This window comes from Nocardioides sp., from assembly GCF_041393715.1.
GTDB lineage: Bacteria > Actinomycetota > Actinomycetes > Propionibacteriales > Nocardioidaceae > Nocardioides.
On the sequence record NZ_JAWKJQ010000001.1, the window covers coordinates 446,915 to 552,601 of the forward strand.

Below are 105,687 nucleotides of genomic sequence, written 5' to 3' on the forward strand. Positions count from 1 at the left end.
GAGAGCGTGCCGCTGTCCTCGGGAGCGACCGCCGACCTGGCGGAGAGCGGCCCGGTGCTGGTCACCGGCCACGACGACCTCGCCCCCGGCCTGTTGGCGACCCGGGTCGCCGCCGGCCGGCTCGCCGGTGTGGTCTGTCCGGCTCCCGCGCCGGACGCCTGGTTCACCGGTCTGGGTGCGCGCGCCGAGCACGCCTCGGTGCTCGAGCTGCAGAACCCCGACGTCGGGGCGGCGGTCGTGGACGTCTCCTTCTTCACCCGCCAGGGTGCGGTGGACGTCCCCGAGCTGTTGGGCGTGCGGGTCCCCGGCCGGTCGACGTACGTCGTCGACCTGGCGCAGCAGGTGCCCCGGCGCGGCGACGTGGCCGTCCACCTGGCGGTGACGCGGGGCCGGCTCTCGGCGACGGTGCGCGACCGGTTCGAGCGGATCGGGTCGGACACCCGGAGCGTCGACTGGCTGGCCCCCCAGGCCGGGCCCGCCACCGAGACGCTGCTGCTGGGGCTCCCCGCCGGGCGCGGCTACCGCACCCTCACCCTGGCGAACCCCGGCGAGGACCAGGCCCGGGTCGATCTCAAGCTGGTCACCGAGGACAGCACCTTCGCGCCGGCCGACCTCAAGCAGGTGCAGGTCCGTCCCGGGTCGCTGGTCAACGTGCACCTCGACAAGATCCTGGCCCGCGAGGTGCGCAAGGGCGCCCTCGGCGTCCAGGTCACGGCGACCCGTCCGGTCACCTCGACCTTCACCTCGCTGGTCCACGACGACCTCACGGTCGCGCAGGCCCCGCCGGCCGTCGACGACACCGCCTCGGTGCTGCTGCCGCCGGGCGACCGCACCATGCTGGTCGCCGGCGCCACCACGACGGGGCTGGTCACGGTGACGTTCCGCGACGCCGACGGGGGTGAGCTCCCCGAGCAGAAGGTGGAGGTCACTCCCGGCCGAGCCTTCACGGTGCCCGTGCCGGCGAAGGCGACGCTCGCCACGATGACCGTGGCTCGCACCAGCGTCTCGGCGGCGGTGCTGGTGGAGGGCGACGGCGCGCTGGTGCTGCCGTTCGGCTCACCCGCCGAGGTCGGCCTGGTGCCCTCCGTGCGCCCTGCCGACCGCTGAGGCAGCCGCGACCTCACTCCGCGACGTAGCGCGGGTGCACGTCCTCGGGGGGCATCGCCAGCAGCTCGGCGACCTGCTCGACCAGCACGGTGAGCACCAGGGCCTGCAGGTCCTGTCGGGTCTCGGCGCGGTGCTCGATCGGCCGGCGGAAGAGCACCACCCGGGTCGCGGCGGCGCGGCTGCCGCGCACCAGCGACGACAGGGGGACGCGGCCGGGCGACCAGTCGTCGGGCAGCGACGGCACCTCCTCGACGGCGTACTCCACGAGGCCCAGGCGGTCGCCCCACCGCTCCTCGAGGTCGGCCACGGCGGCCAGCACCAGCTCGTCGAAGCGCTCCGCGGCGGTCGGTGTCTCGGGGCTCCCGGGCCGCGACGGCAGCACCGCGGGGCCGCGCATGCCCCGGTCGCGACGGTCGCGGCGACGCGGACCCCGCTCCGACCTCCGGCCCGACGTCTCGCCCGAGGTTGCGCCCGACACCGACTGCTCCACACCGCGAGCCTAATCGGGAGTGCGGCCGAGCCCGGGTACGGTCGCCTCGTGAGTCCCACCCGTCGCTGCTCGCGCACCGCCTGCAGTCGTCCCGCCGTCGCCACGCTCACCTACGTGTACGCCGACCAGACGGCCGTGCTGGGACCCCTCGCGCTGCACGCCGAGCCGCACGCCTACGACCTGTGCGAGGCCCACAGCGAGCGGCTCTCCGCGCCCCGTGGCTGGGAGGTGATGCGACTCGCCCCCGACCCGTCGCTCGCCGGCCCGAGCAGCGACGACCTGCTGGCGCTGGCCGATGCGGTGCGCGAGGCCGCCCGTCCGGTGCCTGCCCCGGCCGAGCCACCGCTCGGGCTGGCCGGCGAGAGCGGTCGGGAGGTCGGCCGCCGGGGGCACCTGCGGGTGCTGACCAACGACTGACCCGGGTCCACGCAGGGTCTGGGCCCGCCTACTAGGCTGCCGCCATGAACCTGGACCCGGTGCTGCTCGAGATCATCGTCTGCCCCGACTGTCACGGTCCGCTGACGCCCACCGACGACGAGCTGGTGTGCGGCGACTGTGGCCTGGCCTACCCGGTCCGCGACGACATCCCCGTGCTGCTCGTCGACGAGGCCCGGCGCCCGGGCTGACCGGACCCTGCGATGAGCTGGTTCGACGACTCGCGGCTGGACGACCCGGTCGTCCTGGAGTCCGCGGACCCGGTGCTCCGCCGGATGGCCGAGGCGGGGGCGCGGGTGCGCCGGGAGGCCACCGACGCCGCCTCCGCGATCCACGAGGGCGTGACCCGCGGGCTGGAGCAGGGTCGTCCGCGCGCGGTGATCGCCGCCGGCCCCGACTCGAGGCTGTTGCGCGCGGTGCTCGAGCCCTGGTGTCCGGTCCCGTTCGTGGCCTGGCCCACGGCGAGCCTTCCCGGCTGGGCCGGAAGCATGGACCTGGTCGTCGTGCTGGCGCCGTCCGGTGTCGACGCCGAGGCGGCGTCGTCCGCGGCCGAGGCGGTGCGCCGTGGCTGCCAGATCGTGGTGGCCTGCCCGCCGCACTCGATGGTCGCCGAGCACGCCGAGGGACGCTGGACCACGCTGCTGCCGACCGCCACCGGTGACCAGCTGGCGACCGCCGTGGTGATGCTCGACTACCTCGACCGGGTCGGGCTCGGTCCCCGGGCCGATGCGGAGAGCGTGGCCACCGCCCTCGACGAGGTGGCCGCCGCCTGCTCGCCGTTCCACGACCTCGCCGTCAACCCCGCCAAGGACCTGGCGATCGCCTTGGCCGACACGAGCCCCGTGGTCTGGGGCGGCTCGGTGCTCGCCGCCCGCGCGGCCCGCCGGGTCGCCGAGTCGATCCGCCGGGCCAGCGGCCGCTCGGCCATCGCCGGCGACGCCGAGCACCTGCTGCCGGTGCTCGAGGCGGCTCGCCGCCGTGACGTCTTCGACGACCCGTTCGCCGACGAGGTGGCCACGCCGAGGCCGATGCTGCTGGTGCTCGACGACGGCTCGGAGGAGGCGGTGCTGCGCGAGCAGCGCGGCCGGCTCCAGGCCGTCGCCGTGGAGCGGGGCGTCCGGGTCGAGACGGTGACCACCGACGCCACGACCGAGGTGGCGCGCTACGCCTCACTCGTGCTCACCGGCCTCTATGCCGCGGAGTACCTCCGGCTCGGGCTGGCGCCGGACGAGGCCGTCTCCGAAGACGTGGCCGACCGGTGAGTGCCGGGCTGTTCGGCCTGCTCGACGACGTGGCCGCGCTCGCGCGGATGGCGGCGGCCTCGCTCGACGATGTGGGCGCGGCGGCCGGCCGGGCCAGCGCCAAGGCCGCCGGCGTGGTCGTCGACGACACCGCCGTGACCCCTCAGTACGTCCACGGCGTCGCCGCCGAGCGTGAGCTGCCGATCGTGAAGAAGATCGCTCGCGGCTCGGTGCGCAACAAGCTGCTGATCATCCTGCCGGTCGCGATGCTGCTCAGCCAGTTCGCGCCCTGGCTGCTGACCCCGATCCTGATGCTCGGCGGCACCTATCTCTGCTACGAGGGTGCCGAGAAGGTCTGGGAGCGGCTGCGCGGCCACCATCCCGAGGAGGGTGGGCTGGCGACCGAGCGCGGCCCGGAGGCGGAGAAGCAGCTGGTGGGCAGCGCGATCCGCACCGACCTGATCCTGTCGGCCGAGATCATGGTCATCGCGCTCGACGAGGTGGCCGACGAGGCGTTCCTCGCGCGCGCCGTGATCCTGGTGATCGTGGCGCTGTTCATCACCGCGCTGGTCTACGGCGTGGTCGCCGCCATCGTGAAGATGGACGACGTCGGGCTCGCGCTCGCGCAGCGCGAGTCGGCCCTCAGCCAGCGGGTGGGCGTGGGGATGGTCAAGGCGATGCCCCAGGTGCTGGCCACCATCTCGGTGGTCGGGGTCGTCGCGATGATCTGGGTGGGGGGTCACATCCTGCTCAACGGACTCGACGAGCTGGGCTGGCACGCCCCCGCCGACCTCGTCCACCATCTCGAGGAGGCGGTCCATGACAGCGTCTCCGCCTTCGGCGGCGTTCTCGGCTGGCTGGCCGAGACGGCGGCGTCGGCGGTCTTCGGGCTGCTGGTCGGCGGCGTGGTGGTGGCGCTGATGCACCTGGTGCCGCGGCGCCGCCGTCCCTCGGACCCGGAGCCGGCGGCTGCGCACTGACGGGAGGCCCGTCGAGGATTCTTCGGCTCACCGCCGCCGGGGCTAACCTGATCCGACCCGGTACGGCACGGGCCGTACCGCGGGACCAGACCCCGGAGGAACGCCCACATGGACTTCAAGGTCGCCGACCTCAGCCTCGCCGACTTCGGTCGCACCGAGATCTCGCTCGCCGAGCACGAGATGCCCGGACTGATGGCGATGCGCGAGCGCTTCGCCGACAGCGCGCCGCTGGCCGGAGCCCGGATCGCCGGCTCCCTGCACATGACCGTGCAGACCGCGGTGCTCATCGAGACGCTGGTGGCGCTGGGGGCGCAGGTGCGCTGGGCGTCCTGCAACATCTTCTCGACCCAGGACCACGCGGCCGCCGCGGTCGCGGTGGGCCCCGAGGGCACGCCCGAGTCGCCGGCCGGCGTCCCGGTGTTCGCCTGGAAGGGCGAGACGCTGGAGGAGTACTGGTGGTGCACCCAGCAGATCCTCAGCTGGGGCACCGACGCCGACGGCCACGAGCTGCGCCCCAACATGATCCTCGACGACGGTGGCGACGCGACGATGCTGGTCCACCTCGGTGTCGAGGCGGAGAAGTCCGGTGTGGCCCCCGACCCCGAGACCGCCGGCTCCGCCGAGCAGCGCATCGTCTTCTCGGTGGTCGCGCAGTCGCTGTCGGAGTCCGCCGACCGGTGGACCAAGGTCGCCAACGAGATCATGGGCGTCACCGAGGAGACCACCACGGGCGTGCACCGGCTCTACGACATGATGAAGGAAGGCACGCTGCTCTTCCCGGCCATCAACGTCAACGACTCGGTGACCAAGTCGAAGTTCGACAACAAGTACGGCTGCCGGCACTCCCTGGTCGACGGCATCAACCGGGCCACCGACGTGCTGATCGGCGGCAAGGTCGCCGTGGTCTGCGGCTACGGCGACGTCGGCAAGGGCTGCGCCGAGTCGCTGCGCGGCCAGGGCGCCCGCGTGGTGGTCACCGAGATCGACCCGATCTGCGCGCTGCAGGCGGCCATGGACGGCTACCAGGTCACCACGCTGGAGCAGATCCTGCCCACCGCCGACATCGTGATCACCGCGACCGGCAACCGCGACGTCGTGACGGCCGAGCAGATGAGCCGGATGAAGCACCAGGCGATCGTCGGCAACATCGGCCACTTCGACAACGAGATCGACATGGCCGGCCTCGAGTCGTGGCCCGGTGTCGTCCGCAAGAACGTCAAGCCGCAGGTCGACGTCTTCACCTTCCCCGAGGGCAACAGCGTGATCGTGCTCTCCGAGGGCCGGCTGATGAACCTCGGCAACGCGACCGGCCACCCGTCGTTCGTGATGTCGAACTCCTTCACCAACCAGGTTCTCGCGCAGATCGAGCTGTTCACCAAGAACGAGGACTACCCGGTCGGGGTCTACGTGCTGCCCAAGCACCTCGACGAGGAGGTGGCTCGGCTCCACCTCGCCTCGCTCGGCGTCGTGCTCACCGAGCTGACCCCGGGCCAGGCCAGCTACCTCGGCGTGCCGGTGGAGGGGCCCTACAAGCCTGACCAGTACCGCTACTGATCCCTGGCACACTGGACCCCATGACAGCCGGCTCCACCACGCCGACCACCGACCCCGGAGCACGGGGACGGATCCTGGTCGTCGACGACGACGCCTCGCTCGCCGAGATGCTGGGCATCGTGCTGCGCCAGGAGGGGTTCGACTCCCAGGTGTGCGCCCGCGGCGACGAGGCGCTGGCCGCGTTCCGCGACTACCACCCCGACCTGGTGCTGCTCGACCTGATGCTGCCGGGTCTCGACGGGATCGACGTCTGCAAGGAGATCCGCGCCGAGTCCGGTGTGCCGATCGTGATGCTCACCGCGAAGGGCGACACGCTCGACGTCGTGGTGGGGCTGGAGTCCGGCGCCGACGACTACATCGTCAAGCCGTTCAAGCCCAAGGAGCTGGTGGCTCGCATCCGCGCGCGCGTACGCCGGCTGCCCGAGCACGGCTCCGACATGCTCAAGGTCGGCGACCTGCTCATCGACGTGGCCGGCCACGCCGTCACCCGCGGCGACGAGCCGGTCAACCTCACCCCGCTGGAGTTCGACCTGCTGGTCTGCCTGGCCCGCAAGCCCTGGCAGGTCTTCACCCGCGAGGTGCTGCTCGAGCAGGTGTGGGGCTACCGACACTCCGCCGACACGCGCCTGGTCAACGTGCACGTGCAGCGGCTGCGCTCGAAGGTCGAGCACGACCCCGAGCGGCCGGAGATCGTGGTGACCGTGCGCGGGGTGGGCTACAAGGCCGGGTCGGCGTAGCACCACGTCGATGGCCCGAACCCCCCTTCCCCAGGCGGCGGCGCGGTGGCTGACGTTCTGGCGTCGCTCCATCGCCGCCCGCGTCGTGGCGAGCACCGTCATCCTGTCCGCGCTCGTCTCCGCCGGCGTCGGCTGGGTGCTGCTCCAGCAGACCCGCGAGGGACTGCTCGACCAGCGGGTCAAGACCGTGGTGGCGGAGGCCAGCGCCGAGACCGCCGCCGCGCGGACCCGACTGCAGAGCGTCCCCGGCACCAGCGGTGACGCCGCCGGCCAGCGCCGCGAGCTGTTCGACCCGATCCTCGACCGCGGCCGGCTCCGCGGGTTCGACGTGGTCCTGGTCTCGCCGGGGGTCGCCGACGACACCGGCGTGCCGCTGCAGACCTACTCCACGCCCGGCCTCGACCTCGAGAAGAGCCTGCCGCCGTCGCTGCTCCAGCACTTCGCCAGCTCCGGGACGACCGCGTGGACCTACACCACCATCCGCCGGGACGGTCAGCCCGACCAGCCCGGCGTCGTCGTCGGCTCGCGGGTGATCCTGCCGGCCGACAACGAGCCCTACACGGTCTGCTACCTCTTCCCGCTGCAGGACGAGGAGGACACCCTCGCCCTGGTCACCCGGGCGATGCTCACCGCCGGGCTGCTGCTGATGGTGCTGGTCGCCGTGCTGACCTGGCTGGTCACCCGGCAGGTGGTGACGCCGGTCCGGATGGCGCGGCGGGTGGCCGAGCGGCTGGCGGCCGGGCAGCTGCAGGAGCGGCTGCGGGTGCGCGGCGAGGACGACCTGGCCCGGTTGGCCACCTCCTTCAACCAGATGGCGGCCAACCTGCAACGGCAGATCCGGCTGCTCGAGGAGCTGAGCCGGGTGCAGCGCCGCTTCGTGTCCGACGTGTCGCACGAGCTCCGCACCCCCCTCACCACGGTCCGGATGGCCGGCGACGTGCTCCACGACGCCCGCGAGAGCTTCGACCCCGCGACCGCCAGGGCCGCCGAGCTCCTGCAGACCGAGCTCGACCGCTTCGAGGGACTGCTGGCCGACCTCCTGGAGATCAGCCGGTTCGACGCCGGAGCGGCCGCGCTGGAGACCGAGGACGTCAACCTCACCGACGTGGCCCAGCGGGTCGTGGCCGCCACCCAGGTGCTCGCCGACCAGCGGGGGGTCCGGGTGCTGGTCGAGGCACCGCCCGAGCCGTGCCTCGCCGAGGCCGACGTACGACGGGTGGAGCGGATCGTCCGCAACCTGGTCACCAACGCCATCGACCACGCGGAGTCGCGCGACGTGCTGGTCCGGGTCGCCCATGACGACCAGGCGGCGGCCATCGCCGTGCGCGACCACGGGGTCGGGCTGTCCGCCGAGGAGTCGGCGATGGTCTTCAACCGCTTCTGGCGGGCCGACCCGGCCCGGGCCCGCACCAGCGGCGGCACCGGCCTCGGGCTGTCGATCGCGATGGAGGACACCCACCTCCACGGCGGCTGGCTGCAGGCGTGGGGTGAGCCAGGAGGCGGGTCCCAGTTCCGCCTCACCCTGCCGCGCAAGGTCGGCGACGAGCTGCGGCACAGCCCGCTCCCGCTGGTGCCCGAGGACGCGGAGGTGGCGGTGTGACTCGTCGACTGCGCGCCGGCCTCTCGGTCCTCGTGGTGCTCCTCGCTGCGCTGACGGGCTGTCTGTCCATGCCCACCTCCGGGACGCTCACCGAGGTCGACGACCCGGGCGCCGGCGAGTCGGAGGCCCCGGCGGACATCGTGGTGCGGCCGCCGCAGCCCGGTGAGTCGGCGCGCGACATCGCCGTGCACTTCCTCGATGCGATGGAGGCCTCGCCGATCTCGACCAAGGTCGCCCGGGAGTTCCTCTCGCAGGAGATCTCGTCGTCGTGGGACCCGTCGCTCGGCACCATCGTCTACGGCAGCCGGTCCGCGCCCACCGGCGCCGGCACCGACCGCACCGCTCCCGTCGACGTCAGCATCGACCTCGACGACGCGGGCCAGTTCGACAGCCGGGGCAGCTGGCTCGGGCCGCTCTCGAAGACCGACGAGCCGCTCCAGCTCGACCTCCCGATGGTCCGCGAGGACGGCGAGTGGCGGATCGCCGAGGCGCCCAACGCGCTGATCGTCCGGGACGCCTGGTTCGCGGAGCGGTTCGACCAGGTGTCGGTCTACTTCTTCAACCCCGCCGGCGAGGTGCTGGTCCCCGAGCCCGTCTACCTGCCCAGCGGCGACCAGCTGCCGACGTACCTCGTCAGCGACCTGGTCGCGGGCCCGAGCCCCGAGCTGGCCGACGTCGAGCGTGGCTACTTCCCGGCCGGCACCACGGTGCGGCCGGTCACGGTCGCGGCGGACGGGCGCGCCGAGATCGCCCTGCAGAGCGACTCCTCGCCCCCCAACGCCCGGGGGGCGGAGCTGATGCTGGCGCAGCTGACCTGGACCCTCCAGCAGGTGCCGGGCATCAAGTACCTCCAGGTCACCTTCAACGACGGCCCGCTGCGCCTGGCGCACGGGACCGCCGACCAGGTGCCGGTGAAGTCGAGCCCGGAGTACGACCCGACCGGCAGCAGCGCGCCGAGTGAGCCGTTCGCCCTGCGCGACGGCCTCCTGGTGTCCGGTCCGCTGGACGACCCGGTCGCCGTCAACGGTCCGTTCGGGCGGACCAGGCTCGGCCTGCGCTCGATCGCGGTCGACCCCACGGGCGCTCGCGTCGCGGGGGTCGGCACCGCGGGCGACCGGGTGCTGGTGGGGCCGCTGCGCGACGACCAGTCCGACACCGCGAAGCAGGTCGTCGACGGAGCCACCGACCTGCTGCCGCCGGGCTGGGACCTCGCGGGCCGCCTGTGGCTGGTCGATCGGCGGGCCGGGGGCGCGTTGATCTCCATCGTCGAGAAGGGCCGGGTCCGCCCGGTCACGATCCGGGGGGTGAGCGGGCGCGAGGTCCAGTCGTTCGTGGTGTCGCGCGACGGCACCCGGTTCGTGGCCGTGGTCCGCGGACCCGAGCGGGACGTGCTGCGGCAGAGCCGGATCCAGGTGAGCGACAGTGGGCGGGTGAGCGCCACTCCGGCGCGCACGATGCCGTTCGACGAGCTGCTCCCGAGCCGGATCAGCGACCTGTCGTGGAGCTCGCCGATCGCGCTGCTGGTGCTGGCCGAGGTCACCCCCGGGGCCGTCGAGGTGCGCCCGCTCCCGATCGACGGGTCACCGTCGAGCGGCCTGCCCGGCGGCACGATCGTGTCCGGCCGGATGCGCTGGCTGGCGGGGTCGCCGGCCCCCGGCGAGCCGTGGTACGCCATCGGCGCGCGGCCGCGGAGCGTGGTCGACTCGGCCGGCAACGAGCTGTCCCGGTCCCTCGACGGCGTGGACCTGCGCACCCTCACCTACCCGGGCTGAGCCTCGATCCGTCCCCAGGCCGAGGCCAACGGAGGGTTGTCCACAGGTGTCGCGCCCCGGGTCGCGGTCGGCGCCGTGCCGCGCTGGACTGGGCGGGTGACCACCCTGAACGACGCCGCTCGCGACCTGCTGCTCGGCGGGCGCTGCTGTGGGTGCGCCCGCCCTGGCCGGGTGCTCTGCCGGGCCTGCCGAGCGGTGCTGCCCCGGTCGCCGAGGCCGGCCTGGCCGACTCCCACGCCGGCCGGTCTCGCTCCACCCTGGGCGCTGGGGGACTACGCCGGCACCCTGCGCGCGCTGCTGCTGGGCCACAAGGAGCGTCGGCAGCTCGCCCTCGCCGGCCCCCTGGGCGAGCTGCTGTCGCTGGCCGTCGGAGCGGCCGTCCCGGGCGACGACCCGGTGCTGCTGGTCCCGGCACCCTCCCGGCGGTCGGCGGTGCGCGAGCGTGGCCACGACGCCACGGCGCGGCTGGTCGCGGCGGCGGGCAGGGCGCTCCGCGGCCAGGACCGCCCGGTGCGGGAGGTCCCGCTGCTCGCGATGCGGACCGGGGTGCTCGACCAGGCCGGCCTCGATGCGCGCCAGCGCGCCGCCAACCTGACGCACTCGCTGTGGGTCCCGCCGGAGCGGCTGGCCCGGGCCGCGCGGCCCGTCGCTCGGGTGCGCGTGGTCGTCTGCGACGACGTGATCACCACCGGCGCGACGGCCCGCGAGGCACAGCGGGCGTTGGAGGCGGTGGGCCTCCCGGTGAGCGCGATCGCCACCGTCGCGGCCACCCGGAGGCGGTCGGACGAGGTGGACCAGACAGCGGCGGCCGGAGACCGGCCGTCCTCGACCCGCCGCTTCCACGACGACCAGGGAGGGGTTAGCGTCGGAGTATGAGCACGGTTCGGGGAGCCTCGTCGGCACCCGAGGCCTGCGCCCAGGAGCCGGTCTGCTCCTCTCTCATGACGGACCCGGTCCGCGCGCGTCGTCGTACGCCCGCGCGGTGCGGGTGCCGTCCGGGTCCCAGCTGAGACATCAGGAGGTTCGCATGGAGGTCGTGGTCAAGAGTCGGCACTGTGAGGTGTCGGACCGGTTCCGCAGTCATGTCACCGAGAAGCTGTCGAGGCTGGAGAAGCACGATCACCACATCATGCGGGTCGACGTCGAGGTGGAGCAGGAGCGCAACCCGCGGCAGCACGACCGGGCGGTGCGGGTGCAGCTGACGGCCGTCTCCCGCGGGCCGGTGATCCGCGCCGAGGCAGCGGCCGGCGACAAGATGGGGGCGCTCGACCTGGCTCTCGACAAGATGACCTCGCAGATGCGGCGCGCGGCCGACCGGCGGGTCCGCGGGCGCCAGCAGCGGGTGCCCCTGGGGCAGGCGGCGACTCCGGCGGCCGATCTCGACGAGTCGCCGACCGACGACGCCGAGGTGGAGACCGAGCGTCGCGTCGGGCCGATCACGGTGACCGGCGACGGCCCGCTGGTGGTGCGGGAGAAGACCCACCTCGGCTCCCCGATGACCCTCGACCAGGCGCTCTACGAGATGGAGCTGGTCGGTCACGACTTCTACCTGTTCGTCGACAAGGAGTCCGAGCGTCCCTCGGTGGTCTACCGCCGGCGCGCCTACGACTACGGCGTGATCTCCCTCGACCTCGACAGCGAGGGCTGACCCACTCCGGCCGCCAGGTCTGACATGATTCAACTGTGAGTCAGGGAACAGGTGGCCAAGCTGGTGGGGCGGCCGAGCCGATCCGTGTCCTCGTCGTCGACGACCAAGAGTTGTTCCGACGGGGTCTCACGATGCTGCTCGTGGCCGAAGAGGGCATCGAGGTCGTGGGTGAGGCCGGCGACGGGGTGGAGGGCACCCAGCTCGCGGTGAGCACCATGCCCGATGTGGTGCTGCTCGACGTCCGGATGCCCAAGCGCACCGGCATCGAGGCGTGCACGCAGATCAAGGAGGCCGTGCCGTCGGCCAAGATCATCATGCTGACGGTGTCCGACGAGGAGGCCGACCTCTACGAGGCGGTCAAGGGCGGTGCGTCCGGCTACCTCCTCAAGGACTCCTCGATCGAGGAGGTCGCCCAGGCGGTGCGCGTGGTCGCCGACGGCCAGTCGCTGATCAGCCCGTCGATGGCGGTGAAGCTGATCGACGAGTTCAAGCAGATGAGCAAGCCCGACCGCGAGAGCGTGCCCGGCCTGCGGCTCACCGACCGCGAGCTCGAGGTGCTCCGGCTGGTGGCCAAGGGGATGAACAACCGGGAGATCTCCAAGGAGCTGTTCATCTCGGAGAACACCGTCAAGAACCACGTGCGCAACATCCTCGAGAAGCTGCAGCTGCACTCCCGCATGGAGGCGGTCATGTACGCCGTCCGCGAGAAGCTGCTCGACATCCCCTGACCGCGCGGGCGCCATGGTGGTGGAGCTGTCGCGCACCCAGGCGCGCCGGGTCGCGCTGGCCGCCCAGGGGTTCACCGACCGACCGCATGCCAGCCCGACGATGCGCACGCTGGCCCGCACCGTGGAGCGCACCGGCGTGCTCCAGGTCGACTCGGTCAACGTGCTGCAGCGTGCCCACTACATGCCGCTCTACTCGCGGATGGGGCCCTACGACCCGGAGCTGCTGACCCGGGCCTCGGCCCGTCGCCCGCGCCGGCTGGTGGAGTACTGGGCGCACGTCCAGGCGCTGATGCCGGTCGACCTGTGGCCGGTGATGCGGCACCGGATGGAGTTCTACCGTGCCCGCCGCGGCAAGTGGGGGTTCGTCGCAGAGGACGCCGAGATGGAGCGCAGCCTGGTCGCCGAGGTGCGCGAGCTGGGGGCGTCCACCGCGCGCGACCTCGACGACGGGCTGCCCCGCGTCAAGGAGCACTGGGGGTGGAACTGGTCGAAGACCCGGCGGGTCCTCGACTTCCTCTACATGGCCGGCGAGCTCGCGATCGCCGGCCGCAACAGCCAGTTCGAGATCCTCTACGACCTGCCCGAGCGGGTGCTGCCCACCGAGGTGCTGGCCCTGCCGACCCCGTCGGTCGACGCCGCACACATCGAGCTGGTGCGGCGCGCGGCCCGCTCCCACGGCATCGCGACGGCCCGCGACCTGGCGGACTACTACCGGATGTCGGTCGGCGACACCACGGCCGCCGCCGACGTGCTCGTGGAGACCGGAGAGCTGCTGAGGGCCCGGGTCGAGGGCTGGTCGCGGCCGGCGTACCTCTGGGCCGAGGCGGCGCGCCCGCGCCGGATCCGCGCGCGCACGCTGCTCAGCCCGTTCGACCCGGTGGTCTGGGAGCGGGCGCGCACCGAGGCGCTGTTCGACTTCTTCTACCGGATCGAGATCTACGTCCCGCCCGAGAAGCGGGTGCACGGCTACTACGTGCTGCCGTTCCTGCTGGGCGAGTCGCTGGTCGGCAGGGTCGACCTGAAGGCCGACCGGGCCGCGGGGCTGCTGCTGGTGCGCGGCGCCTATGCCGAGCCGGCCGCGCCACCCGAGACCGCCGAGGAGCTGGCCGCCGAGCTGGAGCGGATGGCCGGCTGGCTGGGCCTGTCGGGGATCGTGGTGGAGCCGCGCGGAGACCTGGCCGGGCCGCTGGCGGCGGCGGTCGCCGGTCGCTAGCCCGGCTCGGCCGCGCGGGCGGGCAGCAGGCAGAGCTCGTTGCCTGACGGGTCCTCGAAGAACCGCCAGGGCAGTTCGCCCCACTCCGGGTGGAAGGTCTCGCGGCCACCTCGCTCCGCGATGCCGGCGGCGAGGCCGTCGGGGTCGTCGGTCGCCTCCAGGCGGAGGTCGAGGTGCAGCCGGTTCTTGGTGCCCGTCTTGGGCGTCGACTCCGGAAGCATCTCGAGCAGTGGCCCGCGCCGGGACGGGTGACGGAGTGACCGCGGGGCCAGGCCGTCCACGTCGGTCCACCCGGTCAGCCAGGCCCAGAACTCCGCGTCGCGGTCGGGGTCGGCGGAGGACAGCGGGAGGGCCGCGATCGGCCCGGTGTCGGCGTACGACGTCCGCTCCTCCATGACGCAGAACGGGTTGCCCTCCGGGTCGGCGAGCACGACCCAGGGCGTGTCTCCCTGACCGATGTCGAGGTGGTGCGCACCCAGGCGGAGGAGTCGGTCCACCACCTCGGCCTGCCGGTCGGCGCCGAACAGGTCGAGGTGCAGGCGAAGCGGCTCCCGCGGTCGCTCGGGCACGCGCTGGAAACAGAGGTCGAGCACCGGTCCTTCCTCGACGGTGAGCCGGGTCTCGAAGCCCGCGGGCTCGTCGGTGAGTGTCTGCCCGCCGACCGCCGCCTCCCAGAAGGCACCCAGCCGCTGGGGTTCGACGGCGTCGAAGACCAGGTTCTCGAGGTACACGGGCGCCTCCCTAGAGCCTGAGGATGCTGGCGGCGATCAGGCACGACCGCGAGACCGAGTCGGCGTCGTGCAGCCCGGAGGGGTTCGCCAGCACCCACGCGGCGCGGTCGTGGACGGCGGTCGCGGGATCGACGGCGACCAGGTCGGCGGCCAGCCACGCCGACACCGACGCCGTGTCGTGCGCGTCCAGCCCCTCCAGCGCCAGCCCGTTGTGCACCATCGTCGCCGCCTCCAACATCAGCTCCCGGGCGACCTCGACATCGACGTCGGGACGCTCGCGCGGCACCTGCTCCGCCGCGGCCAGGAACTGGTCGAACGGCGGCCCGCTGGGTGGCGACTCCATGGGGCCGAGGCTGTCAGGGGCCGGGTGCGGTCGCAAGGGGTTTCCCGGGCGGAGGGCGACGGCAGTCGTCGTGGAGCCGGGCATACCGTGGGGTCGTCCGCACACCCGTGAGAGGCCGAGACGTCGTGAGCTCCGGAGACACCCCGCTGGACGCCGGCCGGCTCCGGCGGGTGGTGCTGATCGTGGCGCTGCTCAACCTGGGCTACTTCTTCGTGGAGTTCTCCGTCGCCCTGGTGGCCGGCTCGGTGTCCCTGCTGGCCGACAGCGTGGACTTCCTCGAGGACACCTCGATCAACCTGCTCATCTTCATCGCGCTGGGCTGGCCGCTGGCTCGGCGCGCGGCGATGGGCAAGGCGATGGCCGTGGTGATCCTCGGGCCGGCGGCGGTCGCGGGCTGGCAGGCCGTCCAGCGGTTCTCCGACCCGGTGCCGCCCGAGGTGGTGCCGGTGGTGCTCGCCTCCCTGGGAGCGATCGCCGTCAACGGCACCAGCGCCTGGCTGCTCTCCCAGGTCCGCCACCACGGCGGCTCGTTGAGCCGGGCGGCGTTCCTCTCCGCGCGCAACGACGTCCTGGTCAACCTCGCCATCATCGCGATGGCGGTGCTGACCCTCGGCACCGACTCCGGCTGGCCCGACCTGGTGCTGGGCTGCTTCATCATCCTGCTGGCCGGGCACGCTGCCTGGGAGGTCTGGGAGGTGAGCGAGGAGGAGCGGCTGGCCGCCAAGGCGCTGGCGGGCGAAGAGATCGACTGACGAGGCTCCCCGGGTTCATGCGGCTCGGACCACCTCGCCGTGGACCGTGGTGTACGTCGCCGAGACCGGCGGGCGGCTGCAGGTTCGCGAAGGGTGCGCGCCGATGGCCCCGCCGGTGCCTGGGTGTGGCGGGGGGTCGGGGCGGGGTGGCTACTGGTCCGGTGGGTCGGGGTCGCCGTCGACCAGGTGGAGGCAGCTGGCCGTCATGGGCAGGTCCTCGGGACTCACATCGCGGGTGCCGGTCTCGTCCACGAGGAGGCGGTAGCCGTGGGGGTGGGTCCAGAGGTAGGTCCCTGGTTCGATGACGGTGTAGCGCCATGGGGTGTGGGTCTTCAACCGATGATGGCTCCGGCAGAGCGGGCGAGGTTGCACGAGCAGGTCGGCCCCCGGTCGGGGTCAGTGCCTCGTCGAACGGGACCACGTGGTCGTGGTCGCACCCGTCGGGCCGGTCGGGTGCGCACCACGGGAACACACAGTGGCCGTCGCGGTGGTCGACCAGGGTCTTGAGCCGGTCGGGGACCTCGTACTGATCCACCCGGACATGCCCGGCCAGGTCGAGGACCGGCTTGACGGTGACGGTTGCGTCGGTGGCCGCACCAGGCCCGGATGGTGTCGGCGTCGATCGGGGTGCGGGTGTTCTCGCACCGCCCCACCCGGCCACCGGCCTCGCCGGTGAGCGCCTGCTCGGAGAGGTGCAGGAACAACGTCACCGGCCGCTGCGGACGCGCCGTCGCCTCAGCGGCCGAGCCGGTCGGGTCGTCGTAGGAGGGCGAGCTGGGTCCGGGACATCTCACCCAACGCGGTCGCGCGAGCATCCAACGACTCGGTCGACCCGGCGATCCTCAGCTGCTCCGCACCGGCCGCCAACGCCTGGTCCAGGTGCAGGGCGTCGGCCAAGTCCAGCTCACCAGACACCTGGCAGGTGCCGGTGAAGGACACCTGATCGGTGTGCACATGCACGTCGACGCCGCGTGTCCGGGCACGTCGGGGTAGGGTTCTCGGGGTCCTCCCGCGCCACCCCACCTGACACGGGCTTCCAGGATCAGCGCGTCGAGCTGGGGGACCGACACCCGCCCGACCACGGTGGCGACCTGACGGTCCACGAACCCCGCCCCCGCCTGCGACAGACACGTGGTGGCGTCGGCGACCGGCGGGCCCGCCACACCGGGACCCGGCCCTCCTGCACCAGCCCCCACAACCCCGGCAGGCGATAGGCGAGCTCGAGGGCGTGCCCGATCAACCGGCGACCACTGTCGGTGGTCAGCCCGAGGGCGGTGGCGAACTCCGCCACCGCGTACTCCGCGATCTCCGGGGCACCCGCCCCGGCCAGCGGCAGCACCTGGCCGGCCTCCCACCACGACGCCGCTCCGCCGAGATCGGTGGGCTCGTCAGCGCCGGCCCACTCCACCGCCGACGCGAGCAGCCCGGCCTCACCTACACCACCGCCCGTTGGTGGTTGCGGGCAGCCGACAACACCGCATCCGGCGACCCCGGTGTCGGGACTCCGCGCGGTGATCGGCTGACTGGCTCATAGGTCAACCCAACCAGGCGCCACCGACAATCACGCCTGCTCAGACCCTGTTCGTCCCACCAGGTGAGACAATAACCAAAGAAACTTTCGACCGACCCACACCCCAGATGCGGCCCCGGACCGACGCCAGGAGTCACGGTGTCGAGACGCAGTACGAGCGTCCTCACCTGGAGCCGTGAAGCAGACCCGGCGCCCGCCGGACCGCAGCAAGCGGGAGCGGGCACTCGTGCTCCTCACGCCAGCGCCGCACCACCACGGGACCTACGTCAGCCGCCGAGCCGACGAGCATCAGCGCACCGTCAGCGCCACCGAGCTCTGCCGGGACAACGCCACCCGGTCAGCTCGCCAGACCCACCCCTGGCGCCAGGCCGACACCGTGACCTACGGTGCCCGGGTGAGGCGTCCGCACGAGAACGTCGCGACCGTGCTGGTGCATCAGCGCTCGCCGACCTCGAGCTGGAGCTGATGTCGCTCGACCTACGGGTGTGGCCGGTGCACAGCGCGCCGATCTGCGCGGACGGCCCGCGGGAGGCCTTCCAGATCCGCCGCCGGCTGGTGATGGCCGCGCAGGGAGCCTGGGACCTGGCCGACCACTGGATCCCGGTGTGGATCTCGTTCGGCGACTCCTGGCGGCGCGGCGACGAGCCGCTTCCGTGGGCGGCGCACCGCACGCTGTGGGAGGCCCTAGACCGCCGCGCCGAGCACGTGCGCTTCCGGCGCCGGCTCGGTGGCGTGCCGCCACTGCAGGCTCCGCTGGAGCAGGCGGGCTAGACGGACCGCGCCCGCAACCAAACCGACCCCATCGGCATCCCATGGCCGTGGGGAACGGTGGGAGTCGAGGACGGCGGTCCGGTCGGACGTCCAGGGCCTGCGGGCCGTGGCGGTCGGGCTCGTCGTCCTCGACCACGCGGGCGTGCCGCTGCTGGCCGGGGGTTCGTCGGCGTGGACGTCTTCTTCGTCGTGTCGGGGTTCCTGATCACCTCGCTGCTGCTGCGCGAGGTCGAGCGCACCGGACGGGTGCGGATCGGCGACTTCTACGCCCGCCGCGCGCGGCGGATCCTGCCCGCGGCGACGGTCGCGCTGGTGGCGACGGTGGTCGCGTCGGCGCTGCTGCTGCCGCTCACCCGCAGCCTGCGCGTCGCCGGTGACGCGGCCTGGGCGGCGCTCTTCGCGGGCAACGTCCACGCGGCTCGCACCGGCACCGACTACTTCTCGGCCGAGGCCGCGCCGTCGCCGCTGCAGCACTTCTGGTCCTTGGGTGTGGAGGAGCAGTTCTACCTCGTCTGGCCGCTGCTCGTCGCCGCGTTGGTCGCCCTCACCGCGGTGGCCGGCGCCGCGCGGGTACGCCGGCTGGTGCTCGCGGGCGCGCTGGCACTCGTGGTCGTCGTCTCGTTCGCCTGGTCCGTGCACCTCGTCGAGACCGCGCCGACCGCGGCGTACTTCTCCGCACCGGCGCGCGCCTGGGAGCTGGCGGTCGGTGCGCTGCTGGCCGTGCTGGCGGGCCGGGCATCCGCCGTTCCGGCCGCGGCTCGGGGGACCCTCGCCGGACTGGCCCTGGCAGCCGTCCTCGGCTCCGCCCTGCTCCTCGGCCACGACACCCCGTTCCCCGGGTGGGCCGCGCTCCTCCCGGTGGTCGGCACCGCCGTCCTGCTCGCCGTGGGCATTCCCGAGCCCGCGGGACCGGCGCGCTTGCTCGCGATCGACCCGATGGTCTGGCTGGGTGACCGGTCCTACTCGCTCTATCTCTGGCACTGGCCGGTGCTGCTGCTCGGCGCTCCGCTCCTCGACCTGCCCACCCTGCCCCGCACGGCCCTCCTGGTCGGCGCGGCGACGGCGCTGTCCGAGCTGAGCTTCCGCCTGGTGGAGGCTCCGTTCCGCACCGGCCGCTGGTGGCGCCCGCCGCGCCGCTCGCTGGCGCTCTGGCCGGTCGCACTCGCCTGCACCCTGACCGCGGTGCTGGCCGTCCATGCCCAGGCCGGTCGGGTCACCGACCGGCTGGCGGCCGCCAGCAGCGGGTTCGACCCGAGGGCCGTGCCGGCCGCGGAGCGCACCGCCCGCACGGGCAACCGGGTCCACGACCTGATCGCCGACGCCCTCGATCGGGCCGAGGTGGCCGCACCGATCCCGTTCCCGGTCGAGAACGACCTGACCGACCTCGACCACGACCGGCCGGAGTACGGCGCCGACTGCGTGGCCGACGACGCCGAGGTCGGCCACGACCTGTGCCCGCTCGGCACGGTGGGCGCGGCGCAGCGGGTGGTCGTCGTCGGCGACTCGCACGCCTACATGTGGCTCCCGGCGCTCGACCGGCTCGGCCGGCGCGGTGGGTTCGAGGTGGTGCCGCTGGTGAAGTTCAGCTGCACCCCCTATGACCTCCCGATGCGGACCGGCCCCGACGGACCGGCGTTCCCCGAGTGCCAGGCACAGCACGACTGGGCGCGGCAGCAGATTGCGACCCTCGACCCCGAGCTGGTGCTCGTCGCCTCCCGTGACTATCCCGACGAGCTGCTCACCGAGCCCGGCACGGCTGCCACCTGGCGGTCGGCCGTCCGTGCCTTCGCGGCCGAGACTCACGCCCTCGGGCCCCAGGTGCAGGTGCTCGGCGACGTCTCGACGGTGTCCGACCCCGCGGGCTGCCTGCTCGCCGACGGCGCCACGATGGCGGACTGCACCGGTCGGATGGACCCGCACGTGCGGGCCGTCAACCGCGCCGTCGAGGCGGGCGCGCGCGCCGCCGGCGCTCGGTACGTCGACGTCAACCGGCTGGTGTGCGTCCGGGGGCGATGCCTTCGTCGTCGACCGGGTGGTGACCTTCCACGACGGCCAGCACGTCAGCCGCACCTGGGCGCTCCGCGTGGCCGACGAGCTGGGTCGGATGCTGCACCTGGATCGGCTGCCGAGCTCCGACGCCGACCCGGACCGGACCACCCCCGCGGGGGATTCCCTCGCGGCTGGGCAGGCTGGGTAGCATGACGAGGGCGCCGCCTGCCGGCCGCGCTCCCACGTCCCCGGCTCGGGCCCACCCGGGTCAGTCCGCGTCCGGGGTGCCCATCCCAGGAGTTCCCGCACGTGCCTGCCATCCTCGACAAGATCCTCCGCATCGGCGAGGGCAAGATCCTGCGCCAGCTCGAGGCGGTCTCCAAGGCCGTCAACGCCATCGAGGACGACTTCGTCGCGATGTCCGACGAGGAGCTCCAGTCGATGACGGCGGAGCTCAAGGAGCGCCTCGAGAAGGGCGAGTCCCTCGACGACCTGATGCCCGAGGCGTTCGCCACCGTGCGCGAGGCCGCCAAGCGGGTCATCGGCCAGCGCCACTTCGACGTGCAGGTGATGGGCGGCGCCGCCCTCCACCTCGGCAACATCGCGGAGATGAAGACCGGCGAGGGCAAGACGCTGGTGGCCACCCTGCCGACGTACCTCAACGCGCTCACCGGCAAGGGCGTCCACGTCGTCACCGTCAACGACTACCTCGCGAAGTACCACGCAGAGTGGATGGGCCGCATCTACGCCTTCCTCGGGCTCACCACCGGCGTCATCCTGCCGTCGATGAAGCCCGAGGAGCGTCGCGAGGCCTACCACTGCGACGTCACCTACGGCACCAACAACGAGCTCGGCTTCGACTACCTCCGCGACAACATGGCCAGCTCGATCGAGGAGTGCGTGCAGCGAGGACACCACTACGCCATCGTCGACGAGGTCGACTCGATCCTCATCGACGAGGCGCGCACCCCGCTGATCATCAGCGGCCCGACCCAGGACGAGGTGCGCTGGTATGACGAGTTCGCCGCGCTGGCCAAGACGCTGACCAAGGACGTCGACTACGAGGTCGACGAGAAGAAGCGCACCATCTCGGTGCTCGAGCCGGGCATCACCAAGGTGGAGGACCACCTCGGCATCGACAACCTCTACGACTCGGTCAACACCCCGCTGATCTCCTTCCTCAACAACTCCATCAAGGCCAAGGAGCTCTTCCGGCACGACAAGGAGTACGTCGTCCTCGAGGGCGAGGTGCTGATCGTCGACGAGCACACCGGCCGGATGCTGTCGGGTCGCCGCTACAACGACGGCCTGCACCAGGCGATCGAGGCCAAGGAGGGCGTGCAGATCCGCGAGGAGTACCAGACCCTCGCCACCGTCACCCTGCAGAACTACTTCCGCCTCTACGAGAAGCTCGCCGGCATGACCGGCACGGCGATGACCGAGGCCAGCGAGTTCGACAAGATCTACGGCCTCGGCGTGGTCCCCATCCCGACCAACAAGCCGATGCAGCGGATGGACCAGGCCGACCTGGTCTACCGCACCGAGGACGCCAAGTACGACGCCGTGGTCGCCGACATCGAGGAGCGGCACCGCGCCGGCCAGCCGGTGCTCGTCGGCACCGTCTCCGTCGAGAAGTCCGAGCACCTCGCCGGCCTGCTCAAGAAGCGCGGCATCCCGCACACCGTGCTCAACGCCAAGCAGCACGCCGACGAGGCGAAGGTCGTGGCCCTGGCCGGCCACCGGGGCTCTGTCACGGTGGCCACCAACATGGCCGGCCGCGGCACCGACATCATGCTCGGCGGCTCCGTCGACTTCCTCGCCGACCAGGAGCTCCGCAAGCAGGGGCTCGACCCGCAGGAGACCCCGGAGGACTACGAAGCCGCCTGGGCCGACACCGTCGAGCGGGTCAAGGAGCAGGTCGCCGCCGAGCACGACGCCGTCCGCGAGGCCGGCGGCCTCTACGTCATCGGCACCGAGCGCCACGAGTCGCGACGCATCGACAACCAGCTCCGCGGTCGCTCCGGCCGTCAGGGCGACCCGGGTGAGTCGCGGTTCTACCTGTCGCTGCAGGACGAGCTGATGCGGCTGTTCAAGTCCGACTGGGTCGACCGGGTGCTGCAGGTGCTGAAGGTCCCCGACGACGTGCCGATCGAGAACAAGCGGGTCACCAACGCGATCGCCAGCGCCCAGGCGCAGGTCGAGTCGCAGAACTTCGAGTCCCGCAAGAACGTCCTGAAGTACGACGACGTGATGAACCGGCAGCGCGAGGTGATCTACGGCGAGCGCCGCCAGGTCCTCGAGGGTGCCGACCTGCAGGAGCAGGTGCGCGACTTCATCGACGACGTGATCAAGGGCTATGTCATGTCCGCCACCGAGGACTACCCCGAGGAGTGGGACCTCGAGGCCCTGTGGGTGGCGCTCAAGCAGCTCTATCCGGTGTCCCTCGACCACGAGCAGCTCGTGGAGGAGGCCGGTGGCCTCGAGGGCCTGGACCGCGAGGAGCTCGTCGAGCAGCTGCAGGCCGACGCGCAGGCGGCCTACGACCGCCGCGAGGAGGAGGTCGGGCCGGAGGTGATCCGCGAGCTCGAGCGCCGCGTGATCCTGTCGGTCCTCGACCGGAAGTGGCGTGAGCACCTCTACGAGATGGACTACCTGCGCGAGGGCATCTACCTGCGCGCTTACAGCCAGCGCGACCCGCTGGTCGAGTACCAGCGTGAGGGCTTCGACATGTTCGCGGCCATGATGGACGGCATCGCGGAGGAGTCGGTCGGCTTCCTGTTCAACCTCGAGGTCCAGATCGAGGAGGAGCAGCCGCCGGTCGAGCTCGAGGACGCCGGCATGTTCGACGTCGTCTCGGCGCCGGAGGCGATGGGGGCCGCGCGCGACGCCGCGAAGGAGAGCCAGGCCGACCACCCGCTGATCAAGGCGAAGGGGCTCGACGCTCCTCAGCAGCCGAAGAACCTCTCCTACTCCGCGCCGTCGGAGGACGGCGAGGTCGAGGTCACCGGCGGCACGGTCACCCAGGCCGACGACGAGTTCGCCGGCACCGGACGCAACCAGCTGTGCCCCTGCGGCTCGGGCAAGAAGTACAAGAAGTGCCACGGTGCACCGGGTGGTCCGACGGGGCTGACCGCGCGCGTCAACGGCTGACCCGAGCGCGCCTCGCTGGTCAGGCGAACTCCAGGGCCGAGCACAGCCATCGCTCGCCGGCCAGCTCGAAGCCGAGCGGCGATGGCGCGCGACCGCTCGCCGTGCCGCACGTGGATGCTCACCTCGACGCGGGTGTCGGTGACGAAGCAGCTGCGCACTCCTGCACCTGAGGCCTTACCACCTGACCGGTACGACCGGCGCCGGCCTGGTGACCGCCGGCCCGCGCCACCAGCTGGGCCCGACGGACCAGGTCGGCGTAGACCGCGGGGCCGTCCACCGCACCAGCTGGCTGGCCGGGCGGTCACCGGCGACGATCTCGACGACCGCCTGGGCGTAGCGGTGGGCCCACTGCTCGACCCGACGACGGCGGCCCGACTCGATCGGCACCACGTCGCCGCCCGGACGTCCGGGCGAGCGACCCGGCAGCGGGGAGGGTCGTAGCGCGGGGCCAGGTCGAGGGCCAGGGTGCCCTGGACGCTGGCCAGCGGCACGGCAGGCAGTCGGCGGCGGCCGGGCTGGGCGGTGTCGAGCAGGCTGGTCATCGACTCCTCTCGGTGGACGGAAGCACCAGGACGATGCCGGGGAGCAGCAGGTCGGGGTCGTCGCCGATCGCCACCCGGTTGAGCCGATAGATCCGTCGCCAGGCGGCGCCGATCTCCGCCTCGGTCGCGTCGGGCGGCAGGTCGCGGGCGGCGATGGTCCAGAGCGTGTCGCCCGGCCCGACCCGATGGGTGCCGGCAGCGTCGTGGGTGAGCGCCCCGCGGGGCTGCACGGCGGACGCCGCGACGTCCCTCGCCGGGGACGTGGACGGTGCGGGGCGCCCAGCGGCCGGCAGGCCCTCCGCCCGGTCGGGGAACGGCAGTCCGTGCAGGGGATCGGCCGTCTGTGCCACGCGGCTCTGCTGCGGGCGCGCCAGGTCGTCGGCGCCGAGGGCAGGAGTGGCCAGCCCCGCGGTGAGCGACGCGCCCAGGGCCGCGAGCAGCAGCCGGTGCAGCCACTGCGGACAGCCGCGGGGTCGCGACACCCGACCGCGAGCGGCCCCGAGGAGCACCGCGGTCGTGGCCGCCCACCACCAGGCGCCGCAGCCCAGGAGCGCCACCGCCGAGCCGGCGCGCAGCATCGACGTGAGGTCGCTGGTGCCGCGGGCCACCAACCCCAGGTCCGGGGCGAGCAGCCACGGAAGGAGGCCCACCACCGCCGTGACTCCCAGCCAGGTCGGCGCCACCCGCCAGGTCCGCATCGCATCCGATCCTTCCGTTTGCGTTTGTTTGCGATGATTCAATGATGTTGAGGGTGGTTCGTCAAGCGTCTTCTCCACAGGCTGGGTGCCGGCACGGCGGCCGCGGCCATCGGGGTGGCAGGCTCGTCCCCATGACCTGGGACGACGAGCTGGCCACGCTCTTCGCCGACCTGGAGCGGCAGGCCGAGGCGCTCTACGGCGAGGAGCGCGCGGCCGAGCTCGCCGACCGGTCCCGGGCGGAGTACGCCACCGTCTCGCTCGCCAGCCGGCTGATGGCGTCGATGGGCGAGGAGGTCACCCTCGACGTGCTCGGGGTCGGGTCGATCGTGGGCCGACTCGACCGGATGGGCGACGGCTGGTGTCTGATCCGCTCGCTGGGCACCGACTGGGTGGTGGTGGCCGAGGCGGTCGCGGCGCTGCGTGGGGCGTCGGAGCGAGCGGTCCCGGAGGCTGCCTGGTCACCGCTCACGCGGCTGGGCGTCGGCTCGACGCTGCGCGGCCTCGCCGCCGCCTCCGCCCGCTGTGTCGTGCACCGGCGCGACGGCGCGCGTCACGAGGGCGTGCTCGACCGGGTCGGCGCCGACTTCGTCGAGGTCCGGCCCGAGGTCGGCCGGGTGCAGCTGGTGTCCTACGCCTCGCTGGCGGCCGTGGCCAGTCGCGACTGACCGGCCGGCCCGGGCCTCAGGTCGCCTCGACGTCGTACGGCGGCACCTCGCCGGCCTGCAGAGGCTTCTCGCGGGGCCGCCTCGGCGTGGGCTCCTCGTCGTCGTCCTCCATGGCCTCGAGGACGTGCTTGCGCACGATCTCGCGAGGGTCGAGGTCCTTCAGCTCGAGGTCGGCGTACTCCGGGCCCAGCTCGTCGCGGAGCTCGTCGCGGGCCATGTCGGCCATCCGGCGGACCTGGCGCAGGAAGCGCCCGGCCTGGCGGGCCAGGTCGGGCAGCTTGTCGGGCCCGACGACGAGCACCGCGACGAACGCGATGACCGCGAGCTCCGGCAGGCCGACCCCGAACATGGGTGCGCCTAGTGGCTGCTGGTGGGCGTCAGGCCGAGCTGCATGCCGGCCAGGCCGCGGCCCTTCTCGGCGAGCGAGGCGGCGATCCGGGTGAGCTCGGCCGCGGCCGGTGCGGTCGGGTCGGACTCGACGATGGGCTTGCCGGCGTCGCCGCCCTCGCGCAGCGAGGTGTCCAGCGGCACCTCGCCGAGCACCGGGACGTCGTAGCCGAAGCGCTCCGAGAGCGTCGCCGCCACCCGCGCGCCGCCACCGGAGCCGAAGATCTCCAGTCGATGCTCGGCGCCGCAGTGGGGGCACGGGAGATAGCTCATGTTCTCGACCACACCCACCACGCGCTGGTGCATCATCGAGGCCATCGTGCCGGCCCGCTCGGCGACCTCGGCGGCCGCCTCCTGCGGCGTGGTGACCACGACGACCTCCGCGTTGGGGAGGTGCTGGCCGAGGGAGAGCGCGATGTCGCCGGTGCCGGGGGGCAGGTCGAGGAGCAGCACGTCGAGGTCGCCCCAGTAGACGTCGCTGAGCATCTGCACCAGCGCCCGGTCGAGCATCGGGCCGCGCCAGGCGACCACCTGGTCGCGGCGCGGCTTGAGCATGCCGATGGAGATCACCGAGACGCCCGACGGCGTCGGCACCGGCATGATCATCTCCTCGACCTGCGTGGGCCGGGAGTCGGCGACGCCGAGCATGGCCGGAACGGAGTGGCCGTAGATGTCGGCGTCGACGACGCCGACCTTGCGTCCGCGCGCGGCCATCGCCAGGGCCAGGTTGACCGTCACCGAGGACTTGCCGACGCCGCCCTTGCCGGAGGCGACCGCGATCACCCGGGTCAGCGAGCCGGGCTGGGCGAACGGGATCTCGCGCGCCGGCTGGCCGCCGCGCAGGTCGGTCTGGAGCGCGGAGCGCTGCTCGTCGCTCATCACCCCCATCGTCACGGTGACCCCGGTGACGCCGTCGACCTTCGTCACCGCGGCGGTCACGTCGCGGGTGATGGCCTCGCGCATCGGGCATCCGGCCACCGTGAGGAGCACGTGCACGGAGACGGCGCCGTCGTCGGACCGGTCGATGGAGTCGACCATCCCGAGCTCGGTGATGGGGCGCTTGATCTCGGGGTCGATGACGGTCGCCAGGGCCGCCCACAGGTCGGGGTGGGTCTGCTCGGGGGAGGGGGAGCTCATGGTGTCCAAGAGTACGGGTGGCCCTCAGGACCGGTCGCCCGTGGGTGGCTCGGTGGGGTCCTCGTCCTCGACTCCGGACAGGCGCTCCTCGAGCTCGCCGGCGAAGCTGCGCAGCTCGGAGCGCAGGAAGTCGCGGGTCGCCACCTCGCCGACGGCCATCCGCAGCGAGGCGACCTCGCGGGCGAGGTACTCCATGTCGGCATGGGCGCGGGCGTTGGCCTGCCGGTCCTGCTCGGCGACCACCTTGTCGCGGGTCTCCTGACGGTTCTGGGCGAGCAGGATCAGCGGGGCGGCGTACGACGCCTGCAGCGAGAGCATCAGGGTCAGGAAGATGAAGGGGTAGCGGTCGAACTTCAGATCGGCGGGGGCGAAGATGTTCCAGCCGATCCACACCCCCACGAACACCGTCATCCAGAACAGGAAGCGTGCGGTGCCCATGTAGCGCGCGAAGCCCTCGGCGAACACGCCGATCGTGTCGGCCTCGGGGTCGGGGCGGCGCAGCACCAGCCGGCGCTGCTCGCGCGGGGTGTCGAGTCGGCCGCGGGTGGGTCGGGAGTCGCTCATCGCACCCCCCGGTCGGCGGCCCGGCGCTCGGCCAGCACGTCGGCGCCCGCCTGGTCGCGCCAGCCGTCGGGCAGCATGTGGTCGAGGAGGTCGTCGACCGTCACCACGCCCAGCAGCCGGCCCTGCTCGTCGACGACCGGCGCGGCGGTGAGGTTGTAGTAGGCCACGTGGGCGGCCACCTCCTGCAGCGTCGCGTCGGGGTGGATGTACGTCGTCTCCTGGTCGAGCACACCGGCGACCAGCTCGCTCGGTGGCTCGCGGAGCAGCCGCTGGATGTGGGCGAGGCCGAGGAGCTTGCCCGTGGGCGTCTCCAGCGGCGGGCGGCAGACGTAGACCTGCGCCGCCAGCGACGTCGGCAGCTCCTCACGCCGCACGTGCGCGAGCGCCTCGGCGATGGTCGCGTCGGGCGGGAGGATCACCGGCTCCGGCGTCATCATGCCGCCCGCGGTCTCCTCGTCGTAGACCATCAGCCGCTTGACGTCCTCGGCCTCCTCGGGCTCCATCAGCGCCAGCAGCCGGCTCGCCTGGTCGGGCGGGAGGTCGGCGATCAGGTCGGCCGCGTCGTCGGCGGACATCTCCTCGAGGATGTCCGCGGCCCGCTCCGGGTCGAGGCGGCTGAGGATCTCGACCTGGTCCTCGTCGGGCATCTCCTCGAGCACCTCGGCCAGCCGCTCGTCGTCCATCTGGGCCACCACCGCGGCCCGTCGCTCCGACGGCAGGTCGTGCAGGGCGCTCGCCGCGTCGGCGGGACGCATGTCGCCCAGCGCCGCGATCAGCTGCGTGGCCCCTGACGGTCGTCGGGCCTGGCCAGGCCGCTGACGGCGTCCCACTCGACCACGTGGGTCTGGCCGCGGCGGCGCAGCGCCCGACCCGGCTCCTGGACCGCGAGGCGGCTGACCACCCAGTCGCGGTTGCGGCTCTGCTCGAGCCCGACGTCGTAGATCGCGCCGCGCACGCCGGTGTCCTTGATGACGACCTGACGGTCGAGCATCTCGCCCATGATGAGCGTCTCGGTCGGCCGCTGCTCGAAGCGGCGCAGGTTGATCAGCCCGGTCGTGTAGACCTGCCCGCTGTCGATGTTGGTCACCCGCGTCATCGGCACGAAGATCCGGCGCCGCCCGAACACCTCGACGACCAGGCCGAGCGCCCGCGGCTGCTGGGCGTCGGAACGCACCGCGACGACCACGTCACGCACCTTGCCGACCTGCTCCCCGCGCGGGTCGAAGACCGGCAGGCCGACGAGCCGGGCGACGTAGACGCGAGCGGGGGAGGTGGTCACGGGGAGAACGCTACTGAGAAGGGGCGAACACCGTGAAGGTGCGACCGGGGTCCAGGGTGCCGCCGGGCACCGGAGGCAGCCCGAGTGCCTTGGTCACCACGGCGGCGACGTGGGCGGTGCGGACCGGCTGCCGGCCGCCGTACCCCTTCCACTCACCGCCCGGGTCCTTCAGCTGCGGGTTGAGCGCATAGAGGTCGGCCCCCACCGCCACCCCCGGTCCCCACGCGAGGAACGGCACCCGGATGTTCGGCAGCGCCTTGGTGTTGGTGGCCAGCGTCTTGGAGCCGCCGTGGTCGGAGGTGACCACGACCAGGGTCCGGCCGGCCAGGGCGGAGCTGCCCTCGATGGCCGACAGCAGCTGCCCGAGCCGGGCGTCCGCCTGGGTCACCGCCTGGTCGTACTCCGCGCTGGTGAAGCCGGTGCGCACGCCGGTGCGGCTCGGCGCGGAGAGGTGCAGGAAGCTCAGGGTCGGTGGCTTGGCGCCGCCGAGCCGACCCAGCAGGTCGCTCATCGCGCGGGCGTCGTTGCGGTCGCCCACGTAGTCGGCGATCTTGTCGCGGCCGTTGTCGACGCCGTAGGGGTCCCGCCCGCCGTTGGCGGCGTCCCAGCTGCGATCGACCAGGGTCAGGTTGTCGCGGGTGACCAGCGAGGTCCGGTAGGCGTAGTTGTGGACCAGGTCGAAGACGCTGGACACGTAGTGGCCGGCCGCGGCATGCACGGTGCGGTCCCAGGTGCTGTCCCAGTCGACACCGTGGCCGCCCTTGTCCGGCGTCACCCGGCGCCCGGTGAGCATGCCCACGACGTTGGCGTCCCGGGTGGTGCGCTCGGCCAGGGTGCGGGCGTTGAGCGTGCTGGCGCCCTCGGCCATCAGCCGGTGCAGCGTGGGAGCCCCGGTGGCGCCGAGGCGCCGGATGCTCCCGGCCGTGAGCCCCTCGACGTCGACGACCACGACCCGGTCGGCGTACGGCGGCTGGCGCGGCGCCACCTGGGCGTCGGCGAAGACCAGGGGGTGGTCGGTGGCCTTGGACACCACCCAGTCCCGGCGGTCGGTGTAGCCGGTCCAGCGCACGTCGGAGCTGCCCATCACCCAGTCGACCGGCTGCGGCATTGCCGGCGGGTGGCAGGTGCCGTCGTGGGTGCCGCCGCTCGCGGAGTGCAGCTCCGAGATGGGGGTGATGTAGCAGAAGTAGCGTTCCCGCTCGTTCTTGTCGCCGGTGACGACCACGGGGACCGTGGGGTCCGCGGCCCGCAGCCCGGCGACCAGCTCGGCCTCGCGGCGGTAGCCCTCCTTGCGCCACTTCCAGGCGTCGCCGTGGGTGTTCGCCGGGTTGTGCGAGTTGTAGAACCAGGCCTTCTGCCCGGTCAGCTTGCTCTGCAGCAGCACGTAGGGCATCTGGATCTCGTCGCCCTTGAAGTAGGGGATCCGGATGGTGTGGGACTCCAGCAGCTTCCAGGTGTCCCGACGCCAGATGATCGAGTTGTGCACGCTGGCGCGGCGGCCCAGCGAGGTGCCGGGGTAGACCCGGAACTCGGAGCCGGCGATCTGGTCGAAGTAGTCGGCCTGCTTGGCCTGGAACTCCTGCAGCCCCACGACCTGCAGCTTCTCCTCGCGGATCGCGCGCACGGCCAGGCGCAGGCGCTTCTGGTAGCCGGCGTACTTCCCGCGGCGGTCGCCGCCGGGGTCGGTGTGGCTGGCGCCGAGGACGTTGAAGGAGCCGACCCGGAACGATGCCTGCGAGGCCGCGGGCTCGATCGCCGGAGGCCGCGACGAGGGTCGCTCGGGCTCGGTGGTCCGGCCCAGCCAGGCGACGCCGCCGGCGGTCAGGGCCGCGACCGTGACCAGGGCCGCCGCCGCTCGCAGCCGGGCGCGCCGGGCCGGGGGTCGCGCCGGCACGGGTCGGGCGGGCGAGCGCAGGTCGGGCATGGGGGAAGACCCTTCTGGGGGGAAGCGGCCGGATCGGTGACGTCTCGGGGTGTCGTCCTCGACACCCTCGCCCGGCCGTGGGGACCGTGTGCAGCGTACGCGAAAATCCGTGACTTGTGAGGCCCTTGTGACAATTGGGACGGTCGTGGAGGGGGTCGGCGGGGCGCTAGGCTGACCGACGTCCAGCCCCCCGACCGACGGGAGCCACCCCGGTGAGCACCTCCGCGCGCTCGCGCACCGTGCACATCGGACCCGACGGGCTGCACGCCCGCTCCCGCGAGGAGCTGGTGCTCGACGTGCTCTTCGACGACCGCCGGATCTGGTCGCTGTGGCTGCACCGCGACGGGGAGGACGAGCCCGACGGCGAGGGCACGTTCGTCGCCTGGCCCAAGGGGATGAAGCGGTTCCTCGACGGCGTGGCCCGGGTCAGCGTGGTGGTGCACGAGACCGGGGAGGTGCTCTACGACGAGGAGCACCGGTTCGGCGACGGCGAGGGCCGGGTCGAGGTGGTCGACCGCGACGGCAACCCGCTCGCCACCGACAAGACCGGCCGGTTGGTCAAGACCTTCGCCACCCGCAGCGCCGAGCACGTCGCTCCGCTGCTGGACGCCGTCGAGGAGGTGCTCGACGCGCTGCGCCGGGCCGGGATCGACGCGTTCGTCGCCTACGGCACGCTGCTCGGGGCGATCCGGGAGGGACAGCTGATCGGCCACGACAGCGACGCCGACCTCGGCTACGTCAGTGAGCACTCCGAGCCGGTCGACGTGATGCGCGAGTCGTTCCGGCTGCAGGCCCGGCTGGCGGAGATGGGCTACGTCACCCAGCGCTACTCCGGTGCGGCGTTCAAGGTCGTGGTCACCGAGGCGGACGGGTCGGCCCGCGGGCTGGACGTCTTCGGCGGCTTCCTGCGCGACGGCCACCTCTACCTGATGGGGGAGATCCGCGCGCCCTTCCAGCGGGAGTGGATCTTCCCGCTCGGGACGGCCACGCTCGAGGGCCGCGAGGTGCCGGTGCCCGCCGACCCCGACCGGTTGCTGGTCGCGACCTACGGCCCCTCCTGGCGCACCCCCGACCCGGCGTACAAGTTCGAGACGCCGGCCTCGACCCACCGCCGGCTCAACGGCTGGTTCCGCGGCATCCGCCCCCAGCGCCCGCTGTGGGACGGCTTCTATGCCCGCGCCCCCGAGCCCGCGTCGTGGGAGCCGTCCGACCTGGCCCGGGACGCCTTCGCCGCGCACGGCACCGACGCGACGTACGTCGACCTCGGCTGCGGCCACGGCGCCGACGCGCGCTGGCTCGCCGAGCAGGGCGCGACCGTCTGGGGTCTCGACCACGTGCCCAAGGCGTTCGCCGGCACGGCGGCGTCCCTGCCCGAGGGCTCCACCGCCCACTTCGCCGCGCTCAACCTGCACGAGCTGCGGTCCGTGCTCTCGACGGGCGCGCTGCTCGCCCGTCAGCCCGGCCCGAAGGTGCTGCTCGGCCGGCACCTGGTCGACGCGGTCGACCGCCCCGGGCGGCGGAACCTCTACCGGCTGTGCGACATGCTGCTGCGTGACGGCGGCGAGCTGTGGCTGGAGTACGTCTGCCGGCGAGGTCGCGACCGGCTGGCCCGGCGGCTGCGGGTCAAGGTCCGTCAACCGGCCCGGATCGAGGCCGAGCTGGCGGGCGCCGGCGCCACCGTGACCGGCCGTGAGGTGCTGCTAGCCTCGACACCCGTTGGCGGGAAGGCCGTCGAGGTGCCCTCCCGGATCTGTCGGATGGTGGCCACGTGGCGGTGAAGGACTCGCTCGGCAAGAGCGCCCGGACGGTCGGCGAGAAGGTCGCCGCGACCACCGTCGTCGACCTCCGTCGCCGGGTCAAGCGGCTCGAGGACGAGGTCCAGGAGTGCCGCGCGCTCAACCTCCGGCTGGCCGAGCTGACCGACCTGGTCACCGAGCTGCTGCTCCCGGTCGCGCAGCGTGACGAGGCCAAGGTCGCCGAGCTCCTCGAGCGGTACCAGAAGTCCCTCTGACGTCATGGCGCGTCGCGTCTTCTTCCATGTGGGCCTGCCCAAGACGGGCACCACCTACGTCCAGTCGGTGCTGTGGGCCAACCGCAAGGCCCTCGCCGAGCAGGGCGTGCTCTTCCCGGGCGGTCCGCGCGAGCACCTGTGGGCCTCGCTGTCCGTGCGGGAGCGGCCCGGTCTCGCCCAGCGCAACCCGGAGGCCGAGGGGGCCTGGGACCGGGTGGTCGAGGCACTCGCCGCCTGGGACGGCGACGCCCTGGTCAGCCACGAGTTCCTCGGCAGCGCCAGCGCCGAGCAGGCGCAGCGGGCGGTGGCGGCGGTGGCGCCGGCCGAGGCCCACGTCATCGTGACCGCGCGCGACCTGCTCACGGTGCTCAGCTCCTACTGGCAGGAGTACGTCAAGCACGGCTTCGAGTCGACCCTCGACGAGTTCCCGGTCAGCCGGGAGTCCGGCGACGAGTGGGGCTGGGAGGCCCTCGACCTGGCCGGGGTGCTCCGCCGCTGGGGTGGCGACCTGCCACCGGAGCGGGTGCACCTGCTCGTGCTGCCGGAGCGCGACGCCCCGCGCGAGACCCTGGTCCTGCAGTTCGCCGAGCTGCTCGGCGCCGACGCGTCGGGCTTCTCCTTCGACCGGGCGCGGGAGAACACCTCGCTGGGGCTCGTCGAGGCCGAGCTGCTGCGCCGGGTGAGCCCGCACCTGAGCGGCTTCGGCAGCGCCCTGGACCGCGGGGTCTGGATCCGGGGCTATCTCGCCCACCGCATCCTGGTGCCGCGCGAGGGGGAGCGCTTCCTCCCCTCCGACGCCCGGGTCGCCGAGCTCGCCCGGCTCGCCGACGAGGGGATCGCGGAGATCCAGCGGTCGTCGTACGACGTGGTGGGGGACCTCGAGCGGCTGCGCGTCACGGTGGCCCCCGGCAGCCTGCGCCACCCCGACGACGTCTCCCCGGACGAGCTCTTCGAGGCCTCACTCGACACCATCGCCAAGCTGATGCAGGAGATGCGCGTGGTCCGTCGCAACAACAGCACGCTGAAGAAGTCGCTGAAGGACGCGGAGCGGGCGCTCGAGGAGGCCACGGCCGAGGACCCGGAGCCCGAGTCGCGCTGGTCGCGGGCCCTCGACAAGGTACGCCGAGCGGGCGGCGGTCCCGATCCCGAGACTCGTTAGGATGCCCGCCATGTCCGACGCCCGGCTCTTCCTGCACATCGGCCTGCTGAAGACCGGCACGTCCTATCTCCAGACCGTGATGTGGCAGAACGTCGAGGAGCTGCACCGTCAGGGCCTCGACATGGTGCCCGGGTCGAAGCGCGACACCTTCCACCTGATGCTCAAGGCGCGCGACCGGTACAAGCCCGAGGTCGACCCGCCGGAGGTCGCGACCGCGCTGGAGCGGCTGCCCGGGCAGGTCGCCGCGGCGACCAGTGACCGGATCCTCATCACCGAGGAGTCCCTGGCGCCGGCCACCCCCGAGCAGATCGAGGCGCTGCTCGCGGCGTGCTCGGCTCGGGAGGTGCACCTCATCGTCACCCTGCGCGACCTGGGCCGCCAGATCCCGTCGGCCTGGCAGCAGACCCTGCAGGCGGGCATGTCGCTGACCTACCGCGGCTATCTGCGCCGGCTGCGTCGCACCGAGGGCGAGCTGCACAACCGCTACTGGTCGTCCAAGGACGTCGCGGCGATCCTCGACCGCTGGGTGCAGTACGTCCCCGCCGAGCGCATCCACCTGGTGCTGGTGCCCCCGCCGGGCGCGCCCCACGAGGAGTTGCTGCAGCGCTTCTGCCGAGTGGTCGGGGTCGACCCGGAGCGGCTCGACCGCGAGGTGCAGCGCAGCAACGAGTCCGTCGGGCGGGTCCAGGCCGAGCTGCTGCGGCGGGTCAACGCCGCACTCGAGCCGGAGTTCCAGGCCCGCGAGCTCTACGGCGACATCGGCAAGCGCTACTTCGCCGTGCGGGTGCTCGGCAAGCAGAAGGGCGAGCGCATCCGCGTCCCGCGGGAGCTCGAGGAGTGGACCCGCGAGGTCTCCCAGCGCTACGTCGACGCCATCGCCGCGGGCGGCTACCAGGTCGAGGGTGACCTCGACGACCTGCTGCCGCGGGACGAGGCGTTCACCGACGAGGGCAAGGTCTCCCACAAGCAGGTGGCCGAGGCGGCGGTCGCGGCCCTGGCCCGGATGCTGTCCGACGACATGGTCAAGCTTCGCTCCCGGAAGAAGAAGGCACGGGCCCGCCGTGGCACGCCGACAGGCATGCTGCGCCGGGCGTTCGGTTCTGCGCGTCGTCTTGGGTAGAGTGGCCGACCGTATGTCGTGAACCGACCCCGGGGGGATCCCACCATGCTGCGCAGGACCCTGTTGAGCGGCTTCGTCGCGCTGACGCTCGCCATCGGTCTCGCCCCGGCGCCGTCTCAGGGCGCTCCGGCACCGGCCGCGGCGGCCGCCATACCGTCCTCGGCGTCGGTGGCCAGCGCTGCGGCCCTGCGCGCCAAGAAGAGCTGGAAGCCTGCTCCGGGCGCGGCCTTCAACAACCCGCTGGGCAGCATCGGTGAGAAGACCAAGCTGATGTCGCGCATCGTCGCGGCCATCAACCACACGCCCAAGGGCGAGTACATCCGGATCGCGGCCTACTCCTTCGACCGGCAGTCGGTGCTCGACGCGCTGCTCAAGGCGCACCGTCGCGGCGTCCACGTGCAGATGCTGCTCAACGACAACTGGACCTCCAAGCAGACGCTGCGGCTGCAGAAGGTGCTGGGCAAGAAGGCCGGGCGCAAGAGCTTCGTGCGGATCTGCAAGGGCTCGTGCCGAGGTGGCCCGGGCAACCTGCACCTGAAGGTCTACTCCTTCAGCAAGACCGGCGCCGCCACCGACGTGATCATGACTGGGTCGCACAACATGACCGACCGCGCGGTGCGGCTGCAGTGGAACGACCTCTACACGATCAACGGCAACAAGACGATCTACGACACCTTCAAGAAGGTGTTCAACCAGATGAAGTGGGACAAGCGGGTCTCACCCCGCTGGGTCTACTTCCACAGCGGCGACTACTCCGGCCAGTACTACAAGACCACCACCGGCCCGACCAAGGCCGACGCGGTCGGCGACATCACCAGCACCGTCGCGACGAAGATCCCCGGGCCCGACAAGGACCCGGTGATGAAGCGGCTCAAGGAGATCCGCTGCAAGGCGCTGCCGGGCACCGGCAAGAACGGTCACACGGTGATCCGGATCGTCATGTACGGCTGGAACCAGGAGCGCGGCAAGTGGCTCGCCGAGCAGATGTCGGACCTCAAGCGCCGCAAGTGCAACATCAGCATCGTCGCGAGCGCCATGGGCGGCGCAGTGCTGAAGATCCTGCGGCAGCGCAAGATCGACGTCCGCAGCGCCGACTGGGACTTCCCGCCGGTCAACCCGAACGACCCGAAGGCCGTGCGCCGCGCCAACTTCTACTCCCACCTGAAGATCCTGGCCGTCAACGGCAACATGAGCGGCAAGCCGGTCAAGACGGTGTGGACAGGCTCAGAGAACTGGTCGGGTATCTCGTTCCTCAACGACGAGCTGATCCTCGAGATCGACCGGGCGCGCGTCTATCGGAAGTACGTCGACCAGTTCAACTTCATCCGCCGGCGGGCCACGCACAGCTTCGCCACCAAGCCGCTCGGCATGCCCTGAACCGTTCGCCGGTGCGGTTCGCCCTGCCTGCGCTCTGCGCGCTCCTGCTCGCCGGCTGCACCTCGACCCCGGAGAGCGGCGCCCACCCCAGCCCCGAGCCGAGCGTCTCGCGTCGACTCGAGGTCACGCAGGTGCGCGGACCCGAGCTGCTCGAGGTGCTGCCGCACGCCCAGATCGCAGCGGCCGAGGGAGTGCCCGCCGTCTACGCGCAGCTGATGCGTGAGCCGCGGTTCGGGGCCGGCCGGGATGGCTACCCACGGTCGGTGGCGCTGTGGCTCCGGGTCGGCGCAAGCGGCGGCGCCCGCTTCGACACGGGGTCGCTGCGGGCCTGGTTCAGGGCCGGCGACGGTCGACAGGCGGTCGCCGCTGCGCCGTGCGGGTCCGACGCGCTTCCGGCCGCGATCGGCCCCGATGAGGAGGTCGAGGGCTGCGTTGCCTTCTTCGTGCCCGGAGCGAGGGGTCGGCTCCAGATCCGCGGTGACGGACCCCCGGGCGCCCCGTTCGCCTACTACCTGCCGCTCGACGCCCGGCGGGCATGAGGCCACGCAGCCGGACGACGTGATCGGTGGCGGCACTCGCGCAGCGAGCCCGTCATCGGTCGCCGGTCAGCCACCCGGTGGGCACCAGATGAAGGCCTTGTCCTTCGGTGCGGGGATGCACGCCTTGTCGTTGCCGGCCGGAGCGAGCGTGACGCCGGAGCGGATCATGTAGTGGTCGCTGATCCGCCGCGACACGGTGGACTCGTCGAGCGCGTAGTTGGAGAACTGCACGGACGTGGTGCCGAGGATCCAGTCGACCGCGGTCCGCCCGGCGTTGCGGCAGCTGGACCCGCTGCGGTAGGCGCCGTTGGCGCCGTGCAGCGGGGCGGCGGCACTGATCCGGCAGAAGAAGCTCTCCCGCTCGTTCATGTCGCCGGTGACGATGACCGGGTAGCCGCTGGCGACGAAGCCGCGCACCAGGGAGGCCTCGATGGCCGTGGCGGCGTTGCGCGCGCCCTGGGCGGCGCCGTACTTGTCGGCCGGGTTGTGGAAGTTGGCGAACCAGACCTCGCGCCCGGTGTGCACGTTGCGCAGCAGCACCTGCGGCATCGGGACCCGGGCGCGGAAGTAGGGGATCGGGGTGCTCTGCGCGCGGACCAGGGTCCAGTCGGACGTGCGCCAGACGATGGAGTTCTGCACCGGCTGGTTGCCGAGCGCCATGCCGGGGTAGACGCCCCAGGAGCCGCCGGTCAGGCCGTGGAAGCTGGCCAGCTGCGAGGCCTGGAACTCCTGCAGGCCGGCCACGCTGACGTTGTGGTAGCGGAAGAGCCCGACCGTGGTGCGCATCCGGGCCGCTCCGCTGGCGAAGCGGGCCTTGTCGCCACCGCCGGAGGTGTGGCTCGCGCCGAGCACGTTGAACGAGGCCACCGTGAACGACGTGGCGTCCTTCGACCCGACGGGCAGCCGCACGAAGCCCGCGGGGATGACCACCTTCTCCTTGAAGTGCGTCGGCTTGACGATCCGGAAGCGTCTCGCCTCCTTGCGCACCAGCGGGTCGCTGCGCGAGGTCACGACGGGCGGGGAGGTCTCCGCGGCGCGGCCCAGATCGGCCGGCCCGCGGGACTGGGTCGGCGAGACCCCCGGGGCGGCCTCGGGCACCTCGGGCCCGGTGCCCGAGCTGACCGGCGTGAGCACGTTGCTGCCGTAGAGACCGATGGCGATCAGCGTCGCCGGCACGGCGACGAGCAGGCCCGCCCGCCGGGAGGCCCGGCCGCGGGCGCGGTCCTGGGCACGCCGGGGGTCGCGTGCCGCGTGCGTGCCCATCGGTCTCCTCCGTTGCCGTCGGGCCGCTGGGCCGGGGGAACGGCGCCCAGCGCGCGGTGTCACTCCCCGCGGCGACGACCCGGCCCCGATGCTACCTCAGCGCGGGGTGCCGCCGGGTCGGAAGCGACCCCTCCGGCGGGCTCCGCGAAGGACGCTGAGGGGCACGCCAGATTGGTCACACCTGGTCGCCTCGGCGGGGCACCGGTCGCCATACTGTCGGCGACTCCGAACCTCCCCCGCGCCGCCCGCGACGCCCCCCGAAAGGACCACCATGGGTCGCCTGTGCCAGACCGATGGCCTCACCGAGGACCAGCAGGACATCCTCGAGGCCGTGCGCTCCTTCGTCGACAAGGAGATCCTGCCGGTCGCGACCGAGCTGGAGCACCGCGACGAGTACCCCACCCAGATCGTGGAGGGGCTCAAGGAGCTGGGCGTCTTCGGGCTGATGATCCCCGAGGAGTACGGCGGCCTCGGCGAGTCACTGCTGACCTACGCGCTGTGCGTGGAGGAGATCGCCCGCGGCTGGATGAGCGTCTCCGGCATCATCAACACCCACTTCATCGTGGCCTACATGCTCCAGCAGCACGGCACCGAGGAGCAGAAGCAGCGCTACCTCCCGCGGATGGCCACCGGCGAGGTGCGCGGCGCGTTCTCGATGTCCGAGCCGGAGTGCGGCTCCGACGTGGCGGCGATCAAGACCAGGGCCACCCGCAACGACGACGGTGGCTACACCATCACCGGCCAGAAGATGTGGCTGACCAACGGCGGCTCGGCCAACCTGGTCGCCGTCCTCGTCAAGACCGACGAGGGGGCCGACAGCGTCTACCGCAACATGACGACGTTCCTGGTCGAGAAGGAGTCCGGCTTCGGCGAGACCGCCCAGGGGGTCACCATCCCCGGCAAGATCGAGAAGATGGGCTACAAGGGCGTCGACACCACCGAGATGGTGTTCGAGGGCCACGTCATCGGCGCCGACCAGATCCTCGGCGGCACGCCGGGCAAGGGCTTCTACCAGATGATGGACGGCGTCGAGGTCGGCCGCGTCAACGTCGCGGCGCGCGGCTGCGGGGTCGCCAACCGGGCCTTCGAGCTCGGCGTCGAGTACGCCCAGCAGCGGCAGACGTTCGGCAAGAAGATCGCCGACCACCAGGCCGTGCTGTTCCGACTGGCCGAGATGGCCACCAAGGTCGAGGCCGCCCACCAGATGATGGTCCGCGCGGCCCGCACGAAGGACTCCGGCGAGCGCAACGACCTCGAGGCCGGCATGGCGAAGTACCTCGCGTCGGAGTACTGCTCGCAGGTCGTCGAGGACTCCTTCCGGATCCACGGCGGCTACGGCTTCTCCAAGGAGTACGAGATCGAGCGGCTCTATCGCGAGGCGCCGATGCTGCTGATCGGGGAGGGCACGGCCGACATCCAGCGGATGATCATCGGCCGGCGCCTGCTCGAGGACTACAAGCTCAAGGGCTGACCGGGGCGACGGAGGGAGACGACGATGCAGTTCGGGCGCAGCTATGAGGAGTTCGAGGTCGGGGCGACCTACCAGCACTGGCCGGGCAAGACCGTCACGGAGTACGACGACCACCTGTTCTGCCTGCTCACCATGAACCACCACCCGCTCCACCTCGACAGCCACTACGCCGGTGAGACCACCCAGTTCGGGCAGAACGTCGTGGTGGGCAACTACGTCTACTCCCTGCTGCTCGGCATGTCGGTGCCCGACATCTCCGGCAAGGCGATCGCCAACCTCGAGATCGAGTCGCTGCGGCACGTGGCACCGACCTTCCACGGCGACACGCTCTACGGCCAGACCACGGTGCTCGACAAGTGGGAGTCGACCTCGAAGGACGACCGCGGCGTCGTGCACGTCGAGACGATCGGCTACAACCAGGACGGCAAGGTGGTCTGCATCTTCCGCCGCAAGGTGATGGTGCCCAAGCAGAGCTACCTCGACGCCCGCGGCGGCGAGCAGCCCGGTCGACCGGTGCCGCAGCCCGACAAGAACTGGCCGGGGCCGCCGGCCTGAGGGCCCGCCCCGCTCAGCCGGCGTACTCGAAGGCGCCGAGGTCGACCCGACCCCGCTTCGGGCGGTCGACGTAGCGCTGCGGGTGGCGGTACTCGTAGTGCGGGCGCCTCGACGCCGGCACGAACGCGCCGCGGTTGATCGCCGGCGACCCCTGGCGGAGCCGGTAGTCGTGGTGGGCAGGGTCGCGGAACCCGCGCGAGGTGCGCTTGTTGGCGCGCCGCTCGGCGGTCGGGCCGCTGACCCAGGTGCCCCGGCCGACCAGCAGGTTGTTGCGCAGGTGGGCGCCGGTGGTGCCGGCCGCCAGCGCCAGCACGGTGCCGGAGTCCTGCGCGTTGGCGAAGGTGTTGTTGACCACCCACAGTCGGGTCGTCGGGTTGGTCAACCCTTCGGCGCCGTAGGAGACGAGCGTGCGGTTGGGGGAGTTCGGCCCCTGCTCCACGACGTTGCCGGTGATCTTGGCGTCGCCGCCGTTGGGCAGGTCGATGGAGTAGCTCGCGGTCGAGTCGAGGTCGATGATCCGACTGGCGGTGATCGTGGTCCTCAGCGCCCGCGACTTGATCTCGTGGCCGCCGTCGGCGCCGGCGAACAGGCTGCCCTTGACGTAGAGGAAGCGCACCGCGCCGATGTAGAGGTTGTGGGTGAAGCCGTCGCCGGCGCCGTTGTGGGCGAACCGCGAGCGGCGGATCTCGATGTCGCTGGCGGCGTTGGCTCCGGCGAGGATGCCGTTCTCGTTGTCGTGGAAGGAGCAGTGCACGACGGTCAGGCCGGCACCCTCGGCGCGGATGCCGGCCCCGTTGCCGTCGGGGACGGCCGCTCCGCTGAACTCGATGTTCTGCACCCGCGTCCGGTCGCCCGCCAGCACCCAGATCGCCTTGCCCTGGGCGTCGGCACCCGCCGCCTTCAGGTGGGCCACCCCGCCCACTCCGACCAGGGTGAGATCGTCCTGGGTCCAGGTGGCGGCGTCGCCGGTGTAGGTGCCCGCGTCGATCTCGACGGTGTCGCCGTTGCGGGCCACAGCCGCGGCCGCGCTGGGTGTCTCGAGGGCGCGCCCCGGCCCGACGTGCAGCGTCCGCGCCTCCGCGGCCGGTACGCCGACCAGGACGGCGGCGGCCAGCCCGAGGGCGGTCGCGACGAGTAGCAGGCGCAGGCGCATGCGTCTCATCCTGGCAGGGGTGCTGGTGCGGCCGGGCCGCGCTCGCCGGTGGGCCGGCGGTGGCGGCGCTGCGTGACGTCATCCGAACCGGCCGCTGGCACGCTCGCCCCGGATGACGCTCCCAGCAGCGTCATCCGGACCGGCCGCCGGGGCAACCGGGACGTATGACGTCCCCGGGCGCCCGCGCTGCCGGCTCGCCGCGACGCGGGGACGACGCCTCGGAGCCCGGGTCGGGTCGTGTGTCCGGCCCCGTGGGGAGGACGACGGCTCAGGCACACAACCCGGGTGGCCGGCCCGGTCGGGGCGGGTCGTGTGTCCGGCCCAGCGGGGACTACGACGGCTCGGACACACAACCCATGCCGAGGGCGCGGCCCGGGCCGTGTGGCGTGGCCCCACCCGGGCGGCCGTCAGCCGTCGGAGGAGAAGAACCGCGCCAGGGGGAGCAGTCCCAGGATCAGCACCATCGGCATCGCGAAGCCGTAGCGCAGGCTGCCGGCGCCGACCACCCCGGTCATCACGCTGCCGAGCAGCGCGCCGACGTAGTTGAACTGGTTGAAGCGGGCGATCACGGCGTCCACCCGGGCCTGCCGGGCGGCGGGGCTCAGGTCGTCGCCGCCCGCGATCCGGGCCGCCGCGGAGAAGCTGAGCGGCGCGATCACCGCGGTGCCGGCGCCCAGCAGGGTGAAGCCGGCGACCGCGACCGGCCAGGACGGGGCGAAGGCCACCACCGCGAGGGCCGCGCTGGCCACGACCGCGCTGACCCGCACCACGGGCGTCGGGCCGAACCGCGCCACCAGGCCGTCGCCCGCCAGCCGGACCAGGCCGCTCGCCACCAGGTAGGGGAAGGTGGCCAGCGCCACCAGCCGGGTCGGCGTCGCGAAGGTGTCGTCGAGGTAGGTCGGGCCCCAGGTCGCCGCGGCGGTGTCGACCATGTAGAAGAGCACCAGCGCCAGGCCCACCATCACGATCGGCCGCCACGGCACGCCGGGCGCCTCGGTGGCGGGCGGCCCGTCGTCGCGCGGCAGGAACGGCGCGAGTGCCACCACCGCCGGCACCACCGCGACCCAGACCGAGGTCTCCCGAGGCAGGTTGCCCATGGCCAGCGCCAGGGCCGCGCCGATGACGCCGCCGAGGGTCCAGAAGCCGTGCAGCGACGGCAGCACCGGTCGGCCCGCGCGGTGCTCGAGGGCGACGCCCTGCATGTTGGTGGTGGCGTCGACGATGCCGACGGTGACGCCGTACGCCGCCATGCCGACGACGAACAGCCAGAACACCGGTGCCAGCACCAGGAGCGGCACCGCCACCGCCATCGTCGCGAGTCCCGCGCGCAGCAGCACCGCGCTGGATCGACCCGCGCTGAGCTTCTCGGCCACCACCGAGCCGACGCCGGCGAGCAGCACGACCACCAGCAGCACGAGGGCCAGGGCGAGCTCGCCGAGGTCGAAGTCGCGCTGGACCGCCGGCAGCCGGGTGGTCAGCGTGATGAAGACCAGGCCCTGGGTCGCGAAGGCCGCCGCCGTGGCCGTCCGCGGGCGAGCCAGCTCCTGACGCAGGGGGGCGGGCCGGGTGCCACGACCGACCGGTGACGATGAGGCCATGGCGCCGCATCCTGGCAGACTCGGCCGCATGCCGCAGCAGGAGGAGCCCACCAGCAGGCTGTGGCTGGTGCGCCACGGCGAGACCGAGTGGAGCGCCGCCCGGCGGCACACCTCGGTCACCGACCTGCCGCTCACCGCAGCCGGCGAGCAGACCGCACGTGAGCTCGCCCCCCGGCTGGACCGGCCGTTCGGGCTGGTGCTGACCTCGCCCCGGCAGCGGGCCCGGGACACCGCGCGGCTGGCGGGCTTCCCCGACGCCGAGCCGTGCGAGGACCTCGCCGAGTGGGCCTACGGCGACTACGAGGGGCTGACCATCGAGCAGATCCGCGAGTCGGCACCCGGCTGGACGGTGTGGACCCAGCCCTGTCCGGGCGGTGAGAGTGCGGCCCAGGTGAGCGAGCGCCTCGACCGGGTGGTCGCGCGGGCTCGGCAGACCGAGGGCGACGTGCTGGTCTTCTCCCACGGACACGCCTTGCGCGCGCTGGCCGCCCGGTGGCTCGGACTCCCGGTCAGCGAGGGCCGGCTGCTCCGGCTCGAGACCGCGACGCTGTCGCAGCTGGGCTTCGAGCGGGAGACACCGGTGGTGCTGCGCTGGAACGCCTGATCCCTTGACGCGGAGTGCCGGTCCGGGGAGCCTGGCCGGTGTGACGGCTGGTGGCGACGAGCGGGGGCTGCTGGTCGGTTGTCCGCGCTGTGCCGAGCCGGTCGGCCTCGAAGCCGGCGGGGTCCGGGCCGACTGCTCGGTGCATGGTCCGGTGCCGGCCCTCTGGCGCGCCGCGCAGCCGGCGTACGACGCCTTCGGGGCGCTGCTGGTGGCCGCCGACGGGTTCCCGACCTACCTGCCGTGGCCGCTCGCCCCGGGGTGGCGGGTCAGCGACTTCGCCTATGTGGCCGGGCCGGCCGGCGCGCGGGCGACGATGACCTGCTGCTCCGGCAGCAGCGAGCTCGACGGACCGGTCGACCTGGTCGTCGTCACCGAGGAGCCGGCGACCGGCCTGGGTGCGCGCGTCGCCGGCGTGGCCGGTGACCCGGGCCCCGACCTCGGACGAGGACGCCCCGCAGCGCACGTGCGCCTGGACGGCCAGTCGGTGGCGCTGTGGCCGCTGTCCACCAGCGCCGCCGACGCGGACTTCGACCGGTCGGTGGTCGTAGGGGAGGCGCACGGGCGCTGGCTGTGGCTGGTGCTGCGACCGGCCTCGGCCATGCTGCTGCTCGGCGATGACCAGTCGTTCCGCGACGTCGCGGCGGCCGGACCGGCGCTGGTCGAGCTGGAGTTCGGCGGCCCGGCGCCCGTCTGGTGAGCCACGACTAGGCTGCGCTCGTGCTCAACACGGTGCTGCTGACGGAGACGTTCGTGACGCTCTTCGTGATCATGGACCCGGTCGGCACCGTCCCGATCTTCCTGTCGCTCACCTCGGGCCGCTCCCAGGCCACCGCTCGCCGCGCGGCCTGGCAGGCGGTGGCCGTGTCCTTCTTCGTGATCACGGTGTTCGCGTTCTTCGGCCAGCAGATCCTGTCCTACCTCGGCATCTCGCTGCCCGCGCTGCAGGGCGCCGGCGGGCTGCTGCTGCTCCTGGTCGCCCTCGAGCTGCTCACCGGCAACGACCAGGAGCCGACCGCCGCGTCGGGCACCAACGTGGCGCTGGTGCCGCTCGGCACGCCGCTGCTCGCCGGTCCGGGCGCGATCGTGGCCACCATGCTGTTCTCGCGGCAGGTCGATGCCTGGTCGGACTTCGCCGCGGTCGCCCTCGGCGTGGTGCTCGTGCACCTGGCGCTGTGGCTGGCGATGCGCTTCTCGCTGCCGATCTTGCGACTGATCAGGGAGAGTGGGGTGCTGCTGGTCACCCGGATCGCCGGCCTGCTGCTGTCGGCGATCGCGGTGCAGCTGATCGCCGACTCGGTGCGCGCCTTCATCGCCGGCGAGGGCTGAGCGACCGGTGGGCCCTAGCTCGCCGCCCTCGCCCGGCCGGCGAGCGCAGCGAGCGCGGCCGGGAAGATCGAGGCCGGAGGGGTGACCAGTCCGGCCCCGACCTGGCCGACGCCGGCACGCTTGCCGGCCATGCCGGTGTTGATCTGGGGCAGGATGCCGGTGCGGCACACCGCGCTCACGTCGATGCCGGTGGGGGTGCCCTGGAAGTCGAGCACCGGGATCGGCCAGCGAGGGTTCTCGCCGAGGGTGATCTCACGCATCCGGCGGCTGGTGGCGAGGGCATCGGGCACGGTGCCGCCCACGAAGCGGACGATCGCCGGCGCGGTCGCCATCGCGAAGCCGCCGAGGCCGGCGGTCTCGGTGATCGCGGAGTCGCCGATGTCGGGGTTGGCGTCGTCGGGGCCGAAGTCGCCGAGGTAGAGCCCGTCCGCGAGCAGCGCCGGGCCGGTGAACCACTCGTCGCCGGTGCCGGAGACCTGGATGCCGAAGTCGGTGCCGTTGCGGGCCATCGCGACCACCATGGTGCTGCCGGCGATGTCGCGGCCGGCGTCGAGGCTGAGCTTGCAGGCGGGCATCGCCAGGTTGAGGAAGAAGTGGTCGTTGCCGCCGACGAAAGCGAACGCCTCGGCCACGTCGTCGGCCGCGCGCGCGGAGCGCACCAGCGACGGCCCCAGGTCGCGCAACAGCATCAGGGTGCCGGCCCGGTTGCGGTTGTGGGCCTCGTCGCCCATCTGCAGCATCTGCCCGAGGATCGCGGTCACGTCGACCGGCCCGGCCGCCTCGACCGCCTCGGCGAGCAGTGGCCCGAGCACGTCGCGCATCCACCCCAGCCGGGCCAGCACGTCGGGGGAGTAGGCGCCGTAGCGCAGCACCTTGCCGAGCCCCTCGTTGAGCGAGCAGAAGGTACGCCGGCCGGTCGCCGGGTCCTCCAGCACGAACATCCACATCGACGGCGACACGACACCTGCCATCGGCCCCACGGCGCTGCGGTGGTGACAGGGCTCCAGGGAGACCGCGTCGCCGGCCTCGAAGAGCGCCACCGCGTCGTCGGGGTCGTCCACCAGGCCCTCGAAGGCCGCCGCCCCCATCAGCGCGCCGCGCATCGGGCCCGAGGCCCGCGCCCACTCCAGGGGTGGCCCGGCGTGCAGGAACTCGCCGCGCTGGAGGCCGAGCACCTCCGCGGCCGGTGCGACCGCCACCAGCGAGGCCTGCACGTCGAGCATCCGCGACAGCGCGAGCGCGTTGGCGGCGCCGCGGCGCGGGTCGGCGGCCACCGCGGCGAGGTCGGCCGCGGTGCCCTCCATCGGCGGCTGCCAGGCGACCCGCTCCACGGGCACCGCCTGGTCGGCGACCGCGGCGGCGAGCAGGTCGGCACCCACCGCGGCGACGGAGGTGGGCGGCTGGCTCGGCAGTGCGCTCATCGGTCTCCTCCGCGGGCGAGGGCGACCGCTCGGCGGGCGGCCGCGGCGTTGGACAGGTGGACCTCGGCGCCGGCGGCGGCCAGTGCCTCCGCCTGACGGGTCAGGCCCTGCGGGTCGCCCGCGGTGCCGACGCAGGCCACGACGACGGGGAGCGACCGGCCCTCGCGGGCGGCGGCGATGGCCGGCGCCAGGTCGGCGGCCGGGTCGGCCTGGGCGCCGTGGCCGAGCACCACGTCGAGGAGCAGCACCGCGGTCTCGGGGTCGGCCGCCACTCGGGCGAGGTGCTCCAAGCGCAGCGTGGGGTCGATCATCGGGTGCGCCCGCCCGCGGGTCAGGGCGTCGTCGCCGAAGTCCACCATCAGGTGTCCCGGGGCCATCAGGTCGCCGGAGAGCGCGAGATCGGGGGAGAGCGGGATGTTGCTGCGCACCGGGCCGAGCGCCTCGGTGGCGAGCAGCATCGCCTCGTCGCACAGCGTGCCCCCGACGAACAGCCGCGGAGCCCCCGCCGCCCCGGGGATGACGGCTCGCCCCAGGTCGGCCAGGTGGGCACGTCGACCCCCAGGTCGCCCAGCAGCGCCTCGACCTGCGTCGTCAGGTCGTCCTGCCCGGGGCCGAGCAGCGCGAACCGGACCGGGGTGCCCAGCGTGCCGGCGTACTCCTCGACGGCGGCGGCCACCTCCGCGGCGGGCGGCTTGGACACGACCAGGATCCGCTCGACCGCCGGATCGGCCTCGAGCCTCGCCAGTGCGGCCAGCGTCGACAGCCCGCCGACCTCGGCCGACAGGTCGCGGCCACCGACGCCGAGTGCGGCGGCGACTCCCACGCCGGCCGCGTCGAGCAGCGCCAGCACCTGTTGGCAGCCGGTGCCGGAGGCGGCGACGATGCCGACCGGCCCGGGCGACACCGCGTTGGCGAAGCCGAGACCGACCCCGCCGACCACGGCGGTGCCGCAGTCGGGGCCCATCACCAGCAGGCCGCGCTCGGTCGCGATCCGCTTGAGAGTCAGCTCCTGGTCGACCGGCACGTTGTCGCTGAAGACCATCACGTCGAACCCGGCATCGAGCGCGTCCATGGCCTCGACCAGTGCGTGCTCGCCGGGCACGGACACCAGGGCCAGCCCGCCACCGGAGCGACGCAGCGCCGATCCCGTGCTGCGCGGTGGCTCGGTGACCTCCGCACCCCCGGACCCGCCGCCGCGGATCGCGGCGAGGGCCGCGTCCACGGCCGCCAGCGCGGCACCGAGCGCCTCCCCCTCCTCGAGCCGGATCGCCACCACCATGTCCTGCGGCGAGGCGGCCGGCACGGTGAAGCCCATCGAGGCGAGCACGTCGAGGTTGAGCTCGGTGGCCATCGCCACCTGCGCGGCCAGCACGCCGGGCACCGCGGCCACGTCGCGACTGACCTGGAGCAGCGCGACGCTGTCGGCGTAGGCCCCGGTGCGCAGCTCCACATGCTCGTGGCTCATCGCGGCTCTCCTCTCCGCTCGGCTCCGGCCAGGGCGAGACGCACCCCGAGCAGCATCCCGCGGCCCGAGGTGTGCCCCACGGCGGCCAGTGCCGTCACCGCCGGCTCGATGCCGGTCCCCGCCCGCAGCGCCAGCAGCAGCGCACGCACCTCGGGCAGGCACTCGCCGGCGGCCGCGTCGGACAGCAGGCTCGCCGAGAGCGGGGTGGTCCGTGGCGCGTGCTCGGTCACGGCCGCCGCGACGTCCTCGACCGGGCGCCCCGCGGACCGGGCCGCCACCAGCCAGCCCGCGACCACGTCGTCGCCGACCGGGGTCAGACCGTCGCCGAGCCCCAGCAGGAGGGGTACGGCGGCCGGGTCGCCCTCGCGCAGCCGGGCCAGCGCCGGCTCCGGCAGCTGCGAGCGGGCCGGGGCCAGGTCGGCCGTGGCGGTCCCGAGCAGGGCCTCCTCGAGCAGCCGGACGGCGGCCTCGGGGTCGGAGAGGGCGGGCGCCTCGGTGGGCACCACCCGGGCCACGGTGACCGCCAGCCCCGCGACCCGGAGCTCGCCGTCGCCGATCGACGCCGGGTCGCCGGGTGCGGCGTCCGGCAGCCGGGGGAGTGTGGTGCGGACCGCGGAGGGCGTCAGGGTCGCTCCGCGCGAGACCAGGCCGACCAGACGACCGCCCACCCGCGCATAGATCGCGTGGGAGCCCGCGTGGACGACCTCACCCACCGCGCCGGTCGAGGCCAGCCGCTGCCGGACGGCCGCACCGGCGGCGCCGGCCACCCGCGTGGCGGCCGGTGAGAGGGCGCTCGAGGAGCCTGGCATTCACTGGACGCTAACGGCCGCGCTATCGTGCGCCGAATGGCGAGCCTTGCCAACGGTGCCGACGAGAGCGGGCAACAGTTGATAGCCGAGCCCGGGCAGGTCGACCTGCTCGCGGAGGAGCTCGCCCAGCTGGTGCTCGCGGGCGCGGAGCTGGCCGACCTGGTGGGCACGATCGGGCGCGCGCTCGACGCCGAGGTGCTGGTCACCACCACCGACGGCCGGGAGCGAGCCGCGCACCTCGACCCGTGCCGGCGCGAGCGGCTCGCGGAGGCAGGGCTGACCGACGAGACCGGCCGGATCCGGGTCGAGCTGCTCGACGACGAGGCCGGCGACATCGGCTCGCCGCTCCCGGGGCTGTCGATCCACAAGCGGCCGGTGGCCTCGCCGCAGCAGCCGCTCGGCCACCTGGTCGTGGTCGCCGGCCGGCAGCTCGACGACGACGGGCTGACCGCGCTGCGCCGGGCAGCGACGGCCGTGGCGCTCTCGATCACCCGCGACCAGGCCGTCTCGGCCGTGGAGAACAAGTACCGCGCCGACTTCCTGCGCGACGTGTTCCTGGGGCGGGCCGGCACCACCGAGTTCGTCCGCGAGCACGTGCACGGCTTCGGCTGGGACCTCGGCGGCGCGATGCTGGTGCTGGTGGCCCAGCTCGACCCGCAGGCGAGCTCGCCGCCGTTCGCCAGCATCGAGGAGCAGCGGCAGTGGCAGGACCGCTTCGCGCACGGCTGGCGGCGGGTGGCCGAGGCGATCGACCCGGCCCTGCCCGTCGCCGACTTCGGCTCCGAGGTGGTGACCGTGCTGCCCGCCGAGGACCCCGACGCCGCAGCGACGCTGGTGCGTCGGATGGTGCACGCCGTCGCCGGCGACAAGGGCGGTGGGCGCCGCTCCTTCACCGCGGGCGTGGGACGGGCGGCGCAGGGTGTGGCCGGGCTGCCGGACAGCTATGCCCAGGCGCGCCGCGCGGTCGACGTGGGTCGCCGGCTGCGCGGACCCGGCACCACGGCGTTCTTCGACGAGCTGGGTCTGCACCGGCTGATCGCGATGGTGCCCGACCTCGACGAGCTGCGGTCCTTCGCCCACGACGTGCTGGGCGAGCTCGCAGCGCCGACCGAGGAGGCGGCCAGCCTGCGCGAGACGCTGCAGGTCCTGCTGAACACCAACTTCAACGTCGCCGAGGCCGCCCGCACCCAGTTCTTCCACTACAACACGATGCGCTACCGCGTCGGCAAGCTGGAGCGGCTGCTCGGCCCGATCGCGTCCGACCAGAACCTGCGGCTCGACGCGGCCGTCGCGCTCCAGGTGCTGGAGGTGGTCACGCCGGATCGGCCCGGCGTCGCCGGGGACTGACCGGCCGGCCGGCCCCGCGTCCAGCGACACTCGGGGCAACTTCCGACAGCCTTCCCCCGGTGCCTTTCGGCGACTATCGCCAGTGAGGCTGTGATCCGGCGCTCACTACCTTGGGCCAACGGCACCCATCGCGAGGAGGACTTGGCCATGTCGATGTTCAAGTGGGAGGTCGTCGATCCGGCCCCCGGTGAGGCGGTCGCACCGCACCAGCGACTCCCGTGGGGCAAGACGGTGGGACTCGGCGCCCAGCACGTCGTCGCGATGTTCGGAGCGACGTTCGTCTTCCCGCTCGTCATGGGGCTCGACCCCAACCTGGCGATCATGTTCTCCGGGCTCTGCACGATCCTGTTCCTGCTGATCGTGTCCAACAAGGTGCCCAGCTATCTCGGCACCAGCGCCTCCTTCGTCGCCAGCGTCGCGGCGATCCGGGCGCTCGACTCGGGCAACGACTCGTCGTACGTCACCGGTGCGATCATGGTCGGCGGTCTGGTGCTGGCGCTGATCGGACTGATCGTGCACTTCGCCGGCGCCGGCTTCATCCACGCGATCCTGCCACCCGCCGTGACCGGAGCCGTCGTGATGCTGATCGGCTTCAACCTGGCCCCCGTGGTCGCCGGCATCTACTGGCCGCAGGACCAGTGGGTGGCCCTGCTGACCGCGACGTTCATGGTGTTCGCGGCCGTGGTGCTGCCGGGCTTCTGGTCGCGGATCGCGGTCTTCCTGGCGCTGATCTTCGGCTACCTGCTGTCGTGGATCTTCGACGGGATCTTCGGACCGATCACCTCGGTGCTGGGCGGCGCGACGGAGGCGACCGAGCACGACCGGCTGTGGGCCTGGGACGGCGTCAGCCAGGCCGCCTGGGTCGGGTTCCCCTCCGGCAAGCTGGGTGACGGCGTGTCCGTCGTCCACGGTCCGTCGTTCTCGCTCACCGCGATCCTGCTCGTGCTGCCCGGCGTGATCGCCCTGGTCGCCGAGAACACCGGCCACGTCAAGGCCGTCGCGGAGATGACCAAGTCCGACCTCGACCCCTACATGGGCCGTGCGATCGGCGCCGACGGTGTCGCGACCGCCTTCGCCAGCGCGTTCGGCGGCTCGCCCACCACGACGTACGCCGAGAACATCGGCGTCATGGGCGCCACCCGCGTCTACTCCACCGCGGCCTACTACGTCGCCGCGCTGGTCGCGATCCTGCTCGGCCTGTGCCCGAAGTTCGGGGCGATCGTCAACGCCACCCCGGGTGGCGTGCTCGGCGGGATCACCGTGGTGCTCTACGGCATGATCGGACTGGTGGGGGCGAAGATCTGGGTGGAGAACCACGTCGACTTCGGCGACCCGGTCAACATGGTCGGCCTGGCCGCCGGCCTGATCGCCGGCATCGGCGGCGTCTCGCTCACCTTCGGCAGCGACTTCCAGCTCGGCGGCATCGCCCTGGGCACGCTGCTGGTGATCATCTACTTCCACATGGTCAACGGCCGTCGCGGCTCCGATACCGGACACGTGACCCAGGCGCTTTCCCACGAGGAGTGACCGTGGGAGTGTGCTCGACGTGAAGCCCGCGCCCTTCGACTACGCCCGGCCGGACACGCTGGAGGAGGCGCTCCGCGTGCTGGCCGGGCGGTCGGGGGCCAAGGTGCTCGCCGGCGGGCAGAGCCTGGTGCCGCTGCTGTCGATGCGACTGGCCGCCCCCGAGCTGCTGGTCGACCTCAACGGCGTCCCGGGGCTCGACCACGTCACCGTCGACGAATCCGGCGTGCGGGTCGGGGCGCTCGCCCGGCACGCCGACGTGCTCGCCGAGGCCGGCGTACGCCGGGTGCAGCCGCTGGTCCCGCTGGCGCTGGAGCAGGTCGCGCACGCCACGATCCGCAACCGCGGCACCACCGTCGGGTCGCTGGTCCACGCCGACGCCGCGGCCGAGATGCCGATGGTGCTCCGGCTGCTCGACGGCTCGCTCGACGTCGTCGGACCCACCGGCCGGCGCACCATCGCGGCCGCCGACCTCTACCTCGGGCCCCTGGAGTCGAGCGTCGGCGCCGACGAGATCGCCGTGGAGGCGTTCTTCCCGGCGCTGGCGGAGCGCAGCGGGGTGGCGTTCGAGGAGATCGCCCGGCGGCACGGCGACTACGCCGTCGTCGGGGTCGCTGCGGTGGTGACCCTCGACGCCGACGGTCGCGTCTCCGAGGCGAGAGCCGGCTATCTCTCCGTCTCCGACGTGCCCGCGGTGGTCGACGTGACCGAGGAGCTGGGCGGGGGAGTCGCGCCCGAGGCGCTGGAGGTCGCGGCGACCGGGGCGCTGCTCGACCTCACCCCCGAGACCGACCTGCACGCCACCGCGGCCTACCGCGCCCACCTCGTGCGGGTGCTCACCGCGCGGGTCCTGACCGCCGCCCACGACGACGCGCTGCGACGCGCGGGTGACCACTCGGGAGGGGCGTGATGGGCGAGGCCACCCCCGAGATCCGTCACGAGATCCGGCTACGGGTCAACGGCGTCGAGCACGAGCTCGCGGTGCCGGCCCGGCGGCTGCTCTCCGACGCGCTGCGGCACGACCTCGGGCTGACCGGCACCCACGTCGGCTGCGAGCACGGCGTCTGCGGCTCGTGCACGGTGCTGGCCGACGGCCGGCCGGTGCGCAGCTGCCTGATGCTGGCGGTCTCGGCGGTCGGTCTGGAGCTGACCACCGTCGAGGGGCTGGCCGCTCCCGACGGGACGCTCAGCCCGGTGCAGCAGGCCTTCCGCGAGTGCCACGGCCTGCAGTGCGGCTTCTGCACCCCTGGCTTCCTCACCACCATCACCGCGGGTCTCGAGGCCAACCCCACGCCATCCGAGGACGAGGCCCGCGACATGGTCGCCGGCAACCTGTGCCGGTGCACCGGCTACCAGAACATCGTCGCCTCGGTGCTGCGCGCGGCCGAGCTGGGTGCCGAGGAGGCCGGCCGATGACCACGCGGATGGTGGGCGCGCCGGTGCCGCGGGTCGAGGACGAGCGCTTCGTCACCGGCCGGGGGCGCTACCTCGACGACGTCGGCCGCGACGCGCTGCACGCCGCGGTGCTGCGCAGCCCGCACGCCCACGCCCGGATCCGCTCGATCGACGTCGACGCGGTCCTCGACTGCGACGGCGTGCACGCCGTGTGGACCTACGACGACCTGGACGGCCCGATGGCCGAGCCGCTGCCGCTGCTGATCCCGCACCCCGACCTCACCCACGGCCGCACCCAGCACCCCCTGGCCCGTGACCAGGTCAACTATGTCGGCGAGGCGGTCGCGCTGGTGGTGGCCGACGACCGCTACCTCGCCGAGGACGCGCTGGCGAGCATCGTCGTCGACTACGAGCCGCTGCCGCCGGTGGTCGGCGTCGCCGCGGCCCGCGCGGCCGAGCATCTCGTCCACGACGACGTGCCCGGCAACCTGGCCGCCCGTGGTGAGCAGTCCAACGGCGACGTGGCCGCGGCGCTCGAGTCCGCCCCGCACCGGCTCTCGCTCGACCTCGAGATCGAGCGCAGCGCCTCGATGCCGCTGGAGGGTCGCGGCGTGGTCGCCCGGTTCGACCCCGACAACGGCCGACTCCAGGTGTGGTCGTCGACGCAGACCTCCACGGGGCTGCGGGCCGCACTCGCCGCCAAGCTCGGCCTCGACCTGCTGGCCGTCGACGTGATCACGCCCGACGTCGGCGGCGGCTTCGGCGTCAAGATCAACCACCCGTGGCCGGAGGAGGTGCTGGTCGCCCTCGCCGCGATGCGGCTGGGCCGGCCGGTGAAGTTCGTCGAGGACCGCCGCGAGCACTTCATCGCCTCGGCCCACGAGCGCGGGCAGCTCCACCACGTGGAGGTCGGCTTCGACGACGACGGCCGGGTGCTGGGCCTCGACGTGCGGTTCTGGCACGACAACGGCGCCTACACGCCGTACGGCCTGATCGTGCCGATCATCACCTCCACCCAGCTGCTCGGGCCCTACAAGCCGGGCGCCTACCACGTGGTCTTCGACTCGCTCTACACCAACACCGTGATCGTCACGCCCTACCGCGGCGCCGGCCGGCCGCAGGGCTGCTTCGTGATGGAGCGGACCATGGACGCGATCGCCGCCGCGCTCGGCAAGGACCGCACCGAGGTCCGGGCGGTCAACCTGATCCAGCCCGACGAGTTCCCCTTCGACCACGGGCTGGTCTTCCAGGACGGCCGCGAGCTGGAGTACGACTCCGGCGACTATCCCGCCCTGCTGGCGAAGATCAAGGAGCTGGTCGGCTGGGACGAGTTCGAGACCTTCCGGGCCGAGATGGCCGCGGAGGGACGGCGGGTCGGGCTGGGGCTCGCCTGCTACGTCGAGGGCACCGGCGTCGGGCCCTACGAAGGCGCCCACGTCCACGTCGAGACCTCCGGCAAGGTCAAGGTGGCGACCGGGCTGACGACCCAGGGACAGGGCCACCAGACGGCGTTCGCGCAGATCGTCGCCGACGCGCTCGGCGTGCCGTTCGAGGACGTCGAGGTGACCACCGGCGACACCCGGCGGATGGCCTACGCCGTCGGGACCTTCGCCTCGCGCGCCGCCGTGATGAGCGGCTCCGCGATCCACCTGGCCGCGCTGCGGGCCAGGGAGAAGGCGCTGCGGATCGCCGCCGACGCGCTGGAGGCCTCGGTCGACGACCTCGAGATCGTCGACGGGGTGGTGCAGGTCAGGGGCACCCCGGGCGCCTCGATCGACCTCGGCACGGTGGCGGTGCTCTCCAACCCGCTGCGCTACGCCTTCGACGAGGCGTCCAAGGCCGCCACCCAGTTCAGCGTCGGCGACCCCGGCAAGCCGCCGGTCGCCGAGGACGACGAGCCGGGCCTGGAGGGCAAGGACTTCTACTCCCCGCAGCGGTCGACGTTCGCGGCAGGCATGCACGCCGTCATCGTCGAGACCGACCCGGACACGGCGGAGATCTCGATCCTGAAGTACGCCGTGGTGCACGACTGCGGCCGGCTGGTCAACCCGCTGATCGTCGAGGGGCAGATCCACGGCGGTGTGGCGCAGGGGGTCGGCGGGGCGCTTTACGAGCGGATGGCCTACGACGACGCCGGCCAGCTGCTCAACGCGTCGTTCATGGACTTCCTGATGCCGTTCGTCACCGAGGTGCCCGGCTCCATCGACATCGACCACCTCGAGACGCTCTCGCCGCTCAACCCGCTCGGGATCAAGGGCGCCGGTGAGGCCGGGGTGATCCCGGGGTCCGCCGCGATCGCGGCGGCCATCGAGGACGCGGAGGGCATCCCGATCACGGCGATGCCGATCTCGCCGTCGCAGCTGTTCGAGCTGCGCGCGGCCCGCCTGGAGGAGGAACGATGAGGTTCACCGGCGAGAACACCGTCGCCGCCCCGGTCGAGCGGGTCTGGGAGGCGCTGCTCGACCCGCGGGTGCTGGTCGCGACCATCCCCGGGTGCGAGCAGCTCGAGGCCACCGGCGAGCACAGCTATGCGATGACGGTGACCGCCGGGGTCGCCGCGATCAAGGGCACCTACACCGGCTCCTGCACGCTCGCCGACCTGGAGCCCCACGACTCCCTGCAGATGCACCTGGTCGGCGCCGGCGCGCCCGGCACGGTCGACGCCACCGTGGCGGTGCGGTTCGCCGACCAGGGCGGGCAGACGCTGCTGACCTACGACGCCGACGCCGTGGTCGGCGGGATGGTCGGCGGGGTCGGCCAGCGGATGCTCACCAGCGTCTCGCGGCGGATGGCCGCGGAGTTCTTCGGCAACGTGGAGGGTGTGATCGCGGGCGGGCTCCCGGCCGCGGCGGTGGCGGCTGGCGCGGGTCCGGGGGCCGAGGGCGGGCCGGCGGTCTTCACCGCGCCGGCCCGGCCGGCCGGCTCCCCGCTGGGGGAGCGGTCGTTCGTGCTCGGCATGGCGGTCGGCGGCGCGCTCGCACTGGCGGGCGTGGTCCTGGGCGGCATCCTGGGCCGTCGCCGGTGACCGAGCTCTCGGTCGGGTCCACGGCGCGAGCCCAGCTGGCGGCGCTGCGCGACCGCCGGATCTCGGCGCGTGAGCTGCTCGAGCTGCACCTGGCCCGGATCGGCGAGCGCAACCCCGCGCTCACCGCGATCGTGTCCCTCGACGAGGAGCGGGCGCGTGAGGGGGCGGCAGTCGCCGACGCGGCGCTCACGAGCGGCGCCGAGGTCGGTCCGCTGCACGGCCTGCCGTTCGCGTTCAAGGACACCCACGCCGTCGCGGGGTGGCCGACCACCCTCGGCTCCCCGCTGTACGCCGACCACGTGCCCGACCGCGACGAGCTGATCGTGGAGCGGGTCCGGCGGGCCGGCGTGGTCGTGCTGGGCCGCACCAACGTGCCGGAGTTCGCGGCCGGCTCGCACACGTTCAACCGGGTCTTCGGCACCACCCTCAACCCGATCGACCCGAGCCGCAGCGCCGGTGGGTCCAGCGGCGGTGCGGCGTGTGCCCTCGCCACCGGCATGGTGCCGCTGGCCGAGGGGTCCGACATGGGCGGCTCGCTGCGCAACCCGGCGTCGTTCTGCGGGGTGGTGGGGCTGCGGCCGAGTCTCGGGCGGGTGCCGGAGTGGCCGCGCCTCAACCAGTGGGAGACCACCTCGGTGGGCGGCCCGATGGCCCGCAACGTGGGCGACCTGGCGCTGCTGCTCTCGGTGCTGGCCGGTCCCGACCCGCGGGCGCCGCTCGCGCTGGGGGAGCCCGGGTCGGTCTTCGCGGCGCCCCGCCCGGCCGAGCTGGCGGGGCTCCGGGTGGCGCTCAGCGTCGACCTCGGCGGCGCGTTCGACGTCGACCACGAGGTGGCGGCCGTCGTCGAGGAGGCCGGCCGGACCCTCGCGCGCGCCGGCGCTCGGGTGGCGGCCGTCGCGCCGGACCTGTCGCTGGCCGACGACACCTTCCGCACCCTGCGCGCCTGGCACTTCCAGGCCACCCTCGGCCCGCTGCTGGCCGCCCATCCAGGCGAGCTCAAGCAGTCGCTGGCCGACAACATCCGCGCCGGCGAGTCGCTCACCGGCGCCGACGTCGCCCGCGCCTACGCCCAGCGCACGGCTCTGGCGAGACGATGCGACTCTTCTTCGCCGACCACGACCTGCTGGTGCTGCCGGTCTCGCAGGTGCCCCCGTTCCCGGCCGACCAGGAGTTCCCCACCGAGATCAACGGCCGTCCCCTCGAGACCTACCTCGACTGGATGCGGTCGGCGTACTTCATCACGGTCACGGGCTGCCCCGCGCTCTCGTTGCCGATGGGCCACACCCCCGACGGGCTGCCCGTCGGTGTCCAGCTGGTCGCGCCGCACGGCGCCGACCTGCGGCTGCTGGAGATCGCGCTGGCACTCGGGGATCGCCGAGGGCGTGGGGTAGCGGAGGTCCTGCGGTTCCCGCACCGCGCTCAGCTGGTTGCCGTCTCGCCGAAGAAGGCGAGGCTCAGGGATTCCAGGAGCCAGGCCTTCCAGGTGGACTCGGTCCAACCGAGGCTCGCGCGGGCAAGGGTGTAGGAGCGGCTGTTCACCAGGAGGTAGAAGGTGTCGGAGGCGCGATCGACGGTCATCCCGGGCCGCAGTGCGTCGGCACCGATCACCTCCTCGACGAGGCTGCGCTGGGTCACGCGTCGTTGACGCTCGTCGCTGTCGATCAGTTCGCGGATCCGCAGATCTGTGGCGGCGGCGTCGCGCATCACTTCCTTCAACGCGGCCGTCCGGCCGCGATCGACGCCGTGGAGTCTAGGACGGCAGCCAGTCGCGCCGGCCCGGTCGGTGCTTCCCGGGCGTTCCTGACCCAGTCGCGGTCGAGGAGTGCGGCCGGCCCATGGTCGCCGGCGATGGTGGTGTCCAAGGCGCGGGCGAGCACGGCCTGCTTGGTGCCGAACCGGCTTGGTAGACGGTGGCTGGCGCGACCCCGCGTCCCGGGCGATGTCGACCACGGTGGTGGCCGAGTAGCCGTGCTCGATGAAGAGACGCACGGCGGACTGCACCACTCGGGCACGGGTCGCGCGGGCCCGCCGCTCGCGCTGCCGACCGGCCTCGGTCCTGCCCTTGACGGGTTCTCGCATACAAGGCAGAGTAATACACGAGTAAGACTCTGCAATGTTACGCGGGAGGCCGTGATGTCGGAGGACCCAGTGCTGACCAACCCGGACCACTACTCAGTGGTCTTCGAGAACGACCACGTCCGCGTGCTCGAGTACGTCGACCAGCCTGGCGACCGCACCACGATGCACGCTCATCCCGGACAGCGTGATGTACACGCTGAGCGGCCTTCCCGAAGGCGGCTCTACAGCGAGGACGGCCGGAGCCGCGACGTCGAGCTTTCGTCTGGCACGGCCGGATGGCTGCCCGCACAACGTCATGCCGGACACAACGTCGGCCCCGGCGAGACCCACGTCATCTTCGTGGAGCTCAAGCAGCCACGCCCTGCCGCCGAAGCAGCCCTGGGTCCGACCACACGCTCCTGAGGGCCGCATCGCATGGCGGCGACGGGAACCCGTCGGCGTGGTGGACACCGCATCGGTGACCGTGGCTCACCGGCTCCGGAGGACGGCGCCTCGGCGCGTGTCGTCGGTGCCGGTGGATAGGCCGGTCAGCAGCGCCTCGATCATGCGGTGGGCGTCGTAGTCGCCGTTCCCCTCGGCTCCAATACACAGGTTCCCGATAGCCCGCATCAGGTCGAGAGGGCGCACGTCGCTGCACATCCGGCCGGCCGAGACCTCGACGTCGAGCAGGCGGGCACACACGGGCTCGAGCCGGACCACGAAGTCGGTGTGCAGTCGCTCGAAACCGGCGCGATCGGAGGCCATGGCGTCGGCAAGGCCGTGTTTGGTGACGAGGAAGTCGGCGAACTGCTGGATCCAGTCCCCCAGAACGACCTCGTCGCCGGCCGCGGCCAGGGAGTCGACCTGGTGCTCGAACACCGCGACCACCAGATCGGCACGGGTCGGGAAGTGCCGGTAGATCGTGCCCGCGCCGACGCCGGCCTCGCGCGCGATCTCACGGACCGGTGCCTCGACCCCCGCTTGCGCGAAGACCGAGGCGGCCGCGTCGAGCAGGGACTGCCTGTTGCGACGGGCGTCCGAGCGCCGGGGGCCTGGATCGGTGGGCACGGCCTGACCTCTCTTGTAAACGGAACGCTGTTCCGTATAGTGTCTCCGGTGCTAGCGGAACGAGGTTCCGGATCAAACCTACCCGAAGGACTCCCGATGAGCTTCCTGACCGCGCAGACCATCTCCGTCCGGCCGATCAGCCTCGGTGCGCCGGAGCGTGGCACCCCCCTCCTCGTCCACCTGACGGCCCCGAGTACCGGCACCGACCTGCCCGTCATCGTCTTCTCCCACGGGTACGGCGTGTTCGGCGCCTCGATGGACACCTATCTGCCCCTCGTCGACCACTGGACGCGACAGGGGTTCGTGGTGATCCAGCCGAACCACCTGGACGCGCAGGGACTCGCGGCCGAGGACCCCCGCAACGCTGTCCTGTGGGAGATCCGGATCCGCGACCTGCGCCACGTCATCGATCAGCTCGATGCCGTTCTCGCCGCGATCCCCGGACTCCCCGAACGCACCGATGCCACTCGTCTCGCTGTCGCCGGACATTCCTACGGCGCCAGCACGGCGAGCGCGCTGGTCGGCGCTCGTGTCGTGGGCGACGACGGGGCGCTGTCTGCCTCGGCCAAGGACGGGCGGGTGGGAGCAGCCGTGCTGCTCGCCCTCACCGGGACCGGCGGCGAGGACCTCTCGCCGTTCGCCCGGGAGAACTTCCCCTTCATGAGCCCGGACTTCTCCGACCTCACGACACCGTCGTTGGCCATCGCCGGCGGCGCCGACGACTCGCCGCTGTCCCTACGCGGCCCCGACTGGTTCACCGACGGCTTCCGGCTCGCACCCGGGGTCACCGATCTGCTCACCGTGCACGGTGCAGAGCACTCCCTGGGCGGCATCAACGCCTACGACGACACCCACACGACGGACGAGAGCCCAGCCTCGGTCGAGCTGATCAGGCGTGCGAGCACGGCGTACCTCCGCAGCGTCCTCGGGATCGACCAGGAGGCGTGGCCGCTATCCGCGCCGAGGGGAGCGAGCTCGGGAGCTTCGGAGTCGAAACAGGGTGCGACGTCGCGCTCCGACCCGCGGGCGACGCCGGGTCTCCCAGGTCCCGTCCGGGCGGGCCCTGGATGAGGGCCCCTGCGGCCCAGCGGTTCCGCAGCGTCCGTCGCGTTCGCCCGGCGGTGGCCTCGTCCGCCCGGCAACATCTGCCGACCGTCGGGACCCGCGTCGGCAGGTTGTGCCGTCGTCCGGCTCCCGCGGGCTCACTTGAATGACACCCATGGCCCGGCGGATCAGGATCGGCATCGACACCGGTGGCACGTTACCGACGTCGTCGCCTTCGACGAGGAGACCGGGAGCCTGGTCACCACGAAGACCCCGAGCACGCCGGCCGACCCCGCCGACGGGTTCCTCGCGGGCGTCGAGAAGATCCTCGACCTGGCCGGGGCCGGCTACGACGACGTGGTCGCTGTCAGCCACGGCACCACGGTCGCGACCAACCAGCTGCTCGAGGGCAAGATCGACCGGCTCGGCTTCATCACCACCGCGGGCTACGAGGCGATGCTCGAGATCGCCCGGCAGTCGGTGCCCGACGGCTACGGCAACTCCTACTTCTGGGTGAAGCCCGACCGGATCGTGCCGCGCGACCTGGTGCAGGGGGTCGACGGCCGGCTCGACCACACCGGCCGCGAGCTGCGCCCCTTCGACGAGGACGGCGCCCGCCGGGTCGCCCGGTGGTTCGCCGAGCGCGGCGTCGACACCCTCGGCGTCTGCTTCCTGCACGCCTACGCCGACCCCGCCCACGAGGAGCGGATGCGCGAGATCCTCCGCGAGGAGCACCCCGCGCCGTGGTGTCGATCTCCAGCGAGGTGCTGCGGGAGTACCGCGAGTACGAACGCGCGATGACCACCCTGGTCGACGCGGCCGTCAAGCCCCGGCTGTCGTCGTACGTCGGCAAACATCAAGCAGCGACTCGCCGCCGGCCGCGAGGTGCCGTTCTCCGTGATGAAGTCCAACGGCGGTGCGCTGTCGGCCGACGAGGTGGTGCACCAGCCGACACCACGGTGCTGTCCGGGCCGGCCGCCGGCGCGCTCGGGGCGGCGCTGATCGCCCGGGTGGCCGGTTTCGACAAGGTGCTCACCTCCGACGGCGGCGGCACCTCCACCGACGTCTCGGTGGTCGTCGCCGGCGCGCCGACGCTGACCACCGAGGGCAGCGTGGGGGCCTACCCCTCCAAGATCCCGATGATCGACGTGGTCACCGTCGGCGCCGGCGGTGGCTCGATCGCCTGGCTGTCGCCCGAGGGCACGCTCAAGGTCGGGCCGCAGTCGGCCGGCGCCGACCCTGGCCCCCTCTGCTACCGCCAGGGCGGCACCGAGGTGACGATCACCGACGCCCACGTGGTGCTCGGCCGGATCCCCCCGCACCTGCTCGGCGGCGAGATCCCGCTCGACGTCGACGCCGCGCGCGCCGGCATCGAGGAGCTGGCCGGCCGGCTCGGCCTGGACCCCGAGCAGTGCGCGGTCGGCGTCCTGGAGATCTCCGCGTGGAACCAGGCCAACGCGCTGCGCCAGGTGACGGTGAAGCGCGGCCTGGACGTCCGCGACTTCACGCTCACCACGTTCGGCGGCTCCGGCTCGCTGCTGCTGTGCCGGCTGATGGACATCCTCGGCGTGCCGACCGTGCTGGTGCCGCCCAACCCCGGCAACGTGTCGGCGTTCGGACTACTCACCGTCGACGTCAAGAACGACTACGTGCAGACCCACGTCTGCCTCCAAGACGGCCTCGACCCGGCCGTCCTCCAGGCGGAGTACGACGGCCTCACCGGGCGCGCCGCGGCTGCGCTCACCGTCGAGGGCTTCGCCGAGGCCGACCACGTCTTCGCCCGCACCGCCGACGTGCGCTACTTCGGGCAGGCCTTCGAGGTCCGGGTCCCGGTGCCCGACGGGCCGGTGACGACCGAGACCGTCGCGGAGGTCGCCGCGCGGTTCCACGCCGAGCACCGCACGCTCTACGGCTACGACTTCGCCGACGACCCGAGCCAGCAGGTCGAGGTGGTCAACCTCCGGGTCTCGGGCATCGGGCCGATCCGCCGACCGGAGGTCCCGGCCGCGCCGTCCGACGGTGGCGAGGGCACCCCCACCGGCAGTCGTCCGGTCTGCTTCGACCCCGGCGCCGGCTTCGTCGAGACCCCGGTCCACTGGCGGCCCGACCTGCGCGCCGGCCAGGTGCTCGAGGGCCCGGTGGTCGTGGAGGAGTTCGGGTCGACGGTGCCGATCCACCCGGGCTTCACCGCCCGCGTCGACGACTACGCCAACCTCGTGGTCTCCAGGAGCGCGTCGTGAGCGCCCCGGCCCAGCCGACCGGTTCGCGCCGCGCCCCGACGGCGTTCCCCTTCGGCAGCCTGACCCCCGACGCCGGCCGCGGCGCCGACCCGGTGCTCGTCGAGATCGTCCAGGGCTCGCTCGCGGCGGTGGAGCGCGAGGTGGAGACGGCGATCGCCCGGACCAGCCGGTCGCCGATGATCCGCGACGCCCACGACTTCCGCGCCGGCATCCACGACCGGCTGCTGCGCAAGCTCACCGGCCGGTCCTACTCCGCCCTCGTCCACCCGGTCGCCCGCGACTTCCCGCTCGACACCATGCGCGAGGGCGACGTCTTCTTCCACAACGACGTCTATCTCTCCGAGGGCGGCATCGGCCACCTGCCCGACCTGTGCGTGACCGTGCCGGTCTTCGCCGGGCCCGACGACGATCGCCGCGTGGTGGCGTTCGTCCAGGCGTTCGGTCACCACGACGACATCGGCGGCGCCGTACCCGGCTCGATGCCCTCGCACGCCACCTCGGTCTTCGAGGAGGGCCTGATGGTGCCACCCATCAGGCTCTGGGACGCCGGCCGGCCGGTGCGCTCGGCGCTGGCGATCATGACCCGCAACTCGCGGATGCCCGAGTCGCTGGCGGCCGACCTCGACGCGGAGTGCGCGGCCTGCCTGATGGGCGCCCGCCGCCTCGGCGAGCTGTTCGACCGCTACGGCGTCGACACCGTCGAGGCCTGCTTCGACGCGGTGATCGACCGGTCGACGCAGACCTACCGTCGCGAGATCCTGGCCAAGATCCCGGTCGGCAGCTGGGTCTGGGAGGACTACGCCGAGCACGACGGCGTCGACGAGCCGCGCCTGCACACCCAGCGGATCACGCTGACCCGCACCCCCGCCGACGACCCCGACGGGGAGCGGCTGGTGATCGACTTCGACGGCACCGGCCCGCAGGCCCGCGGCCCGATCAACCACTGCGGCGACTACTCCGACGGGGTGTTCCTCAAGAAGTGGCTGGCGCCGATCCTGCGCAACCTCGCCGACACCCCGGAGCGGATGGCCGAGCTCGACGTCAACGAGGGCGTGGTCCCGCTGATGGAGCTGCGGTTCCCGCCGCCGGGCACGCTGCTCACCCCGGTGTTCCCGGCGCCGACCAACGCCCGCACCTTCGTGATCCTGCGGCTGCTCGGTGTGCTCGCCGGTGTGCTCGCGAAGGCCGTCGACGGCCGGATGCCCGCCGACCAGGAGACGATCCGCTACACCGGCGTCTACGGCGAGGACCTCGACGGCCGCCCCTACCTCATGCGCGAGGTGCTCGGCGGCGGCTCCGGCGGGCGCTACTACGCCGACGGCGAGGACACCATCCACGTGGTCCCCGACTCCCGCAACCTGCCCACGGAGTTCACCGAGTCGCGGTTCCCGTTCGTGGTCGAGTCGCTCGGGCTCGCCCTCGACTCCGGCGGGCCGGGGCGGTTCCGCGGCGGCCTCGGCTACGAGAAGCAGCTGCGGATGCTCAAGGACGCCCACTTCATGTCGATCGCCGACCGGTCGATCCTCGCCTGCTGGGGGGTCAACGGCGGCAGGGCCGGACGGCCGTTCCAGGTCACCATCGACCCCGGCGGACCGCACGAGCGCGAGGTCGACGCGCTGGCCGACGACGAGCCGGTGCGCGCCGGCGAGCTGATCCGGATCCGCACCACCGGCGGCGGCGGCTGGGGCGACCCGCTCACCCGCGACCCCGAGCTCGTCGTGCGGGACGTCCGATGGCGCAAGGTGTCGCCCGAGGCGGCCCTCGCCGACTACGGCGTCGTGCTGACCGGCTCGCTCGACGACGACTCCCTGGGCCACGACGCCGCCGCCACCGAGGCGGAGCGGGCCTCGCGCCCCGAGCCCGGCGACGCGTTCTTCGACCGCGGCCCCGGCTATGCCCGGCTGTCGGGCGGAGCCGTCTCGGCCGCGGTCGACCACCTGGACGGTGCCCGATGAGGATCCTGCTGGCGCTGGGTGGCAACGCGATGACCGCGCCCGACGGCCGGGCCCGCGTCGAGGACCAGATCGCGGCCGCGCAGGTCGCCATGGACGCGGTGGGCGATCTGGTCGCCGGTGGCGACGACGTGGTGATCACCCACGGCAACGGCCCGCAGGTCGGCAACCTGCTGGTCAAGAACCAGCTCGCCGCCCAGGTCGTGCCGCCGGTGCCGCTGGACTGGTGCGGGGCGCAGACCCAGGGCACCCTCGGTGCGACGCTGCTCAACGCCCTCGACCGCGCGCTGGCCTCCCGCGGCGTACGACGACCGATGGCGGCCTTGGTCACCCGCACCCTCGTCGACCGCGACGACCCCGCCTTCGCGCGGCCCAGCAAGCCGATCGGGCGCTACGTCACCGCCGAGGAGGCGGCGACGATGATCGAGCACGGCGAGACCTGGGAGGACCGTGGCGAGCGGGGCTGGCGGCGCGTCGTGCCCTCCCCGGAGCCGCTCGAGGTCCTCGATGCGGCCGCCGTCACGACCCTGTTCGAGGCCGGCTTCGTGGTGGTGGCCAACGGCGGCGGCGGTGTCCCCACGGTGCGTGCCGCCGACGGCTCCCTGGGCGGGATCGAGGCCGTGATCGACAAGGACCTCGGCGCCGAGCTGCTCGCGCGCACGGTCGGCGTCGACCTGCTCGTGGTCGCGACCGACGTGTCCCACGCCGTCCTCCACTTCGGCACGCCGCAGGCCGAGGACATCGGTCGGGTCGACGTCGACCGGATGCGAGCCCATGCCGCCGAGGGGCACTTCGCCGGCGGCTCGATGGGCCCCAAGGTCGAGGCCGTCTGCCGGTTCGTCGAACGGTCCGGCCGCCCCGCTGCCATCACCGACCTGAGCACCATCGGCGCCGCCGTCGCCGGCCGCGCCGGCACCATCGTCGTTCCCGCATGACCCGACCGAGAGGAAGGCACACCATGTCCGAAGCCCCCACCAGCGCTCCGCCCGCCATCGAGGTCCGCAAGGTGCCGCTGCACAGCGTGTCCGACGCCTCCGAGCTGACCGCGCTGATCGACGCCGGGGTGATGGACGCGAGCAGGGTGATCGCGGTGATCGGCAAGACCGAGGGCAACGGCGGGGTCAACGACTACACCCGGATCATCGCCGACCGTGCCTTCCGGGAGGCCCTGATGGCCAAGGGGGCGCCCGCCGACCAGGTGCACGGCGTCCCGATCGTCTGGTCGGGAGGCACCGACGGCGTGATCAGCCCGCACGCCACGATCTTCGCCACCACCGACGTGCCGGCCGACGACCCCAGCCGCGACGAGCTGCGGCTGACCGTCGGCTTCGCGATGAGCGAGCCGCTGCTGCCCGAGGAGATCGGGCGCACCGCGATGGTCACCAAGGTCGCGGACGCCGTGAAGGTCGCCATGGAGCGCGCCGGGATCACCGACCCGGCCGACGTGCACTACGTGCAGACCAAGACGCCGCTGCTGACGATCCACACCATCCGCGACGCCAAGAGCCGCGGCGAGACGGTGTGGACCGAGCACACCCACGAGTCGATGGACCTGTCCAACGGCACCACCGCGCTCGGCATCGCGGTCGCCCTGGGTGAGATCGAGATGCCCTCCGACGCCGACGTGATGCACGACCGCTCGCTCTACTCCTCGGTCGCCTCGTGCTCCTCAGGCGTCGAGCTCGACCAGGCCCAGGTGGTCGTCGTCGGCAACGCCACCGGGGTGGGCGGGCGCTATCGCATCGGCCACTCGGTGATGCGCGACGCCCTGGACGCCGACGGCATCTGGGAGGCGATCCGCGACGCCGGGCTCGACCTGCCCGAGCGGCCGCACTCGAGCGACCTCGAGGGCCGCCTGGTCAACGTCTTCCTCAAGTGCGAGGCCTCGCAGGACGGCCAGGTGCGGGGCCGCCGCAACGCGATGCTCGACGACTCCGACGTGCACTGGCACCGGCAGATCAAGTCATGCGTCGGTGGGGTCACCGCGGCGGTGACCGGGGACCCGGCGGTCTTCGTGTCGGTCTCGGCCGCCCACCAGGGTCCCGACGGCGGCGGCCCGGTGGCCGCGATCATCGACTGCGGCTGAGCCGCGGTCCGGCGCCGTCGGGTCAGCGGCGGCCGAGTCGCTGGAACCGCTGCAGGACGCCGTGCGGGACGGCGCGGCTCAGCGCGGTGATCGCCTTGTAGGACGCGCCCGGCACGGAGAGGGCGCGACCCTTGTCGAAGTCGGCCAGCGCCTTGGTCACCAGGAACTCCGCGTCGAGCCACAGGAACTCCGGCGCGCTGCCGCGCGAGACGCCCATCCGCTGGTGGAACTCGGTGCGGGTGAAACCCGGGCACAGCGTCGTCACGGTCACCCCCTGAGGCCGGTACTCGGTGGCCGCCCACTCGCCGAAGCTGTTCACCCAGGACTTGGACGCCGAGTAGGTGCCGCGGGGCAGGTAGGCGGCCACGCTCGAGACGTTGATCAGGCCGCCGCTGCCGCGGGCGGTCATCGCCCCGAGGGCGGCGTGGGAGAGCCGCATCACCGCCGTGACGAGGACGTCGAGCATCGCCTGCTCATCCTCGACGTCGTTGACCAGGAACGGCCGCTTCAGGCCGAAGCCGGCGTTGTTGACCAGCAGGTCGACGGGTCGCTCGTCGTCGGCCAGCCGGGCCTCGACGGTGGCCAGCTGCTGGCGATCGACCAGGTCGGCGACCAGCGTGCCGACCTGGACGGCGTACTCCTCGGCGAGCGACGCGGCCACCTCGGCGAGCCGGTCGGCGTCGCGAGCCACCAGCACCAGGTCGTGGCCACGGGCGGCGAGCTGGCGGGCGAACTCGTGGCCGATGCCGGCGGTGCCGCCGGTCACGAGCGCGACCGGGCGGTCGGTGGTGGGGTGCGACATGCCGTCCAGCAAAGCAGGTGGGAGCACGGAGGTGTGGTGTGGGTCCGGCATGATGGGTGTCGATGACCCTCACCCTCGCGATCGCCAACCAGAAGGGCGGCGTGGCCAAGACGACCACGGTCGCCTCCCTGGGTGCCGCGCTGGCAGATCTCGGCCACCGGGTGCTGCTGGTCGACCTGGACCCGCAGGCCTGCCTGACCTTCTCGCTGGGCATCGACCCCGAGGACCTCGAGCTGTCGCTGCACCATGTGCTGACCAAGGGCCTTCCGCTCGCCGACGTCATCGTCTCGACCGAGGACGGGGTCGACTTGGCGCCGGCCACCATCGAGCTGGCGCGGGCCGAGGCCGACCTGCTCACCCGCACCGGCCGCGAGCACGCGCTGTCCTCGGCTCTCGAGGACCTCACCGCCCCCGACGGCGGCGACTACGACTGGGTGCTGCTCGACTGCCCGCCCTCGCTGGGCATCCTCACGGTCGCGGCGCTGACAGCCGCGCGCGGGGTGCTGGTGCCGCTGCAGTGCGAGACGCTGTCCCACCGCGGCGTCGGTCAACTGCTCGACACCGTCCACGACGTACGCCGGTTCACCAACCGCGGGCTCGAGGTGTGGGGAGTGCTCCCCACGCTCTACGACGGCCGCACCAACCACGCCCGCCGGGTGCTGGAGACGATCTCGGACACCTACGACCTCGAGGTCGTCGAGCCACCCATCCCCAAGACGATCAAGTTCGCGGAGGCGCCAGCCGCCGGGCGGTCCATCCTGCGCACCAGCCGCAGCAGCAAGGGCGCCAAGGCCTATCGCGAGGTCGCCGAGGCGCTGGTCGCCCGCTCTCGTCGTCGCCGGCGCCCGTCGAAGGGGGGCCGATGAGCGAGGGTCGGCACCGGCAGCCAGCGGCGCCGCAGGCGTGGCGCGGGATCTTCGCGGTGCTCGCGGCCGGTGTGACGACGGTGGCGGTGCTGGGTGGACTCGGTGCACTGCCGTCCTCGGCCACCGGCGACGCGGAGGACTCCTCGGCTGCGATCGCGTCGAGCGGGTTCGACGAGCAGGGCGGGTCCGACGAGCAGGGTGGGTCCGACGAGCAGAGTGGCGGCTCGTCGGGCGACGCCGCGGCCGGAGCGGCCGGCTCCGACCCGACGCTGGTCGCCGAGGTCGACGACTCCGGTCTGGCCGGCGCCGGGGGAGAGACCGTGCCGGCCGCCGACGAGGCGCTGCCCGCCGACTCCGGCCAGGGCCGCCGGGTGGTGTTCTCCGAGAGCAGGCAACGGGTCTGGCTGGTGAGCGGACGACAGCACGTCAAGCGGACCTACCCGGTCTCGGGCAGCATCTACGACAACCTCCAGCCGGGCAGCTATGAGGTCTACTCCCGCTCCGAGCAGGCGTGGGGGATCGACGACTCCGGCACCATGCGGTGGTTCGTGCGCTTCACCCAGGGCCAGAACGCGGCGATCGGCTTCCACGACATCCCGGTGGCCGACGGCGTCCCGGTGCAGACGGTGGCGCAGCTCGGCACCCCGCAGTCCCACGGCTGCATCCGGCAGCGCACCTCCGACGCGCGGGCGCTGTGGCGGTTCGCGCCGGTCGGTACGCCGGTGGTCGTCACCACCTGAGTGGGTCGCGGCGGCTGCCGCGACGCCCCAGCTGCCCCTGCCCGGCCGATCCCCGCGGCCGGCCGCGCCCAGCGGGCGGGCCGAGCCGTTCGTTCGTTCGGTCGGTCGGTCAGGCCGACTCGGTCGAGGCGCTGGTGGCCTCGCCGGAGGGACGGCCCCCGCCGGAGCCACCGCGGCGGCGCCGCCGCCGGTTGCGGGACGGGCGCCGTTCGGCGTCGTTCGCCTGGCCGCCGCCCTCGCCGGACTCGGCCCCCGGAGCCGCGCCGTCGACCGGCCGGCCACCACGGGAGCGGGTGCGCTGCCGGTTGCGGTTGCGTGAGGACCGCTCGCGAGGCTGGTCCCCGCCGGAGCCGTCGCCTCGCCGCTCACTGCGCGGCTTGTCCTCGCGGGGTGCGGGCGGCACCAGCCTGCCCTTGGTGTCCGCGGGGATCGCCAGGTCGTGGTAGAGGTGCTCGGAGGTGGAGTAGGTCTCCTGCGGGTCGTCGAAGGGCAGGTCGAGCGCCTTGTTGATGACCTTCCACCGGGTCAGGTCCGCCCAGTCGACGAACGTCACGGCGGTGCCGGTGGCGCCGGCCCGGCCGGTGCGGCCGATCCGGTGGACGTAGGTCTTGTCGTCCTCGGGACAGGCGTAGTTGACGACGTGGGAGACGCCCTGCACGTCGATGCCTCGAGCGGCGACGTCGGTCGCGACCAGCACCTGGATCTTGTCCTCGCGGAACTTCGCCAGCGCCCGCTCGCGCGCGGCCTGGGCCATGTCACCGTGGAGCGGCGAGGCCTTGAAGCCACGCTCGGCCAGGTCGTCGGCGACCCGCTGCGCCTGCCTCTTGGTGCGGGTGAACACGATCATCTTGGTGGCGTCGTCGGCCTGCAGGATGCGCGCCACGATCTCGGGCTTGTCGAGGTCGTGGGTCTGGTAGATGTACTGCGCCGTGGCGGGGACGGTCTGGCTGTCCTCGCTGGACTCGGCGCGGATGTTCATCGGGTGCCGCATGTGGGTGCGAGCCAGCGCCACGATGGCGCCGGGCATGGTGGCCGAGAACAGCATGGTCTGCCGGGTCTCGGGCGTCATCGAGATCAGCCGCTCGACGTCGGGCAGGAAGCCCAGGTCGAGCATCTCGTCGGCCTCGTCGAGGACCAGGGCGTGGACGTGGGAGAGGTCCAGCGCGCGGCGGTTGGCCAGGTCGATGAGCCGGCCGGGCGTGCCGACCACGATGTCGACGCCGGTGGACAGCGCGTCGAGCTGGGGGTCGTAGGGCACGCCGCCGTAGACGGTGAGCACCCGCATGCCGCGGTCGGCGCCGGCCAACGCCAGGTCACCGCTCACCTGGAGCGCCAGCTCGCGGGTGGGGGCGACGATCAGCGCCTGAGGCTTGCCCTCGGGCAGGTCGGCGTAGTCGCGGTCGGTCGGGGCGACGCTGCGCTGCAGGACCGGGATGCCGAACGCCAGCGTCTTGCCGGTGCCGGTGCGGGCCTGGCCGATCAGGTCGGTGCCCATCAGGGCCACCGACAGCGTCATCTCCTGGATCGGGAAGGGGGTGGTGATGCCGGCGCGCTCGAGCGCGTCGCAAATCTCGGGGAGCACCCCGAGCTCTCTGAACGTAGTGATGGTCTTGTCGCTTTCGTCGGGTCGTCGTGCGGCGGACACCGGGCGATCGACGATCAGACGAGATCACAGACGCACAGGGGGTCTGCCGCGCACATTCGTGGCGAGCACTGGTCAGGACGCCGGAGCGACCGGTGCCGGCTCGCCTGCCCGCCGGCCGGGTGGACGGCGGACTGTGGTCCCCATGGTATCGGTAGGGTGCGCCTGTGGGTGCATCGACGGGACCGGACGCGCCGGCCGGACGACCCGAGGACGCCCCGCCCGACGTCGGGACGGACGGCTGGTCGGGCCCGCTCGCCGATCCGGCCTACCGCGTCGCCGTCGTCGACCTGCTGGGGGTGATCGCCTACGGCGAGCTGTCGGCGTTCGAGCGGCTGGCGGAGGACGCGACGATGGCGCCGACCCTCGACGACAAGCTGGCGATGGCCGGCATGGCGGCGGCGGAGTTCGGTCACGTGGCGGCGCTGCGGGACCGGATCGAGGCCCTGGGCGGAGACGTGACCCAGGCGATGGCCCCGTTCCAGCGGGCGATCGACGGCTTCCACGACCACACCGCACCGACGGACTGGTACGAAGGCCTGGTCAAGGCCTACGTCGGCGACGGGCTCGCGGCCGACTTCTACCGCGAGATCGCCGCCACGCTGGACGCGGAGACCCGCGAGCTGGTCGTCGCCGCGATGGCCGACGTCGGGCATGCCGACTTCGTGGTCGACCGGGTGCGGGCCGCGATCGCGGCCGACCCGCGGGTCGGCGGACGGCTGGCGCTGTGGGGGCGTCGGCTGATGGGCGAGGCACTCACCCAGGCGCAGCGGGTGGCGGCCGAGCGCGACGCGCTCACGGCCCTGCTCGCGGGCGGTGTGGACCGGCCGGGCATGGACCTCGCGGCGATCGGCCGGATGTTCAACCGGCTGACCGAGCGGCACGCCGCGCGGATGGCCGCGCTGGGCCTCGACGCCTGACGGGACGCATGACCGTCAGCGGCCCCCACGACCGGGCGGTCGTGGGGGCCGGCGCAGGCGCGTGCGGTCAGGTCTTGCTGCGACCGGTGGCCCCGGCGGCGACCATGACGAGGACCGCGGCGACGGCGACCTGCCAGACGTGGCGCCACCAGTCGATGCCGTTGGTGTCGGCCTTGAAGAAGATCGTGTACAGGAAGTTGCCGATCAGGATTCCGCCGATGCCGCACACGATGGTCAGCCACAGCGGGATGTTGTCGCGGTCGCCGGGGGCGACCCACTTGCCGAGGAGGCCGATGATCGTGCCGCCGATCAGAGCCCACAGGATTGCGCTGAGCATGGGATTCCTTTCCGGTTCCTCGCCCCTGCCGAAGGCCCAGCCACGCGATGTCCACATCATGCACCGGCAGGGCCGCCACCGGGTGAAGCCGGACGGCCGACGTGTCGGCGCCGGGGGAGCGGTACCCGTCAGCGCCACCGGCAAACCCGCTCAGGGGCGGGCGCAGGCTCAGCGGACTCCGACCTGGCCGGCGACGCCGCCGCCGATCTCGACGTAGGCCAGTCGGTCGGCGGGGACGACGACGCGCCGGCCCTTGCCGTCGACCAGGGTCAGCACCCCGCTCGAGGCCACGGCGTCGGCGACGGCCTTCTCCACCGCGTCGGCGCTGTCGTCGGTCTCCACGGTGAGCTCACGGGGGGCGTGCTGTACGCCGATCTTGACCTCCATGCGCTCAGTCTCCACCACGGGGCAAGACATCGGTCTCCGGGGGGCCGGGCTCGTCGGTGAGCGGGTAGCCGCGGATGCCGCGCCAGGCGAGGCCGGTCACCAGCGCGACCGCCTCGTCACGGGGCACCTCGGCCCCGTCGGCGAGCCAGAACCGCGAGCTCACCTGGGCCATGCCGACCAGCGAGACGGCCAGGAGCCGCGAGGCGTCGTCGGGGAGCCCGGTGTCGTCGTGGATGACGTGGGCGATCATGTCGGCGCACTCGTGGGTGACCCGCTCGAGCTGGGCGCGCACGGCGGGCTCGTTGGTGAGGTCGGACTCGAAGACCAGCCGGAACGCGCCGCTCTCGCTGGCGACGTAGTCGTAGAACGCGTCGATGGTCGCCGCGACGCGCTGCTTGTTGTCGTGGGTCGAGGCCAGCGCCTGGCGACAGTTGTCGATGATCGTGTCGCAGGAGGAGTCGAGCAGTGCGAGGTAGAGCTCGAGCTTGCCCGGGAAGTGTTGGTAGAGGACCGGCTTGGACACTCCGGCCCGCTCCGCGATCTCGTCCATCGCGGCGGAGTGGTAGCCCTGTGCCACGAACACCTCGAGGGCGGAGGCGAGCAGCTGGGCCCGTCGCTCGCGGCGCGGCAACCGGGCACCCCGGGGGCGGGGTGCGTCGTCGTAGCGCGCGGCGGTCACCAGGGCTCCTTCCCTCGAGGACTCGGGGAGCCGACCCATGGCGGCTCCGGGCGGAGGAAGCCTACCGCCGGGTAGAGCCTCCCGGGTGATGCCGCCCCGGCCCGGCGGCCGTCCGGATCCCGGACGACCTGTCCGAGGAGAGAGACGGCCAGCCACGATGGAGGGAACAACGGCGCCGGTGCGAGCGTTGCGCCGACACCCGTCCGTACGACCGCCACGACCGTCGTACCCACGCCGCGAGACCCGAACCGAGGAGTATCCGTGAGCTTTCCCCCGCTGGTGGAGCCGGCCGACGAGCTGACCATCGATGAGGTACGCCGCTACAGCCGGCATCTCATCATCCCCGACGTCGGGATGACGGGGCAGAAGCGGCTCAAGAACGCCAAGGTGCTGGTCATCGGGGCCGGCGGCCTCGGGAGCCCGGCGCTGATGTACCTCGCCGCGGCGGGGGTCGGCACCATCGGGATCGCGGAGTTCGACGAGGTCGACGAGTCCAACCTGCAGCGCCAGATCATCCACGGCCAGTCCGACATCGGCCGGCCCAAGGCGGAGTCCGCGCGCGACTCGATCGCCGAGGTCAACCCACTGGTCACCGTGATCGTCCACAACGAGCGTCTCGACAACGACAACGTGATGGGCATCTTCGAGGGCTACGACCTGATCGTCGACGGCACCGACAACTTCGCCACCCGCTACATGGTCAACGACGCGGCCTTCTTCCTCGGCATCCCCTACGTGTGGGGGTCGATCTACCGCTTCGACGGCCAGGCGTCGGCGTTCTGGCCGACCGCCACGCTGGCCGACGGCAGCAGCGCCGAGGCCCCGTGCTACCGCTGCCTCTACCCCGAGCCGCCCCCGCCCGGCATGGTGCCGTCCTGCGCCGAGGGCGGCGTGCTGGGCGTGCTGTGCGCGTCGATCGGCTCGATCCAGGTCAACGAGGCGATCAAGATGATCACCGGCGTCGGCGAGCCGCTGGTCGGCCAGCTGATGATCTACGACGCCCTGGAGATGAGCTACCGCAAGCTCAAGGTCCGCAAGGACCCGAACTGCGCGCTGTGCGGTGAGAACCCGACCGTGACCGGGCTGATCGACTACGACGCGTTCTGCGGCGCGATCTCCGAGGAGGCCGCCGACGCCGCCGCGGGCCACACCATCTCGGTGGTGCAGCTGGAGCACATGCTCAAGGAGCGCGAGGAGGGGTCCCGCGACTTCCTGCTCGTCGACGTGCGCGAGCCCAACGAGTGGGAGATCAACCGCATCCCCGGTGCGGTGCTGATCCCCAAGGGGGAGTTCCTCAACGGCAACGCGCTCTCCGAGCTGCCGTCGGTCGACTCCGGCCGGCAGGTCGTCCTCTACTGCAAGGGCGGCGTCCGCTCGGCGGAGGCGCTGGCGGTGCTCAAGGGCGCGGGCTACGACGACGCGATCCACGTCGGCGGCGGCGTGGTGGCCTGGGTCAACCAGATCGACCCCAGCCAGCCGGCGTACTGAGGCTCCGCACCCGCCTCACAGGTCGATGACGACCTTGCCCACCGCGCCGCCCTCGACGGCCCGGTGGGCCTCGGCGGTGTCGGCCAGCGAGAAGCGGTGGAGCGGCAGGCCGGCGTCCTCGCCGACCCGGAGGGCGCCGTCGAGCAGGGCCGCGTCGATCGCGGCGACGGCCTCGTCGATCGCCGCGTCGGGCACGGTGTAGAGCAGCACGAACTGGTAGCGGGTGTTGGTGGTCATGTGTGCCCGCACCGGGATCGCCGCGGTCGGGGCGTCGTTGGCGTAGACCGCGATCGTGGCGTGCGGGGCGACGACGGCGGCGTCGAGGTCGGCGTTGGTCGCCGGGGCCACCTCGACGATGACGTCGACGCCGTCGGGGGCCGTGTCACGGATGCGGCTCGCGGCGTCGTCGGCGCGGTAGTCGACGACGTGGTGGGCGCCCGCCCGCCGCGCCAGCTCGGCCTTCTCCGGCGAGCTGGTGGTGGCGACCACCGTGGCGCCGGCCCATCGGGCCAGCTCGATCGCCGCGTGGCCGACCGCGCCGGCGCCGCCGGCGACCAGGACCGTCCGGCCGGCCAGCGCCCCCGGCGCCAGTCGCTGCGGGCCGTCCTCGGCGACGGTCAGGCACCGGTGGGCGGTGATCGCAGGGACGCCCAGCGCCGCGCCCAGGTCGGCGGACGCGCCGTCGGGCAGCGGCCGGACGTGGCGCGCCGGCAGGACGGCGTACTCCCGCGTGGTGCCGCCGGCGAGCCACACCCACGCCGGGTCGCCGGGGGCGAGGCCCTCGACCCCGGACCCGACCGCGTCGACCACCCCGGCGCCGTCCTGTCCGGGGACCGCCTCCGGTCCGCTCAGCGCGGCGGTGAGGCCGGTGCGGACCTTCCAGTCGGTGGGGTTGACGCCGGCCACCCGCAGCCGCACCCGCACCTCGTCCGGCCCGGGCTCCGGGACCTCCCGCTCCACCAGCCGGAGGACGTCCGGCCCTCCTGTCTCGGTGTAGACGACCGCTCGCATGCTGTCGAACCTACTGCGTGGGAGGTTCACCATGTGAAGCAGGTGAAGCCTCGCTTCTCGTGGTGAGTTCACCGGGAGAAGTGACAACTCGCCTGCTTCACATGATGAACCTCCAGCCCCGCCCTCCACAGGAGAGCGGGCCGGTTTGTGGAGAAACGGGGCCTCCTTGTGGAGGGAGGAGCAAGCTCTGTGGACGACACGCCGGAAACGGAAAGAGCTCGAAAGAAATCTCGCGAAACCCCTTGTGCCGTAGGGGTTTCAGGGCATAGAACTTTCCCCACGCACTCCCTCCGGGGAGGGCGGGATGACTCGGAGACGAGGGTCCACACCGCGGGGCAACTCGCGGCGGCGACAGGGTGACGACGTCGTTGGGGCCGGAGTGGACGGGTCGTCGGCCGGAGGCGTCACCATGATCCGGTCAACCGGGCGGAGGCGCGCAAGCGCCGAGGCCCACCGGCTGGGAACGGGCGGAGCTTCGGCTCCGACCGGTCCCGCCACCGAAGGGCCCTTGTGACTCATACTCATGAGGGCCCTTCACCTATTTCAGCCCCGGACACTCGCGGCCACCGAACCGGTCGCGGGCCTCGGCTCCGGATCGCCTGCCCGGCTCCCGAGACGTCGGCGGCCACGCCGTCGTGGGCTGCGCCACAATGTCCTCATGCTGTACGGCGTCGCACACGCGGTCATCCCCCCGGTGGTGAAGACCATCTGGCGACCCGACGTACGCGGGCTCGACCACGTCCCGAAGACCGGACCGGTGATCCTGGCCAGCAACCACCTGAGCTTCGCCGACAGCGTCGTGATCCCGGTCGTGGTCCCGCGCAAGGTGGTCTTCCTCGCCAAGGCCGACTACTTCACCGGCTCCGGCGTCAAGGGTGCGCTCACCCGCGCGTGGTTCAGCGGGCTCGGCATGCTGCCGGTCGACCGCGACGACACCAAGGCCGCAATGGACAGCCTCGACACCGCGCTGGAGGTGCTCGGCCGCGGCGAGGCGTTCGGGATCTACCCCGAGGGCACCCGCTCGCGCGACGGCCGCCTCTACCGCGGCCGCACCGGCGTCGCCCACCTCGCGCTGACGGCGGGCTGCCCGGTGGTGCCCGTCGGCCTGCGCGGCACCCAGGACCTGCAACCGGTCGGCGCCCGGCTGCCCCGCCTGGTGAAGGTCACCCTCGCCTTCGGTGAGCCGATCGACTTCCGCGGGCGCTTCGAGGGGACGCCGCCGGGCCGGGCGCGGCGCGAGGCCACCGACGAGATCATGGCGGCGATCCAGGAGCTGAGCGGCCAGCAGGAGGCCGGGGTCTACAACGACCGGCCGCCGGACCTCTGACCCGGCTCCCGTCCTGTGGTTGGCTGACCGCATGGCAGATCATCCGGGAGGCCGGCTCACGATCATCACGGGTGGCACCCGCGGCATCGGGGCGGCCACGGCGCTCCGGCTGGCCGCCGACGGCCACCGCCTCGTGCTCGCCTATGCCGCCGACGACGAGTCGGCGGAGGCGACCGCGACGGCCGTCCGCGAGACGGGGGCGGCCTGTCACCCGGTCCGCTGCGACCTCACCACCGACGAAGGCCTGGACGCGCTGTTCGCCGTGGCGGGGGAGCATGGCCCGCTGACGGGCCTGGTCAACAACGCCGGAGCGACCTTCCACATCGGCCCGCTGGCCGACACCGAGCCCGACGTGGTCCGCCGCACCATCGACCTCAACCTGACCGCGGCGCTGCTCTGCGCTCGCCGTGCGGTGCTGGCGATGTCGACCGACCGTGGCGGCACCGGCGGGGTCATCGTCAACGTGTCCTCCGGTGCCGCGACCCTGGGCTCCCCCGGCGAGTACGTCCAGTACGCCGCCGCGAAGGCCGGGATCGACGCGATGACGCTCGGCCTGGGCACCGAGGTGGCCGGCCAGGGCATCCGGGTGGTGGGCGTCGCGCCGGGCCATATCCGGACCCGGATGCACGCCGACGCGGGCGAGCCGGGCCGGCTCGATCGGGTGGCGCCGAGCATCCCGCTGCGGCGCCCGGGGGAGCCCGAGGAGATCGCCGAGGCGATCGCCTGGCTGATGAGTGAGGCCGCGGGCTACGTCACCGGCACCACGCTGCGTGTCGCCGGCGGCCGCTGACCACGTCCTCAGGGGAAGGCGACCCGCTGACCGACGCCGCGCTCCTCGGCGCGCGCCAGCACCAGCTGGCCGAGGGCGATGTCATCCATGGCGATGCCCATGTTGAGGAACATCCGGCGGCCGTGCTCGGGCACGCTCACCCCTCCGGAGACGACGTCGGCCAGCTCGGCGGTGGGTTCGGGCAGCCCCTGGAAGTAGTGCCCGCGCGCCGCCACCGCGGCGTACTGGTCGTGGTCGTCGACGACATAGATCGAGGCGCCCGAGAACGCCGGCGCCGCCATCGCGTCGTCGTAGTCCACCGGCAGCAGCAGCGCGTCGGCGGAGGTGTTGGCGGCGTCGAGCTTGGGCTCCAGCGCGCGGGTGATGCAGGTGATCGCGATGTCGACCCCCTCGAGGGTCTCCTCCGGGCTGCTCACGAAGGTGGTACGCCGGCCGTCGGCGAGGTCGAAGACCTCCTGGACGTTCTCCATCCGGTGGTCGAAGGCGACCACCTCCTCGATGCCCGGGTGCACCGCCAGCGTCACCTCCAGGTGCCGACGCCCCTGCACCCCGCAGCCGACGATGCCCACCCGCGTGGGGGAGCCCGGCACGTGCCGCATGGTCACCCCGGAGGCGCCCGGCGTGCGCATCTCGGTCACCCAGCCTCCGTCGACGAGTGCCAGCGGCCGGCCGGTGTCGGCGTCGTTCATCAGCAGCGAGCCGAAGATGTAGGGCAGTCCCTTGGCGGAGTTCTGCTCGTGGCCCGACACCCACTTGATCCCGAGGCCGTCGGAGCCGCCGAGATAGGCCGGCATCGCGTTGACGAAGGCGTCCTCGCGCGGCACCACCTTGGGCTTGGGTGGGTTCTGCACCAGGCCGCGGGACTTCTGCAGGAACGCGTCGTCGAGCACGTCGATGATCTCGTCCCAGGTGAGCTCCAGGCGCTCGAGGTCGGCTCGGTTCAGGACCAGCAGCTGCGGCTCGCTCATGAGGTCACGGTAACGGCCGCCGGGCCGCTCTCCGGGGCGAGCCCCGGCCGCCCCGGCCCTCAGTCGTCGTCGAGCCAGGCCCGGATGGCCGCGCCGTGCTCGTCGAGCAGCGGCGGCGGCCGGTGGTGCTCCCTGCCGCCCGAGTAGGGCTGCTCGTCGAAGCGCAGCGCCGACCCCGGCAGCGACAGCCGCCCGAACGCCGGGTGGTCGACCTGGAGCAGCAGCCCCTGGCTGAGCGTCTGCTCCCAGGAGTAGACCTCGTCGATGCTCCGCAGCCGGCCGACCGGGACACCGGCCGCGTGCAGCCGCTCGAGCCAGTGCTCGGCAGGGTGGGCCGCCAGCGCCGCCTCGGCCGCCACCACGAGCTCGTCGCGGTGCCCGACCCGGTCGGTGTTGGTGGCGAAGCGCGGCTCGTCGGGGTCCAGGCCGAGCACCTCGGCGAACCGGCGCCACAGCCCCTCCGAGGCCGCGGCCACCTGGATGGTGCCCTCACCGGTGGTGAACGGGCCGTAGGGGGCGATGGCCGGGTGGTGGGAGCCCGAGAGCCCGGGCACCTCGCCCGCGACCGTCCAGCGGGTGCCCTGGAAGGCGTGGACCCCGACCGCGCCGGCCAGCAGCGAGGTGCGGACCACCCGCCCGCGGCCGGTGCGGCCCCGCTCGTGCAGCGCCGCCGCGACGCCGTAGGCCAGGTGCAGGCCGGCCAGCAGATCGGCGATCGGCACCCCCATCTTGGTCGGCGCGTCGACCCCGGTGATGCTCATCAGCCCACCCTCGCCCTGCGCGATCTGGTCGTAGCCGCCGCGCTGGCCCTCGGGGCCGTCGTGCCCGAAGCCGGTGATCGAGCCGACCACCAGCCCCGGGTTGAGCGCGTGCAGCGCCTCGGCGCCCAGCCCGAGCCGGTCCATCACCCCGGCCCGGAAGTTCTCCAGCAGCACGTCGGCGCGCTCGATCAGCCGGACCAGCAGCGCGTGGTCGTCGGCGTCCTTGAGGTCGAGGACGATCGACTCCTTGTTGCGGTTGGCCGACAGGAAGTACGTCGAGTCGCGGGGGCCGTCGGCGCCCGCGGCCGTCTCGGCCCAGGGCGGGCCCCAGGCGCGGGTGTCGTCGCCGGCCGCGGCCTCCACCTTGATCACCCGGGCCCCCAGGTCGCCGAGCAGCATCGCCGCGTGCGGGCCGGACAGCGCGCGGGTCAGGTCGACGACCAGGATGTCGGCCAGCGGTCCGGCGGCGGGGGTGGGAGGGTCGGCGTCGCTCATGCCGTCACGCTACTCAGCGTGCTCGCTGTCGTCGCGGGATGGTTGGCTGGGCGCATGACCACCCCCCAGCGGCACGCCGACCCCTCGGGGCCGGCGTACCAGCTGGTGCGGCCCGACCGGACCGCGGTCCGGGTCGAGCTCGACGCCGACCAGCAGCGGGTGGTCGACCACCCCGGAGGCCCGCTGCTGGTGCTGGCCGGGCCCGGCACCGGCAAGACGACGACGCTGGTGGAGGCGATCGCCGCGCGGATCGAGAGCGGCGGCGCGCGCCCCGACCAGGTGCTGGCGCTGACGTTCTCCCGCAAGGCCGCCGAGCAGCTGCGCGACCGGGTGACGGCGCGGCTCGGGCGCACCACCGGGTCGGCGCTCTGCGCGACCATCCACTCCTTCGCCTACGGTCTGGTCCGCCGCTACGCGCCCCGCGAGCTCTACCGCGCCCCGCTGCGGCTGCTGTCGGCTCCGGAGCAGGACGTCGTGGTCCGCGAGCTGCTCCAGCGACACGCGGAGTCCATCCGGTGGCCCGCCGAGCTCGACCGCGCCCTGGAGACCCGCGGCTTCGCCCGCGAGGTCCAGATGGTGCTGTCCCGGGCCCGGGAGAAGGGCATGGAGAGCGACGACCTCGTCCGCCTCGGGGAGCAGGAGGGGCGCCCGGAGCTGGTGGCCGCCGGGCTGTTCCTGGCCGACTACCTCACCAACCTCGACGACCAGTCGGCCACCGACTACGCCGACCTGATCCGGCGCGCGGTGATCGAGGCCCACGTCCATCGCGACGAGCTGCGCCGGGAGTTCCGCCACGTGTTCGTCGACGAGTACCAGGACACCGACCCCGGCCAGGTCGCCCTGCTCCGCGCCCTCGCCGGAGACGGCGGCGACCTGGTGGTCGTCGGCGACCCGCACCAGTCGATCTATGCCTTCCGGGGGGCCGAGGTGCGCGGCATCCTGGAGTTCCCCGCGGAATTCCCGCGAGCCGACGGCGGGCCCGCGCCGGTGGTCTCGTTGCGCACCACGCGTCGGTTCGGGCCGCGGCTGCTGACCGCCACCCAGCGGGTCGCCGCGCGGATCGGGCTCCCGGGCTCGGTCGACGAGGCGGCCCGGGAGGCCTTCCTGTCGCCGGTGGCGCTCGACGACGGTCCCGGCGACGGGGGCCGGGTCCGGGTCTGCACCTTCGACACCGAGCGGGCCGAGGCCGAGCACCTCGCCGACCTGCTCCGCCGCGCCCACCTCGAGGACGGCGTCGCCTGGGACCGGATGGCCGTGCTGGTCCGCTCCGGACGCGCCAGCATCCCGCCGCTGCGTCGTGCCCTGGGGGCCGCCGGCGTCCCCGTCGAGGTCGCCCGCGACGACCTGCCGCTGGTGCAGGACCCGTCGGTGCTGCCGCTGCTCGACGCGCTGCGGGCGGCGGTCGACCTCGACGAGGACGACGACGGGTCGCCCGACCACGTCGACGCCTCGCGCGCGGAGTCGCTGCTGCTCGGCCCGCTCGGCGGCCTCGACGCGGGCGACGTACGCCGGCTCTCCAGGCTGCTGCGCACCCGCGAGAAGGACCTGGCCCGCGCCGAGGGGAGGCTGCCGCTGACCTCGCGCGAGCTGGTCCGCCGGGCCGTGGTCAGCGAGGGGTTCCTCGACGACGTGAGCGGGCCCGAGGCCACCGCCGCGCGGGCGCTCCACACCTGCTGCACGGCACCCGCGACGAGCTGGCTGCCGACGGCACCGCGGAGGACGCCCTGTGGCGGCTCTGGTCCGGCACCGACTGGCCGGGTCGGCTGCGTCGCGCCGTGGAGGCCGGCGGGGGCTCCGCCCGGCGTGCCCACCGCGACCTCGACTCCGTGGTGGCGCTGTTCGACGTGGCCGCGCGGGAGGCGGAGAAGCGCGACGCGGCCGCGGTGACCGGGGCGGCCGGCGTGCGTGACTTCCTGTCCCGGCTGCGCGCCCAGCAGATCCCCGCCGACACGCTGGCGGAGCAGGGCGTGCGCGGCGCCGCCGTGCGGCTGCTCACCGCCCATCGCGCCAAGGGGCTCGAGTGGGACCTGGTCGTGGTCGCCCACGTGCAGCAGGACGGCTGGCCCGACCTGCGCCGCCGCTCGACGACGCTGCAGGCCGACCGGATCGGCCGCGGCGAGCTGGTGCCGCCGCCCACGGCGCGCGAGCTGCTGCAGGAGGAGCGCCGGCTGTTCTATGTCGCCTGCACCCGGGCCCGATCCCGGCTGGTCGTCACCGCGGTGCGCTCGGCCGACGACGAGGGGGAGCAGCCCTCGCGCTTCCTGGCCGAGCTGGGCGTCCCGGTCGAGCACGTCGACGGTCGTCCGCCCCGGCCGCTGTCGCTGGCCGGCCTGGTCAGCGAGCTGCGCCGCACCGTCGCCGACCCCGAGACGGGCGAGGCCTTGCGGCTGGCGGCAGCCCGGCGGTTGGCTCGGTTGGCCGGCGAGACCGTGGGCGGACCGTCGGGGGCCCGGGCGCTGGTGCCGCAGGCCGACCCGGCCTCCTGGTGGGGCACCCGCACCGCCAGCCGCTCGCCGGCCCCGGTGCGCGACCCCGAGCAGCCGGTGCCGGTGTCGGCCTCGATGCTCGAGCACGTGATGGCCTGCCCGGCCCAGTGGTTCCTGATGGCCGAGGCCGGCGGTGCCGGGCCGGCCCACCAGTCGGCCAACATCGGCCAGCTGGTCCACGCGCTGGCCCAGCGGGTGGCGGCCGGCGAGGTGGCGCCCGATCTCGACACGCTGATGAACCACGTCGACGAGGTCTGGGGCAGGCTCCACTTCCGGACCCCGTGGTCGGCGCAGCGCGAGCACGACCGGATCGAGGTGGCGCTGACCCGGTTCCTGGCCTGGCACCTCGCCGACCTGAGGCGGCTGGTCGGCACCGAGGAGCGGTTCGAGACCGTGGTCGGTCTCGACAGTGGCGAGCGGGTCACGCTGTTCGGCTATGCCGACCGGCTCGAGATCGACGCCGACGGCAAGGTCGTGGTGGTCGACCTCAAGACCGCCAAGACCGCGCCCAGCGGCCCGGCCGTGCAGCGGCACGTCCAGCTCGGTCTCTACCAGTACGCCGTCGACCACGGGGCCGTCGACGAGCTGGTCGAGGGCGCCGCTCCACTCCGGTCGGCCGGCGCCGAGCTGGTCCAGCTGGGGCTGCCCGACGGCGACGCGGCGGTGGTCCAGCACCAGCCGGCGTACCCCGACGACGGGCCGGAGCGAGCGGCGCTGCGCGGACAGCTCGACGAGGCGGCGGCGATGGTGCGCGCCGAGCAGTTCCCCGCGTCGGCCGGCGACCAGTGCCGCGACTGCGACTTCCACTCGATCTGCCCGATCCAGGGCGCCGGGTCGGTGACCGCGCGATGACCATGACGCCGAGCGACCCGCCGACCGAGATCACCGGCCCCGAGCAGCTGGCCGCGCTGATGGGCTGGGACTTCGCGCCCAGCCCCGAGCAGTGGGAGGCGATCCGCGCCCCGCTCGCGCCCGCGGTCGTGGTGGCCGGCGCCGGTTCCGGCAAGACCACCCTGATGGCGGCCCGCGTCGTCTACCTCGTGGCCACCGGGCAGGTTCGGCCCGACGAGGTCCTGGGCCTGACGTTCACCACCAAGGCGGCCAGCCAGCTGCGCACCAAGGTGCGCGACGCGCTGGCGCAGGCCGGGTTGCTGCCGGGAATGGGTGCCGAGCCCGGCGGCCGACCCGGCGTCGACGGTCCCGACGACGTCCTCGAGCCGACGGTCGCGACCTACCACGCCTACGCCGCCGGCCTGCTGACCGACCACGGGCTGCGGATCGGTCACGAGCCCGACACCCGGGTGCTGTCCGACGCGTCGCGCTACCAGCTCGGCGCCCGGGTCGTCGAGCGCCACGACGCCGAGGTCCGGTTCCTCACCGACCACCCGCCGACCGCGATCCAGAACCTGCTCGCCCTCGACGGAGCGATGAGCGAGCACCTGGTCGGGCCCGACGAGGTGCTGGCCTTCGACGCCGACGCCTCGCGCGCCTTCGCCCGCGAGGAGGAGGCCGAGCTCGCCGGCAAGGCTCGCAAGACCTACCTCGACGCCGTCGGCCGAGCCCGGAACGCGATCGAGCGGCGCGCCGAGCTGATGGAGCTGGTGCGCGGCTATCGACGGCTCAAGCGCGACCTCGGGCTGATGGACTTCTCCGACCAGATCGAGCTCGCCGCCCGGCTGGCGGTCGAGCAGCCGCAGGTCGGCGAGCTGGAGCGGACCCGTTTCCGGGTGGTGCTGCTGGACGAGTACCAAGACACCTCCGTCGCCCAGGCGACGATGCTCTCCCGGCTGTTCGGTGGCGGTCACGCCGTGACCGCCGTCGGCGACCCCAACCAGGCGATCTACGGCTGGCGGGGTGCCTCGGTGTCCAACATCCTGCGGTTCGCGGAGACCTTCCCCGCCGCCGACGGGGCCGTCGTGCCGACGTACCCCTTGACGGTGAGCCGACGCTCCGACCGCCGCATCCTGGAGGTCGCCAACCGGCTGGCCCAACCCCTCCACGACAAGTACGCCGGCCAGGTGGTGCGGCTGGCCGCCGCCGACAGCGCCGGCGAGGGCGAGGTCTCGACGCAGGTGCACACCACCCAGGCCGACGAGCTGGCCTGGCTGGCCGAGGAGGTGCGGGCGACCCACGACCGCGGCGCGGCCTGGTCGGACATCGGCGTCCTCACCCGCGACAACGCGCACGCGGCCGAGGTGTTCGACGCGCTCACGTCGGGCGACGTCCCGGTCGAGATCGTCGGCCTGTCCGGCCTGGTGCGGCTGCCCGAGGTGGCCGAGGTGGTGGCCACCCTCCACCTGCTGGGCGACGTCACGGCCAACGCCGCGCTGCTGACCCTCCTCACCGGGCCGCGGTGGGCGATCGGCCCGCGTGACCTGCGGCTGCTGGCCCGTCGGGCCGCGACGCTGGCCGGTCACTCGGTGCGCGAGGCCGAGACGCTGGAGGACCAGCTGGTCGGGATCGCCGACGGCATCGACCCGGCCGAGATCGCGGCGCTCGGCGACGCGCTCGACTCGCCCGGCGACGCGGCGTACTCCCCGGAGGCGCGCGAGCGGTTCGCGCTGCTCAGCGGGGAGCTGCGGGCGCTGCGCCGCAGCGTGGGCGAGCCGCTGCTCGACATCGTCCGCCGGATCATCGACACCACCGGCGTCGACATCGAGCTGGCCTCCGCGGTCTCGCCGGCCGCGGCCGCGCGGCGCGACAACCTCGACCTGTTCGTCAAGGCGGTCGCGGAGTTCCAGGCGGTCGACGGTGACGTGTCGCTGGCCGCGCTGCTGGCCTACCTCACCGCCGAGGACGACCAGGGCAACGGCCTCGACCTCGCCACCCCGACCGCCGCCGACTCCGTCAAGCTGCTCACCGTCCACCGGGCCAAGGGGCTGGAGTGGGCCCACGTCTTCCTGGTGGGGGTGTGTGAGAGCCGGTTCCCGTCCAACCGGTCGCGCACGCTGTGGACCTCCTCGCCCGCCGTGCTGCCGGCACCGCTCCGCGGCGACGCCGACGACCTGCCGCAGCTGGCCGGCCACGACAAGGCGGCGCTCGACGCCTATCGCAGCGACACCCGCGCGCATGACCACGAGGAGGAGGTGCGGCTGGGCTACGTCGCCTTCACCCGGGCCGCTCACCGGCTCAGCGTGACGTCGTTCCTCTGGAGTCCGCGCACCACGCCGTTCGGTCCCTCGGAGTTCCAGCGGGTCGTCCGTGACCAGCTGGCCGACTGGGGCCAACCCGTCGAGGGCTGGCAGGAGAAGCCCGCCAAGGGCGACCCCAACCCCTACGCCGAGGTCGATCCCTCACGACCGTGGCCCGAGCCCGGACCGGGGAGGGAGGCCACGCTGCGGATCGCGGCGGCGGAGGTGGTGCGCGCGGCCGACCCCGACGCCCCCGACGACGGCCTCGACATGGTGGAGGCGGCGCGGGTCGCCGACTGGGACATCGAGCTCGACCGGCTGGTCGCCGAGGCGCGCGCCGACCGCGACCAGGTGGTCGAGGTGCCGCTGCCCGCCTCGCTGTCGGCGACCGCGGTCAGCCGGCTGCGCACCGACCCCGAGGCCTTCGCCCGCGAGCTGGCCCGCCCGATGCCACGGCAGCCGTCGCCGGCCGCCCGCTTCGGCACCCGCTTCCACGCGTGGGTGGAGAGCCGCTTCGGCCAGCAGGACCTCTTCGACCCCGACGAGCTGCCGGGCCATGCCGACGCCGGCATCGACTCCGACGACGACCTCACCGCGCTGATCGCCACGTTCGAGCAGGGGCCGTTCGCCGACCGGCCACCGCACGCCGTCGAGGCGCCGTTCGCGCTGGTGCTCGACGGACAGGTGGTCCGCGGCCGGATCGACGCGGTCTACGCCGAGCCGCACCCCGACGGCGACGGCTTCCTGGTCGTCGACTGGAAGACCTCGCGTCGCGACGACGCCGACACCCTGCAGCTGGCGCTCTACCGCCTGGCCTGGGCCGAGCTGACCGGGGTGCCTCTGGATCGGGTGCGCGCGGCGTTCTACTTCGTCCGCTCCGGCCGGGTGGTCGAGCCCGACGACCTGCCGGGGCGCGACGAGCTGGAGGCCCTGGTCTCGGGCTGAGGACCCGCCGACCTCCCCGCGGGCGTCATACGTCCCGGTTGCCCGGGCGGCCACGCCGGATGACGTCCGCCGTGGACGTCATCGGTTCCGATCGCCCCGGCAGCCACCTCGGATGACGTGCCGGGCCCGCGAGCGCCGCGAGTCAGAGGCGCGGGCGCCCAGCCCTCGGACCAGACGGGGCAGCTGCGGCCGGGGATGGAGCCGCTGGGCGAGCCCTGCCGCCTGGCCCGCTCCAGGGTGTGCACGAGCAGCCGGCGACCACACCCCGTGCCGATGACCTCCGGGTCCACGAAGAGGGCCGCCAGCTCGCCGCTCGGAGGCTCCCCCTCGACGAGGCTGAAGCCCGCGAGCCTGGCGCCGTGCGTCGCCACCGTCATCCTGCCTGAACCGCAGGTCGCGGCATCGTAGGTCAGCTCGGCGCGGCAGCTCTCGAGGAACTCCGCCGAATAGCCCCAGTGGGCCTTCGAGCGGAGCGCCAGCGCGGAGATCGCCCGGTGTTCCTCTGACCGTGCCGGCCGGATGAGCACGTCAGCCATGTCCTCACGATAGGTCGCCCGCCTCGGTGGCCGATCCCGAGGCGCTCGAGACTCAGCCGCCCAGCGCCGCGCCGAGGGCGATCTCGATCATCGACCCGAAGGTCTGCTCGCGCTCCTGGGAGGTGGTCTCCTCGCCGGTGAGGATGTGGTCCGACACGGTGCAGACGCACAGCGCGCGGGCGCCGTACTGAGCGGCCAGCGTGTAGAGCGCGGCCGCCTCCATCTCGACGGCGAGCACGCCGTAGTCCGCCATCCGCGAGGTGAGCTCGGGCCGCGGGCTGTAGAACGAGTCGGAGGAGAAGATCAGCCCGACGTGCACGGCGTGCTCGAGGTCGAGCCCCTCGGCCACCTCGGCAGCCGACCGCAGCAGGCCGAAGTCGGCGACGGGCGCGTAGTCGAGCCCCTCGAAGCGGATCCGGTTCATCGAGGAGTCCGTGCAGGCACCGGAGGCGAGCACCACGTCGCGGATCGCGACCTTCTCGGCGAGCGCCCCGCAGGAGCCGACGCGGATCACCGTCGACACGTCGTAGTCCTTGAGCAGCTCGTTGGCATAGATCGACAGCGACGGCTGCCCCATGCCCGAGCCCTGCACCGACACCGGGTGGCCGCGCCAGCTGCCGGTGAAGCCGAACATCCCGCGCACCTCGCTGTAGCAGCGGGCGTCGTCGAGGAAGGTCTCGGCGATCCACCGGGCGCGCAACGGGTCGCCGGGCATCAGGACGGTGGGGGCGATCTCGCCGGCGGCGGCGCCGATGTGGGTGCTCATGGCCGACAGCCTAGGGAGGATGCGCACTAGGGTCGCCATCGTGACCTTCCTCCACCTCGACCTGGCCGCCAACGCGCACGACCGGGCCGGTGTCCACCGGGTCGACCGGGAGTGGCTCGACGAGCGCTGGGCGGACCCGGAGACGCGCGTGCTGGTGATCGTCGGCACCCGGGTGCGGCCGGTCGACGGCCGGCTGCACTGGGTGTCGCCGGCCGCCGCGCCGACCGGCCTGCGGGTGCTCCTCGGGGAGCGCGACGGGCGAGCCTGGTTCGCGGTGCTGGTCGCCCCCGAGGCGGCCCCGGGGGAGCGTGGCGACTGGGTCGGCCTGCGCGCGGTGCTGCAGGCCCTGGCCGACCATGCCGCCGCGGACGCGCCGCTGGTCTTCCACGCGATGGGGTTGGCCGAGTGGCACTCCGCCACCCGGTTCTGTCCTCGCTGCGGCGGGCCGTTGACGGCGGCCGCCGCGGGCCACGAGCTGCGCTGCGGGCAGTGCGGCAAGACCCAGTTCCCGCGGACCGACCCCGCGGTGATCATGCTGATCTCCGACGGGCAGCCCGGGTCGCCCGACGAGCGCTGCCTGCTCGGCCGGCAGCCGTCGTGGCCGCCCGGCCGGTTCTCCACGCTGGCCGGCTTCTGCGAGCCGGGGGAGTCCCTCGAGGACGCCGTACGCCGCGAGGTGGCCGAGGAGACCGGCGTGGTCGTCGGCGAGGTGACCTACTTCGGCAACCAGCCGTGGCCGTTCCCGCAGTCGCTGATGCTCGGGTTCACCGGCCGCGCGCTGTCGCCCGAGATCCACGTCGACGGCGCCGAGATCGAGGACGCGCGGTGGTTCACCCGTGCCGAGCTCGCCGCCGGCGCCACCTCGGGGAGCTGCTGCTGCCCGGCTACCTGTCGATCAGCCGATCTCTCGTGGAGCATTGGTACGGCGGGAAACTCCCCGGCACCTGGTAGCCCCGTCTGCGACGTCTCGAGGGCCGTCTGCGACGTCTCGGGGGCCCGTCTGCGACGCCTCGGGGTCAGTCGGCGAGCTCGGCCAGGTCGGCCAGCTTGGAGCGCACCAGGATCAGCGAGGGGTTCGTCAGCGAGGTGCCGTCGGCGAAGACCAGGGTCGGGACCGTCTGGTTGCCGTCGTTGATCTGCTCGATCAGGTGCGCCGCCTCGGGGTCCTGCTCGATGTCGACCTCGTCGAACTCGATGCCCTCGCGCTCGAGCTGGCCCTTGAGCCGGAAGCAGTAGCCGCACCAGGGAGTCGAGTACATGGTGAACGGGGCGCTCATCGCGGCCATCGCTTTCTGTCGGGCGTCCGGTGCGGTCTGGGCTGTAGGCGGAGGTGTCCCCGCCGGCGTCTAGGGTGGCGAGCGTACGTCGGCGGCCGGCGTACCTCCCGCTCAACCGCGCCGACCCCGGAGATTGTTCCCGATGCCCGCACCCGAGGAGCTGCTCGACGCGCTCGACCCCGAGCAGCGCCAGGTCGCCGAGGCGCTGCGCGGGCCGGTGCGCGTGCTGGCGGGCGCCGGCACCGGCAAGACGCGCGCGATCACCCACCGGATCGCCTACGGCGTGGCCAGCGGCGTCTACGCCCCCACCGAGGTGCTCGCCGTCACCTTCACCACCCGGGCGGCGGGTGAGATGCGCGCGCGGCTGCGTCGGCTGGGCGCGGCCGGGGTGCAGGCGCGCACCTTCCACAGCGCCGCGCTGCGTCAGCTGCGCTACTTCTGGCCCGCGACCCGCGGCACCGAGCTCCCCGAGCTGACCGAGTCCAAGCTGGGGATGGTCGCCGCGGCGACCCGCCGGCAGCGGATCCGCGCCGACCAGGCGATGCTGCGCGACGTCGCGTCCGAGATCGAGTGGGCCAAGGTCAGCAACGTCGGCCCCGACGACTACTCCCGGATCGCCGCGGCCCGGGGGCGGTCGGTCACCGGCCTCGATGCCGACACGGTCGGCCGGCTGCTGGGCGACTACGAGTCGGTCAAGCGCGACCAGGGCCGGATGGACATGGAGGACGTGCTCCTGCTCACCGCGGGCCTGCTCGCCGACGACGAGCGGGTCGCCGCCCAGGTCCGGCGGCAGTACCGCTGGTTCGTCGTCGACGAGTTCCAGGACGTCTCGCCCCTGCAGTCCGCGCTGCTCGAGCTGTGGCTCGGCGGCCGCGACGAGATCTGCGTGGTGGGCGACCCCGCCCAGACGATCTACAGCTTCGCCGGCGCCAACGCCTCCTACCTCACCGGCTTCCTGCGCAAGCATCCCGGCGCGACCGCGCTCGAGCTGGTGCGCAACTACCGCTCCAGCCCCCAGGTGGTGGCCGCCGCCAACCAGCTGCTCGCCGGCACCTCCAGCCGCGGGGTCGAGCTGCGCGCCGTGCGCGAGGCCGGCCCGGAGGTGAGCTACACGCCCCACCCCGACGAGGTGGCCGAGGCCGAGGCGGTGGCCGGCCGCATCGACGCGCTGCACGCCGCGGGCACCCCGCTCTCGGAGGTCGCGGTGCTGCTCCGCATCAACGCCCAGACCGAGCCCTTCGAGGACGCGCTGGCCGCCCGCGGCATCCCCTACGTCGTCCGCGGCGCCGCCCGCTTCTTCGACCGTGCCGAGGTGCGGCAGGCCGTGACGCTGCTGCGCGGGGCCGCCCGCGCCGGCGCCTCGGAGGACCCGGTGTCACCGCCGGAGCCGAGCACGGTCGCCGACCAGACCCGGGCCGTGCTCGCGGGGATGGGGTGGACGCTCGAGGCGCCCACCGGCCGGGGTCAGGCTCGCGACCGGTGGGAGTCGCTGCAGGCGCTGGTCGACCTCGCCGCCGAGTGGCAGGGCGAGGCCGGCGCCTCCGGCCTGGGCGGCTTCGTCGCCGACCTCGACCGACGGGCCGGCGAGCAGCACGCCCCGGTCGCCGACGGCGTCACGCTCGCCACCCTGCACGCCGCGAAGGGCCTGGAGTGGGACGTGGTCTTCGTCTGCGGGCTGCAGGAGGGCACCCTGCCGATCGTCTACGCCGACGGGCCGGAGGCGGTGGAGGAGGAGCGGCGGCTGCTCTACGTCGGCATGACCCGAGCCCGGCGCGACCTGGCCCTGTCGTGGGCGCTGGCCCGCAACCCCGGCGGGCGGGCGTCCCGCAAGCCGTCCCGCTTCCTCGACGGGCTGCGGCCGGCGAGCACCGACCCCGAGCCGGCCCCCGGTCGTCGGAGCAGGTCCCGCCGGGCGGTCTCGTGCCGCGAGTGCGGCAAGGCGCTGGTCAGCGGCCCGGAGAAGAAGCGCGGCCGGTGCGACGACTGTCCGGCGTCCTACGACGAGGCGCTGTTCGAGCGGCTGCGCGAGTGGCGGCTGCAGCGTGCCGGCGAGGAGCAGGTGCCGGCGTTCGTCGTGTTCACCGACGCCACCCTGCAGCTGATCGCCGAGCGCCGTCCCGAGAGCGACGCTCAGCTGCTGGCCATCTCGGGCATCGGCCAGGCCAAGCTCGAGCGCTACGGCGCCGACGTGCTGGCGGTGCTCGCCGGCTCGTCCGAGCCCGGCTGAGGAGGGGCCGCAGGCCCCTCCATCGAAGAAATTCGGTCGATCTCGGAAAAACTCGCAAAAAGAGTTTGCGGGCCTCGCGCGCGGGCGAGTACCGTTCTCGGGCAACCAACCGCACGCGCGCATGGAGCCTGGCACGCTCCGCGCCTGACTCACCGAAGGAGGTGGCCCGATGAGCACGAACCAGATCTGGATGGCGAACCCGTCCGTCACTCTGCCCACCTATGGCCGCGTCCTCGGCATGCCCGCGTGCGCCCAGGTGGACACCCGTGTGTCCATCGCCATCCAGGGCAAGACGGCCGGCCTTGCGCACGTGACGAGCCTCGTCGAGGGCATCGACTCGCGCACCAAGGGCGCCTTCCCGGGGAACCCCGCCTGGAGACCACCGACCAGTTGAGACATCAACGCATCGGCAGCCTCCAGGCCGCGGAACCCACACCCAGGGATCCGCGGCCTTCTGTATTTCGCAGTACAGGTTCGAACAACCAAGAAACGCGATCAGGTCATGACAAGGAGGGGAATCTGATGACCATCAGCGTTCTCGACCGTGTGGACGGAGCTGCCGAGCTGGACTCCCAGCTGCTCGTCGGCCCCACGATCCAGGAGCCGGCGCCCGCCACCGTGCCGGGCAGCCTCACCCTGGGCGACCTCCACGACGCTGCCGGCCGAGGGGACGAGGTGGGGGGCACCACCGCGCTGCTGCCGTGCCGGGTCTACGACCCGGAGCTGTGGTTCGCGGAGTCGCCCGCCGACGTCGAGCAGGCCAAGGCCCTGTGCGTCGACTGCCCCGTGCGGTCGATGTGCCTGGCCGGTGCCCTCGAGCGGCGTGAGCCGTGGGGCGTGTGGGGAGGCGAGCTCTTCCTGCAGGGCGTCGTGATCCCCCGCAAGCGGCCGCGCGGTCGTCCGCGGAAGGACGCGGCCGCCTGAGCGGCCGTGGCCGACCGGCTACCACCACCAACCAGATGAACATCAACCAGAAGACGGAGCATCATCATGTACCAGCTCAACGCGGACTTCGCCCGCGCCTATCAGGCCGAGCGACGCAACGAGGCCCGTGCCGCCCAGCGCGGTCATCAGGCCCAGCGGGCTCGTCGGCTCAGCCGCAAGGCGGAGCGGGCGAACCAGGAGGCCCGGCTGGCCCTCGCTCGCGCCTACTGAGGTGGCGACGCGGGCTCAACCGGAGCCTCACTCACCGGACGCAAGAGCCGGGTACGACCGGGGCGGTCGTACCCGGCTCTTCGCCTGTCCGGGGTCGTCCGCCGGCGGGGCTGTGGAGGAGCCGGCGACGCCGGGCCGTCGATCTGGGAGGGTGCCGGCCATGGACGGGGAGTCGCCGGTGGGCCGGCTGAGCAGCGCCGGGGCGCGACCGGCCGTGGTGGCGCTGCGGCCGGGTGTGCCGGTGCTGCGCCGCGACGGCGGCCATGTGCAGCTGGGAGTGGGCCCCGAGGCGGTCCTGGTGCCGGTCGGCCCGGACGCGACGAGGCTGGTGGGCGCCCTGGAGGCCGGACCGGTGAGGTGGACGGCCCCGGACGACGCCCTGGTGGCCCGGCTGTGGGGCGCGGGCCTGTTGGTCGACGCGGAGAGCTGGGACGACGACCGGGCGCGTTGGCCGGGCCTGGCGGAGACGGCCTACTCGCGGGCGCCGGTGGCCGCGCACCGGCGGCTGGCCGGCCGGGCCGCCGCGCGGGTCGGCGTGGACGCACCGGTCGGCTGGCAGCGGGCACTGCACGCCCTGGTCGCGGAGGCCGGTCTGGTGGAGGGGCCGGCGCCCGACGCGGTCCTGCTGGTCACCCGGGGCGAGCCCACCCGGAGCCGCGTGGATGCCCTGGCCCATGCCGGCCTGGCCCATCTGGTGGTGCGGGTCGGTGCCGGCGAGGTGGAGGTCGGGCCGTTCGTGGTGCCCGGGCGCACCGCCTGCCTGCGCTGCGAGGACGCGCACCGCACCGATCTCGACCCTCGCTGGCCGGTGCTGCTGGCGCAGCTGACATCCCGACCGGCCAGGCAGCGGGCCGCGGCCGGCGACGCGGACTGTGAGCCGGTGCTGCGGGGTCTGGCGTGGGCGTGGGCGGTGCGGGAGCTGTCGACGTACGCCGAGGGCGACCTGCCCGCGACCTGGTCGGCACGGGTGACCATCGGCCCCGACCTGTCGCTGCCCCGCCAGGAGCTGCTCCGGCATCCGCACTGTGGGTGCGCGTGGGACCACCAGCTGGAGGCGGCCGGTCCGGCGGCGTAGGTTCGCCCCATGGCGACCTGCGACTTCTGTGGCCGGACCGCCGAGGACGGAGCGGCCACGCTCACCTGGACGACCGCGGTCGAGAACGGTCGGCAGAAGACCTTCTGCGACCAGTGCTCCCGGGAGCACCTGCGGGCGATGGAGGGGAAGCTGGACTCGGAGTTCTGGTAGCGGCCGGCTACGGCGCGACGTACTCGAGGTCCAGGGTGTCGTGATCGACCGGGCGCGACCCCCAGGTCAGCTCGAGGTGCCAGCACCCGGCGCCCGGTAGGTCGAGGGTCGAGGGCCCGGGGCCGCCGACGACCACGCGCCGCACCGTGCGAGCGTCGGTGCCGTCCAGGGTGGCGTCGATGACCAGGTCGTTCGAGGCGTCGGGGTCTCGGGGGAGGTCGGACGGCGCGCTGACCCAGAGCACCTTGTTGCTCACGTCGTCACTCGGTGGTGAGTGCAGCGTCCGCCCGAACAGGATCGCCACGATCCGGCCCTGGTCGCCCAGGACGTGGGGCACCGACGGCTCGGGGTCGCTGAAGCCGGTGCGGGCCCACTCCGGAACGACGCCCGTGTCGACGACCGAACGGCAACCGTCGCCGGCTGCGGCGGGAGGGGAGCCGTCGCGGCTCGGGAGGGCGACGGCGAGTCCGCCGGCAACCAGCACGGCCGCCGCGGCCGCCGCCCCGGCGCTCAGCCGACTCCTGCGTCGGCGGGAGAGCGCACGCTCACGTCCTCCCTCGACCAGTCCGGGTGGCGGCGCCAGGACGTCGACGCTCGCGTGCAGCGAGCGGGTCAGCAGCGCCTGGAACGCCGGGTCGTCCCGTGGTGTGGTCATGTCGTCTCCAGCGTCAGTCGGTGAGGAGGGAGGGCAGGTCGGTGGCCAGCTCCTCGCGGAGCCGGGCGAGGGCGCGGCGGGCTCGGGTGCGGACCGCGTCGGGGGAGCAGCCGAGCAGCTCGCCGGTGCTCGCCGCGTCGAGGCCGTCCCAGTAGCGCAGCACGACCACCACCCGGTCCCGCGGCGCCAGCCTCGCCAGGGCCTCGAACAGCGTGGCGCGCAGGGCCACGTCCGGTGCCGCGGCCGGCTGGTCCCGGCCCGGGTCGGCCACCGACAGCTCGGTCGAGCTGCGCCGGCGGCTGCGGCTGAGGAAGGCGTTGACGAGCATCCGCCGTGCGTAGGCGCCGGGCTGCTCCGCCGCGGAGACCCGGTTCCAGCGTCGATAGACCTGGGCCCAGGTGTCCTGCACCAGGTCCTCGGCCGCGTGCCAGTCGCCGGTGAGCAGGAGAGCGCACCGGAACAGGTCGGCGGTGCGTGCGGTCGCGAAGTCGGTGAACTCCTCGTCGACCGACACCGCTGCCTCCACTCTCGCGCTGACCTTCACCCTCTCGACGCGGTCAAGCGGTGGATCCGTGACAGCGCGGGCGGAGAGGGCTCGGAATCCCGGCTGGTATCAGCCGTCGGCGTCAGCGCCTCCTCTTCTCAACGACCCGACCGCCGCCCGGCGGCCGGAGCGACCCTCGAGGAAGGAGCCACCATGGATACGACGACCTGCCCCGCCTGCGGGACGATCGCCGAGATCCTGTGGCGCGACGTGCTCGACGGCACCGACGGGCCGGTGGAGCACGCCAAGATCCAGTGCCTCGCGCGGCACTGGTTCCTGCTCCCGGTCGCGTCGCTGACGTCGCGAGCACGCAACAGCGGCGCCGCCCGGCCTGCTGCCGGGGCGACGCCGCTGTGACGTTGTCGGGGGCGGTTACGCCTTGCCGAGGATGCGGTTGAGGTTGGTGCCGCACACCGGGCAGACGGCCTTGGCCATCTTGGTGCCCTTGTCGTTGACGCGCACCTCGCCCTCGGCCTCGCGCTTCTCCTTGCACTTCACGCAGTAGAACTCGCCGCTCCAGGTCTCCGCCATGACGGCCTCCTTGCCTATTTTCCTTCGGTCGTCGCGACGGGGGGTCGGGGAAGCCCGTCGGAGCCCGGTCGACGGCTGCACGAGCATCCCCCATCGGGCCGACTCGACCCTACGTCACGGGGGGAGCGCGGCGTGGGAGGCGCTCCGCCGCGACACGCGGGCGTCGTACTCACCGGTAACCACCAGTAGCCTCGGCGCATGACCGAGTCCACCACCTCCGCCGCCCACCTCCGCGTCGAGCGCCCGTCGCCAGGAGTCGTGCTGCTCACCCTGGACAACCCCGAGCAGCGCAACGCGATGTCGGACCAGATGACCGAGTCATGGGTCGCCACGATCGACCAGCTGGCCGCCGACGCGGACCTGCGGGCCGTGGTGGTGACGGGGGAGGGCAGCGCCTTCTGCTCAGGCGGCAACACCTCGTGGATCGCCAGCGAGCCCGACGCCACCGTCGACCGGCTGCGCACCCGGATGCTGCCGTTCTATCGCTCGTGGCTGGCGATCCGTCGGCTGGAGGTCCCCACGATCGCCGCCGTCAACGGCGCGGCCATCGGCGCGGGTCTGTGCCTGGCACTGGCCTGCGACCTCCGGTACGCCGCGGCCGGGGCGCGCCTGGGGGCGCCGTTCGTCCGGCTCGGCATGCACGCCGGCATGGGCGCGACCTGGCTGTTGCCCGAGGTGGTCGGGGAGGCGGCGGCGCGCGACCTGCTGCTGACCGGGCGCACCGTCGACGCCGACGAGGCGCTCCGGCTGGGACTGGTGTCGCGGGTGCTGCCCGCCGAGACGTTCCTCGACGAGGTCCTCGGGGTCGCGGCCGAGGTCGCGGCGACCGCGCCGATCGCGAGCCGGCTCACCACGGTGGCGCTGCGCGGCGGCCCGCCGGCCGACCTCGAGGCGGCTCTGCAGTGGGAGGCACTGGCCCAGCCGGTCACCCTGGCGACCGCGGACCTGCAGGAGGGGATCGCCGCGGCCCGGGAACGTCGACCTCCGGTGTTTCGTGGACGCTGAGCAGGCGCCGGCCGCGGGGGCAGCAGAAGAGGCCCCCGCCGCGCGGACGACGCTTGCCTTCCCCTTGCGAGCGTCATCCGGAGTGCGACCGGGGCCTCCTCTGCCGCACACGCTAGGAGGCCGCGGCCCGCGCGGTCAACGCGCGGCCCGGCAGCCTGTGGACAGGGTTGTGGACGAGTCTGTGGAGAACCCGTCCGGTCCGGTGGAGAACGTCGGGAAACGCTGTGGAGACGGTGCCGTCGCCGTCGTCGTACACCGCGCTGACCAGCCACAATGGCTGTCCACCGGTGTGGAGAGTAAAAAGATCGGACGGAGGTGCCGTGGCCGCGAGTGACCAGCCCTACTCCGGCGGGCCGGTGGCCGCGCTGCGCCGGATCGCGTTCCTCCTCGAGCGGGCCCGCGAGGACACCTACAAGGTCAAGGCCTACCGTGCCGCCGCCGCGACCATCCTGCCGCTCCCGCCCGAGGAGATCGCCGAGCGCGCGGCCGGCGGCACCTTGGGCGACCTGCCCGGCGTGGGCGCCAGCACCGCCGCGGTGATCGAGGTCGCCGCCGCCGGCCGGATGCCCGATCGACTGGCCGAGCTGGAGCAGCGCTACGCCGGCCCGCTGGCGTCCGGCGGCCGCGAGCTGCGGTCACTGCTGCGTGGCGACCTGCACTCCCACTCCGACTGGTCCGACGGGGGCTCGCCGATCGAGGAGATGGCGATCACCGCGGTCGAGCTCGGCCACGACTACCTCGTGCTCACCGACCACAGCCCGCGGCTCAAGGTGGCGCGCGGGCTCTCCGCGGAGCGCCTGGCCCGGCAGCTCGAGGTGGTCGACGCGGTCAACGACCACTTCGCCGGTGGGTTCGCGCTGCTCAAGGGCATCGAGGTCGACATCCTCGACGACGGTGCCCTCGACCAGACCGACGAGATGCTGGCCCGGCTCGACGTGCGGGTCGCCAGCGTGCACTCCAAGCTCGCGATGGACGCTCCGGCGATGACCCGGCGGATGGTCGCCGCGGTCGGCAACCCGTTCACCAACGTGCTCGGCCACTGCACCGGCCGGCTGGTGACCGGCAGCCGCGGCACCCGGCCGGGCAGCAGCTTCGACGCCCACGCCGTCTTCGAGGCGTGCGCCGCCCACGAGGTGGCCGTGGAGATCAACTCTCGGCCCGAGCGGCGCGACCCACCGACCCGGCTGCTGGAGCTGGCCCGCGACCTCGGCTGCCTGTTCTCCATCGACTCCGACGCCCATGCGCCGGGGCAGCTCGACATGCTCGACTACGGCTGTGAGCGCGCGGAGGCGGCCGGCATCGACCCCGACCGGATCGTCAACACCTGGCCGCGCGAGCGGCTGCTCGCCTGGGCCGCGCCGGGCTGACCCGCGGTGTGGGTGCCGAGGGGTACCTTCGGCTCATGGTCGACCGGAGCGCACCCGAGATCGAGGTACGCCGCTCGCGTCGGCGTCGGCGCACCGTCTCGGCCTACCGCGACGGCGAGCGGATCGTGGTGCTCATCCCGGCCACGCTCACCAAGGCCGAGGAGGCCGAGTGGGTCGACACCATGGTCGCCCGGGTGGAGCGGTCCGAGGCCCGTCGCCGACGGCGCACCGACACCGACCTGATGGCCCGTGCCCAGCGGCTCAGCGACGACTACCTGGGCGGACTGGCGCAGCCGGTCTCGGTCCGCTGGGTCGACAACCAGCAGTCCCGGTGGGGGTCGTGCACGCCGAGCGACCGCACCATCCGGCTGTCGTCACGCCTGCAGCCGATGCCCGCCTGGGTGGTCGACTATGTGCTCGTGCACGAGCTGGCCCACCTGCTGGAGGCGCATCACAACGAGGAGTTCTGGGCGTGGGTGGCGCGCTACCCGGCGGCCGAGAAGGCTCAGGGCTACCTCCTCGGCTACGCCACCGCCGCTCAGCTCGAGCCGCCGGCCACCCCCGACGACTGAGGCTCCTGCGTCGGGGTGCAGCTCGCGCCGAGTCCGCGCTCAGGCCGAGGGAAGTCCGAGCCGTCGTCGAGCCAGCGCCGCCAGGGCCACCATGTCGGCGGCCTGGTTCGGGAGCCGATCGACCGGCCACCACCGCACGTCCAGTGACTCCTCGCTGACGGCGTGGTCGTCGGCTTCGGCGGCCACGGCCACGAAGCGGACGTCGAGGTGGTGCGCCCCGCCCCGGGCGTCACAGAACGGCACCGCGTGCTCGGAGAGCTGCACCGGCACCGGGTCGAGGTCGAGCCGGGCCAGGCCGGACTCCTCCGTCGCCTCGCGGAGGGCGGCGGCGGCGAGGGAGTCATCCCCGACCTCGCAGTGCCCGCCGAACTGGAACCACTCCCGCGCCTTGCGGTGGAGCGTCAGCAGCGCCCGCGTGCCGTCGGCGGAGACGACCAGCGTGCTGGCCGTCAGATGGTCGGGGTAGCAGGACCGGGTCATCCCGTCCGGATGGACCTCGAGATGCGCGACGTACCGGTCTCGCAGGGCGGCCTGGGCCGCGTCCGGCGGCGACCAGGTCCGCAGCGTGGCCATCGCGTCGGCGTGCAGCCCGGCACCGCTGCGTCGGGCGCCGGACTCGGGAGCGGAGGGGCTCACCCCTCGGTGGGTGCGTCGGGGTCGCCGCCGAGGCCGGCGTCGAGCAGGCTCTGCAGCTCGGCGTCGAACTCCTCGTCGGAGAGCTCCAGCGGAGCGCTCGCCCCCTCGCGGAAGCCCAGCGGGTCGTCGAGGTCGGCCGCGGTCGGCAGCAGCGACGGGCTCATCCAGACGCCGTCGCGAGCCTCGATGCCCTGCCGGTTGCGCAGCGAGCCCCACAGGGTGGCGGCGTCGCGGAGACGGCGCGGGCGCAGCTCCAGGCCGACGAGCGAGGCGAAGGTCTCCTCGGCCGGCCCACCGCTGGCCCGGCGTCTCCGGACCGCCTCGGCGAGCTTGGTGGCGGCCGGCATCCGCTCGGCGGTCGCCTGGCCGACGACCTCGTCGACCCAACCCTCGACCAGCGCCAGGGTCACCTCGAGCCGGCCCAGCGCGGCCTCCTGGGCCGGCGTCTGCTTCGGCTCGAAGATGCCCTGCTGCATGGCGTCCTGGAAGCTCGCGGGGTTCATCGGGTCGATGCCGCGCATCTGCTCCTCGATGCTGTCGGTGTCGATCTCGATGCCCGCGGCATAGTCGGCCACCGCCTGGATCAGGTGGTCGCGCAGCCAGGGCACATGGGCGAACAGCCGCTGGTGCGCGGCCTCGCGCAGCGCGAGATAGAGCAGCACGTCGCTCTCGGACACGTCGAGACCGTCGGCGAAGGCGGCCAGGTTGCTGGGCACCACGGCCGCCTTGCCCGCGGGGCCGAGCGGCAGCCCGATGTCGCTGGCGGTGAGCACCTCGCCGGCGAGCTCGCCGAGTGCCTGACCGACCTGCGTGGCGACCATCATCCCGGTGGCCTTCTCGAGCATGCCGAGCATCGGGCCGGCCACCGCCCGCGCCTCCTCGGGGAGGGCGGCTCCCATGGCGCCGATCAGCTGCTTGACGACCGGCTCGACGAGCACCTTCCACACCTCGGTGGTGCCGACCAGCCACTCCGCCCGGCTCCAGGCGGCCGTCGTCTGCACGCCCGAGCCGAAGCCGGTGGCGTCGTCGAGCCAGTGGTCGGCCAGCCGCACCGCGTCGGCGACGGCGTCCTGCTGTCGCTGGGTCGGGGAGGGGTCGGGCTGGCCCGCGACGTGCTTGCGAGCGACGTCGAGCGCGTGGTCCCAGTTGATGGGGCCGTCGTGGGGCGCGAAGAAGGCCGCCATCTGCGACTGCATCTGGCTGAACAGGGTGGACAGGTCGGGCATCTGGCCGCCGGCCCCGAAGCCGCCGGCCCCGAAGAGCGCCTCGAACGGGGTGCCCTTGAAGGGGTTCTCGGCAGGCTCGCGCCCGTCGTCGTGGTCGTCGGAGCCGGGTCCGACCTGGTCGGTCATGGCCTCCACGGTACTCGTGCGGCGGTGACCGGCGACGTCGTCGGGGCCGGTACGCTCGCCGGGTGACCGCACCCGCTGACCGCGCCGATGCCCTGCGCCTGGTGGCGCTGCGCGAGGAGCCCCTCGACGTGGCCGAGGTGGTCGCCGCGCTCGACGACGCGGAGAGTGGTGGGCTGACCCTGTTCGTCGGCCGGGTCCGCGACCACGACGGCGGCAAGGGGGTCACCGGCCTCGACTACTCCGCCCATCCGACGGCGCTGGCCGAGATGGAGAAGGTCTGCGTCCGCGTCGCCGAGGAGTACGACGTCCACGGCGTGGCCGCCGTACACCGGGTCGGTTCGCTGGGCATCGGCGACATCGCCGTCGTCGTCGCCACCACCTCGGCCCACCGCGGCACCGCGTTCGACGCGAGCCGGGCGCTGATCGACACCCTCAAGGCGACCGTGCCGATCTGGAAGCACCAGCGCTTCGCCGACGGCTCCGACGAGTGGGTCGGCACGCCGTAGCGGTTCCTCGGCGCGTGCGGCCGGGCAAACGGCCCGACGCTGCCTAGGCTGAGCGCGTGGAGATCCTGCTCTGGTTGGTGCCGGCGGTCCTGGTCACGACGGTGGCCGCCCTGGTGGCGACCGTCGCCGGCCGCGAGCCCGCCGACGCCCCCGACCGCGAGACCGCGCTGGCCCGGATCGGCGAGGCGCTCGAGCGCGACCTGCCCGTGGCGCGCCCCACCGAGCCAGGGGAGCAGGCGCGCGCGTCCTAGTTGGTGCGTGATGAGAGGCTGTGGCGCATGAGTCAGCGCCTCTACGCCGCGGTGGTCGCGGGCGTGCTCTTCGTGGCGCTGATCGTGGCGGCGTTCGCGCTGCCGGTGCCCTACGTCGTCTACTCACCCGGCGTGACCGTCGACGTGCTCGGTGAGCGCGACGGCAAGGAGATCATCCAGGTCTCTGGACACCAGACCTATCGCGACGACGGCGAGATGCGGATGACCACCGTCTATGTCACCCGTCCCGGCCGCGGGGTCGGCCTGGTCGACGCGGTCGAGGCCTGGCTCGACGACGAGAAGGCGATCTACCCCTACGACGCCGTCTACGCGCCGGACGAGACCGAGGAGGACTCCCGGCGTGAGTCCGCCGTGCAGATGGTCTCCTCGCAGGACGCCGCCATCGCGACCGCGCTCCAGGAGCTCGGCTACGACACCAAGCCCGTCATCGAGGTGCTCGACGTCACGGCTGGGCTGCCCGCCGACGGCAAGCTCAAGGTGCGCGACGTGCTGGTGCAGATCGGCGACACCAAGGTGACGACCCCCCAGAGCGTGGTCGACGCCGTCGACGCGGCCCCCGCCGACAAGCCGCTGCGCTTCGTGGTGCTCCGTGACGGCAAGCGCACCACGGTGGAGGTGACCCCCACCGTGGTCGACGGCGACAAGCGCATCGGCATCGTGCCCGGCCCCGGCTTCGAGTTCCCCTTCGACGTCCACGTCGGGATCCCCGACTCCATCGGCGGGCCGAGCGCCGGCCTGATGTTCTCGCTGGCGATCTACGACACGCTGACTCCCGGGTCGCTGACCGGAGGCGCCGACATCGCCGGCACCGGCACCGTCACGGCCGCCGGCAAGGTCGGCCCGATCGGCGGCATCCAGCAGAAGATCGTGGCGGCCCGCGACGCCGGCGCCTCGCTGTTCCTGGTGCCCGCGGGCAACTGCGACGAGGCGCTGGGTGCGCCCCACGGCGACATGCGGCTGGTCAAGGCCACCACGATGCACGGCGCCCTCACCGCTGTGCAGGCATGGACCGCCGACCACGACGCCGACCTTCCCGCCTGCACGTCGAGCAAGGCCGCCGGATGACCGAGCCGACCGCGACCCCGGCCGAGGTCCCCGAGGGGCCCGAGACCGACCCCGCGCTCGCCGCGGCGGTCCGCGAGGTGGAGGCGCACGTCGCGGAGGCGGGCTGGGACCAGCCCGCTCGGCTGTACGCCCTCGTCGACACCGCTGCGCTGGTCACCCGGGAGCCGGCCCTGGCGGCCAGCCTGGGGCTCGCCGATCCGACCACGGCCACCGGTCTGACCCCGGTCGAGCAGGAGCTGGCGGGGGAGGAGCCGCTGGAGCGGCTGCTGGAGCACATCGTCTGGCCCGCCACCGTCGTGGGCTGTGCCGCGGTCGTGGAGCGGCTGGTGCTGCCACCGGCGGCCGACGCCGAGCTGCCGGACGAGGCGGCCGCGGCGACGGCGTACGCCCGGTCGCACCCCGACCGACAAGAGGTCCGCCTGGTCGCCGGCGCGACCCGCGGTGGGGCCACGTACTGTGCCTTGCGGATGCGTGCCCACGACGACGGCGCGTCGGTGGTGGGCGGGACCGACCTGGTCCCTGGTTTGCTGGAGCTGGTGGTCGCCACGTTGGCCGGCGACCCGGCGGAGGATGTGGCCGAGGAAGCGGTGGAGGGGTCGTGAGCGAGCTGTTCGAGGAGCCGGCGAGGACGCCGGAGCCACAAGGGCCGTCGCGCCGGTCGCGTGCGCTGTTGTGGACGGCCGGCATCCTGGCCGTGGGCTTCGTGGCGCTGAGCACCTTCGCGTCCCTGTGGACCGAGCGCATGTGGTTCCAGTCGGTGTCCTACGGCGAGGTGTGGGGCACCATGCTCGGCACCCGCGTGCTGCTGTTCATCGTGTTCGGCGCGGTGATGGCCGGCGCCATCGCCCTCAACGCCGCGCTGGCCTACCGCTGGCGGCCGGTGTTCCGGTCGACCTCGCCCGAGCAGGCCAACCTCGACCGCTACCGCGAGGCGATCGTGCCCGCCCGGCGCTGGCTGGTGATCGGCCTGTCGGTGTTCATCGGGCTGTTCGCGGGTTCGTCGGCGGTCGGGGAGTGGCGCAACTATCTGCTCTGGCGGCACGCCAAGGACTTCGGCGAGACGGACCCGTTCTTCCACCACGACCTGGGCTTCTACATCTTCCAGCTGCCCTGGCTGCACTACCTCGTCGACTTCGTGATGGCCGTGACCGCGGTGTCGCTGGTCGTGGCCACGATCGTGCACTACCTCTTCGGCGGCATCCAGCTGCAGAGCCGCCGCGACCGGTTCAGCCCCGCCGCCCAGGGGCAGCTCTCGGTGCTGGTCGGCCTGTTCGTGCTCGCGAAGGCCGCGGACTACTGGCTGGGTCGCTACGACCTGCTCAACCACGCCGGCAACCGGTTCACCGGCCTGAACTTCACCGCGGACCACGCGATCCTCCCGGCCCGCAACATCCTCACCTGGATCGCGGTCATCTGCGCGGTGCTCTTCTTCGTCAACGTCTGGCGCCGCGGCTGGATGCTGCCCGGCCTCGGGCTCGGCCTGCTGGTGCTGTCGGCCGTGCTGATCGGCATGATCTGGCCGGGCATCGTCCAGCAGTTCCAGGTCAACCCGAGCGAGCCGGACAAGGAGGCGCCTTACATCCAGAAGAACATCGAGGCCACCCGCAAGGCCTACGGCATCGACGGCGTGGTGATCGAGGACTACGGCACCGGCACCTCACCGCTCCTGGTGCCCCAGTCGCCGGCCGACCCGACCAAGGACGCCGCCAACAAGCGGAAGTTCGCGCAGGCGGCCGTCGACAACCCCGGCATCCGCCTGGTCGACCCCAAGCTGGTGCAGCCGCTGTTCGAGCAGAAGCAGCAGGTGCGCGGCTACTACTCCGTGGCGGACGTGCTCGACGTCGACCGCTACGACATCCCGGACGGGTCCGGCCAGACGCCGGAGCGCGACCTGGTGCTGGGCGTGCGCGAGCTCAACCAGGACGGCCTGCCCGCGAGCAGCAAGAACTGGGCCAACCTGCACACCGTCTACACCCACGGCTACGGCGTGATCGCCGCCTACGGCAACCAGCGGCCGGCCGACAACAAGGAGCAGATCTCCGACACCGACAACGACGACCCGGCGTGGGCGGAGACCAGCCTGCCGCCGCGGGGGCAGCTCACCGACCTGACCCCTGACGGCTACGAGGGACGGATCTACTTCGGCGAGCAGAGCCCCGACTACTCCATCGTCGGCAAGGCACCGAGCGGCTCCGACATCGAGCTCGACCTGCCGGGCAACGGCGACGCCGACGCGCAGACCACGACGACGTACGACGGCGCCGCGGGGGTCGACATCAGCGGCATCTTCCACAAGGTGCTGTTCGCGATGCGCTACGGCGACGCCAACCTGATCCTGTCGGGCCGGGTCCACGAGAACTCCAAGATCCTCTACCACCGCAACCCGCGCGACATGGTCGAGAAGGTCGCTCCCTGGCTGACCGTCGACGAGGACCCGTTCCCGGCGGTGGTCGACGGGCGGATCGTGTGGGTGCTCGACGGGTTCACGACGACCGACCGCTACCCGCTGAGCCAGCAGACGTCGTTCGAGGAGATGACGACCGACGCGCTGGCGCAGAACACCACGTTCCAGACGCTGCCCACCGACGAGATCAACTACATGCGCAACGCGGTCAAGGCGACCGTCGACGCCTACGACGGCACCGTCAAGCTCTACGCCTGGGACGAGAGCGACCCGATCCTGCAGGCGTGGGCGGAGGCGTTCCCCGGCACGGTGCTGCCCAAGTCCGAGATCCCCGAGGGCGTGCTGGCGCACATGCGCTACCCCGAGGACCTGTTCAAGGTCCAGCGCTACCAGCTGGCGACCTACCACGTGACCCAGGCCGACGAGTTCTACGAGCGCAGCGACCAGTGGGACGTCCCCGTCGACCCCGACCAGTCGAGCACGCTCCAGCCGCCGTACCGCCTGTCCGTCGAGACCCCCAGCGGCGACAACGTCCCGACGTTCTCGCTCACCTCGGTCTATGTGCCCTACAAGCGGCAGAACCTCGCGGCGTTCCTGTCCGTCGACGGAGCCGCCGACCAGGACGGCTACGGCACGCTGCGGGTGCTGCGACTGCAGTCCTCGGACACGACGCCGGGGCCCAGCCAGGTGGCCAACAAGTTCCGGGCCGACGAGAACATCCAGAACGTCCTGCTGCCCTTCACGCGCACCAACGCGAAGGCGGAGTACGGCAACCTGCTGACGCTGCCGGTCAGCGGTGGTCTGCTCTACGTCCAGCCGCTCTACGTCAAACAGGAGAGCGGCTCGGCGACCTACCCCGTGCTGCGCTTCGTGCTCGTCGCCCAGGGCAACAGCACCGGCATCGGCGCGACGCTCGAGGAGGCGGTCTACGACCTGCTCGGCATCACGCCGGACGACAGTGGTGACACCAGCTCGCCACCGTCGACGGACAACGGCGGCTCCGGCGGGGGCGGCGGTGGCGACACCAGCGAGCCGCCCTCGGGCTCCCTGACCCAGCAGGTCCGCACCCTGCTGACCCAGGCCAGCGCCGACTACGAGGCCGCCGACGCCGCCCTCAAGGCCGGCGACCTCCAGGAGTACGCCGACCGCACCGCCGCCGCGGAGGCGAAGGTCGCCAAGGCGCTGGAGCTGCTCAACGGCGACCAGGGGCAGCAGGGCTGACCGCACGAGCGGACCTCCGGCCGGATTTGGAGGGGCTTGGGCCGGTCCCGTAGGGTTGGGCTCACCAACGCGGGGTGGAGCAGTTCGGTAGCTCGCTGGGCTCATAACCCAGAGGTCGCAGGTTCAAATCCTGCCCCCGCTACAAGAAAGTGGCCCCTGACCTGCGGAAACGCAGTTCGGGGGCCACTTGGTTTCTTGAGCCACATAGCCTTGTGCCGCGTTTATGTCCCGGAAACCTCCGCGTTGGCAGCACGTTGTGGTCCCGGGGTTGGGGCCAGGCTGGCGCTCGAGGCGGCCGCCTGCGGGACGTCAGACGTCCGGCCTGGTCGTCGTGGCTTTGCCGGCGAAGGACTGAAGGATGTGCGTCACGTCGGGTGTCGTCCTGTCCTTCTCGATGTAGAACTCCTTGGTGATCGCGTCTGAGGAGTGGCCGAGAACGCGGGCCGCGGTGTCCGAGTCGACTAGGCGGTCGATCAAGGTCGCGACTGTCTTGCGGAAGGTGTGTGGCGTCACCCAGTCGAAGCCTGTGTCCGCTCGGATCGTGCGCCACCGCCGCTCGATGTTGCCGACTTGGTGCCATGTGCCGTTGCGGGTGGCGAAGACGGCGTTGTAGTGATTCGCTCGTTGCTCGACACGTCGCCTCATCAGGACATCGACTGCGAACGGCGGGAGGGCGATGGTGCGCTTCGAAGAGTCGGATTTCGGCTTGGGCTTGCGGTAGGTGCCCTTTCCCGTCTCCGTCTTGATCGTGCCGCTGATTGACACGGTCGGTGGCGTCGCACTCAAGTCGATGTCCGTCCATCGGATGGCGAGTACTTCTCCGATCCGGCAGCCCGTGGCGAGTAGCAGGTCAATGATGTCGGGCATGTCCTGGTTCGGCTTTGGACCGGGCCGCTTCTTGGTCATCCAGGAGTCCACGGCAGAGCGGACGGCGTTGAGGTCCTCCACCGAGAGCGCTTGGACGTCCTTCTTCTGGCCTCGAAGCCGTGATGTGGAG

At 73.0% G+C, this 105,687-nt stretch carries 107 protein-coding genes, 1 tRNA gene and 2 pseudogenes (1 of these 110 running past the window's edge); 71 read left to right on the top strand and 39 right to left on the bottom strand.

Annotated features, from left to right (window positions below):
- Positions 1 to 1,107: the 3' portion of a DUF5719 family protein gene (locus R2740_RS02265; RefSeq protein WP_371301057.1), read on the top strand. The gene continues 288 nt to the left of window position 1, outside the view; the window shows 1,107 of its 1,395 coding nt (coding positions 289-1,395); the start codon falls outside the window, past its left edge; its stop codon occupies positions 1,105 to 1,107.
- Positions 1,108 to 1,120: 13 nt separating this feature from the next.
- On the opposite strand, the gene R2740_RS02270 is transcribed toward R2740_RS02265, so the two are convergent.
- A complete protein-coding gene (locus R2740_RS02270) occupies positions 1,121 to 1,597 on the bottom strand; it encodes a metallopeptidase family protein (RefSeq protein WP_371301058.1) in 477 nt (158 codons plus the stop codon).
- A 48-nt stretch (positions 1,598 to 1,645) separates the two neighbouring features.
- Here R2740_RS02270 and R2740_RS02275 point away from each other — a divergent pair, with 48 nt between their 5' ends.
- The 12 genes from R2740_RS02275 to R2740_RS02330 all read left to right on the top strand — a co-directional run bounded on the left by R2740_RS02275 (position 1,646) and on the right by R2740_RS02330 (position 13,505).
- Positions 1,646 to 2,014, top strand: coding sequence for a DUF3499 domain-containing protein (locus tag R2740_RS02275; RefSeq protein ID WP_371301059.1), 369 nt, complete (start codon positions 1,646 to 1,648; stop codon positions 2,012 to 2,014).
- 50 nt (positions 2,015 to 2,064) lie between these two features.
- The gene (locus tag R2740_RS02280; RefSeq protein WP_371301178.1) at positions 2,065 to 2,223 is read left to right on the top strand and encodes a Trm112 family protein; all 159 of its coding nucleotides are present in this window, start codon (positions 2,065 to 2,067) and stop codon (positions 2,221 to 2,223) included.
- 12 nt (positions 2,224 to 2,235) lie between these two features.
- Positions 2,236 to 3,294 carry an SIS domain-containing protein gene (locus tag R2740_RS02285; protein WP_371301060.1) on the top strand — a complete coding sequence of 353 codons (1,059 nt, stop codon included), beginning with the start codon at positions 2,236 to 2,238 and terminating at the stop codon, positions 3,292 to 3,294.
- Positions 3,291 to 4,253, top strand: a complete 963-nt coding sequence (locus R2740_RS02290) for a DUF808 domain-containing protein (RefSeq protein WP_371301061.1) — start codon at positions 3,291 to 3,293, stop codon at positions 4,251 to 4,253. The genes R2740_RS02285 and R2740_RS02290 overlap by 4 nt, the downstream gene beginning before the upstream one ends.
- Before the next feature lie 108 nt (positions 4,254 to 4,361).
- Complete coding sequence (gene ahcY / locus R2740_RS02295) at positions 4,362 to 5,807, top strand: adenosylhomocysteinase (RefSeq protein ID WP_371301062.1); 1,446 nt, start codon at positions 4,362 to 4,364, stop codon at positions 5,805 to 5,807.
- A 20-nt stretch (positions 5,808 to 5,827) separates the two neighbouring features.
- Entirely contained in the window at positions 5,828 to 6,544 is a 717-nt protein-coding gene (gene mtrA / locus R2740_RS02300) for an MtrAB system response regulator MtrA (RefSeq protein ID WP_371301063.1), read from the top strand.
- A 10-nt stretch (positions 6,545 to 6,554) separates the two neighbouring features.
- The gene (gene mtrB, locus R2740_RS02305) at positions 6,555 to 8,144 is read left to right on the top strand and encodes an MtrAB system histidine kinase MtrB (protein ID WP_371301064.1); all 1,590 of its coding nucleotides are present in this window, start codon (positions 6,555 to 6,557) and stop codon (positions 8,142 to 8,144) included.
- Positions 8,141 to 9,916 (top strand): LpqB family beta-propeller domain-containing protein, encoded by a 1,776-nt coding sequence (locus R2740_RS02310; RefSeq protein ID WP_371301065.1) that lies wholly within the window; start codon positions 8,141 to 8,143, stop codon positions 9,914 to 9,916. Before mtrB ends, R2740_RS02310 begins: the two co-directional genes overlap by 4 nt.
- Positions 9,917 to 10,012: 96 nt before the next feature.
- A complete protein-coding gene (locus tag R2740_RS02315) occupies positions 10,013 to 10,792 on the top strand; it encodes a ComF family protein (protein WP_371301066.1) in 780 nt (259 codons plus the stop codon).
- A gap of 151 nt (positions 10,793 to 10,943) precedes the next feature.
- Complete coding sequence (gene hpf / locus R2740_RS02320; protein WP_371301067.1) at positions 10,944 to 11,564, top strand: ribosome hibernation-promoting factor, HPF/YfiA family; 621 nt, start codon at positions 10,944 to 10,946, stop codon at positions 11,562 to 11,564.
- A 35-nt stretch (positions 11,565 to 11,599) separates the two neighbouring features.
- Entirely contained in the window at positions 11,600 to 12,292 is a 693-nt protein-coding gene (locus tag R2740_RS02325; protein ID WP_371301068.1) for a response regulator, read from the top strand.
- A 13-nt stretch (positions 12,293 to 12,305) separates the two neighbouring features.
- The gene (locus R2740_RS02330; protein ID WP_371301069.1) at positions 12,306 to 13,505 is read left to right on the top strand and encodes a winged helix-turn-helix domain-containing protein; all 1,200 of its coding nucleotides are present in this window, start codon (positions 12,306 to 12,308) and stop codon (positions 13,503 to 13,505) included.
- On the opposite strand, the gene R2740_RS02335 is transcribed toward R2740_RS02330, so the two are convergent.
- Together R2740_RS02335 and R2740_RS02340 are read right to left on the bottom strand one after the other, a co-directional pair.
- On the bottom strand, positions 13,502 to 14,236 hold the full coding sequence (locus R2740_RS02335; RefSeq protein WP_371301070.1) for a VOC family protein: 735 nt from the start codon (positions 14,234 to 14,236) through the stop codon (positions 13,502 to 13,504). The two genes, R2740_RS02330 and R2740_RS02335, sit on opposite strands and share 4 nt — an antisense overlap.
- Before the next feature lie 10 nt (positions 14,237 to 14,246).
- Positions 14,247 to 14,579 (bottom strand): hypothetical protein, encoded by a 333-nt coding sequence (locus R2740_RS02340; protein WP_371301071.1) that lies wholly within the window; start codon positions 14,577 to 14,579, stop codon positions 14,247 to 14,249.
- A 125-nt stretch (positions 14,580 to 14,704) separates the two neighbouring features.
- Here R2740_RS02340 and R2740_RS02345 point away from each other — a divergent pair, with 125 nt between their 5' ends.
- Positions 14,705 to 15,331 carry a cation transporter gene (locus R2740_RS02345; protein ID WP_371301072.1) on the top strand — a complete coding sequence of 209 codons (627 nt, stop codon included), beginning with the start codon at positions 14,705 to 14,707 and terminating at the stop codon, positions 15,329 to 15,331.
- A 150-nt stretch (positions 15,332 to 15,481) separates the two neighbouring features.
- Here R2740_RS02345 and R2740_RS02350 read toward each other — a convergent pair whose 3' ends face one another.
- The 3 genes from R2740_RS02350 to R2740_RS02360 form a co-directional block, all read right to left on the bottom strand.
- Positions 15,482 to 15,667 carry a hypothetical protein gene (locus R2740_RS02350; RefSeq protein WP_371301073.1) on the bottom strand — a complete coding sequence of 62 codons (186 nt, stop codon included), beginning with the start codon at positions 15,665 to 15,667 and terminating at the stop codon, positions 15,482 to 15,484.
- Between the two features lie 399 nt (positions 15,668 to 16,066).
- Positions 16,067 to 16,270 (bottom strand): hypothetical protein, encoded by a 204-nt coding sequence (locus R2740_RS02355; protein ID WP_371301074.1) that lies wholly within the window; start codon positions 16,268 to 16,270, stop codon positions 16,067 to 16,069.
- A 103-nt stretch (positions 16,271 to 16,373) separates the two neighbouring features.
- Entirely contained in the window at positions 16,374 to 16,739 is a 366-nt protein-coding gene (locus tag R2740_RS02360; protein WP_371301075.1) for a hypothetical protein, read from the bottom strand.
- 298 nt (positions 16,740 to 17,037) lie between these two features.
- Here R2740_RS02360 and R2740_RS02365 point away from each other — a divergent pair, with 298 nt between their 5' ends.
- From R2740_RS02365 to secA, 4 genes are all read left to right on the top strand, one after another.
- Positions 17,038 to 17,328 (top strand): hypothetical protein, encoded by a 291-nt coding sequence (locus R2740_RS02365; protein WP_371301076.1) that lies wholly within the window; start codon positions 17,038 to 17,040, stop codon positions 17,326 to 17,328.
- Positions 17,328 to 17,633 (top strand): hypothetical protein, encoded by a 306-nt coding sequence (locus tag R2740_RS02370; RefSeq protein ID WP_371301077.1) that lies wholly within the window; start codon positions 17,328 to 17,330, stop codon positions 17,631 to 17,633. Before R2740_RS02365 ends, R2740_RS02370 begins: the two co-directional genes overlap by 1 nt.
- A 171-nt stretch (positions 17,634 to 17,804) precedes the next feature.
- Entirely contained in the window at positions 17,805 to 19,835 is a 2,031-nt protein-coding gene (locus tag R2740_RS02375; RefSeq protein WP_371301078.1) for an acyltransferase family protein, read from the top strand.
- A 96-nt stretch (positions 19,836 to 19,931) separates the two neighbouring features.
- Positions 19,932 to 22,772 carry a preprotein translocase subunit SecA gene (secA, locus tag R2740_RS02380; protein WP_371301079.1) on the top strand — a complete coding sequence of 947 codons (2,841 nt, stop codon included), beginning with the start codon at positions 19,932 to 19,934 and terminating at the stop codon, positions 22,770 to 22,772.
- Between the two features lie 174 nt (positions 22,773 to 22,946).
- Here the strand turns inward: secA and R2740_RS02385 are convergent, their stop codons facing one another.
- Positions 22,947 to 23,162, bottom strand: coding sequence for an Rv3235 family protein (locus R2740_RS02385; RefSeq protein WP_371301080.1), 216 nt, complete (start codon positions 23,160 to 23,162; stop codon positions 22,947 to 22,949).
- Between the two features lie 148 nt (positions 23,163 to 23,310).
- Positions 23,311 to 24,012, bottom strand: a complete 702-nt coding sequence (locus tag R2740_RS02390; RefSeq protein WP_371301081.1) for a LysM peptidoglycan-binding domain-containing protein — start codon at positions 24,010 to 24,012, stop codon at positions 23,311 to 23,313.
- A 131-nt stretch (positions 24,013 to 24,143) separates the two neighbouring features.
- Here R2740_RS02390 and R2740_RS02395 point away from each other — a divergent pair, with 131 nt between their 5' ends.
- Positions 24,144 to 24,677: a hypothetical protein gene (locus tag R2740_RS02395; protein ID WP_371301082.1), complete on the top strand. Its 534-nt coding sequence runs from the start codon at positions 24,144 to 24,146 to the stop codon at positions 24,675 to 24,677.
- Between the two features lie 16 nt (positions 24,678 to 24,693).
- On the opposite strand, the gene R2740_RS02400 is transcribed toward R2740_RS02395, so the two are convergent.
- The 5 genes and pseudogenes from R2740_RS02400 to R2740_RS02420 all read right to left on the bottom strand — a co-directional run bounded on the left by R2740_RS02400 (position 24,694) and on the right by R2740_RS02420 (position 29,968).
- Positions 24,694 to 25,026, bottom strand: coding sequence for a sec-independent translocase (locus R2740_RS02400; RefSeq protein WP_371301083.1), 333 nt, complete (start codon positions 25,024 to 25,026; stop codon positions 24,694 to 24,696).
- A gap of 8 nt (positions 25,027 to 25,034) precedes the next feature.
- Positions 25,035 to 26,201 carry an Mrp/NBP35 family ATP-binding protein gene (locus R2740_RS02405; protein ID WP_371301084.1) on the bottom strand — a complete coding sequence of 389 codons (1,167 nt, stop codon included), beginning with the start codon at positions 26,199 to 26,201 and terminating at the stop codon, positions 25,035 to 25,037.
- 24 nt (positions 26,202 to 26,225) lie between these two features.
- Positions 26,226 to 26,765, bottom strand: a complete 540-nt coding sequence (locus R2740_RS02410) for a DUF1003 domain-containing protein (RefSeq protein ID WP_371301085.1) — start codon at positions 26,763 to 26,765, stop codon at positions 26,226 to 26,228.
- A pseudogene (locus tag R2740_RS02415) lies at positions 26,762 to 28,044 on the bottom strand (magnesium transporter MgtE N-terminal domain-containing protein). The gene R2740_RS02410 and the pseudogene R2740_RS02415 overlap by 4 nt, the downstream one beginning before the upstream one ends.
- 10 nt (positions 28,045 to 28,054) lie before the next feature.
- Complete coding sequence (locus tag R2740_RS02420) at positions 28,055 to 29,968, bottom strand: alkaline phosphatase family protein (protein ID WP_371301086.1); 1,914 nt, start codon at positions 29,966 to 29,968, stop codon at positions 28,055 to 28,057.
- 212 nt (positions 29,969 to 30,180) lie between these two features.
- On the opposite strand from R2740_RS02420, the gene R2740_RS02425 reads away from it, so the two are divergent.
- From R2740_RS02425 to R2740_RS02450, 6 genes are read left to right on the top strand one after another with little or no spacing between them, the layout of a single operon-like run.
- A complete protein-coding gene (locus R2740_RS02425; protein WP_371301087.1) occupies positions 30,181 to 31,746 on the top strand; it encodes a hypothetical protein in 1,566 nt (521 codons plus the stop codon).
- Positions 31,737 to 31,979, top strand: a complete 243-nt coding sequence (locus R2740_RS02430; RefSeq protein WP_371301088.1) for a DUF6752 domain-containing protein — start codon at positions 31,737 to 31,739, stop codon at positions 31,977 to 31,979. The genes R2740_RS02425 and R2740_RS02430 overlap by 10 nt, the downstream gene beginning before the upstream one ends.
- 4 nt (positions 31,980 to 31,983) lie before the next feature.
- Positions 31,984 to 33,138 carry a hypothetical protein gene (locus R2740_RS02435; protein ID WP_371301089.1) on the top strand — a complete coding sequence of 385 codons (1,155 nt, stop codon included), beginning with the start codon at positions 31,984 to 31,986 and terminating at the stop codon, positions 33,136 to 33,138.
- 10 nt (positions 33,139 to 33,148) lie between these two features.
- Positions 33,149 to 34,258, top strand: coding sequence for a hypothetical protein (locus tag R2740_RS02440; RefSeq protein WP_371301090.1), 1,110 nt, complete (start codon positions 33,149 to 33,151; stop codon positions 34,256 to 34,258).
- A gap of 45 nt (positions 34,259 to 34,303) precedes the next feature.
- Positions 34,304 to 35,635, top strand: a complete 1,332-nt coding sequence (locus R2740_RS02445) for a phospholipase D-like domain-containing protein (RefSeq protein WP_371301091.1) — start codon at positions 34,304 to 34,306, stop codon at positions 35,633 to 35,635.
- 11 nt (positions 35,636 to 35,646) lie between these two features.
- On the top strand, positions 35,647 to 36,174 hold the full coding sequence (locus R2740_RS02450) for a hypothetical protein (protein ID WP_371301092.1): 528 nt from the start codon (positions 35,647 to 35,649) through the stop codon (positions 36,172 to 36,174).
- Between the two features lie 66 nt (positions 36,175 to 36,240).
- Here R2740_RS02450 and R2740_RS02455 read toward each other — a convergent pair whose 3' ends face one another.
- Positions 36,241 to 37,437, bottom strand: coding sequence for an endonuclease/exonuclease/phosphatase family protein (locus R2740_RS02455; protein ID WP_371301093.1), 1,197 nt, complete (start codon positions 37,435 to 37,437; stop codon positions 36,241 to 36,243).
- 271 nt (positions 37,438 to 37,708) lie between these two features.
- Here R2740_RS02455 and R2740_RS02460 point away from each other — a divergent pair, with 271 nt between their 5' ends.
- Positions 37,709 to 38,908, top strand: a complete 1,200-nt coding sequence (locus R2740_RS02460) for an acyl-CoA dehydrogenase family protein (RefSeq protein WP_371301094.1) — start codon at positions 37,709 to 37,711, stop codon at positions 38,906 to 38,908.
- A 24-nt stretch (positions 38,909 to 38,932) separates the two neighbouring features.
- The gene (locus R2740_RS02465) at positions 38,933 to 39,463 is read left to right on the top strand and encodes a MaoC family dehydratase (protein ID WP_371301095.1); all 531 of its coding nucleotides are present in this window, start codon (positions 38,933 to 38,935) and stop codon (positions 39,461 to 39,463) included.
- Positions 39,464 to 39,476: 13 nt separating this feature from the next.
- On the opposite strand, the gene R2740_RS02470 is transcribed toward R2740_RS02465, so the two are convergent.
- Together R2740_RS02470 and R2740_RS02475 are read right to left on the bottom strand one after the other, a co-directional pair.
- A complete protein-coding gene (locus R2740_RS02470; RefSeq protein WP_371301096.1) occupies positions 39,477 to 40,616 on the bottom strand; it encodes a choice-of-anchor Q domain-containing protein in 1,140 nt (379 codons plus the stop codon).
- A 407-nt stretch (positions 40,617 to 41,023) separates the two neighbouring features.
- Positions 41,024 to 42,214 carry an MFS transporter gene (locus R2740_RS02475; RefSeq protein WP_371301097.1) on the bottom strand — a complete coding sequence of 397 codons (1,191 nt, stop codon included), beginning with the start codon at positions 42,212 to 42,214 and terminating at the stop codon, positions 41,024 to 41,026.
- 28 nt (positions 42,215 to 42,242) lie between these two features.
- Here R2740_RS02475 and R2740_RS02480 point away from each other — a divergent pair, with 28 nt between their 5' ends.
- The 3 genes from R2740_RS02480 to R2740_RS02490 are packed head-to-tail and all read left to right on the top strand — an operon-like array spanning position 42,243 to position 44,144.
- Positions 42,243 to 42,818: a histidine phosphatase family protein gene (locus R2740_RS02480; protein WP_371301098.1), complete on the top strand. Its 576-nt coding sequence runs from the start codon at positions 42,243 to 42,245 to the stop codon at positions 42,816 to 42,818.
- A gap of 40 nt (positions 42,819 to 42,858) precedes the next feature.
- On the top strand, positions 42,859 to 43,515 hold the full coding sequence (locus tag R2740_RS02485) for a DUF6758 family protein (RefSeq protein ID WP_371301099.1): 657 nt from the start codon (positions 42,859 to 42,861) through the stop codon (positions 43,513 to 43,515).
- Positions 43,516 to 43,535: 20 nt separating this feature from the next.
- Positions 43,536 to 44,144, top strand: coding sequence for a MarC family protein (locus tag R2740_RS02490; protein ID WP_371301100.1), 609 nt, complete (start codon positions 43,536 to 43,538; stop codon positions 44,142 to 44,144).
- 14 nt (positions 44,145 to 44,158) lie between these two features.
- Here the strand turns inward: R2740_RS02490 and R2740_RS02495 are convergent, their stop codons facing one another.
- The 4 genes from R2740_RS02495 to R2740_RS02510 are packed head-to-tail and all read right to left on the bottom strand — an operon-like array spanning position 44,159 to position 47,839.
- Positions 44,159 to 45,565, bottom strand: a complete 1,407-nt coding sequence (locus R2740_RS02495) for a DUF1116 domain-containing protein (RefSeq protein ID WP_371301101.1) — start codon at positions 45,563 to 45,565, stop codon at positions 44,159 to 44,161.
- Positions 45,562 to 46,023: a hypothetical protein gene (locus R2740_RS02500; RefSeq protein WP_371301102.1), complete on the bottom strand. Its 462-nt coding sequence runs from the start codon at positions 46,021 to 46,023 to the stop codon at positions 45,562 to 45,564. The genes R2740_RS02495 and R2740_RS02500 overlap by 4 nt, the downstream gene beginning before the upstream one ends.
- Positions 45,942 to 47,030 (bottom strand): FdrA family protein, encoded by a 1,089-nt coding sequence (locus R2740_RS02505; RefSeq protein ID WP_371301103.1) that lies wholly within the window; start codon positions 47,028 to 47,030, stop codon positions 45,942 to 45,944. The genes R2740_RS02500 and R2740_RS02505 overlap by 82 nt, the downstream gene beginning before the upstream one ends.
- Positions 47,027 to 47,839, bottom strand: coding sequence for a DUF2877 domain-containing protein (locus R2740_RS02510; RefSeq protein WP_371301104.1), 813 nt, complete (start codon positions 47,837 to 47,839; stop codon positions 47,027 to 47,029). Before R2740_RS02510 ends, R2740_RS02505 begins: the two co-directional genes overlap by 4 nt.
- A 36-nt stretch (positions 47,840 to 47,875) precedes the next feature.
- On the opposite strand from R2740_RS02510, the gene R2740_RS02515 reads away from it, so the two are divergent.
- The 8 genes and pseudogenes from R2740_RS02515 to R2740_RS02550 all read left to right on the top strand — a co-directional run bounded on the left by R2740_RS02515 (position 47,876) and on the right by R2740_RS02550 (position 56,655).
- Positions 47,876 to 49,186 (top strand): PucR family transcriptional regulator, encoded by a 1,311-nt coding sequence (locus tag R2740_RS02515; protein WP_371301105.1) that lies wholly within the window; start codon positions 47,876 to 47,878, stop codon positions 49,184 to 49,186.
- A gap of 147 nt (positions 49,187 to 49,333) precedes the next feature.
- The gene (locus R2740_RS02520; RefSeq protein WP_371301106.1) at positions 49,334 to 50,713 is read left to right on the top strand and encodes a uracil-xanthine permease family protein; all 1,380 of its coding nucleotides are present in this window, start codon (positions 49,334 to 49,336) and stop codon (positions 50,711 to 50,713) included.
- A 10-nt stretch (positions 50,714 to 50,723) separates the two neighbouring features.
- Positions 50,724 to 51,620 (top strand): xanthine dehydrogenase family protein subunit M, encoded by an 897-nt coding sequence (locus tag R2740_RS02525; RefSeq protein WP_371301107.1) that lies wholly within the window; start codon positions 50,724 to 50,726, stop codon positions 51,618 to 51,620.
- On the top strand, positions 51,620 to 52,126 hold the full coding sequence (locus R2740_RS02530; protein WP_371301108.1) for a (2Fe-2S)-binding protein: 507 nt from the start codon (positions 51,620 to 51,622) through the stop codon (positions 52,124 to 52,126). The genes R2740_RS02525 and R2740_RS02530 overlap by 1 nt, the downstream gene beginning before the upstream one ends.
- Positions 52,123 to 54,507, top strand: coding sequence for an aerobic carbon-monoxide dehydrogenase large subunit (cutA, locus tag R2740_RS02535; RefSeq protein ID WP_371301109.1), 2,385 nt, complete (start codon positions 52,123 to 52,125; stop codon positions 54,505 to 54,507). Before R2740_RS02530 ends, cutA begins: the two co-directional genes overlap by 4 nt.
- Entirely contained in the window at positions 54,504 to 55,130 is a 627-nt protein-coding gene (locus R2740_RS02540) for a carbon monoxide dehydrogenase subunit G (RefSeq protein WP_371301110.1), read from the top strand. Before cutA ends, R2740_RS02540 begins: the two co-directional genes overlap by 4 nt.
- Positions 55,131 to 55,261: 131 nt before the next feature.
- Positions 55,262 to 55,975 (top strand): annotated as a pseudogene (locus tag R2740_RS02545) (amidase family protein); the annotation flags it as partial.
- Positions 55,976 to 56,223: 248 nt separating this feature from the next.
- Positions 56,224 to 56,655, top strand: a complete 432-nt coding sequence (locus R2740_RS02550; RefSeq protein ID WP_371301179.1) for an amidase family protein — start codon at positions 56,224 to 56,226, stop codon at positions 56,653 to 56,655.
- Here the strand turns inward: R2740_RS02550 and R2740_RS02555 are convergent.
- Positions 56,550 to 57,209: a TetR family transcriptional regulator gene (locus tag R2740_RS02555; protein ID WP_371301111.1), complete on the bottom strand. Its 660-nt coding sequence runs from the start codon at positions 57,207 to 57,209 to the stop codon at positions 56,550 to 56,552. The two genes, R2740_RS02550 and R2740_RS02555, sit on opposite strands and share 106 nt — an antisense overlap.
- Before the next feature lie 69 nt (positions 57,210 to 57,278).
- Here R2740_RS02555 and R2740_RS02560 point away from each other — a divergent pair, with 69 nt between their 5' ends.
- Positions 57,279 to 57,611 carry a hypothetical protein gene (locus R2740_RS02560; protein WP_371301112.1) on the top strand — a complete coding sequence of 111 codons (333 nt, stop codon included), beginning with the start codon at positions 57,279 to 57,281 and terminating at the stop codon, positions 57,609 to 57,611.
- A 66-nt stretch (positions 57,612 to 57,677) separates the two neighbouring features.
- On the opposite strand, the gene R2740_RS02565 is transcribed toward R2740_RS02560, so the two are convergent.
- On the bottom strand, positions 57,678 to 58,256 hold the full coding sequence (locus R2740_RS02565; protein ID WP_371301113.1) for a TetR/AcrR family transcriptional regulator: 579 nt from the start codon (positions 58,254 to 58,256) through the stop codon (positions 57,678 to 57,680).
- Between the two features lie 96 nt (positions 58,257 to 58,352).
- Between R2740_RS02565 and R2740_RS02570 the strand changes: the two genes are divergently transcribed.
- The 6 genes from R2740_RS02570 to R2740_RS02595 all read left to right on the top strand — a co-directional run bounded on the left by R2740_RS02570 (position 58,353) and on the right by R2740_RS02595 (position 65,578).
- Positions 58,353 to 59,327, top strand: coding sequence for an alpha/beta hydrolase family protein (locus R2740_RS02570; RefSeq protein WP_371301114.1), 975 nt, complete (start codon positions 58,353 to 58,355; stop codon positions 59,325 to 59,327).
- Between the two features lie 135 nt (positions 59,328 to 59,462).
- Positions 59,463 to 60,101, top strand: coding sequence for a hydantoinase/oxoprolinase N-terminal domain-containing protein (locus tag R2740_RS02575; protein ID WP_371301115.1), 639 nt, complete (start codon positions 59,463 to 59,465; stop codon positions 60,099 to 60,101).
- On the top strand, positions 60,047 to 61,540 hold the full coding sequence (locus R2740_RS02580) for a hydantoinase/oxoprolinase family protein (protein ID WP_371301116.1): 1,494 nt from the start codon (positions 60,047 to 60,049) through the stop codon (positions 61,538 to 61,540). Before R2740_RS02575 ends, R2740_RS02580 begins: the two co-directional genes overlap by 55 nt.
- Positions 61,537 to 63,495, top strand: coding sequence for a hydantoinase B/oxoprolinase family protein (locus R2740_RS02585; RefSeq protein WP_371301117.1), 1,959 nt, complete (start codon positions 61,537 to 61,539; stop codon positions 63,493 to 63,495). The genes R2740_RS02580 and R2740_RS02585 overlap by 4 nt, the downstream gene beginning before the upstream one ends.
- Positions 63,492 to 64,427: a carbamate kinase gene (locus R2740_RS02590; protein WP_371301118.1), complete on the top strand. Its 936-nt coding sequence runs from the start codon at positions 63,492 to 63,494 to the stop codon at positions 64,425 to 64,427. The genes R2740_RS02585 and R2740_RS02590 overlap by 4 nt, the downstream gene beginning before the upstream one ends.
- 23 nt (positions 64,428 to 64,450) lie before the next feature.
- Positions 64,451 to 65,578 (top strand): ring-opening amidohydrolase, encoded by a 1,128-nt coding sequence (locus R2740_RS02595; RefSeq protein WP_371301119.1) that lies wholly within the window; start codon positions 64,451 to 64,453, stop codon positions 65,576 to 65,578.
- Between the two features lie 22 nt (positions 65,579 to 65,600).
- Here R2740_RS02595 and R2740_RS02600 read toward each other — a convergent pair whose 3' ends face one another.
- The gene (locus tag R2740_RS02600; protein ID WP_371301120.1) at positions 65,601 to 66,380 is read right to left on the bottom strand and encodes an SDR family NAD(P)-dependent oxidoreductase; all 780 of its coding nucleotides are present in this window, start codon (positions 66,378 to 66,380) and stop codon (positions 65,601 to 65,603) included.
- A 62-nt stretch (positions 66,381 to 66,442) separates the two neighbouring features.
- Here R2740_RS02600 and R2740_RS02605 point away from each other — a divergent pair, with 62 nt between their 5' ends.
- A complete protein-coding gene (locus R2740_RS02605; protein ID WP_371301121.1) occupies positions 66,443 to 67,246 on the top strand; it encodes a ParA family protein in 804 nt (267 codons plus the stop codon).
- Positions 67,243 to 67,986 carry a L,D-transpeptidase gene (locus tag R2740_RS02610; protein ID WP_371301122.1) on the top strand — a complete coding sequence of 248 codons (744 nt, stop codon included), beginning with the start codon at positions 67,243 to 67,245 and terminating at the stop codon, positions 67,984 to 67,986. Before R2740_RS02605 ends, R2740_RS02610 begins: the two co-directional genes overlap by 4 nt.
- 109 nt (positions 67,987 to 68,095) lie before the next feature.
- On the opposite strand, the gene R2740_RS02615 is transcribed toward R2740_RS02610, so the two are convergent.
- Positions 68,096 to 69,568 carry a DEAD/DEAH box helicase gene (locus tag R2740_RS02615; RefSeq protein ID WP_371301123.1) on the bottom strand — a complete coding sequence of 491 codons (1,473 nt, stop codon included), beginning with the start codon at positions 69,566 to 69,568 and terminating at the stop codon, positions 68,096 to 68,098.
- A 227-nt stretch (positions 69,569 to 69,795) separates the two neighbouring features.
- Here R2740_RS02615 and R2740_RS02620 point away from each other — a divergent pair, with 227 nt between their 5' ends.
- Positions 69,796 to 70,548 carry a ferritin-like fold-containing protein gene (locus R2740_RS02620; RefSeq protein WP_371301124.1) on the top strand — a complete coding sequence of 251 codons (753 nt, stop codon included), beginning with the start codon at positions 69,796 to 69,798 and terminating at the stop codon, positions 70,546 to 70,548.
- 67 nt (positions 70,549 to 70,615) lie between these two features.
- Here R2740_RS02620 and R2740_RS02625 read toward each other — a convergent pair whose 3' ends face one another.
- From R2740_RS02625 to R2740_RS02635, 3 genes are all read right to left on the bottom strand, one after another.
- The gene (locus R2740_RS02625; protein ID WP_371301125.1) at positions 70,616 to 70,885 is read right to left on the bottom strand and encodes a GlsB/YeaQ/YmgE family stress response membrane protein; all 270 of its coding nucleotides are present in this window, start codon (positions 70,883 to 70,885) and stop codon (positions 70,616 to 70,618) included.
- 168 nt (positions 70,886 to 71,053) lie between these two features.
- A complete protein-coding gene (locus R2740_RS02630) occupies positions 71,054 to 71,272 on the bottom strand; it encodes a DUF3107 domain-containing protein (protein ID WP_371301126.1) in 219 nt (72 codons plus the stop codon).
- Positions 71,273 to 71,276: 4 nt separating this feature from the next.
- Positions 71,277 to 71,990, bottom strand: coding sequence for a TetR/AcrR family transcriptional regulator (locus R2740_RS02635; RefSeq protein WP_371301127.1), 714 nt, complete (start codon positions 71,988 to 71,990; stop codon positions 71,277 to 71,279).
- A 222-nt stretch (positions 71,991 to 72,212) separates the two neighbouring features.
- Here R2740_RS02635 and moeZ point away from each other — a divergent pair, with 222 nt between their 5' ends.
- Positions 72,213 to 73,439 (top strand): adenylyltransferase/sulfurtransferase MoeZ, encoded by a 1,227-nt coding sequence (moeZ, locus tag R2740_RS02640; RefSeq protein ID WP_371301128.1) that lies wholly within the window; start codon positions 72,213 to 72,215, stop codon positions 73,437 to 73,439.
- A 15-nt stretch (positions 73,440 to 73,454) separates the two neighbouring features.
- On the opposite strand, the gene R2740_RS02645 is transcribed toward moeZ, so the two are convergent.
- Complete coding sequence (locus R2740_RS02645; RefSeq protein ID WP_371301129.1) at positions 73,455 to 74,450, bottom strand: NADPH:quinone reductase; 996 nt, start codon at positions 74,448 to 74,450, stop codon at positions 73,455 to 73,457.
- Between the two features lie 658 nt (positions 74,451 to 75,108).
- On the opposite strand from R2740_RS02645, the gene R2740_RS02650 reads away from it, so the two are divergent.
- The gene (locus R2740_RS02650; RefSeq protein WP_371301130.1) at positions 75,109 to 75,777 is read left to right on the top strand and encodes a lysophospholipid acyltransferase family protein; all 669 of its coding nucleotides are present in this window, start codon (positions 75,109 to 75,111) and stop codon (positions 75,775 to 75,777) included.
- Between the two features lie 31 nt (positions 75,778 to 75,808).
- A complete protein-coding gene (locus R2740_RS02655; protein ID WP_371301131.1) occupies positions 75,809 to 76,567 on the top strand; it encodes an SDR family oxidoreductase in 759 nt (252 codons plus the stop codon).
- Between the two features lie 8 nt (positions 76,568 to 76,575).
- Here R2740_RS02655 and R2740_RS02660 read toward each other — a convergent pair whose 3' ends face one another.
- Together R2740_RS02660 and R2740_RS02665 are read right to left on the bottom strand one after the other, a co-directional pair.
- The gene (locus R2740_RS02660) at positions 76,576 to 77,535 is read right to left on the bottom strand and encodes an ornithine cyclodeaminase family protein (RefSeq protein ID WP_371301132.1); all 960 of its coding nucleotides are present in this window, start codon (positions 77,533 to 77,535) and stop codon (positions 76,576 to 76,578) included.
- A 59-nt stretch (positions 77,536 to 77,594) separates the two neighbouring features.
- On the bottom strand, positions 77,595 to 78,791 hold the full coding sequence (locus tag R2740_RS02665) for a CaiB/BaiF CoA transferase family protein (RefSeq protein ID WP_371301133.1): 1,197 nt from the start codon (positions 78,789 to 78,791) through the stop codon (positions 77,595 to 77,597).
- Positions 78,792 to 78,845: 54 nt separating this feature from the next.
- Here R2740_RS02665 and R2740_RS02670 point away from each other — a divergent pair, with 54 nt between their 5' ends.
- From R2740_RS02670 to R2740_RS02680, 3 genes are read left to right on the top strand one after another with little or no spacing between them, the layout of a single operon-like run.
- Positions 78,846 to 80,678: an ATP-dependent helicase gene (locus R2740_RS02670; RefSeq protein WP_371301134.1), complete on the top strand. Its 1,833-nt coding sequence runs from the start codon at positions 78,846 to 78,848 to the stop codon at positions 80,676 to 80,678.
- On the top strand, positions 80,621 to 82,129 hold the full coding sequence (locus R2740_RS02675) for a PD-(D/E)XK nuclease family protein (RefSeq protein WP_371301135.1): 1,509 nt from the start codon (positions 80,621 to 80,623) through the stop codon (positions 82,127 to 82,129). The genes R2740_RS02670 and R2740_RS02675 overlap by 58 nt, the downstream gene beginning before the upstream one ends.
- A complete protein-coding gene (locus R2740_RS02680; RefSeq protein ID WP_371301136.1) occupies positions 82,126 to 85,353 on the top strand; it encodes a UvrD-helicase domain-containing protein in 3,228 nt (1,075 codons plus the stop codon). Before R2740_RS02675 ends, R2740_RS02680 begins: the two co-directional genes overlap by 4 nt.
- Here the strand turns inward: R2740_RS02680 and R2740_RS02685 are convergent.
- Together R2740_RS02685 and deoD are read right to left on the bottom strand one after the other, a co-directional pair.
- The gene (locus R2740_RS02685; RefSeq protein WP_371301137.1) at positions 85,272 to 85,889 is read right to left on the bottom strand and encodes a GNAT family N-acetyltransferase; all 618 of its coding nucleotides are present in this window, start codon (positions 85,887 to 85,889) and stop codon (positions 85,272 to 85,274) included. The two genes, R2740_RS02680 and R2740_RS02685, sit on opposite strands and share 82 nt — an antisense overlap.
- A 52-nt stretch (positions 85,890 to 85,941) precedes the next feature.
- Positions 85,942 to 86,655, bottom strand: a complete 714-nt coding sequence (deoD, locus tag R2740_RS02690; protein WP_371301138.1) for a purine-nucleoside phosphorylase — start codon at positions 86,653 to 86,655, stop codon at positions 85,942 to 85,944.
- 40 nt (positions 86,656 to 86,695) lie between these two features.
- Here deoD and nudC point away from each other — a divergent pair, with 40 nt between their 5' ends.
- Positions 86,696 to 87,790: an NAD(+) diphosphatase gene (gene nudC / locus R2740_RS02695; protein ID WP_371301139.1), complete on the top strand. Its 1,095-nt coding sequence runs from the start codon at positions 86,696 to 86,698 to the stop codon at positions 87,788 to 87,790.
- Here the strand turns inward: nudC and R2740_RS02700 are convergent.
- Positions 87,672 to 87,932, bottom strand: a complete 261-nt coding sequence (locus R2740_RS02700) for a mycoredoxin (protein WP_371301140.1) — start codon at positions 87,930 to 87,932, stop codon at positions 87,672 to 87,674. The two genes, nudC and R2740_RS02700, sit on opposite strands and share 119 nt — an antisense overlap.
- A gap of 142 nt (positions 87,933 to 88,074) precedes the next feature.
- Here R2740_RS02700 and R2740_RS02705 point away from each other — a divergent pair, with 142 nt between their 5' ends.
- The 6 genes from R2740_RS02705 (at position 88,075) to R2740_RS02730 (ending at position 92,560) form a co-directional block, all read left to right on the top strand.
- Positions 88,075 to 90,159, top strand: coding sequence for an ATP-dependent DNA helicase UvrD2 (locus tag R2740_RS02705; RefSeq protein ID WP_371301141.1), 2,085 nt, complete (start codon positions 88,075 to 88,077; stop codon positions 90,157 to 90,159).
- Between the two features lie 169 nt (positions 90,160 to 90,328).
- Positions 90,329 to 90,553, top strand: a complete 225-nt coding sequence (locus R2740_RS02710) for a hypothetical protein (RefSeq protein ID WP_371301142.1) — start codon at positions 90,329 to 90,331, stop codon at positions 90,551 to 90,553.
- A gap of 242 nt (positions 90,554 to 90,795) precedes the next feature.
- Positions 90,796 to 91,083 carry a WhiB family transcriptional regulator gene (locus R2740_RS02715; protein WP_371301180.1) on the top strand — a complete coding sequence of 96 codons (288 nt, stop codon included), beginning with the start codon at positions 90,796 to 90,798 and terminating at the stop codon, positions 91,081 to 91,083.
- 66 nt (positions 91,084 to 91,149) lie between these two features.
- The gene (locus R2740_RS02720; RefSeq protein WP_371301143.1) at positions 91,150 to 91,314 is read left to right on the top strand and encodes a hypothetical protein; all 165 of its coding nucleotides are present in this window, start codon (positions 91,150 to 91,152) and stop codon (positions 91,312 to 91,314) included.
- 160 nt (positions 91,315 to 91,474) lie between these two features.
- Positions 91,475 to 92,389, top strand: coding sequence for a hypothetical protein (locus R2740_RS02725; protein ID WP_371301144.1), 915 nt, complete (start codon positions 91,475 to 91,477; stop codon positions 92,387 to 92,389).
- Between the two features lie 9 nt (positions 92,390 to 92,398).
- Complete coding sequence (locus R2740_RS02730; RefSeq protein ID WP_371301145.1) at positions 92,399 to 92,560, top strand: hypothetical protein; 162 nt, start codon at positions 92,399 to 92,401, stop codon at positions 92,558 to 92,560.
- A gap of 7 nt (positions 92,561 to 92,567) precedes the next feature.
- Here R2740_RS02730 and R2740_RS02735 read toward each other — a convergent pair whose 3' ends face one another.
- Both R2740_RS02735 and R2740_RS02740 read right to left on the bottom strand, forming a co-directional pair.
- Positions 92,568 to 93,215, bottom strand: coding sequence for a hypothetical protein (locus R2740_RS02735; protein ID WP_371301146.1), 648 nt, complete (start codon positions 93,213 to 93,215; stop codon positions 92,568 to 92,570).
- 13 nt (positions 93,216 to 93,228) lie between these two features.
- The gene (locus R2740_RS02740) at positions 93,229 to 93,729 is read right to left on the bottom strand and encodes a SigE family RNA polymerase sigma factor (RefSeq protein WP_371301147.1); all 501 of its coding nucleotides are present in this window, start codon (positions 93,727 to 93,729) and stop codon (positions 93,229 to 93,231) included.
- Between the two features lie 183 nt (positions 93,730 to 93,912).
- Here R2740_RS02740 and R2740_RS02745 point away from each other — a divergent pair, with 183 nt between their 5' ends.
- A complete protein-coding gene (locus R2740_RS02745) occupies positions 93,913 to 94,116 on the top strand; it encodes a hypothetical protein (protein ID WP_371301148.1) in 204 nt (67 codons plus the stop codon).
- A 15-nt stretch (positions 94,117 to 94,131) separates the two neighbouring features.
- Here R2740_RS02745 and R2740_RS02750 read toward each other — a convergent pair whose 3' ends face one another.
- Complete coding sequence (locus R2740_RS02750; protein ID WP_371301149.1) at positions 94,132 to 94,290, bottom strand: DUF5679 domain-containing protein; 159 nt, start codon at positions 94,288 to 94,290, stop codon at positions 94,132 to 94,134.
- Positions 94,291 to 94,488: 198 nt separating this feature from the next.
- Here R2740_RS02750 and R2740_RS02755 point away from each other — a divergent pair, with 198 nt between their 5' ends.
- The 3 genes from R2740_RS02755 (at position 94,489) to R2740_RS02765 (ending at position 97,234) form a co-directional block, all read left to right on the top strand.
- A complete protein-coding gene (locus R2740_RS02755) occupies positions 94,489 to 95,295 on the top strand; it encodes an enoyl-CoA hydratase/isomerase family protein (RefSeq protein WP_371301150.1) in 807 nt (268 codons plus the stop codon).
- A gap of 224 nt (positions 95,296 to 95,519) precedes the next feature.
- Positions 95,520 to 96,662, top strand: coding sequence for a PHP domain-containing protein (locus R2740_RS02760; protein WP_371301151.1), 1,143 nt, complete (start codon positions 95,520 to 95,522; stop codon positions 96,660 to 96,662).
- Between the two features lie 35 nt (positions 96,663 to 96,697).
- Positions 96,698 to 97,234 (top strand): M48 family metallopeptidase, encoded by a 537-nt coding sequence (locus R2740_RS02765; RefSeq protein ID WP_371301152.1) that lies wholly within the window; start codon positions 96,698 to 96,700, stop codon positions 97,232 to 97,234.
- Between the two features lie 39 nt (positions 97,235 to 97,273).
- On the opposite strand, the gene R2740_RS02770 is transcribed toward R2740_RS02765, so the two are convergent.
- Together R2740_RS02770 and R2740_RS02775 are read right to left on the bottom strand one after the other, a co-directional pair.
- Complete coding sequence (locus tag R2740_RS02770) at positions 97,274 to 97,870, bottom strand: NUDIX hydrolase (protein ID WP_371301153.1); 597 nt, start codon at positions 97,868 to 97,870, stop codon at positions 97,274 to 97,276.
- Positions 97,867 to 99,222, bottom strand: coding sequence for a zinc-dependent metalloprotease (locus R2740_RS02775; protein WP_371301154.1), 1,356 nt, complete (start codon positions 99,220 to 99,222; stop codon positions 97,867 to 97,869). The genes R2740_RS02770 and R2740_RS02775 overlap by 4 nt, the downstream gene beginning before the upstream one ends.
- A gap of 62 nt (positions 99,223 to 99,284) precedes the next feature.
- On the opposite strand from R2740_RS02775, the gene R2740_RS02780 reads away from it, so the two are divergent.
- The 6 genes from R2740_RS02780 (at position 99,285) to R2740_RS02805 (ending at position 104,832) form a co-directional block, all read left to right on the top strand.
- Positions 99,285 to 99,728, top strand: coding sequence for a molybdenum cofactor biosynthesis protein MoaE (locus R2740_RS02780; RefSeq protein ID WP_371301155.1), 444 nt, complete (start codon positions 99,285 to 99,287; stop codon positions 99,726 to 99,728).
- A 56-nt stretch (positions 99,729 to 99,784) separates the two neighbouring features.
- A complete protein-coding gene (locus tag R2740_RS02785) occupies positions 99,785 to 99,979 on the top strand; it encodes a hypothetical protein (RefSeq protein WP_371301156.1) in 195 nt (64 codons plus the stop codon).
- Positions 99,980 to 100,006: 27 nt separating this feature from the next.
- On the top strand, positions 100,007 to 101,065 hold the full coding sequence (locus tag R2740_RS02790) for a PDZ domain-containing protein (RefSeq protein WP_371301157.1): 1,059 nt from the start codon (positions 100,007 to 100,009) through the stop codon (positions 101,063 to 101,065).
- On the top strand, positions 101,062 to 101,667 hold the full coding sequence (locus R2740_RS02795; RefSeq protein WP_371301158.1) for a PPA1309 family protein: 606 nt from the start codon (positions 101,062 to 101,064) through the stop codon (positions 101,665 to 101,667). Before R2740_RS02790 ends, R2740_RS02795 begins: the two co-directional genes overlap by 4 nt.
- The gene (locus tag R2740_RS02800; protein ID WP_371301159.1) at positions 101,664 to 104,690 is read left to right on the top strand and encodes a UPF0182 family protein; all 3,027 of its coding nucleotides are present in this window, start codon (positions 101,664 to 101,666) and stop codon (positions 104,688 to 104,690) included. The genes R2740_RS02795 and R2740_RS02800 overlap by 4 nt, the downstream gene beginning before the upstream one ends.
- A gap of 68 nt (positions 104,691 to 104,758) precedes the next feature.
- Positions 104,759 to 104,832: transfer RNA gene (locus R2740_RS02805), tRNA-Met, on the top strand.
- A gap of 167 nt (positions 104,833 to 104,999) precedes the next feature.
- On the opposite strand, the gene R2740_RS02810 is transcribed toward R2740_RS02805, so the two are convergent.
- Positions 105,000 to 105,687, bottom strand: a 688-nt coding sequence (locus R2740_RS02810) for a site-specific integrase (protein WP_371301160.1), incomplete at its 5' end; no start/stop codon positions are given.

Bases quoted from the DNA above. Each gene is read 5' to 3' on its own strand.
- R2740_RS02465 (WP_371301095.1), top strand. From the start codon at position 38,933: ATGCAGTTCGGGCGCAGCTATGAGGAGTTCGAGGTCGGGGCGACCTAC.
- R2740_RS02460 (WP_371301094.1), top strand. From the start codon at position 37,709: ATGGGTCGCCTGTGCCAGACCGATGGCCTCACCGAGGACCAGCAGGAC.
- R2740_RS02665 (WP_371301133.1), bottom strand. From the start codon at position 78,791: ATGAGCGACGCCGACCCTCCCACCCCCGCCGCCGGACCGCTGGCCGAC.
- R2740_RS02625 (WP_371301125.1), bottom strand. From the start codon at position 70,885: ATGCTCAGCGCAATCCTGTGGGCTCTGATCGGCGGCACGATCATCGGC.
- R2740_RS02680 (WP_371301136.1), top strand. From the start codon at position 82,126: ATGACCATGACGCCGAGCGACCCGCCGACCGAGATCACCGGCCCCGAG.
- R2740_RS02650 (WP_371301130.1), top strand. From the start codon at position 75,109: ATGCTGTACGGCGTCGCACACGCGGTCATCCCCCCGGTGGTGAAGACC.
- R2740_RS02705 (WP_371301141.1), top strand. From the start codon at position 88,075: ATGCCCGCACCCGAGGAGCTGCTCGACGCGCTCGACCCCGAGCAGCGC.
- R2740_RS02370 (WP_371301077.1), top strand. From the start codon at position 17,328: ATGTCGCTCGACCTACGGGTGTGGCCGGTGCACAGCGCGCCGATCTGC.
- R2740_RS02475 (WP_371301097.1), bottom strand. From the start codon at position 42,214: ATGGCCTCATCGTCACCGGTCGGTCGTGGCACCCGGCCCGCCCCCCTG.
- R2740_RS02455 (WP_371301093.1), bottom strand. From the start codon at position 37,437: ATGGGCACGCACGCGGCACGCGACCCCCGGCGTGCCCAGGACCGCGCC.
- ahcY (WP_371301062.1), top strand. From the start codon at position 4,362: ATGGACTTCAAGGTCGCCGACCTCAGCCTCGCCGACTTCGGTCGCACC.
- R2740_RS02405 (WP_371301084.1), bottom strand. From the start codon at position 26,201: ATGAGCTCCCCCTCCCCCGAGCAGACCCACCCCGACCTGTGGGCGGCC.
- mtrB (WP_371301064.1), top strand. From the start codon at position 6,555: ATGGCCCGAACCCCCCTTCCCCAGGCGGCGGCGCGGTGGCTGACGTTC.
- R2740_RS02570 (WP_371301114.1), top strand. From the start codon at position 58,353: ATGAGCTTCCTGACCGCGCAGACCATCTCCGTCCGGCCGATCAGCCTC.
- R2740_RS02755 (WP_371301150.1), top strand. From the start codon at position 94,489: ATGACCGAGTCCACCACCTCCGCCGCCCACCTCCGCGTCGAGCGCCCG.
- R2740_RS02710 (WP_371301142.1), top strand. From the start codon at position 90,329: ATGAGCACGAACCAGATCTGGATGGCGAACCCGTCCGTCACTCTGCCC.
- R2740_RS02685 (WP_371301137.1), bottom strand. From the start codon at position 85,889: ATGGCTGACGTGCTCATCCGGCCGGCACGGTCAGAGGAACACCGGGCG.
- R2740_RS02440 (WP_371301090.1), top strand. From the start codon at position 33,149: ATGTCCGACGCCCGGCTCTTCCTGCACATCGGCCTGCTGAAGACCGGC.
- R2740_RS02775 (WP_371301154.1), bottom strand. From the start codon at position 99,222: ATGACCGACCAGGTCGGACCCGGCTCCGACGACCACGACGACGGGCGC.
- R2740_RS02390 (WP_371301081.1), bottom strand. From the start codon at position 24,012: ATGCGGACCTGGCGGGTGGCGCCGACCTGGCTGGGAGTCACGGCGGTG.
- R2740_RS02750 (WP_371301149.1), bottom strand. From the start codon at position 94,290: ATGGCGGAGACCTGGAGCGGCGAGTTCTACTGCGTGAAGTGCAAGGAG.
- R2740_RS02540 (WP_371301110.1), top strand. From the start codon at position 54,504: ATGAGGTTCACCGGCGAGAACACCGTCGCCGCCCCGGTCGAGCGGGTC.
- R2740_RS02590 (WP_371301118.1), top strand. From the start codon at position 63,492: ATGAGGATCCTGCTGGCGCTGGGTGGCAACGCGATGACCGCGCCCGAC.
- R2740_RS02555 (WP_371301111.1), bottom strand. From the start codon at position 57,209: ATGCGAGAACCCGTCAAGGGCAGGACCGAGGCCGGTCGGCAGCGCGAG.
- R2740_RS02730 (WP_371301145.1), top strand. From the start codon at position 92,399: ATGGCGACCTGCGACTTCTGTGGCCGGACCGCCGAGGACGGAGCGGCC.
- R2740_RS02670 (WP_371301134.1), top strand. From the start codon at position 78,846: ATGACCACCCCCCAGCGGCACGCCGACCCCTCGGGGCCGGCGTACCAG.
- deoD (WP_371301138.1), bottom strand. From the start codon at position 86,655: ATGAGCACCCACATCGGCGCCGCCGCCGGCGAGATCGCCCCCACCGTC.
- R2740_RS02400 (WP_371301083.1), bottom strand. From the start codon at position 25,026: ATGTTCGGGGTCGGCCTGCCGGAGCTCGCGGTCATCGCGTTCGTCGCG.
- R2740_RS02340 (WP_371301071.1), bottom strand. From the start codon at position 14,579: ATGGAGTCGCCACCCAGCGGGCCGCCGTTCGACCAGTTCCTGGCCGCG.
- R2740_RS02700 (WP_371301140.1), bottom strand. From the start codon at position 87,932: ATGAGCGCCCCGTTCACCATGTACTCGACTCCCTGGTGCGGCTACTGC.
- R2740_RS02595 (WP_371301119.1), top strand. From the start codon at position 64,451: ATGTCCGAAGCCCCCACCAGCGCTCCGCCCGCCATCGAGGTCCGCAAG.
- R2740_RS02515 (WP_371301105.1), top strand. From the start codon at position 47,876: ATGGCGAGCCTTGCCAACGGTGCCGACGAGAGCGGGCAACAGTTGATA.
- R2740_RS02720 (WP_371301143.1), top strand. From the start codon at position 91,150: ATGTACCAGCTCAACGCGGACTTCGCCCGCGCCTATCAGGCCGAGCGA.
- R2740_RS02495 (WP_371301101.1), bottom strand. From the start codon at position 45,565: ATGAGCGCACTGCCGAGCCAGCCGCCCACCTCCGTCGCCGCGGTGGGT.
- R2740_RS02445 (WP_371301091.1), top strand. From the start codon at position 34,304: ATGCTGCGCAGGACCCTGTTGAGCGGCTTCGTCGCGCTGACGCTCGCC.
- R2740_RS02795 (WP_371301158.1), top strand. From the start codon at position 101,062: ATGACCGAGCCGACCGCGACCCCGGCCGAGGTCCCCGAGGGGCCCGAG.
- R2740_RS02285 (WP_371301060.1), top strand. From the start codon at position 2,236: ATGAGCTGGTTCGACGACTCGCGGCTGGACGACCCGGTCGTCCTGGAG.
- R2740_RS02635 (WP_371301127.1), bottom strand. From the start codon at position 71,990: ATGGGTCGGCTCCCCGAGTCCTCGAGGGAAGGAGCCCTGGTGACCGCC.
- R2740_RS02505 (WP_371301103.1), bottom strand. From the start codon at position 47,030: ATGAGCCACGAGCATGTGGAGCTGCGCACCGGGGCCTACGCCGACAGC.
- R2740_RS02480 (WP_371301098.1), top strand. From the start codon at position 42,243: ATGCCGCAGCAGGAGGAGCCCACCAGCAGGCTGTGGCTGGTGCGCCAC.
- R2740_RS02765 (WP_371301152.1), top strand. From the start codon at position 96,698: ATGGTCGACCGGAGCGCACCCGAGATCGAGGTACGCCGCTCGCGTCGG.
- R2740_RS02510 (WP_371301104.1), bottom strand. From the start codon at position 47,839: ATGCCAGGCTCCTCGAGCGCCCTCTCACCGGCCGCCACGCGGGTGGCC.
- R2740_RS02630 (WP_371301126.1), bottom strand. From the start codon at position 71,272: ATGGAGGTCAAGATCGGCGTACAGCACGCCCCCCGTGAGCTCACCGTG.
- R2740_RS02435 (WP_371301089.1), top strand. From the start codon at position 31,984: ATGGCGCGTCGCGTCTTCTTCCATGTGGGCCTGCCCAAGACGGGCACC.
- mtrA (WP_371301063.1), top strand. From the start codon at position 5,828: ATGACAGCCGGCTCCACCACGCCGACCACCGACCCCGGAGCACGGGGA.
- R2740_RS02725 (WP_371301144.1), top strand. From the start codon at position 91,475: ATGGACGGGGAGTCGCCGGTGGGCCGGCTGAGCAGCGCCGGGGCGCGA.
- R2740_RS02605 (WP_371301121.1), top strand. From the start codon at position 66,443: ATGACCCTCACCCTCGCGATCGCCAACCAGAAGGGCGGCGTGGCCAAG.
- R2740_RS02410 (WP_371301085.1), bottom strand. From the start codon at position 26,765: ATGAGCGACTCCCGACCCACCCGCGGCCGACTCGACACCCCGCGCGAG.
- R2740_RS02395 (WP_371301082.1), top strand. From the start codon at position 24,144: ATGACCTGGGACGACGAGCTGGCCACGCTCTTCGCCGACCTGGAGCGG.
- R2740_RS02645 (WP_371301129.1), bottom strand. From the start codon at position 74,450: ATGCGAGCGGTCGTCTACACCGAGACAGGAGGGCCGGACGTCCTCCGG.
- R2740_RS02745 (WP_371301148.1), top strand. From the start codon at position 93,913: ATGGATACGACGACCTGCCCCGCCTGCGGGACGATCGCCGAGATCCTG.
- R2740_RS02330 (WP_371301069.1), top strand. From the start codon at position 12,306: ATGGTGGTGGAGCTGTCGCGCACCCAGGCGCGCCGGGTCGCGCTGGCC.
- R2740_RS02600 (WP_371301120.1), bottom strand. From the start codon at position 66,380: ATGTCGCACCCCACCACCGACCGCCCGGTCGCGCTCGTGACCGGCGGC.
- R2740_RS02470 (WP_371301096.1), bottom strand. From the start codon at position 40,616: ATGCGCCTGCGCCTGCTACTCGTCGCGACCGCCCTCGGGCTGGCCGCC.
- cutA (WP_371301109.1), top strand. From the start codon at position 52,123: ATGACCACGCGGATGGTGGGCGCGCCGGTGCCGCGGGTCGAGGACGAG.
- R2740_RS02420 (WP_371301086.1), bottom strand. From the start codon at position 29,968: ATGCCCGACCTGCGCTCGCCCGCCCGACCCGTGCCGGCGCGACCCCCG.
- R2740_RS02530 (WP_371301108.1), top strand. From the start codon at position 51,620: ATGGGCGAGGCCACCCCCGAGATCCGTCACGAGATCCGGCTACGGGTC.
- hpf (WP_371301067.1), top strand. From the start codon at position 10,944: ATGGAGGTCGTGGTCAAGAGTCGGCACTGTGAGGTGTCGGACCGGTTC.
- R2740_RS02735 (WP_371301146.1), bottom strand. From the start codon at position 93,215: ATGACCACACCACGGGACGACCCGGCGTTCCAGGCGCTGCTGACCCGC.
- R2740_RS02500 (WP_371301102.1), bottom strand. From the start codon at position 46,023: ATGCTGCTCGCCACCGAGGCGCTCGGCCCGGTGCGCAGCAACATCCCG.
- R2740_RS02660 (WP_371301132.1), bottom strand. From the start codon at position 77,535: ATGAGCGAGCCGCAGCTGCTGGTCCTGAACCGAGCCGACCTCGAGCGC.
- R2740_RS02550 (WP_371301179.1), top strand. From the start codon at position 56,224: ATGCGACTCTTCTTCGCCGACCACGACCTGCTGGTGCTGCCGGTCTCG.
- R2740_RS02655 (WP_371301131.1), top strand. From the start codon at position 75,809: ATGGCAGATCATCCGGGAGGCCGGCTCACGATCATCACGGGTGGCACC.
- R2740_RS02790 (WP_371301157.1), top strand. From the start codon at position 100,007: ATGAGTCAGCGCCTCTACGCCGCGGTGGTCGCGGGCGTGCTCTTCGTG.
- R2740_RS02520 (WP_371301106.1), top strand. From the start codon at position 49,334: ATGTCGATGTTCAAGTGGGAGGTCGTCGATCCGGCCCCCGGTGAGGCG.
- R2740_RS02610 (WP_371301122.1), top strand. From the start codon at position 67,243: ATGAGCGAGGGTCGGCACCGGCAGCCAGCGGCGCCGCAGGCGTGGCGC.